Below are 110911 nucleotides of genomic sequence, written 5' to 3' on the forward strand. Positions count from 1 at the left end.
CTCCGCCACGGGTACCTCGCCGCCGATCAGCTCCAGCGTTAGGCCGACGGTGCCCGGCTCGTCGAGCAGCTCCACGAGAGCGGCCGCCACGTCGTCGCGGGGCACCGCCCCGCGCCCGGTGGCGTCGGCCAGCGCCACCAGCGACGTTCCCGGCTCGTCCGTCAGCAGGCCCGGCCGCAGGATCGTCCAGTCCAGTCCGGCGCGCGCCCGTACGTCCGCGTCCGCGGCGCCCTTGGCCTTCAGATAGGCCGCGAAGACCGGGTCGGTGCCCTCGGGGGGCTCACGGTCCGCGCCCATGGCGGAGATCACCAGAAAGCGGCGTACGCCCGCCGCCTCGGCCGCGTCCGCGAAGAGCGCCGCCGCGCCGCGGTCCACCGTGTCCTTGCGGGCGATGCCGCTGCCCGGTCCGGCGCCCGCCGCGAAGACGGCCGCGTCGGCGCCCTCCAGGTGCCGGGCGAGGTCCTCCACGGACGCCGACTCCAGGTCGCAGACCACCGGCTCGGCCCCGGCGGCCAGGACGTCGCCGGCCTGCTCCGGCCGGCGGATGATGCCCGCGACCTCGTCCCCGCGCTTGGCGAGCAACCGCTCCAGCCGCAGCGCGATCTGACCATGTCCACCTGCGATGACAATGCGCATGATCCCGACCGTACGCCGAAGGGTCGCCGGCGGGCGCGGGACCGGCCGGACGAGGGGCGCCTTCTCGCCGCCCCCGGGTACGCGGTGCTCAGCGCTGCGACTGCCGGGGCAGCTCCAGCGCCACCTCTCCCGTCGCGTCGCAGTACTCGCGCACCGCGCTGGTACGGGCGACCACCCGCCCCCGGTGGATCACGATCCGGCTGTACGCCAGGGAGAGCACCCCGGCGATCCGCTCGCCGCGCACCGCCAGCAGCTCCGCGGGGAAGCCCGCCTCGACGCGCACCTCCGGCAGGCCCAGCGTCGCCCGCGCCGCCGCGCTCACCGACTCGTACGCCGCCTCCGGCGTGGCCTCGCCCAGGGACGCCAGGAGGTACGCGGCCTCCAACGGGTCGCCACGCCCCACCGGGTTCGCCACGTCCCGCAGCGCCCCGCTGCCGGCCGCCACCCGCACCCCGGCCGCCCGCAGCAGCCGCACGGGAGCCGGCCGCGACACCCGCGAGCCGTACCGCTCCAGGCCCGCGCAGTCGCCCTGCGGCAGACAGACCACGGCGACGTCCGCGGCCGCCAGCTGCTCGGCGACCCGGGCCGCCACGCTGCGCGGCATCCGCGTCATCCCGGCGCACGGCCCGAGGGCGACACCCGGCCGAAGGCCCCCGGACATCGCCGCGAAGCGGGCCAGCCGCGCCGGATCGTCGCCGTCGGTGTGCAGGTCCACCGGGCAGCCGTGCTCGTCGGCCAGTTCCAGGACCGCCTCGACGTAGCCGGCCGGATCGGGGTCCAGGTCCGGGCAGCCGCCGATGACCGAGGCGCCCATCTTCACCGCGTCCCGCAGCATCGACAGACCGTCCGCGCCGGCCACCCCGGTCAGCACCCGCGGCACCGCGACCGCCGCCAGATCGGCCATCCCGCGCAGCGACCTGCGGGCCTGCAGCACCGCCTGGAGGGAGCGCAGGCCCTGTACGTCGCCGATCCTGACGTGGCTGCGGGAGGCGGTGGCGCCGTGCCCCAGCTGCAGCAGCGCGGCCTCGGTCGTCCGCCGCTGGACGTCCTCGGGGGAGCCGGAGGCGGGGCCGTCGGAGTCCGCGGTCAGGGCGGTGTCGCAGTGCGCGTGCGGCTCGGCGGGGGCGGGCAGCAGCAGGTAGCCGGAGAGGTCGACGCGGGCGCCCTGGGGGGCGAGGCTGCCGGCCGTCCCCACGGCCTCGATGCGTCCGTCGCCGAGCCGTACGTCCACGGTGCGGCCGTCGGCGAGCCGGGCGCCGCACAGGACCAGCGAACCGCCGTCCGACCTGGTGTACCGACCGGGGCCGCCCGGTCTTCCCGGCTGGGGCTGCGGCGGACTGCTGTCGGACATCGCGCTCCTCGAAGGCCCGGGCGTGCAAGATCACGCAGCGTGCCTTCGAGACTAGGGCGCCTCCCGGGGAGCTTCGCGCAGGCGCGAAATAGTCGTACCGGTGTGGTGCGCGAGGCCGTTGGGGCGCGGCCCGGATACGGATTTCACGTTTGGCGGCGGGCCGTGTAATGTCTTCATCGCTCGCCCCAATAGCTCAGTCGGCAGAGCGTCTCCATGGTAAGGAGAAGGTCTACGGTTCGATTCCGTATTGGGGCTCTGATGTGAGAGGCACCTCGCCTTCGGGCGAGGGACTCCCGCATCGCAGCGGTGTAGCTCAGTCGGTAGAGCAAGCGGCTCATAATCGCTGTGTCACCGGTTCAAGTCCGGTCACCGCTACTGACAGTAGCCGATTGTGGGGTCGGTCCTTCGATCGGCTACTCTTTTCTGCGTTCATCCGTCCATCCGTCCGTCAAGGAGCACTCACGTGGCTGCCACCGACGTCCGCCCGAAGATCACGCTGGCCTGCGTGGAGTGCAAGGAGCGGAACTACATCACCAAGAAGAACCGGCGTAACGACCCGGACCGTCTTGAGATGAAGAAGCACTGCCCGCGCTGCAACTCGCACACCGCGCACCGCGAGACGCGATAACACCAGGCTCGTCCGTGAGGCCGTCCCCATTCTGGGGGCGGCCTCACGGCGTTATCACCATCAGTACACGGAGGTTGCGAGCCCATGGCGCTCGACCAGTCTTTTGTCGGACGCACGTACCCGCCCACCGACCCCTATGAGGTCGGCCGGGAAAAGATCCGCGAATTCGCCGAGGCGATCGGTGACCCCAACCCGGCCTACACCGACACCGAAGCGGCCAAGGCCCTCGGTCACCCCGATGTGATCGCGCCGCCGACTTTTGTGTTCGCGATCACTTTCAAGGCGGCGGGACAGGTCATCGAGGATCCGCAACTGGGTCTGGACTACAGCCGGGTGGTGCACGGCGACCAGAAGTTCGCCTACACCCGGCCGGTGCGCAGCGGTGACCGACTGGCCGTCACCTCCACCATCGAGGCCGTCAAGACCATGGCGGGCAACGACATCATCGACATCCGCGGCGAGGTGCACGACCAGGCGGGCGAACACGTCGTGACCGCCCTCACCAAGCTGGTGTCCCGTCGCGCCGAGGAGGCCTGAGATGACCGCGAAGATCTCTTACGACGACGTCGAGGTCGGCACCGAACTCCCGGCGCAGGCCTTTCCCGTGAGTCGTGCCACACTCGTGCGCTACGCGGGCGCCTCCGGCGACTTCAACCCGATCCACTGGAACGAGAAGTTCGCCAAGGAGGTCGGGCTGCCGGACGTCATCGCCCACGGCATGTTCACCATGGCCGAGGCGATCCGGGTGGTCACCGACTGGACCGGCGACCCCGGGGCGGTCGCCGAGTACAGCGTGCGCTTCACCAAGCCCGTCGTCGTCCCCAACGACGACGACGGCGCGCTGATCGAGGTCAGCGCCAAGGTGGCGGCCAAGCTCGACGACGACGCCCGTACGGTCCGGGTCGACCTCACCGCGATAAGCGCCGGCAAGAAGGTACTGGGCATGGCCCGTGCGGTGGTCCGCCTCGCCTGAGCGGGCGGCGGACGGAGGGGGCGGCCGGACGGCACTGTCGGACCGCCCCCGTACCCTTGGGCGCGTGCAGGAACGCCACGTAGAACACAACGCCCCCCTCGCCCGGCTGACCACCTTCCGGCTGGGCGGCCCGGCGACCCGCCTCGTCACGGCCACCACCGACGAGGAGGTGGTCGCCGCCGTCCGCGCCGCCGACGACGCCGGCACCCCGCTGCTGATCATCGGCGGCGGCAGCAACCTCGTCATCGGCGACAAGGGCTTCGAGGGCACCGCCCTGCGCATCGCCACCAGCGGCTTCTCGCTGGACGGCACGGCCCTGGAGCTCGCCGCGGGCGAGAACTGGTCCGACGCCGTCGCCCGTACGGTCGAGGCCGGGCTGGCCGGCGTCGAGTGCCTGGCCGGCATCCCCGGCTCGGCGGGCGCCACGCCGATCCAGAACGTGGGCGCGTACGGCCAGGAGGTCGCCACGACGATCACCGAGGTCGTCGCCTACGACCGCCGCGCCGGCGAGACCGTCACGATCCCGGGCGAGGAGTGCGGCTTCTCCTACCGCCACAGCCGTTTCAAGGCCGACCCCGAACGGTTCGTGGTGCTGCGGGTGCGCTTCGCCCTGGAGGACGCCGGAGGCCTCTCCGCGCCCCTGAAGTACCCCGAGACCGCCCGCGCCCTCGGCGTGGAGGCCGGCGACCGGGTCCCGGCCGCCATCGCCCGGGAGACCGTCCTGGCCCTGCGCGCGGGCAAGGGCATGGTGCTGGACGCGGCGGACCACGACACCTGGTCGGCCGGTTCCTTCTTCACCAACCCGATCCTCACCGAGGCCGAGCACGCCGCCTTCCTGCAGCGCGTCCAGGACCGCCTCGGCCCCGATGTCGCCCCGCCGGCCTTCCCCGCCGGCGACGGCCTGGTGAAGACCTCGGCGGCCTGGCTCATCGACCGCGCCGGCTTCACCAAGGGCTACGGCAGCGGCCCGGCCCGTATCTCCACCAAGCACACCCTGGCGCTCACGAACCGCGGCGCCGCCACCACCGAGGACCTGCTCGCGCTGGCCCGCGAGGTCCGCGACGGCGTCCACGCCGCCTTCGGCGTCACGCTCGTCAACGAACCGGTGACGGTCGGCGTCAGCCTCTAGCAGGGCTTCAAGGCCCCCGGCAGGGGCCAAGGGCCCGAGCGGCCCCGGAAGGCCCCGCACGGGGCCAGCCGGGCCCCTACTCGGCCAGCCAGGCGTCGATCTCCGTCAGCAGCCGCTGCTGGTCGTCCTGCGGGGCGCGTGAGCCGCGTACCGACTGCCGGGCCAGTTCGGCGAGTTCGAGGTCGGTGAAGCCGTGCGCGGTGCGGGCGATCTCGTACTGCGCGGCCAGCCGCGCGCCGAACAGCAGCGGGTCGTCCGCGCCGAGCGCCATCGGCACCCCGGCGTCGAAGAGCGTCCGCAGCGGCACGTCCTCCGGCTTCTCGTAGACCCCCAGCGCCACATTCGACGCCGGGCACACCTCGCAGGTCACCCCGCGCGAGGCCAGCCGGCGCAGCAGCGCGGGGTCCTCCGCGGCCCGGACGCCGTGCCCCACCCGGCCGGCGTGCAGATCGTCCAGACAGTCCCGGACGCTGGCCGGCCCGGACAGCTCGCCGCCGTGCGGCGCCGCCAGCAGACCGCCCTCCCGGGCGATGGCGAAGGCGCGGTCGAAGTCCCGGGCGAAACCCCGGCGTTCGTCGTTGGAGAGCCCGAAGCCGACCACTCCCCGATCGGCGTAGCGCACCGCCAGACGCGCCAGCGTACGGGCGTCCAGCGGGTGCTTCATGCGGTTCGCCGCGACCAGGACGCGCATGCCGAGCCCGGTGTCCCGGGAGGCGCTGTGCACCGCGTCCAGGATGATCTCCAGCGCCGGGATCAGCCCGCCCAGCCGCGGAGCGTACGAGGTCGGGTCGACCTGGATCTCCAGCCAGCGCGACCCGTCGCGGACGTCCTCCTCGGCGGCCTCGCGCACCAGCCGCTGGATGTCCTCGGGCGCGCGCAGACACGAGCGCGCGATGTCGTACAGCCGCTGGAAGCGGAACCAGCCGCGCTCGTCGGTGGCCCGCAGCCTGGGCGGCTCACCGCCCCGCAGGGCCTCCGGCAGATGGACGCCGTATTTGTCGGCGAGGTCCAGCAGGGTCGCCGGCCGCATCGAACCGGTGAAGTGCAGATGCAGATGGGCCTTCGGCAGCCGGCGCAGGTCTCGTACGGCGGCCCGGCCGCGGTCACGAGTGCTCGTGGGGTTCGGGGGACGTCCCCCTGACAAGGGCTCCATCAGCCGATCTTGCCGCATCCGGGCGGTACGCCGGTAGGGCCTTTCCCGAAGGGGTGTCCGGGAGAACGCGCGAGCGGGCGGCCGGAACGCCTTCCGACCGCCCGCTCAGGGCGCCTGCGCACAAGCCCGTGCGGCTACTTGGCCTCCGCCAGCAGCTTCTGGATCCGGGACACGCCCTCGACCAGGTCCTCGTCGCCCAGCGCGTACGAGAGCCGCAGGTAGCCGGGGGTGCCGAAGGCCTCGCCCGGAACGACGGCGACCTCCGCCTCCTCCAGGATCAGCTCGGCCAGCTCGACGCTGGTCTGCGGGCGCTTGCCGCGGATCTCCTTGCCCAGGAGCTCCTTGACCGACGGGTACGCGTAGAAGGCGCCCTCCGGCTCCGGGCACAGCACGCCGTCGATCTCGTTGAGCATCCGCACGATGGTCTTGCGGCGCCGGTCGAAGGCGACCTTCATCTCCTCGACGGCCGCGAGGTCGCCGGAGACCGCCGCGATGGCCGCGGCCTGCGCGACGTTGGAGACGTTGGAGGTGGCGTGCGACTGGAGGTTCGCGGCGGCCTTGATGACGTCCTTGGGGCCGATCGCCCAGCCCACCCGCCAGCCGGTCATCGCGTACGTCTTCGCCACGCCGTTGACGACGATGCACTTGTCGCGCAGCTCGGGCACGACCACCGGCAGCGACGAGAACTCGGCGTCGCCGTAGACCAGGTGCTCGTAGATCTCGTCGGTCAGCACCCACAGACCGTGCTCGGCGGCCCAGCGGCCGACCGCCTCGACCTGCTCGCGGGTGTACACCGCGCCGGTCGGGTTCGACGGCGAGACGAACAGCAGCACCTTGGTGCGCTCGGTGCGAGCCGCCTCCAACTGCTCCACGCTCACCCGGTAGCCGGTGGTCTCGTCGGCGACCACGTCGACCGGCACGCCGCCCGCGAGGCGGATCGACTCGGGGTAGGTCGTCCAGTACGGCGCCGGGACGATGACCTCGTCACCCGGGTCGAGGATGGCCGCGAACGCCTCGTAGATGGCCTGCTTGCCGCCGTTCGTCACCAGGACGTTCGCGGCCTCGATCTCGTAGCCGGAGTCGCGCAGCGTCTTCGCGGCGATCGCGGTCTTCAGCTCGGGGAGGCCGCCGGCCGGGGTGTAGCGGTGGTACTTCGGGTTGCGGCAGGCCTCGATCGCCGCCTCGACGATGTAGTCGGGCGTGGGGAAGTCGGGCTCACCGGCGCCGAAGCCGATCACCGGGCGTCCAGCGGCCTTGAGGGCCTTGGCCTTGGCGTCGACGGCCAGGGTCGCGGACTCGGAGATCGAACCGACGCGGGCCGATACCCGGCGGTCGGTGGGGGACGATGCGGAAGGGGTTGCAGCGCTCATACATGCATCGTTGCAGACCCCTGACGAGCCGGACACACGGGTTTGCGGGGCACCACCGGGACAATCGTGTTCGACGCCCGGCCCGGAAGCACGTACACTCGCTGATCGTTGGCTCCCAACGGGTCGCCGCGGCGCATGCACCTAGTGCAGTCGGCCGCATGCGGTAGGTTGGGGGAACCACAAAGGGTCGTAGCTCAATTGGTAGAGCACTGGTCTCCAAAACCAGCGGTTGGGGGTTCAAGTCCCTCCGGCCCTGCTACACGCACTCTCACCGCAGTGCGTGCACGCGTACGTATGCACCGCCGTGCGGCTCCACCGGGCGCGGCACGGCCACGACCCGGATTCAGGTGAGGACGAGTGACGGACGCCCTGGGCTCCATCGACATGCCTGAGCGTGGCCGTTCCGAGGACGATGCCTCGGAGTCCCAGAAGAAGCCCCGTCGTGGCGGCAAGCGCGGCAAGAAGGGCCCCTTCGCGCGTCTCGCGCTCTTTTACCGCCAGATCGTCGCGGAGCTCCGTAAGGTCGTCTGGCCCACGCGTAGCCAGCTGTCGACGTACACCAGTGTGGTGATCGTCTTCGTTGTCATCATCATCGGTCTCGTAACCGTGATTGACTTGGGAATCAACCGAGTCGTCGGGTACGTCTTCGGCTGATCCCGCGGAGGGCGCCTGCGCGGGCGCCCGTTTCGCATGTTCAACCCCTTGAAGCCAGGAAGAAGCAGCCACCGTGTCTGACCCGAACCTGAACGACGCCGCCGAATCCGCCGAGACGGCAGCGGCCGACGTTGACGCGGCTGCCTCGGCCGAGGTCGAGGGCGACGACACCGAGCGTGAGATCGTCGAGGGCGCCGACGTCGCCGACGAGCTCGACGCCGAGGATGCCGAAGCCGGCGAGCCCGCCGAAGAAGCCGCGGTGCACGTCGAGGACGAGGCCGCCGCCGAGACCGCCGAGGACGAGACCGCCGAGGAGCAGGAGCCGGTCGACCCGGTGGCCGCCCTCCGCGACGAACTGCGCGGCCTGCCCGGCGAGTGGTACGTCATCCACACCTACGCGGGCTACGAGAACCGTGTGAAGACCAACCTCGAGCAGCGCGCCGTCTCGCTGAACGTCGAGGACTACATCTTCCAGGCCGAGGTGCCGCAGGAAGAGGTCGTCCAGATCAAGAACGGCGACCGTCGCACCGTCCGCCAGAACAAGCTCCCCGGCTATGTGCTGGTGCGCATGGACCTGACGAACGAGTCCTGGGGCGTCGTCCGCAACACCCCCGGTGTCACCGGCTTCGTCGGCAACGCCTACGACCCCTACCCGCTGACGCTGGACGAGATCGTCAAGATGCTCGCCCCGGAGGCCGAGGAGAAGGCCGCCAAGGAGGCCGCCGCGGCCGAGGGCAAGCCGGCGCCGTCCCGCAAGGTCGAGGTCCAGGTCCTGGACTTCGAGGTGGGCGACTCCGTCACCGTCACCGACGGTCCGTTCGCGACGCTGCAGGCCACGATCAACGAGATCAACGCCGACTCGAAGAAGGTCAAGGGCCTGGTGGAGATCTTCGGCCGGGAGACCCCGGTCGAGCTCTCCTTCGACCAGATCCAGAAGAACTGACCCCACTCGGTCCTCAGTTCCCAGTCTTCCGAACAGGTCGGGCGGGCCCTTCGCGGCCTGTCTGACCTGCTCGGTTTTTGGCCGCACCGCTATACCCGTTATCGTTGTGCGGTATGCCTCCATCCGGATGACCGGGTGGAATGGCGAAACACCTCTCACTAGGACCCGGAGAGAGCATGCCTCCCAAGAAGAAGAAGGTCACGGGGCTTATCAAGCTCCAGATCCAGGCCGGTGCCGCAAACCCGGCTCCGCCGGTCGGCCCCGCGCTGGGTCAGCACGGCGTCAACATCATGGAGTTCTGCAAGGCCTACAACGCCGCGACCGAGTCGCAGCGTGGCATGGTCGTGCCGGTGGAGATCACGGTCTACGAGGACCGTTCCTTCACCTTCGTCACCAAGACTCCGCCGGCCGCGAAGCTCATCCTGAAGGCCGCGGGCGTGGAGAAGGGCTCCGGCGAGCCGCACAAGACCAAGGTCGCCAAGATCACCGAGGCGCAGGTCCGCGAGATCGCCACCACCAAGATGCCCGACCTGAACGCCAACGACCTGGACGCCGCGTCGAAGATCATCGCCGGCACCGCCCGCTCCATGGGCATCACGGTCGAGGGCTGATCCCAGCCCCTTTTTGGCACCCCCGTGGCAGGACCAGGCGCTGGTCCGCACCACGACTCCACCCACTGCATCAGGAGCAGAAGTGAAGCGCAGCAAGACTCTTCGCAACGCGGACGCGAAGATCGACCGGGAGCGTCTGTACGCCCCGCTCGAGGCCGTCCGTCTCGCCAAGGACACCTCCTCGACCAAGTTCGACGCGACCGTCGAGGTCGCCATGCGTCTGGGCGTCGACCCGCGCAAGGCCGACCAGATGGTCCGTGGCACCGTGAACCTCCCGCACGGCACCGGTAAGACCGCCCGGGTCCTGGTCTTCGCGACCGGTGACCGTGCTGCGGCCGCGGAAGCCGCCGGCGCCGACATCGTCGGCTCGGACGAGCTCATCGACGAGGTCTCCAAGGGTCGCCTGGACTTCGACGCCGTCGTCGCCACCCCGGACCTCATGGGCAAGGTCGGCCGCCTCGGCCGCGTGCTCGGTCCCCGTGGTCTGATGCCGAACCCGAAGACCGGCACCGTCACCCCGGATGTCGCCAAGGCTGTCACCGACATCAAGGGCGGCAAGATCGAGTTCCGCGTGGACAAGCACGCGAACCTCCACTTCATCATCGGCAAGGTCTCCTTCGACGAGACCAAGCTGGTGGAGAACTACGCCGCGGCGCTCGAGGAGATCACCCGCCTCAAGCCGTCCGCCGCCAAGGGCCGCTACATCAAGAAGGCCACCATCACCACCACGATGGGCCCCGGCATCCCGCTGGACGCCAACCGCACCCGCAACCTCCTCGTCGAGGACGAGGCCGTCTGATCTTCCTGATCGACGACGCCTCGTAGCGCGCGCACCTCGCATTCAGGCCCCGTTCTCCGGCGAGGAGAGCGGGGCCTGACGCATGCGCTGTCACCCCTCTGGTCTAAGGTCGTCCCGAGGTCCGTAAGGCAGATTTAAAGGGGGAGCCCGAGTGCGCAGCACGCGTATGGCCGCCGTTGTGGCGGGAGTTGTCATGGTGGCCGGTCTGACCGGTTGTAACGGCAACAAGAGTGACAACGCCGGCGGAAGCGGCGGCGCGGACGGCAAGTCGCCGCTGGAGGTGGCGCTCGCCTCGCTGAAGACCGCCTCGGAGCAGACCGACGGCAAGAAGTCCGCCAAGGTCGACGGCGAGATCAAGAACGGCCCGTCCACCCAGACGATGAAGGGTGCGATGGACTGGTCCGCAGGCATGCGGATGGACGTCGACATCACGCAGTCCGGCGGCCAGTCCCCGGTGGCCGGCAAGCCCGTGAAGACGCTGTACACGCCGCAGGCGATGTTCATGAACATGGGCGCCGCCGGGATGCCGGTGGGCGGCAAGAACTGGGTGAAGTACGACTACGACGCGCTCGCGAAGAAGATGGGTCCGGCCGGCGCGCTGCTCAAGGACCAGATGAACAACAACAACCCGAACCGCGCGATGCAGCTGCTGATCGCCTCGGGCAAGGTCAAGGAAGCCGGCAAGGAGGACGTCCGCGGCGTCCAGGCGACCCACTACACCGGCACGCTCTCGGTGTCCGAGCTGACGCGCATGCAGTCCAAGAGCATCAGCGAGCAGGACCTGAAGGCGCTGGAGGCGCAGCTGAAGGCCGCCGGCACGAAGAACGAGACCATCGATCTGTGGATCAGCTCGGACAACCTGCTGGTCAAGAAGCGCGAGCAGATGGTCGGTGGCGCCACCACGTTCGACTCGACGGTCTACTACTCGGACTACGGCACCAAGGTCACGGTGACCGAGCCGCCGGCCGGTGAGACCGTGGACTTCGACAAGGTCTCCCAGCCGTAACGCGCGCCGCTACGCACGTTCGGCCCGTCGGCCGGGAGGGGCGCCCACTGCCCCTTCCCGGCCGATTTGCCTGACGCGGGCCGCTCCCGTAACGTATCCGCGAAGCCAAAGACCGCTGGTTGTCTCTGCGCGTCCGATCACGGATGTGCGGTGGCCGAAGGATCCGCTAGCTGCGGACGGCCTGCGCAGGTGTGAATGTGGAAGAACTCCCGGGTGTATGCCTGGTCGAGTCTCGCCCCGTGCGCCTGCGCCGGGGCGTTTGTTTTGCCCAGCCCCTTCTGCGCGGTCCTCATCACCCGGAAGGAGGCCGAGGCTCATGGCGACGTCTGAAAAGAACGCAGCCGTTGCGGAGATCACTGAGAAGCTCCGTGAATCCAACGCAGCTGTTGTGACTTCTTACACCGGACTGACTGTGGCGCAGCTCAAGGAGCTGCGTCGTTCTCTCGGCGAGAACGCTCAGTACCGTGTGGTGAAGAACACGCTGACCAAGATCGCGGCCAAGGAGGCCGGGATTCAGCTGGACGAGCACCTCAAGGGCTCGACCGCTGTCGCCTTCGTGACCGGTGACCCGGTCACGGCGGCGAAGGGTCTTCGTGACTTCGCCAAGGAGAACCCCGCTCTCGTCATCAAGGGCGGTGTCCTTGACGGCAAGGCGCTGTCCGCCGACGAGATCAAGAAGCTTGCGGACCTCGAGTCCCGCGAGGTTCTGCTCAGCAAGCTGGCGGGTGCCTTCAAGGCCAAGCAGTCCCAGGCTGCTTCGGTCTTCCAGGCGCTCCCGTCGAAGCTGGTCCGCACCGTGGACGCGCTTCGCGCCAAGCAGGCCGAGCAGGGCGGTGCCGAGTAATTCGGCTCGCGCAGTGATCGTCGCCGCGTGAGGCGACGGTCGTAGCGGGCCCAGTACGCCCGCCTTTTATGTACATCCGGCACCAGCCGAATTAGTGGAAGGACCGCCACCATGGCGAAGCTCAGCCAGGAAGATCTGCTCGCGCAGTTCGAGGAGATGACCCTCATCGAGCTCTCCGAGTTCGTGAAGGCGTTCGAGGAGAAGTTCGACGTCACCGCCGCCGCTGCCGCGCCGGTCGTCGTCGCCGGTGCCGCTGGTGGCGCCGCCGCCGAGGCCGCCGAGGAGCAGGACGAGTTCGACGTCATCCTCACCGGCGCCGGTGACAAGAAGATCCAGGTCATCAAGGTCGTGCGTGAGCTGACCTCCCTGGGCCTGAAGGAGGCCAAGGACCTCGTCGACGGCACCCCGAAGCCGGTCCTCGAGAAGGTCGCCAAGGACGCCGCGGAGAAGGCCGCCGAGGCCCTCAAGGGCGCCGGCGCCTCCGTCGAGGTCAAGTGACCCCACTGAGTCTCTGACTCGGGTCCTGAGCGCCTGAGGCGTAACGGACGACAGCGAAGGGCGATCACCCATGCGGGTGGTCGCCCTTCGGCGTGCTCGCCACGGCTGCATTGCCCGGGGCCGGAGTGCGAGTATGGTGATCATCGTTGCCCGGACGTGCCCCCATGTGACGATCTCGCAGAGGTGGGGGGCCTTGACGAACCGCACGCGGCGCGCAATTCTCGGGACGCGACGCAGAAGCGATCCAGGGTTCGAGGCATGGATCGCCGACGAAGAGGGAAGCATCGGTGTGCGCCACTGGCGCAGGGCTTTCGGCAGGCGCAGGGCATTGAGAAGAACAAACAACGAGGGGATCCTCCGTCGGGGAGGACGCGACCTCCCGGAGGGAGAAGATCGGTATCACAGTGCTGAACCGGTCTTCGGAAACTCGCTCTGGACATCAGTGTGCCAAGTGGCTACACTGACCCTTTGCGCTGCCTGTTAGCTGCTCCCTGCCCGTCACCAGGGGCATATCCGAGCCCGAGCAAAGCTGGATGATCCGCCCTGACCTGGGCTTTCTCTCAGTCTGCTCGATTCGGAACCGGTACGCGCGTAGTGAGTCCGAGCCCTCGGAAGGACCCCCTCTTGGCCGCCTCGCGCAACGCCTCGACTGCCAATACGAACAACGGCGACAGCACCGCCCCGCTGCGCATCTCTTTTGCGAAGATCAAGGAGCCCCTCGGGGTTCCGAACCTCCTTGCGCTGCAGACCGAAAGCTTCGACTGGCTGCTCGGCAATGCCGCATGGAAGGGTCGCGTCGAGGCTGCGCTGGAGAGTGGGCAGGAAGTTCCCACCAAGTCCGGTCTCGAAGAGATCTTCGAAGAGATCTCCCCGATCGAAGACTTCTCCGGGTCGATGTCGCTGACGTTCCGCGACCACCGCTTCGAGCCCCCGAAGAACTCCATCGACGAGTGCAAGGAGCGCGACTTCACGTACGCGGCTCCGCTGTTCGTCACCGCCGAGTTCACCAACAACGAGACCGGCGAGATCAAGTCCCAGACGGTCTTCATGGGCGACTTCCCGCTCATGACCAACAAGGGCACCTTCTGCATCAACGGCACCGAGCGTGTCGTCGTCTCGCAGCTGGTCCGCTCGCCGGGCGTCTACTTCGACAGCTCCATCGACAAGACGTCCGACAAGGACATCTTCTCCGCCAAGATCATCCCGTCCCGGGGTGCCTGGCTGGAGATGGAGATCGACAAGCGCGACATGGTCGGTGTGCGCATCGACCGCAAGCGCAAGCAGTCCGTGACCGTCCTGCTCAAGGCGCTCGGGTGGACCACCGAGCAGATCCTCGAGGAGTTCGGCGAGTACGAGTCCATGCGCGCCACCCTGGAGAAGGACCACACCCAGGGTCAGGACGACGCGCTGCTGGACATCTACCGCAAGCTGCGTCCGGGCGAGCCGCCGACCCGTGAGGCCGCGCAGACGCTGCTGGAGAACCTGTACTTCAACCCCAAGCGCTACGACCTCGCCAAGGTCGGCCGCTACAAGGTCAACAAGAAGCTCGGCGGCGAGGAGCCGCTCGACGCGGGCGTGCTGACCACCGACGACGTCATCGCCACCATCAAGTACCTGGTCAAGCTGCACGCCGGCGAGACCGAGACGATGGGCGAGAGCGGCCGGGAGATCGTCGTCGAGACCGACGACATCGACCACTTCGGCAACCGTCGTCTGCGCAACGTCGGCGAGCTCATCCAGAACCAGGTCCGCACGGGTCTGGCTCGTATGGAGCGCGTCGTGCGCGAGCGCATGACCACCCAGGACGTCGAGGCGATCACGCCGCAGACCCTGATCAACATCCGGCCGGTCGTCGCCTCCATCAAGGAGTTCTTCGGCACCAGCCAGCTGTCCCAGTTCATGGACCAGACCAACCCGCTGTCGGGTCTGACCCACAAGCGCCGTCTGTCGGCGCTGGGCCCGGGTGGTCTCTCCCGTGAGCGGGCCGGCCTGGACGTCCGTGACGTGCACCCGTCGCACTACGGCCGCATGTGCCCGATCGAGACCCCTGAAGGTCCCAACATCGGTCTGATCGGCTCGCTGGCCTCCTACGGCCGGGTCAACGTCTTCGGCTTCATCGAGACGCCGTACCGCAAGGTCGTCGACGGCCAGGTCACCGAGGAGGTGGACTACCTCACCGCCGATGAGGAGGACCGCTTCCTGATCGCGCAGGCCAACGCCAAGCTCAGCGACGACATGCGCTTCTCCGAGCAGCGTGTGCTGGTCCGCCGTCGTGGCGGCGAGGTCGACCTCGTCCCCGCCGACGAGGTGGACTTCATGGACGTCTCGCCGCGCCAGATGGTGTCGGCCGCGACCGCCATGATCCCGTTCCTCGAGCACGACGACGCCAACCGCGCGCTCATGGGATCGAACATGATGCGCCAGGCCGTTCCGCTGATCAAGGCGGAGTCGCCGCTGGTCGGCACCGGCATGGAGTACCGCTGCGCGGTCGACGCCGGCGACGTCATCAAGGCCGAGAAGGACGGTGTGGTCCAGGAGGTCTCCGCGGACTACATCACCGTCGCCAACGACGACGGCACGTACACCACGTACCGCGTCGCCAAGTTCACCCGCTCCAACCAGGGCACCTCCTTCAACCAGAAGGTCGTCGTGGACGAGGGCGCGCGGGTCATCGAGGGCCAGGTCCTCGCCGACGGTCCGTCCACGGACCAGGGCGAGATGGCGCTCGGCAAGAACCTGCTCGTCGCGTTCATGCCGTGGGAGGGCCACAACTACGAGGACGCGATCATCCTGTCGCAGCGCCTCGTGCAGGACGACGTCCTCTCCTCGATCCACATCGAGGAGCACGAGGTCGACGCCCGTGACACCAAGCTCGGCCCCGAGGAGATCACCCGGGACATCCCGAACGTCTCCGAGGAGGTCCTCTCCGACCTCGACGAGCGCGGCATCATCCGGATCGGTGCCGAGGTCGTCGCCGGCGACATCCTCGTCGGCAAGGTCACGCCCAAGGGTGAGACCGAGCTGACCCCCGAGGAGCGCCTGCTCCGCGCGATCTTCGGTGAGAAGGCGCGCGAGGTGCGCGACACCTCGCTGAAGGTGCCGCACGGTGAGATCGGCAAGGTCATCGGCGTCCGCGTCTTCGACCGCGAGGAGGGCGACGAGCTGCCCCCGGGCGTGAACCAGCTGGTCCGCGTCTACGTCGCCCAGAAGCGCAAGATCACCGACGGTGACAAGCTCGCCGGCCGCCACGGCAACAAGGGCGTCATCTCGAAGATCCTGCCGGTCGAGGACATGCCGTTCCTGGAGGACGGCACCCCGGTCGACATCATCCTCAACCCGCTGGGTGTCCCGTCCCGAATGAACCCGGGACAGGTCCTGGAGATCCACCTCGGCTGGCTCGCCAGCCAGGGCTGGAAGGTCGAGGGCTCCGAGGAGTGGCAGCAGCGTCTGCAGGCGATCGGCGCCGACGACGTCGCGCCGCGCACCAACGTCGCGACCCCGGTCTTCGACGGTGCGCGCGAGGACGAGCTGGCGGGTCTGTTCGACTCCACGCTCCCCAACCGCGACGGCGAGCGGATGGTCAAGGGCTCCGGCAAGGCGCAGCTGTTCGACGGCCGCTCCGGTGAGCCGTTCCCGGACCCGATCTCGGTCGGGTACATGTACATCCTCAAGCTGCACCACCTGGTCGACGACAAGCTGCACGCGCGTTCGACCGGTCCGTACTCGATGATCACCCAGCAGCCGCTGGGTGGTAAGGCTCAGTTCGGTGGCCAGCGGTTCGGTGAGATGGAGGTGTGGGCGCTGGAGGCTTACGGCGCCGCGTACGCCCTCCAGGAGCTGCTGACGATCAAGTCCGACGACGTGACCGGCCGCGTGAAGGTCTACGAGGCCATCGTCAAGGGCGAGAACATCCCCGAGCCCGGCATCCCCGAGTCCTTCAAGGTGCTCATCAAGGAGATGCAGTCCCTGTGCCTCAACGTGGAGGTGCTGTCCTCGGACGGCATGTCCATCGAGATGCGCGACACCGACGAGGACGTCTTCCGCGCTGCGGAGGAGCTCGGCATCGACCTGTCCCGGCGCGAGCCGAGCAGCGTCGAAGAGGTCTGACGGGTCTGGCCGGGACCCCCTTGCTCCAAGGAGGTCCCGGCCCCGCCCCGGACCCCGTACAGACCATCTAGACACGACCCTGAGAGGGATTGACGCATAGTGCTCGACGTCAACTTCTTCGACGAGCTGCGGATCGGCCTCGCCACCGCTGACGACATCCGTCAGTGGTCCCACGGTGAGGTCAAGAAGCCGGAGACCATCAACTACCGCACCCTCAAGCCCGAAAAGGACGGACTCTTCTGCGAGAAGATCTTCGGTCCGACCCGGGACTGGGAGTGCTACTGCGGTAAGTACAAGCGCGTCCGCTTCAAGGGCATCATCTGCGAGCGCTGCGGCGTCGAGGTCACTCGCGCCAAGGTGCGCCGTGAGCGGATGGGCCACATCGAGCTGGCCGCTCCTGTTACCCACATCTGGTACTTCAAGGGCGTGCCGAGCCGGCTGGGCTACCTGCTGGACCTCGCGCCCAAGGACCTCGAGAAGGTCATCTACTTCGCCGCGTACATGATCACGTTCGTGGACGAGGAGCGCCGTACGCGCGATCTGCCCTCGCTGGAGGCCCACGTCTCCGTCGAGCGCCAGCAGATCGAGCAGCGCCGCGACTCCGACCTGGAGGCCCGCGCCAAGAAGCTCGAGACCGACCTGGCCGAGCTGGAGGCCGAGGGCGCCAAGGCCGACGTGCGCCGCAAGGTGCGCGAGGGCGCCGAGCGTGAGATGAAGCAGCTGCGCGACCGTGCGCAGCGCGAGATCGACCGTCTCGACGAGGTCTGGAACCGCTTCAAGAACCTCAAGGTCCAGGACCTTGAGGGCGACGAGCTGCTCTACCGCGAGCTGCGTGACCGCTTCGGCACGTACTTCGACGGTTCCATGGGTGCCGCTGCCCTGCAGAAGCGCCTGGAGACCTTCGACCTGGACGAGGAGGCCGAGCGCCTCCGCGAGATCATCCGGACCGGCAAGGGCCAGAAGAAGACCCGTGCGCTCAAGCGCCTCAAGGTCGTCTCCGCCTTCCTGCAGACCCGCAACAGCCCCAAGGGCATGGTGCTGGACTGCATCCCGGTGATCCCGCCGGACCTGCGTCCGATGGTGCAGCTGGACGGTGGCCGCTTCGCGACCTCCGACCTGAACGACCTGTACCGCCGTGTGATCAACCGCAACAACCGCCTCAAGCGTCTCCTTGACCTCGGCGCCCCCGAGATCATCGTGAACAACGAGAAGCGGATGCTGCAGGAGGCCGTCGACGCGCTGTTCGACAACGGCCGCCGCGGTCGCCCGGTGACCGGTCCCGGTAACCGCCCGCTGAAGTCGCTGTCCGACATGCTCAAGGGCAAGCAGGGCCGCTTCCGTCAGAACCTGCTCGGTAAGCGAGTCGACTACTCGGCGCGTTCCGTCATCGTCGTCGGCCCGCAGCTCAAGCTGCACCAGTGTGGTCTGCCCAAGGCCATGGCGCTGGAGCTGTTCAAGCCGTTCGTGATGAAGCGCCTGGTGGACCTCAACCACGCGCAGAACATCAAGAGCGCCAAGCGCATGGTGGAGCGCGGCCGCACGGTCGTGTACGACGTCCTCGAAGAGGTCATCGCCGAGCACCCGGTTCTGCTGAACCGTGCTCCCACCCTGCACCGCCTCGGCATCCAGGCCTTCGAGCCGCAGCTGGTCGAGGGCAAGGCCATTCAGATCCACCCGCTCGTCTGCACCGCGTTCAACGCGGACTTCGACGGTGACCAGATGGCCGTCCACCTCCCGCTGTCCGCGGAGGCGCAGGCCGAGGCCCGCATCCTGATGCTGTCCTCGAACAACATCCTCAAGCCGGCCGACGGCCGTCCGGTCACCATGCCGACCCAGGACATGGTGCTGGGCCTCTTCTTCCTCACCACGGACGAGGAGGAGCGCGAGGTCAAGGGCGAGGGCCGGTCCTTCGGCTCGGTCGCCGAGGCGATCATGGCCTTCGACGCCCGCGAGCTCTCGCTCCAGGCCAAGGTCGACATCCGCTTCCCGATCGGCACCGTCCCGCCGCGTGGCTGGACCCCGCCGGCCGTGGACGAGGCCGACGGCTTCGGTGCGACCGAGTGGCAGCAGGGTGACAGCTTCCGCCTGCGGACGACCCTGGGCCGTGCGCTCTTCAACGAGCTGCTGCCCGAGGACTACCCGTTCGTCGACTACTCGGTGGGCAAGAAGCAGCTCTCCGCGATCGTCAACGACCTGGCCGAGCGCTACCCGAAGGTCATCGTCGCGGCGACCCTGGACAACCTGAAGGCGGCCGGTTTCCACTGGGCCACCCGCTCGGGCGTCACCGTCGCCGTCTCCGACATCGTCGTGCCGGAGGCCAAGAAGGCCATCGTCGCGGGCTACGAGGCCCAGGACGAGAAGGTCCAGAAGCAGTACGAGCGCGGTCTGATCACCAAGGACGAGCGCACTCAGGAACTGATCAACATCTGGACCAAGGCGACCAACGAGGTCGCCGAGGCGATGAACGAGAACTTCCCCAAGACCAACCCCATCTTCATGATGGTTGACTCGGGTGCCCGAGGAAACATGATGCAGATGCGGCAGATCGCCGGTATGCGTGGTCTGGTGTCGAACGCGAAGAACGAGACCATCCCGCGTCCGATCAAGGCGTCGTTCCGCGAGGGTCTGTCCGTGCTGGAGTACTTCATCTCCACGCACGGTGCCCGTAAGGGTCTGGCGGACACCGCTCTGCGTACCGCCGACTCCGGTTACCTCACCCGTCGTCTGGTCGACGTCTCCCAGGACGTCATCATTCGCGAGGAGGACTGCGGTACGGAGCGCGGCCTCAAGCTGCGGATCGCCTCGAAGGGCGCCGACGGTGTCCTGCGCAAGGCGGACGACGTCGAGTCCAGCGTCTACGCCCGCATGCTCGCCGAGGACGTCGTGGTGGACGGCAAGGTCGTCGCACCGGCCAACGTCGACCTCGGTGACGTGCTCATCGACGCGCTGGTCAACGCGGGCGTGGAGGAGGTCAAGACCCGCTCGGTCCTGACCTGTGAGTCCGCGGTCGGCACCTGCGCCTACTGCTACGGCCGTTCGCTGGCCACCGGCAAGCTGGTCGACATCGGTGAGGCGGTCGGCATCATCGCCGCCCAGTCCATCGGTGAGCCCGGCACCCAGCTGACGATGCGTACCTTCCACACCGGTGGTGTGGCCGGTGACGACATCACCCTGGGTCTGCCGCGTGTCGTCGAGCTCTTCGAGGCCCGTACGCCCAAGGGTGTCGCCCCGATCTCGGAGGCGGCCGGCCGCGTCCGGATCGAGGAGACCGAGAAGACCAAGAAGGTCATCGTCACCCCGGACGACGGCAGCGACGAGACGGCGTACGGCGTCTCCAAGCGTGCCCGCCTCCTGGTGGCGGAGGGCGACCACGTCACGGTCGGCCAGCCGCTGACCGTGGGTGCCGTCAACCCGCACGACGTGCTGCGGATCCTCGGCCAGCGCGCCGTCCAGGTCCACCTGGTCGGCGAGGTCCAGAAGGTCTACAACAGCCAGGGCGTGGCGATCCACGACAAGCACATCGAGATCATCATCCGGCAGATGCTGCGCCGTGTGACGATCATCGAGTCCGGCGACGCGGAGCTGCTGCCGGGCGAGCTGGTGGAGCGCACGAAGTTCGAGGGCGAGAACCGTCGCGTCGTGGCGGAAGGCGGCCACCCGGCCTCCGGCCGTCCGCAGCTGATGGGTATCACCAAGGCTTCGCTGGCCACCGAGTCCTGGCTGTCGGCGGCGTCCTTCCAGGAGACGACCCGGGTTCTGACCGACGCGGCGATCAACGCCAAGTCGGACTCCCTGATCGGCCTCAAGGAGAACGTCATCATCGGTAAGCTCATCCCGGCCGGTACGGGCCTGTCCCGCTACCGCAACATCCGGGTCGAGCCCACCGAGGAGGCCAAGGCCGCGATGTACTCGGCCGTCGGTTACGACGACATCGACTACTCGCCCTTCGGCACCGGCTCCGGCCAGGCGGTCCCGCTGGAGGACTACGACTACGGTCCGTACAACCAGTAAGCCGATGTGTACCGGCACGACGGCCGGTACGACAGCAACAGGGCGGTCACCCCTCGTGGGGTGGCCGCCCTGCGGCATTGGGGGCCGTGCGGGGGAACTTGTCTCCCCATTGCTGCGTCTGTGATGAGAAGATGGGGAGAACTGTCGAGCGGGGGGAGGTTCGCGAAGTGGCATTCCAGCCTTGGCAGGGTGGACAGCCCGCTCAGCCGCCGAATCAGGTGCCGGCCATGCGGGCTTCGCACGCCGATCGTGAGCGGGCGGTCGATGTGCTCAAGGCGGGGTTCGCCGAGGGGCGGCTGCTGCAGCCGGAGTACGAGCAGCGGATCGCCCGGGCCTACGAGGCGCAGACGCATTCCGAGCTGCAGATGCTGGTCGCGGACCTGCCGATGGGGCCGGTGCCGCAGGCGCAGTTCATGCCGCAGCGGCCGATGGTGCCGGCGACGTTCATGCCGATGCCGATGCCGATGCCGGTGACGACGAACAGCTCGGCGACCGGCGCGCTGGTCTGCGGGATCATGACGCCGGTGACCTGGGGCCTGACGGCGATCCCGGCGGTCATCCTGGGGCACAAGGCGCGCGCCGAGATCCGCCGGACCGGACAGGGCGGGGACGGGCAGGCCATCACGGGACTGATCCTGGGCTGGCTGGCGATCGGCGGTTGGGCGCTCTTCCTGCTGATCTTCATCCTGTCGGCGGCGGTCGGCCTCTGACGGCTCCGGTGGATTCCGGCGTGGCCCGGGCGTGTTGCAGGGGTGTGGCGCCTTCTTCCGTACGGCCGTGGATCGCACTACGGTGGCCGCAACGCCGTGACGAGTCCGGCGTGTCCTTCGCGTGTGCATTTGTTTTGACCGCAGCCAATGCGGTAGGTACGCTCTGACCTTGTGCCTGGGGTGTCCCTGGGCTGCCGTGCGCGCATTCTCCCCCAGCCACTGGGCCGGGAGCGGCGTCCACACGGGAGCCAGGTTTATGACACCGCAATCTGCCGCCTCACTCGTTCCAGCGAGGACCGGACTGCAGTATTCGACACACCCGACCGCGTGGGTCGGGGGCGTTCCAGGTTAGCTTTACCGAGACTGGCACACAGAAACCGGAGAAACGGTGCCTACGATCCAGCAGCTGGTCCGCAAGGGCCGGCAGGACAAGGTCGAGAAGAACAAGACGCCCGCGCTCGAGGGTTCTCCCCAGCGCCGTGGCGTCTGCACGCGTGTTTTCACCACCACCCCGAAGAAGCCGAACTCGGCCCTGCGTAAGGTCGCGCGTGTGCGTCTGACCAGCGGGATCGAGGTCACCGCTTACATTCCGGGTGAGGGCCACAACCTCCAGGAGCACTCGATCGTGCTCGTGCGTGGCGGCCGTGTGAAGGACCTGCCGGGTGTTCGGTACAAGATCATCCGCGGCTCCCTCGACACGCAGGGCGTCAAGAACCGCAAGCAGGCTCGCAGCCGCTACGGCGCCAAGAAGGAGAAGTAAGAATGCCTCGTAAGGGCCCCGCCCCGAAGCGCCCGGTCATCATCGACCCGGTCTACGGCTCTCCTCTGGTGACCTCCCTCATCAACAAGGTTCTGCTGAACGGCAAGCGCTCCACCGCCGAGCGCATCGTTTACGGCGCCATGGAGGGTCTGCGCGAGAAGACCGGCAACGACCCGGTCATCACGCTCAAGCGCGCGCTCGAGAACATCAAGCCGACCCTTGAGGTCAAGTCCCGCCGCGTCGGTGGCGCGACCTACCAGGTCCCGGTCGAGGTCAAGCCCGGCCGTGCGGCCACTCTCTCGCTCCGCTGGCTCGTGGGCTACTCCCGCGCCCGCCGCGAGAAGACCATGACCGAGCGCCTCATGAACGAACTGCTCGACGCCTCCAACGGCCTCGGCGCTTCGGTCAAGAAGCGCGAGGACACGCACAAGATGGCCGAGTCCAACAAGGCCTTCGCGCACTACCGCTGGTAGTCGCAACCCACATCGAGACCGAGAGAAGATTGAGCCACTATGGCCACCACTTCGCTTGACCTGGCCAAGGTCCGCAACATCGGGATCATGGCCCACATCGACGCGGGCAAGACGACCACCACCGAGCGGATCCTGTTCTACACCGGCGTTTCGTACAAGATCGGTGAGGTCCACGACGGCGCTGCCACGATGGACTGGATGGAGCAGGAGCAGGAGCGCGGCATCACGATTACGTCCGCCGCGACGACCTGTCACTGGCCGCTCGAGGACGTCGATCACACCATCAACATCATCGACACGCCCGGCCACGTCGACTTCACCGTCGAGGTGGAGCGCTCGCTGCGCGTGCTCGACGGTGCCGTGACGGTGTTCGACGGCGTCGCCGGTGTCGAGCCGCAGTCCGAGACCGTTTGGCGTCAGGCGGACCGCTACGGCGTGCCGCGTATCTGCTTCGTCAACAAGCTGGACCGTACCGGTGCCGAGTTCCACCGCTGCGTCGACATGATCACGGACCGCCTCGGCGCGACCCCGATCGTGATGCAGCTGCCGATCGGCACCGAGGCCGACTTCAAGGGCGTGGTCGACCTCGTCCGCATGAAGGCGCTCGTCTGGTCCGCCGAGGCCGCCAAGGGCGAGATGTACGACGTCGTCGACATCCCGGCCACGCACGCCGAGGCCGCCGACGAGTGGCGCGGCAAGCTGCTCGAGGCCGTCGCCGAGAACGACGAAGAGATCATGGAGCTGTACCTGGAGGGCCAGGAGCCCACCGAGGAGCAGCTGTACGCGGCGATCCGCCGTATCACGATCGCTTCCGGCAAGGCCGACGTCACCACCGTCACCCCGGTGTTCTGCGGTACCGCCTTCAAGAACAAGGGTGTGCAGCCGCTGCTCGACGCGGTCGTGCGCTACCTGCCCTCCCCGCTGGACGTCGAGGCCATCGAGGGCCACGCGGTCAACGACGCGGAGCAGGTCGTCGCGCGCAAGCCGTCCGAGAGCGAGCCGCTGGCCGCCCTCGCGTTCAAGATTGCGAGCGACCCCCACCTGGGCAAGCTCACCTTCATCCGGGTGTACTCGGGCCGCCTCGAGGCCGGCTCGCAGGTGCAGAACTCGGTGAAGGGCAAGAAGGAGCGCATCGGCAAGATCTACCGGATGCACGCGAACAAGCGTGAGGAGATCGAGTCGGTGGGTGCCGGTGACATCGTCGCCGTCATGGGTCTGAAGCAGACCACCACCGGTGAGACCCTCTGCGACGCGAGCCACCCGGTGATCCTGGAGTCGATGGACTTCCCGGCGCCGGTCATCCAGGTCGCCATCGAGCCCAAGTCCAAGGGCGACCAGGAGAAGCTGGGTGTCGCCATCCAGCGCCTCGCCGAAGAGGACCCCTCGTTCCAGGTGCACACCGACGAGGAGACCGGCCAGACCATCATCGCGGGTATGGGCGAGCTGCACCTCGACGTGCTGGTCGACCGTATGAAGCGTGAGTTCAAGGTCGAGGCCAACGTCGGCAAGCCGCAGGTCGCCTACCGTGAGACCCTGCGCAAGGCCGTCGAGCGTCTCGACTACACGCACAAGAAGCAGACTGGTGGTTCCGGCCAGTTCGCGAAGGTGCAGATCGCGATCGCGCCGCTCGAGGGCGACGGGTACGAGTTCGAGAACAAGGTCACCGGTGGCCGTATCCCGCGGGAGTACATCCCGTCCGTGGACGCGGGCTGCCAGGAGGCCATGGAGTTCGGTGTTCTCGCCGGCTACCCGCTGACCGGCGTCAAGGTCACGCTCCTCGACGGTGCGTTCCACGAGGTCGACTCTTCCGAGATGGCCTTCAAGATCGCCGGTTCGATGGCCTTCAAGGAGGCCGCCCGCAAGGCCAGCCCGGCCCTGCTGGAGCCGATGATGAAGGTCGAGGTCACCACGCCCGAGGACTACATGGGCGATGTGATCGGCGACATCAACTCCCGCCGTGGTCAGATTCAGTCCATGGAGGAGCGCGCCGGCGCCAAGCTCGTCACGGGCCTGGTTCCGCTCTCGGAGATGTTCGGCTACGTCGGAGACCTCCGCAGCAAGACGTCGGGTCGCGCAAGCTACTCGATGCAGTTTGACTCCTACGCCGAGGTTCCGCGGAACGTCGCCGAGGAGATCATCGCGAAGGCCAAGGGCGAGTAGCTCCGTCTCCCGCGAGTCGGAACACGCTTTAGGCTTGACACCGTCTGCCGGGGTAATCCCCGCAATCCGTGAGGAATGCCCCGGCAGCCGGCACCCCAGCAAAGATCACCTGGCGCCGATGAGTAAGGCGTACAGAACCACTCCACAGGAGGACCCCAGTGGCGAAGGCGAAGTTCGAGCGGACTAAGCCGCACGTCAACATCGGCACCATCGGTCACATTGACCACGGTAAGACGACCCTCACGGCCGCCATTACCAAGGTGCTGCACGACGCGTACCCGGACCTGAACGAGGCCTCGGCCTTCGACCAGATCGACAAGGCTCCTGAGGAGCGCCAGCGCGGTATCACCATCTCCATCGCGCACGTCGAGTACCAGACCGAGTCGCGTCACTACGCCCACGTCGACTGCCCCGGTCACGCGGACTACATCAAGAACATGATCACCGGTGCCGCCCAGATGGACGGCGCGATCCTCGTGGTCGCCGCGACCGACGGTCCGATGCCGCAGACCAAGGAGCACGTGCTCCTGGCCCGCCAGGTCGGCGTTCCCTACATCGTCGTCGCCCTGAACAAGGCCGACATGGTGGACGACGAGGAGATCCTGGAGCTCGTCGAGCTCGAGGTCCGTGAGCTCCTCTCCGAGTACGAGTTCCCGGGCGACGACGTCCCGGTCGTCAAGGTCTCGGCGCTCAAGGCGCTCGAGGGCGACGCCGAGTGGGGCAAGTCCGTCCTCGACCTGATGAAGGCCGTCGACGAGTCCATCCCGCAGCCCGAGCGTGACGTCGACAAGCCGTTCCTGATGCCGATCGAGGACGTCTTCACGATCACCGGCCGTGGCACCGTTGTCACCGGTCGTATCGAGCGTGGTGTCCTCAAGGTCAACGAGACCGTCGACATCATCGGCATCAAGACCGAGAAGACCACCACCACGGTCACCGGCATCGAGATGTTCCGCAAGCTGCTCGACGAGGGCCAGGCCGGTGAGAACGTCGGTCTGCTCCTCCGTGGCATCAAGCGCGAGGACGTCGAGCGCGGCCAGGTCATCATCAAGCCGGGCTCGGTCACGCCGCACACCTCGTTCGAGGCCCAGGCGTACATCCTGTCGAAGGACGAGGGTGGCCGTCACACCCCGTTCTTCAACAACTACCGCCCGCAGTTCTACTTCCGTACCACGGACGTGACCGGCGTCGTGACCCTCCCCGAGGGCACCGAGATGGTCATGCCGGGCGACAACACCGAGATGTCGGTCGAGCTGATCCAGCCGGTCGCCATGGAGGAGGGCCTGAAGTTCGCCATCCGTGAGGGTGGCCGGACCGTCGGCGCCGGCCAGGTCACCAAGATCAACAAGTAATTGTTGATCCGGTTGATCCGGTAGCAGTTCTTCGAGGAGCCCCGTCCGCCATCAGGTGGGCGGGGCTCCTTGACAGTTGGGGTCCGATTGGCCTTACCCATCCCGCGTATGGCACACTGTCCAGGTTGCTCGGTTGAGTGCCGATGCTGCGCGCCTCCCGCCGGGAGGACTGGAAGCGAGTCCCAGGTATTCGTCGTCCCTTCTCAGGGCCGGAAATACGGGAATCTTCCGGGAAGCGTCAGCGGGGTGCCTCGGCCAGGCGCCCGGTGGGTGTTCTTCCCCTGCCTCCTCCTTCTTGAAGGATCTCTCGTGCGGAGATTTACGAGAAGGGGTGCGACACGCCCGACCGCGTGGGTCGGAGAAGAACACTGCTTCTCGATGAAGCGGAGCCTGCCGGGTCCCAGAGCGTTACGAGAGACAGGACTACGAAGTAGCCATGGCGGGACAGAAGATCCGCATCCGGCTCAAGGCCTACGACCACGAGGTCATCGACTCCTCGGCGAAGAAGATCGTCGAGACGGTGACTCGCACTGGTGCGTCGGTCGCGGGCCCGGTGCCGCTGCCCACTGAAAAGAACGTGTACTGCGTCATCAAGTCGCCGCACAAGTACAAGGACTCGCGCGAGCACTTCGAGATGCGCACGCACAAGCGCCTGATCGACATCCTCGACCCGACGCCCAAGACCGTTGACTCGCTGATGCGCCTGGACCTTCCGGCCGGCGTTGACATCGAGATCAAGCTCTGAGAGGCGCGGAAGAGATGGCTAAGCAGATCAAGGGCATCCTGGGCGAGAAGCTCGGCATGACCCAGGTCTGGGACGAGAACAACCGTGTCGTCCCGGTGACCGTGGTGAAGGCCGGCCCCTGCGTCGTTACCCAGGTGCGCACCAATGACCAGGACGGTTACGACTCCGTCCAGATCGCCTTCGGCGAGATCGACCCGCGCAAGGTGAACAAGCCCCTCAAGGGCCACTTCGCGAAGGCCGACGTCACCCCCCGTCGTCACCTCGTCGAGGTCCGTACTCCCGATGCCGGCGAGTACACCCTCGGCCAGGAGCTGACCGCTGAGACCTTCGAGTCCGGCGTCAAGGTGGACGTGACCGGCAAGAGCAAGGGCAAGGGCTTCGCCGGTGTCATGAAGCGTCACGGCTTCCACGGCGGCAAGGCCTCGCACGGTGCCCACCGCGTGCACCGCAAGCCGGGCTCCATCGGTGGCTGCGCCACCCCGGGCCGCGTGTTCAAGGGCATGCGGATGGCCGGCCGTATGGGCAATGAGCGGGTCACCACCCAGAACCTGACCGTCCACGCCGTTGACGCGGAGAAGGGTCTGCTGCTCATCAAGGGCGCAGTTCCTGGTCCGAACGGCGGCCTCGTCCTGGTCCGTACCGCGGCCAAGGGGGCCTGAGGTAACCGATGAGCACCATTGACATCCTTTCGCCGGCAGGCGACAAGGCCGGGTCCGTCGAGCTCCCCGCGGAGATCTTCGACGCCAAGGTCAGCGTTCCGCTGATCCACCAGGTCGTTGTCGCGCAGCTGGCCGCGGCCCGTCAGGGCACGCACAAGACCAAGACTCGCGGCGAGGTCCGCGGCGGTGGCAAGAAGCCGTACCGCCAGAAGGGCACCGGCCGGGCGCGTCAGGGTTCGACCCGTGCGCCGCAGTTCGCCGGCGGTGGCATCGTCCACGGCCCCGTGCCGCGTGACTACAGCCAGCGGACCCCGAAGAAGATGAAGGCCGCCGCCCTGCGCGGTGCCCTCACCGACCGGGCCCGCAACAGCCGCATCCACGTCGTTTCCGGCGTGGTCGAGGGCGCGGTTTCCACCAAGGCCGCCAAGTCTCTCCTCGGCAAGGTCAGCGAGCGCAAGAACGTGCTCCTGGTCGCCGAGCGCAGCGACGAGGCCGCGTGGCTGTCCGCCCGCAACCTGCCCCAGGTTCACATCCTGGAGCCGGGCCAGCTGAACACGTACGACGTGCTCGTCTCCGACGACGTGGTCTTCACCAAGGCCGCTTTCGAGTCCTTCGTGTCTGGCCCCAAGGCCGCTGAGACCGAAGGGAGCGACGCCTGATGACTGAGGCCGTCGTCACCAGCAAGACCTTCACGGACCCGCGCGACGTTCTCGTCAAGCCGGTGGTTTCCGAGAAGAGCTACGCGCTGCTGGACGAGAACAAGTACACGTTCATCGTCGCGCCCGGCGCGAACAAGACCCAGATCAAGCAGGCCGTCGAGGCGGTCTTCTCGGTCAAGGTCACCGGGGTCAACACGATCAACCGGCAGGGCAAGCGCAAGCGCACCCGCACCGGTTACGGCAAGCGCGCCAACACCAAGCGCGCCATCGTGACCCTCGCCGAGGGCGACCGTATCGACATCTTCGGCGGCCCGGTCTCCTAACGGAGTCCGAGTCGTCCGGAATCGGACGAGGACTGAGAAATGGGTATCCGCAAGTACAAGCCGACGACCCCGGGCCGTCGTGGCTCCAGCGTCGCCGACTTTGTCGAGATCACGCGGTCCACGCCGGAGAAGTCGCTGGTCCGCCCGCTGCACAGCAAGGGCGGCCGTAACAACGCCGGTCGTGTGACCGTTCGCCACCAGGGTGGTGGCCACAAGCGCGCCTACCGCGTGATCGACTTCCGTCGTCACGACAAGGACGGCGTGCCGGCCAAGGTCGCGCACATCGAGTACGACCCGAACCGCACCGCGCGCATCGCGCTGCTGCACTACGCAGACGGCGAGAAGCGCTACATCATCGCGCCCCGTGGCCTGGTCCAGGGTGCTCGGATTGAGAACGGCCCTGGCGCCGACATCAAGCCGGGCAACAACCTGCCGCTGCGCCACATCCCCGTGGGTACGACGATCCACGCGATCGAGCTGCGTCCGGGCGGCGGTGCGAAGTTCGCCCGCTCGGCCGGTGCCTCCGTGCAGCTGCTGGCGAAGGAGGGCGCGATGGCCCACCTTCGTATGCCGTCCGGTGAGATCCGCCTGGTCGACGTGCGCTGCCGCGCCACCGTCGGCGAGGTCGGCAACGCCGAGCAGTCGAACATCAACTGGGGCAAGGCCGGCCGTATGCGCTGGAAGGGCGTCCGCCCGACCGTGCGTGGTGTCGTGATGAACCCGGTCGACCACCCGCACGGTGGTGGTGAGGGCAAGACCTCCGGTGGTCGCCACCCGGTCTCGCCCTGGGGCCAGAAGGAGGGTCGTACTCGCTCGCCGAAGAAGGCAAGCAACAAGTACATCGTCCGCCGCCGCAAGACGAACAAGAAGCGCTAGGAGCGGGTTTAGATGCCGCGCAGTCTCAAGAAGGGGCCCTTCGTCGACGACCACCTCGCCAAGAAGGTGGACGTACAGAACGATGCAGGCACCAAGAACGTCATCAAGACCTGGTCCCGCCGCTCCATGATCGTCCCGGCCATGCTCGGCCACACGATCGCGGTGCACGACGGCCGCAAGCACGTCCCGGTGTTCGTCACCGAGTCGATGGTCGGCCACAAGCTCGGCGAGTTTGCGCCGACCCGCACCTTCCGCGGCCACGAGAAGGACGACCGCAAGTCGCGTCGTCGCTGATCGACCGGAGTGCGAAGACTATGACTGACACCGAAGGGACAACCATGGAAGCCAGGGCCCAGGCGCGGTACATCCGCGTCACGCCCATGAAGGCCCGCCGCGTGGTGGACCTTATCCGTGGCATGGATGCCACGGAGGCTCAGGCGGTCCTGCGTTTCGCCCCGCAGGCCGCGAGCGTGCCGGTGGGCAAGGTGCTGGACAGCGCCATTGCCAACGCCGCGCACAACTACGACCACACCGACGCCTCTTCGCTGGTCATCAGCGAGGCGTACGTCGACGAGGGCCCGACCCTGAAGCGGTTCCGTCCGCGTGCCCAGGGTCGTGCCTACCGGATCCGCAAGCGGACCAGCCACATCACCGTGGTCGTCAGCAGCAAGGAAGGAACCCGGTAATGGGCCAGAAGGTAAACCCGCACGGGTTCCGGCTCGGTGTGACGACGGACTTCAAGTCCCGTTGGTACGCCGACAAGCTGTACAAGGACTACGTCAAGGAAGACGTCGCCATTCGTCGCATGATGACGAAGGGCATGGAGCGCGCCGGTATCTCCAAGGTGGAGATCGAGCGCACCCGTGAGCGCGTCCGCGTTGACATCCACACCGCTCGTCCGGGCATCGTCATCGGCCGCCGCGGCGCCGAGGCGGACCGCATCCGCGGCGAGCTGGAGAAGCTGACCGGCAAGCAGGTCCAGCTGAACATCCTCGAGGTCAAGAACCCCGAGACCGATGCGCAGCTGGTGGCCCAGGCCGTCGCCGAGCAGCTCTCGTCCCGCGTCTCCTTCCGTCGCGCCATGCGTAAGAGCATGCAGTCGACGATGAAGGCCGGCGCCAAGGGCATCAAGATCCAGTGCGGTGGCCGTCTCGGCGGCGCCGAGATGTCCCGCTCGGAGTTCTACCGCGAGGGCCGTGTGCCCCTGCACACGCTCCGTGCGAACGTCGACTACGGCTTCTTCGAGGCCAAGACCACCTTCGGCCGCATCGGTGTGAAGGTCTGGATCTACAAGGGCGACGTCAAGAACATCGCCGAGGTTCGCGCCGAGAACGCTGCCGCCCGTGCGGGTAACCGCCCGGCTCGCGGTGGCGGCAACGACCGCCCGCGTCGCGGTGGCGAGCGCGGTGGCCGCGGCGGCCGCAAGCCGCAGCAGCAGAGCGCCGCTGCCGAGGCCCCCAAGGCCGAGGCCGCTGCCGCTGCTCCGGCGGAGACCCCCGGAACGGAGGCCTGACCGACATGCTGATCCCTCGCAGGGTCAAGCACCGCAAGCAGCACCACCCGAAGCGCAACGGTATGGCCAAGGGTGGCACCGAGCTGGCCTTCGGTGAGTACGGAATCCAGGCCGTCACCCCGGCCTACGTGACGAACCGTCAGATCGAGTCCGCTCGTATCGCGATGACCCGTCACATCAAGCGTGGTGGCAAGGTCTGGATCAACATCTACCCGGACCGCCCGCTGACGAAGAAGCCTGCCGAGACCCGCATGGGTTCCGGTAAGGGTTCCCCGGAGTGGTGGGTCGCGAACGTCAAGCCCGGTCGGGTGATGTTCGAGCTGTCCTTCCCGAACGAGAAGGTTGCTAAGGAGGCGCTGACCCGCGCCGCCCACAAGCTTCCGATGAAGTGCCGCATCGTTCGGCGCGAGGCAGGTGAATCGTGATGTCGGCCGTTACCAAGGCGTCCGAGCTGCGCGAGCTGAACAACGAGGACCTCGTTGCCAAGCTCCGTGAGGCCAAGGAAGAGCTGTTCAACCTCCGCTTCCAGGCGGCGACCGGACAGCTCGAGAACCACGGCCGGCTGAAGGCCGTCCGCAAGGACATCGCCCGGATCTACACCCTGATGCGTGAGCGCGAGCTGGGCATCGAGACGGTGGAGAGCGCCTGATGAGCGAGAAGAATGTGACTGAGACGAACGAGCGCGGCTTCCGCAAGACCCGTGAGGGTCTCGTCGTCAGCGACAAGATGGACAAGACCGTCGTCGTCGCTGTCGAGGACCGCGTCAAGCACGCGCTGTACGGCAAGGTCATCCGCCGTACCAACAAGCTCAAGGCGCACGACGAGCAGAACGCTGCCGGCGTCGGCGACCGCGTCCTCCTGATGGAGACCCGGCCGCTGTCCGCCACCAAGCGCTGGCGCATCGTCGAGATCCTCGAGAAGGCCAAGTAATCCCTCCTAGGGGGACCCCCTAGGAACAGTTCCGCCAGGCTCGGTGAGAAGCGCGAAGCACTCGCGCTTCTCACCGGGAACCGGCAGACAAACAGGAGATAGACGTGATCCAGCAGGAGTCGCGACTGCGTGTCGCCGACAACACTGGTGCGAAGGAAATCCTTTGCATCCGTGTTCTCGGTGGTTCCGGTCGCCGCTACGCGGGCATCGGTGACGTCATCGTCGCCACCGTCAAGGATGCGATCCCCGGTGGCAACGTGAAGAAGGGTGACGTCGTCAAGGCGGTCATCGTTCGCACCGTCAAGGAGCGCCGCCGTCCCGACGGCTCGTACATCCGCTTCGACGAGAACGCGGCCGTCATCCTCAAGAACGATGGCGACCCCCGCGGCACCCGTATCTTCGGCCCCGTGGGCCGTGAGCTGCGCGAGAAGAAGTTCATGAAGATCATCTCGCTCGCGCCGGAGGTGCTGTAACCGATGAAGATCAAGAAGGGCGACCTGGTCCAGGTCATCACCGGTAAGGACAAGGGCAAGCAGGGCAAGGTCATCCAGGCCTTCCCCCGCGAGGACCGCGTCCTGGTCGAGGGTGTCAACCGGGTCAAGAAGCACACCAAGGCCGGCCAGACCGCTCGTGGTTCGAAGACCGGCGGCATCGTGACGACCGAGGCCCCCATCCACGTCAGCAACGTTCAGCTGGTTGTGGAGAAGGACGGCCAGAAGGTTGTCACCCGCGTCGGATACCGCTTCGACGACGAGGGCAACAAGATCCGCGTTGCCAAGCGGACCGGTGAGGACATCTGATGACTGCCACCACCAACGCGCCGCGTCTGAAGACGCGCTACCGCGAAGAGATCGCCGGGAAGCTGAAGGACGAGTTCTCCTACGAGAACGTCATGCAGATCCCCGGTCTGACCAAGATCGTGGTCAACATGGGTGTGGGCGACGCCGCCCGCGACTCCAAGCTGATCGAGGGCGCCATCCGCGACCTCACCACGATCACCGGCCAGAAGCCGGCCGTCACCAAGGCCCGTAAGTCCATCGCGCAGTTCAAGCTGCGCGAGGGCCAGCCGATCGGTGCCCACGTCACCCTCCGCGGTGACCGCATGTGGGAGTTCCTGGACCGCCTGCTGTCGCTCGCGCTGCCGCGCATCCGCGACTTCCGTGGTCTGTCCCCGAAGCAGTTCGACGGTCGGGGCAACTACACCTTCGGTCTCACGGAGCAGGTCATGTTCCACGAGATCGACCAGGACAAGATCGACCGGACGCGGGGCATGGACATCACCGTGGTCACCACGGCGTCCAACGACGATGAGGGCCGCGCCCTGCTTCGTCACCTCGGCTTCCCGTTCAAGGAGAACTGACCGTGGCGAAGAAGGCTCTGATCGCTAAGGCGGCTCGTAAGCCGAAGTTTGCTGTCCGCGCGTACACGCGCTGCCAGCGCTGCGGCCGTCCGCACTCCGTCTACCGCAAGTTCGGCCTGTGCCGCGTGTGCCTTCGTGAGATGGCTCACCGTGGCGAGCTGCCGGGCGTGACCAAGAGCTCCTGGTAATCCCCCACTTGGGATGACCGGGGCTCTCGGTAAGCAATCGGTCGGCGGGAGTCCTGCCCCTTTTTTCCCGTAGGGTAGAGGGGTTTGGGCGTCCCGCCGCCCGAGACCGACCGCGGGCGAAGCCCGCATAACGTCGCTTACTACGCCGTAGGTCCCCGCGCCGCACCCGTCCCGACTCTGATCGGGGAGAGGGATGGCGCACATAGGAAACCCCGGCGAGAGAGGCCGAAGGCCAATTCATGACCATGACTGACCCCATCGCAGACATGCTGACCCGTCTGCGGAACGCGAACTCGGCGTACCACGACACCGTCGTGATGCCGCACAGCAAGATCAAGTCGCACATCGCGGAGATCCTCCAGCAGGAGGGTTACATCACCGGCTGGCGCGTCGAGGACGCCGAGGTCGGCAAGAACCTCGTCCTCGAGCTGAAGTTCGGCCCGAACCGCGAGCGCTCGATCGCCGGCATCAAGCGGATCTCGAAGCCGGGCCTGCGGGTCTACGCAAAGTCCACCAACCTGCCGAAGGTGCTCGGCGGCCTGGGCGTGGCGATCATCTCCACGTCCCACGGTCTGCTCACCGGCCAGCAGGCGCAGAAGAAGGGCGTGGGTGGGGAAGTCCTCGCCTACGTCTGGTAACCCGGGAACGGAGGAATAGCTAATGTCGCGCATTGGCAAGCTGCCCATCCAGGTTCCCGCTGGTGTGGACGTCACCATCGAGGGCCGCACGGTCAACGTGAAGGGTCCCAAGGGCTCCCTTTCGCACACCGTGGCCGCTCCCATCGAGGTCGCCAAGGGTGAGGACGGCGTTATCAACGTCACCCGCCCGAACGACGAGCGTCAGAACAAGGCCCTGCACGGCCTGTCCCGCACGCTGGTGGCGAACATGATCACCGGCGTGACCCAGGGCTACAGCAAGGCGCTCGAGATCAGCGGTGTCGGTTACCGCGTCCAGGCGAAGGGCTCCAACCTGGAGTTCGCCCTGGGCTACAGCCACCCGATCGTGATCGAGGCCCCCGAGGGGATCTCCTTCAAGGTCGAGTCCCCGACCAAGCTCAGCGTCGAGGGCATCGACAAGCAGAAGGTCGGCGAGGTGGCGGCGAACATCCGCAAGCTGCGCAAGCCTGACCCGTACAAGGCCAAGGGCGTCAAGTACGCCGGCGAGGTCATCCGCCGCAAGGTCGGAAAGGCTGGTAAGTAAGCCATGGCATACGGTGTGAAGATCGCGAAGGGTGACGCCTACAAGCGCGCCGCCGCCAAGCGTCGCCACATCCGCATCCGTAAGCGGATTTCGGGTACCGCGGAGCGTCCGCGTCTGGTCGTGACGCGGTCCAACCGCGGCATCACCGCGCAGGTCATCGACGACATCAAGGGCCACACGCTGGCCTCGGCGTCGAGCCTGGACGCGTCGATCCGTGGTGGCGAGGGCGACAAGAGCGCCCAGGCCCAGAAGGTCGGCTCCCTGGTCGCCGAGCGTGCCAAGGCCGCCGGTGTCGAGGCCGTCGTGTTCGACCGTGGTGGCAAGCAGTACGCCGGGCGGATTGCCGCTCTGGCCGACGCCGCCCGCGAAGCCGGGCTGAAGTTCTAAGCCCCGGTTCCGGAGCTAGCGGACGTAACAGAGAGAGGTAAATCCAATGGCTGGACCCCAGCGCCGCGGGAGCGGTGCCGGTGGCGGCGAGCGGCGGGACCGGAAGGGTCGCGACGGTGGCGCTGCCGCCGAGAAGACCGCGTACGTTGAGCGCGTTGTCGCGATCAACCGCGTCGCCAAGGTTGTCAAGGGTGGTCGTCGCTTCAGCTTCACCGCGCTGGTCGTGGTGGGCGACGGTGACGGCACCGTAGGTGTCGGTTACGGCAAGGCCAAGGAAGTTCCGGCTGCCATCGCCAAGGGCGTGGAAGAGGCCAAGAAGAACTTCTTCAAGGTCCCCCGTATCCAGGGCACCATCCCTCACCCCATCCAGGGCGAGAAGGCTGCGGGCGTCGTCCTGCTCAAGCCGGCTTCCCCCGGTACCGGTGTGATCGCCGGTGGCCCCGTGCGTGCCGTTCTGGAGTGCGCGGGCATCCACGACGTGCTGAGCAAGTCGCTCGGTTCGTCGAACCCGATCAACATCGTGCACGCCACGGTGGAGGCTCTCCAGGGACTGCAGCGTCCCGAGGAGATCGCCGCCCGTCGTGGCCTGCCGCTGGAGGACGTTGCTCCCGCCGCTCTGCTGCGGGCGCGTGCAGGGGTGACCGCGTAATGGCGCACCTCAAGATCACGCAGACGAAGTCCTACATCGGTAGCAAGCAGAACCACCGCGACACCCTTCGTTCGCTGGGCCTGAAGAAGCTCAACGACGTGGTTGTCAAGGAGGACCGCCCCGAGTTCCGCGGCATGGTGCACACCGTCCGCCACCTCGTGACGGTTGAGGAGGTCGACTGACATGGCGGAGCAGAACCCGCTGAAGGTCCACAACCTCCGTCCTGCCCCGGGCGCCAAGACCGCCAAGACCCGCGTGGGTCGTGGCGAGGCGTCCAAGGGTAAGACCGCTGGTCGTGGTACCAAGGGTACGAAGGCCCGTTACCAGGTTCCGGAGCGCTTCGAGGGTGGGCAGATGCCCCTCCACATGCGCCTCCCGAAGCTGAAGGGTTTCAAGAACCCCGCTCACAAGCAGTTCCAGGTCGTGAACCTGGACAAGCTGGCCGCGCTCTACCCGCAGGGTGGCGAGGTCACGGTGGCCGACCTGGTCGCCAAGGGCGCGGTGCGCAAGAACGAGCTCGTCAAGGTCCTGGGCCAGGGCGAGATCTCCGTGGCGCTGCAGGTTTCGGTTGACGCCGTTTCCGGCTCCGCCAAGGAGAAGATCGCCGCCGCCGGCGGCAGCGTCACCGAACTCATCTGAGTTCGTTGGTTCAACTGACCGGGGATGCCCATCGTTTGGGGCATCCCCGGTTGGTCGTTCCAAGGGGGTACGGTCGCCGGTAAGGTGGCAGGCACTGCTGTTTTCCGGGGCTCCGGCCCCGGGCCCCCGCCGCGTGGGCCGTGTCCGCGCGGTTTTTGGCCTATGTATTCGTCGATCCTCAAGACCGTCACCTCTCGCCTATGGGGCGAAGAGGCGCAGGAGGCACCGTGCTCACCGCGTTCGCCCGAGCGTTCAAGACGCCCGACCTGCGCAAGAAGCTGCTGTTCACATTGGGCATCATCGTGCTCTACCGGATCGGAGCGCACGTCCCGGTCCCCGGGGTGAACTACGCGAACGTCGAGACCTGCATGCGGCAGGCCGGCGGCAACAGCGGGTTGTTCGCCCTGGTGAACATGTTCAGCGGTGGTGCGCTGCTGCAGATCACGATCTTCGCGCTGGGGATCATGCCGTACATCACGGCGAGCATCATCCTCCAGCTGCTGACCGTGGTGATCCCCAGGCTGGAGGCCCTCAAGAAGGAGGGGCAGTCGGGCCAGGCGAAGATCACCCAGTACACCCGCTATCTGACCGTGGCGCTCGCCATCCTGCAGGGCACCGGCCTGGTGGCCACCGCCCGCAGCGGCGCGCTGTTCCAGAACTGCCCGGTCGCCAGCGAGATCGTGCCCAGCGACTCGATCTTCACCACCATCACGATGGTCATCACGATGACCGCCGGCACCGCCCTGATCATGTGGCTCGGTGAGCTCGTCACCGACCGCGGCATCGGCAACGGCATGTCGATCCTGATGTTCATCTCGATCGCCGCCGGCTTCCCGGGCGCCCTGTGGCAGATCAAGCTCACCGGCAAGCTCGCGGACGGCTGGATCGAGTTCTTCGCGGTGATCGCGGTGGGCCTGGCGATGGTCGCCCTGGTGGTCTTCGTCGAGCAGGCCCAGCGGCGCATTCCGGTGCAGTACGCGAAGCGGATGATCGGCCGCCGGTCCTATGGCGGTACGTCCACCTACATCCCGCTCAAGGTGAATCAGGCGGGTGTGATTCCCGTCATCTTCGCGTCATCGCTGCTCTACATTCCAGCCCTCGTTGCACAGTTCAGCGGGTCGAAGGCGGCATGGGCGACGTGGATCGCCACCAACTTCACCAAGGGAAATCACCCGGTTTACATCGTTACGTACTTCCTGCTGATCGTCTTCTTCGCGTTCTTCTACGTCGCCATCAGCTTCAACCCCGAAGAAGTTGCCGACAACATGAAGAAGTATGGTGGCTTCATCCCGGGTATCCGGGCTGGTCGCCCGACGGCCGAGTACCTCAGCTACGTGCTCAACCGGATCACGTGGCCGGGCTCGCTGTACCTGGGGCTGATCGCGCTCGTACCAACAGTGGCGTTGGTGCTTTTCAACGCGAACCAGAACTTCCCGTTCGGCGGGACGAGCATCCTCATCATCGTGGGTGTGGGCCTGGAGACCGTGAAGCAGATCGAGAGCCAGCTTCAGCAGCGCAACTACGAAGGGTTCCTCCGCTGATGCGAATCGTCCTCGTCGGACCCCCGGGGGCCGGCAAGGGTACGCAGGCTGCGTACCTTGCCAAGAACCTCGCGATCCCGCACATCTCCACGGGGGACCTGTTCCGCGCCAACATCAGTCAGGGCACGCCCCTGGGTGTCGAGGCGAAGTCGTACATGGACGCCGGAAACCTGGTGCCCGACTCGGTCACCATCGGGATGGCCGAGGACCGCATGGAGCAGGCCGACGCCACCGAGGGCTTCCTCCTCGACGGCTTCCCGCGCAACCTCGGCCAGGCCGAGGCGCTGGACGAGTTCCTCAAGGGCAAGAACCTCAAGCTGGACGCCGTCCTGGACCTGGAGGTCCCGGAGGACGAGGTCGTCAAGCGGATCGCCGGCCGGCGGATCTGCCGCAAGGACTCAAGCCACGTCTTCCACGCCGAGTACAACAAGCCGAAGACCGCGGGCGTCTGCGACGTCTGCGGCGGCGACCTGTACCAGCGTGACGACGACCGCGAGGAGACCGTCCGCAAGCGGCTGGAGGTCTACCACACGGAGACCGAGCCGATCATCGACTACTACAAGGCCCAGGACCTGGTCGTGACGATCCCGGCCCTCGGCAAGGTCGAAGAGGTCACGCAGCGCGCGATGGCCGCGCTGCCCTCGCACGACGCATAGAGCCACCACCGGCTTCGATACGGCCGCGGTGCCCTGACGGGGCGCCGCGGCCGTATCGCGTACGGGTACCGTGGTAGCCGCAATCATCAATTGAGCAACCACGAGGGCGACCAGCCACCTCCGCGAGCGCGGCGGCGGCTTAGCCGCAAGGGAGAGCCAGCCGCAATGGTGGAGATCAAGACCCCCGAGCAGATCGCGAAGATGCGCGAGGCGGGGCTGGTGGTCGCCGCCATCCACGCGGCCACCCGGAAGGTCGCGGTGCCGGGCGCCACGACCAAGGACCTGGACGACGCGGCGCGCAAGGTGCTCGCCGAGCACGGCGCGAAGTCGAACTTCCTCGGTTACGGCGGCTTCCCCGCGACCATCTGCACCTCGGTGAACGACGTCGTCGTGCACGGCATCCCCGACACCGAGACGGTCCTGCAGGACGGGGACATCATCTCCATCGACTGCGGCGCGATCATCGACGGCTGGCACGGCGACGCCGCGTACACCGCCTTCGTCGGATCGGGTCACTCCGCGGAGCTGATCGAGCTCAGCCGGGTCACCGAGGAGTCGATGTGGGCCGGCATCGCGGCGGTCGCCAAGGGCAACCGCCTGGTGGACATTTCCCGGGCGATCGAGGGCTACATCCGGCGCCAGCCCCGTCCGACCAGCGGCAAGTACGGCATCGTCGAGGACTACGGCGGCCACGGCATCGGCTCGCAGATGCACATGGACCCGCACCTGCTGAACTACGTCGACCGCAAGCGCGGCCGCGGCCCGAAGCTGGTGCCCGGCTTCTGCATCGCGATCGAGCCGATGGTCAATCTCGGTACGGCCAAGACCCACGTCCTCGACGACGACTGGACGGTCAAGTCGAACGACGGCAGCTGGTCCTCGCACTGGGAGCACTCGGTCGCGCTGACCGAGGACGGTCCGCTGGTGCTGACCTCGCCGGACGGCGGCAAGGCGAAGCTGGCCGAGCTGGGGATCACCGCCGCGCCCGACCCTGCCGCAAGGGCTTAAGGGCCAGGGGAGACCCCAAGGGCTCAAGGGCCAGGGGAGACCTCGTCGCCAGTGCGGCTGCTCCCGGGGGCGCCCCCGGGAGCGTAAGGATCACCCCTGGTGGGCAATAATCCTGGATTCGTCTTTTCCCAGGCACTGACGTAGACTGACGCGTCGGCTCTCGTGCATCCGTATGCCTGGAGATAGGTGACATCTTTGATGTCGCGGAGACGCAAGAGTCGATCAAGGTAGCCGATTCGAAGGGCGAAGCGTGGCCAAGAAGCAAGGTGCCATCGAAATCGAGGGCACCGTGATCGAGTCCCTGCCGAACGCCATGTTCAAGGTGGAGCTCCAGAACGGTCACAAGGTCCTCGCGCACATCAGCGGCAAGATGCGGATGCACTACATCCGCATCCTCCCGGATGACCGGGTCGTGGTGGAGCTTTCTCCGTACGACCTGACGCGTGGCCGGATCGTCTACCGCTACAAGTAGATCTTGTCGGCGCCCCGCTCCCGTGGGGTGACGGCACTGACCCGGAGAACCTCACATCCCATGAAGGTCAAGCCGAGCGTCAAGAAGATCTGCGACAAGTGCAAGGTGATCCGCCGCCACGGCCGGGTCATGGTCATCTGCGACAACCTGCGCCACAAGCAGCGCCAGGGCTGACGCACGCCGACCACCTGCAATTTCGCAGTTCGCGCGACGCAAGCACATACGTACATACGCAGACACCCGACCCCCCGCACCACTCGCGTGGGGACGACACCCCCGGCTCGGAGGCCGGGGACCCGGCTCGTAATTCTGCAGAGTCTTACGGGAACGGTGCTGCGGAAGACCTCCGAATAGCCATCAGGAGCCACATCAATGGCACGCCTCGCAGGCGTTGATCTCCCGCGCGAAAAGCGTGTGGAGGTCGCCCTCACCTACGTCTTCGGTATCGGGCGGACGCTCTCGCAGCAGACTCTCGCCGCCACCGGCGTGAACCCGAACACCCGGGTCCGCGACCTGGCCGAGGAAGACCTCGTCAAGATCCGCGAGTACGTCGACAACAACCTCAAGACCGAGGGTGACCTCCGTCGCGAGATCCAGGCCGACATCCGCCGCAAGGTCGAGATCGGCTGCTACCAGGGTCTGCGGCACCGTCGCGGTCTGCCGGTGCACGGTCAGCGCACCAGCACGAACGCCCGTACCCGCAAGGGTCCGCGTCGCGCGATCGCCGGCAAGAAGAAGCCGGGCAAGAAGTAGTCCTCAGCAGGACGCTCACCAGCGGTCTTCGCTGTAGGACCGACCACCTCCACGGGAGAAATTCATGCCTCCGAAGGGCCGTACGGCCGGCGCCAAGAAGGTGCGCCGCAAGGAGAAGAAGAACGTCGCCCACGGGCACGCTCACATCAAGAGCACGTTCAACAACACGATCGTCTCGATCACCGACCCGACCGGGAACGTGATCTCTTGGGCCTCGGCCGGCCACGTCGGCTTCAAGGGCTCGCGCAAGTCCACCCCCTTCGCCGCGCAGATGGCCGCCGAGTCGGCCGCCCGCCGCGCGCAGGAGCACGGCATGCGCAAGGTCGACGTCTTCGTCAAGGGCCCGGGTTCGGGTCGCGAGACGGCCATCCGTTCGCTCCAGGCGACCGGTCTCGAGGTTGGCTCCATCCAGGACGTCACCCCCACGCCGCACAACGGATGCCGCCCGCCGAAGCGTCGCCGCGTCTGACCACCTGAAGTAGGAGACAACTAGACAATGGCGCGTTACACCGGGGCCGACTGCAAGCGTTGCCGTCGGGAGAAGCAGAAGCTCTTCCTCAAGGGGAGCAAGTGCGAGAGCGCGAAGTGCCCGATCGAGATCCGTCCTTACCCCCCGGGTGAGCACGGTCGCGGGCGCACCAAGGACAGCGAGTACCTGCTCCAGCTTCGTGAGAAGCAGAAGTGCAGCCGTATCTACGGTGTCCTTGAGAAGCAGTTCGTGAACTACTACAAGGAAGCGAACCAGAAGACCGGCAAGACCGGTGAGAACCTTCTGCGCATCCTTGAGACCCGTCTCGACAACGTGGTCTACCGGGCCGGCTTTGCCAAGTCCCGGGACCACGCCCGTCAGCTGGTGCGTCACGGACACATCACCGTGAACGGCCGCAAGACCGACATCCCGTCGGCTCGTGTGGCAGTGAACGACATCATCGAGGTCCGCGAGGGCTCTCGGAACCTGACCCCCTTCGAGGTGGCCAAGGCCGAAGCCGGCGAGAAGACCGTTCCGGCCTGGCTGGAAGCGATCCCGTCGAACCTCCGGATCCTGGTGCACAGCCTGCCCGAGCGCCAGGTGATCGACACCCAGGTGCAGGAGCAGCTGATCGTCGAGCTTTACTCGAAGTAAGGCTCGTCGGCTCTCCTCAGGTAAGAGCCGGCCGGTGTGGGCGGTGCGGGGCCGATGGCGCCGTACCGCCCGTACCCTTGTCAGTACAGCGGGCGTCAAATAGCGGGCGCCCACGACTGAAGGACCACAAACATGCTGATCGCTCAGCGTCCCTCTCTGACCGAAGAGGTCGTCGACGAATACCGCTCCCGGTTCGTGATCGAGCCGCTGGAGCCGGGCTTCGGCTACACCCTCGGCAACTCCCTGCGTCGTACGCTCCTCTCCTCGATCCCGGGTGCGGCGGTCACGTCCATCCGCATCGACGGTGTCCTGCACGAGTTCACCACCGTGCCGGGCGTCAAGGAGGACGTCACCGACCTCATCCTCAACATCAAGCAGCTGGTCGTCTCCTCGGAGCACGACGAGCCGGTCGTGATGTACCTGCGCAAGCAGGGCCCCGGCCTGGTCACCGCTGCCGACATCGCGCCCCCGGCCGGTGTCGAGGTCCACAACCCGGACCTGGTCCTCGCCACCCTGAACGGCAAGGGCAAGCTGGAGATGGAGCTGACCGTCGAGCGCGGTCGCGGCTACGTCTCCGCCGTGCAGAACAAGCAGGTGGGCCAGGAGATCGGCCGTATCCCGGTCGACTCGATCTACTCGCCGGTGCTCAAGGTCACCTACAAGGTCGAGGCGACCCGTGTCGAGCAGCGCACCGACTTCGACAAGCTGATCGTCGACGTCGAGACCAAGCAGGCCATGCGGCCGCGCGACGCCATGGCGTCCGCCGGTAAGACGCTGGTCGAGCTGTTCGGTCTGGCGCGCGAGCTCAACATCGACGCCGAGGGCATCGACATGGGCCCGTCCCCGACGGACGCCGCCCTCGCCGCCGACCTGGCGCTGCCGATCGAGGAGCTCGAGCTCACCGTTCGTTCGTACAACTGCCTCAAGCGTGAGGGCATCCACTCCGTGGGTGAGCTCGTGGCGCGCTCCGAGGCGGACCTGCTCGACATCCGCAACTTCGGTGCGAAGTCGATCGACGAGGTCAAGGCGAAGCTGGCCGGCATGGGCCTGGCGCTCAAGGACAGCCCGCCCGGATTCGACCCGACCGCCGCGGCCGACGCCTTCGGCGCGGACGACGACGCGGACGCCGGGTTCGTGGAGACCGAGCAGTACTGAGTTCGACCGGCTGGGGTCCGGGGCGGTGCCTCGGACCCCAGCCGTGTGAGTCTTCCGCGGGGCGGCCGCCTCGTGGGAACTGACACCGGTACCTGATACGGCCGGTGCAGCAATGAAGGAGATACACATGCCGAAGCCCGCCAAGGGTGCCCGTCTGGGCGGCAGCGCCGCACACGAGCGTCTGATGCTGCGCAACCTGGCCACCGCTCTCTTCGAGCACGGTCGCATCACCACGACCGAGGCCAAGGCCCGTCGTCTGCGTCCGTACGCGGAGCGTCTGGTGACCAAGGCGAAGAAGGGTGACCTTCACAACCGCCGTCAGGTCATGGAGCTGATCTCGGACAAGAGCGTCGTGCACACGCTCTTCACGGAGATCGCCCCGCGGTTCGAGAACCGCCCGGGTGGCTACACCCGTATCACCAAGATCGGTAACCGCCGCGGCGACAACGCGCCGATGGCCGTCATCGAGCTGGTGGAGGCGCTGACCGTGGCGCAGCAGGCCACTGGTGAGGCCGAGGCCGCCACCAAGCGTGCGGCCAAGGACGCCGAGGCCGCCGCGGCCGAGACCACCGAGGCCCCGGCCGAGGAGTCGAAGGACGCCTGAGGCTTCGCCTCGCGTTGAGCGGGTCCGTCCCTTCGGGGGCGGGCCCGCTTCCGTGTGTCGGGAGCTTGAGAGGATGGTGGGTGTGAGCGACGAGGTGAAGCCCGGGCACGTCCGGGTGCGGCTGGACCTTTCCTACGACGGAAAGGACTTCTCCGGATGGGCCAAGCAGGCCGGGGGGCAGCGGACGGTCCAGGGGGAGATCGAGGACGCGCTGCGGACGGTGACGCGGTCGGGGCAGACCACGTATGAGCTGACCGTGGCGGGCCGGACCGACGCCGGAGTGCATGCGCGCGGGCAGGTGGCGCATGTCGACCTGCCCGCGGAGCTCTGGGCCGAGCATCAGGAGAAGCTGCTCAAGCGGCTGGCCGGGCGGCTGCCCAAGGACGTCCGGGTGTGGTCGCTGAGCGAGGCGCCGGCCGGGTTCAACGCGCGGTTCTCGGCGATCTGGCGGCGGTACGCCTACCGGGTCACCGACCACCACGGGGGTGTCGATCCGCTGCTGCGCGGCCATGTGCTGTGGCACGACTGGGCGCTGGACGTGGACGCCATGAACGAGGCGGCCCGCCCGCTGCTGGGGGAGCACGACTTCGCGGCGTACTGCAAGCGGCGGGAGGGCGCCACGACCATCCGCACGCTCCAGGAGCTGAGCCTGGAGCGCGGCGCGGACGGGATCATCACCGCGACCGTGCGGGCGGACGCCTTCTGCCACAACATGGTGCGGTCGCTGATCGGCGCGCTGCTGTTCGTCGGGGACGGCCACCGGCCGCCGGAGTGGCCGGGGAAGGTGCTGGCCGCGGGCGTACGGGACTCCGCCGTGCATGTCGTACGGCCGCACGGGCTGACGCTGGAAGAGGTCGGGTACCCGGCCGACGAGCTGCTGGCGGCGCGGAACCTCGAAGCGCGCAACAAGCGGAGCCTGCCCGGGGCGGCCGGAGGCGGCTGCTGCTGAGCCGGCCCGGTGGTGGCGCTGCCGGGGGGCGGCGCCACCGGGGGCGTCAGGACTGGCCGGCCTTCTTCTGGGCGTCCTTGAGCTGCTGCTCGGCCGCCTTCGCGGCCTGGTCCTTGCCGCGCTGGGTGATCCGGGTGAAGGCGTAGGAGCCGCCGTCCCGGGCGATCTGCTGGGCCTTGGTCTCGGACGCGACGACGTCCTTGCCGTTGAGGTAGCCGGCGATGATGAAGTAGGCGTAGCGGCCGGTGGCGTTGGTCGCCATCCGGCACTTGTGGCCCTGGCAGAAGTCCGAGGGGACGCCGCCGCCGGGCAGCGGCATCAGGTTGGTCCTGGCCTCGTTCATGACCTTGGTGGCCTTGGCGGGCGAGTCGAAGACCGCGACGCCGACGGTGACCGCGACGCCGCCCTTGGAGTACGTGGCGCGCACCAGCTGCCGGCAGCCGTTGTGGTGGAGCGAGGAGACCAGCGCGCCCTGGGCGGCGGCGGTGCAGTCCTTGGTGGTGGCGGTGTTGGTGCGCGGGTAGCTGTGCTCGCCGATGACCATGGTCTTCTGCCCGAAGAGGGAGGCCGGCGTGAGCGGCGCGGTGTCCTTCTTGGGGTCGGAGATGTAGTCCTGCGGGTTGGGCGGGGGCGGCACCGACACGTCGGGGAAGGACGGCTTGTCGTCCGGTTCCGCCTGGTCGGACGCGGCGGGTGTCGCCGACGCGCCGCCGCCCGGCGCGTCGCCGCCGCCGGCCAGGACGGCGCCGGTGACGATGCCGGCCACCGCGAGGACCGCCAGCACGCCGCCGCCGATCCACAGCCAGCGCTTGCGGCGGGCGCGGGCCTCACTCTCCTCGGCGAGTGCGCCCCAGTCAGGAGTGGACGATGATCCCCCGGGGCCGTCGAAGGGCCCGCCTTGCCCGAAACTCATGCCGCGCATCCTAATGGGGTTGGTGGAACGGGTGGAGGCCGGTCACAATCCCGCTCATGGGACATCTTGAGGCCGGCCATCTGGAGTACTACCTGCCGGACGGGAGGGTCCTGCTGGGGGACGTGTCCTTCCGCGTGGGGGAGGGCGCGTCGGTGGCGCTGGTGGGGGCCAACGGCGCCGGCAAGACGACGCTGCTGCGGCTGATCGCGGGCGAGCTGGCGCCGCACGGCGGATCGGTGACGGTCAGCGGCGGGCTCGGGGTGATGCCGCAGTTCGTGGGGTCCGTGCGCGACGACCGTACGGTGCGTGACCTGCTGGTCTCCGTGGCGCAGCCGCGGATACGGCAGGCCGCCGCGGCGGTGGACGCCGCCGAGACGGCGATCATGACCGCCGATGACGAGGACGCGCAGATGGCGTACGCGCAGGCGCTCAGCGACTGGGCCGAGGCGCGGGGCTACGAGGCCGAGACGGTCTGGGACATGTGCACGACGGCGGCGCTGGGCATGCCGTACGAGAAGGCCCAGTGGCGGCAGGTGCGCACGCTGTCCGGAGGCGAGCAGAAGCGGCTGGTGCTGGAGTCGCTGCTGCGCGGCACGGACGAGGTGCTGCTGCTGGACGAGCCGGACAACTATCTGGACGTGCCGGGCAAGCGGTGGCTGGAGGAGCAGCTGCGCACGACCCGTAAGACGGTGCTGTTCGTCTCCCACGACCGGGAGCTGCTGGCGCGCGCCGCGGAGAAGATCATCAGCGTCGAGCCGGGCCCCGCGGGCTCCGACGTGTGGGTGCACGGCGGCGGCTTCGGTACCTATCACCAGGCCCGCAAGGAGCGTTTCGCCCGTTTCGAGGAGCTGCGCCGGCGCTGGGACGAGAAGCACGCCCAGCTCAAGAAGCTGGTGGTCTCGCTGCGGCAGGCGGCCTCGGTCAGCCATGAGATGGCCTCGCGCTACGCGGCGGCGCAGACCCGGCTGCGGAAGTTCGAGGAGGCCGGTCCGCCGCCGGAGCCGCCGCGCGAGCAGGACATCACCATGCGGCTGCGCGGCGGGCGCACCGGCGTACGGGCGGTGACCTGCGAGGACCTGGAGCTGACGGGGCTGATGAAGCCGTTCTCGCTGGAGATCTTCTACGGCGAGCGGGTCGCGGTCCTGGGTTCCAACGGCTCCGGCAAGTCGCACTTCCTGCGGCTGCTGGCCCAGGACGCCGAGCGGCCCGTCGCGCACACCGGCACCTGGAAGCTGGGCGCCCGCGTGGTCCCCGGTCACTTCGCGCAGACGCACGCCCACCCCGAGCTGATGGGCCGCCCGCTGCTGGACATCCTGTGGACCGAGCACGCCAAGGACAAGGGCCAGGCGATGTCCGCGCTGCGCCGCTACGAGCTGGAGAAGCAGGCCGAGCAGCGCTTCGAGCGGCTCTCCGGCGGCCAGCAGGCCCGCTTCCAGATCCTGCTGCTGGAGCTCTCCGGCACGACGGCGCTGCTCCTGGACGAGCCGACCGACAACCTGGACCTGGAGTCGGCGGAGGCGCTGCAGGAGGGGCTGGAGGCGTACGAGGGGACGGTGGTGGCGGTGACGCACGACCGGTGGTTCGCGCGGTCCTTCGACCGGTTCCTGGTGTTCGGGGCGGACGGGGTGGTGCGGGAGTCGGCGGAGCCGGTGTGGGACGAGCGACGTGTGGAGCGGAAGCGGTAGGGCGGCGGCGGTAGGACGGCCGGGCGCGGCGGGGCGAAGGGGGGCCGCCCCGCGCACCCGGTGCCCGTGCGGGGGGCGTTTTGACCCCGCCGGGGACGGCCCGGTATTCTGCTGGTTCGTTATGCGTATTGGCTTGCTCTATCTCACGTGAGGGGCCCTTACGCCGGTCCATCGGGCCGATGACCAGCGGCGGACGATCGGGTTGCGTCACCCGTAGTGCCGCCCTGCTGTGTGATCGACCACGGGGCCAGTACAGGACCCATTCACCAAAGAAGCGAAGGCTAAGACGTGCGTACGTTCAGCCCCAAGCCCGGCGATGTCCAGCGCCAGTGGCACATCATTGACGCGCAGGACGTTGTCCTGGGCCGTCTGGCCAGCCAGGCCGCGTCCCTCCTGCGGGGCAAGCACAAGCCGGTGTACGCCCCTCACGTTGACATGGGTGACTTCGTCATCATCATCAACGCCGACAAGGTGCACCTGTCCGGCAACAAGCGGTCGCAGAAGATGGCCTACCGCCACTCCGGCTTCCCGGGTGGTCTGCGCTCCGTCCGCTACGACGAGCTTCTCGACAAGAACCCCGAGAAGGCCGTCGAGAAGGCCATCAAGGGCATGCTCCCCAAGAACACCCTCGGCCGTCAGATGCTCTCGAAGCTGAAGGTCTACGCGGGCGCCGAGCACCCGCACGCTGCGCAGCAGCCGGTCCCGTTCGAGATCACCCAGGTCGCGCAGTAAGTCCGGCCACCCCCTAAGACGACAGAGAATCTGAGGAGCATCGTGGCCGAGACCACTCCCGAGACCGTCATCGAGAACGAAGACGCCGTCGAGGAATACACCACCGAGACCGAGGTCGTGGAGTCGGAGTACACCTCCGAGTCCCTCGCGTCCCGCTTCGGCGACCCGCAGCCGGCCGCCGGCCTGGGCCGTCGCAAGAACGCCATCGCCCGCGTCCGGATCGTCCCGGGCACCGGCCAGTGGAAGATCAACGGCCGCACCCTCGAGGGCTACTTCCCGAACAAGGTGCACCAGCAGGAAGTCAACGAGCCCTTCAAGGTGCTCGAGCTCGACAACCGCTACGACGTGATCGCCCGCATCTCCGGCGGCGGCATCTCCGGCCAGGCCGGTGCGCTGCGCCTGGGCGTGGCCCGTGCGCTGAACGAGGCGGACGTCGACAACAACCGCCCCGCGCTGAAGAAGGCCGGATTCCTCAAGCGTGACGACCGTGCGGTCGAGCGCAAGAAGGCCGGTCTGAAGAAGGCCCGTAAGGCGCCGCAGTACAGCAAGCGCTAATCCGCTCGCTGCACTACGCAGCTCTTGTGAACGCCCCGGTGGCACCTCCGTGCTGCCGGGGCGTTCGGCTATCCGGGACCCGGAGCGTATATCTGAAGCCAGGGGCGTATACCTGGACGTAAAGCTCTGGTCCAAGCTCGACAACTCGGAGGACACCAGTGGGACGACTCTTCGGCACGGACGGTGTGCGCGGCGTCGCGAACGCGGACCTGACGGCGGAGCTGGCGCTCGGCCTGTCGGTCGCCGCGGCGCATGTACTCGCCGAAGCGGGCACGTTTGAAGGGCACCGGCCGGTGGCGGTGGTCGGACGCGATCCGCGAGCGTCGGGGGAGTTCCTGGAGGCGGCGGTGGTCGCCGGGCTGGCCAGCGCCGGTGTGGACGTGCTGCGGGTGGGGGTCCTGCCGACCCCGGCGGTCGCGTATCTGACCGGGGCGCTGGGCGCGGACCTCGGCGTGATGCTCTCCGCGAGCCACAACCCGATGCCCGACAACGGCATCAAGTTCTTCGCCCGCGGCGGCCACAAGCTCGCCGACGAGCTGGAGGACCGGATCGAGCAGACCTACCGCGCGCACAGCTCCGGCGAGCCGTGGGAGCGGCCGACCGGCGCGGGCGTCGGCCGGGTCACCGTCTACGACGAGGGCTTCGACAACTACGTCGCGCACCTGGTCGGCGTGCTGCCCAACCGCCTGGACGGGCTGAAGATCGTCATCGACGGCGCGCACGGTGCGGCGGCCCGGGTCTCGCCCGAGGCGTTCGCCCGCGCCGGTGCCGAGGTCGTCACCCTCGGCACCGAGCCCGACGGACTGAACATCAACGACGGCTGCGGCTCCACCCACCTCGGGCTGCTGCGTGCGGCCGTCGTCGAGCACGGCGCCGACCTGGGCGTCGCCCACGACGGCGACGCGGACCGCTGCCTGGCCGTGGACCGCGAGGGCAACGAGATCGACGGCGACCAGATCCTGTCCGTCCTCGCGCTGGGCATGCGCGAGGCCGGGACGCTGCGCAAGAACACCGTCGTCGCCACCGTCATGTCCAACCTGGGCTTCAAGCTGGCCATGGAGCGCGAGGGCATCGACTTCGTCCAGACCGCGGTCGGCGACCGGTACGTCCTGGAGGAGATGAAGGCGCACGGCTTCGCGCTGGGCGGCGAGCAGTCCGGGCACGTCATCGTGCTCGACCACGCCACCACCGGGGACGGCACGCTGACCGGTCTGATGCTGGCGGCCCGGGTCGCCGCCACCGGCCGTTCGCTGGGGGAGCTGGCGGGCGTCATGGAGCGGCTGCCGCAGATCCTCATCAACGTGCCCGACGTCGACAAGTCGCGGGTGGCCAGCTCGCCCGAGCTGGCGGCGGCGGTCGCCGAGGCGGAGCGGGAGCTGGGGGCCACCGGCCGGGTGCTGCTGCGGCCGTCCGGTACGGAGCCGCTGGTCCGCGTCATGGTGGAGGCGGCCGACATCGAGCAGGCACGGGCCGTGGCGGAGCGGCTGGCCGACGCGGTGAAGTCCGCGCTGGGCTAGGGCCTGTCCGATGGGTCATGGCCGGGTCCGCGGCGTCTGGCACGGCACCTCGCGGCGTTGCCGGAGCGTCCCGAGAGCTCCGCTATCGGGACCCTCCGGCGCCTTGCGATGCACCGCACCAGACGCCGCGGCCTTTCCGACCCTGACCCATCGGACAGGCCCTAGGGCCCGACCCATCGGACACGCCCTGGGACACGCCCGGGCGCGGCCCGTCGCCGACCTCGCTAGCGAGGCCGACGACGGGCCGCGCCCGTCTCGTGCCGGGCCCACAGGAGCTTTTGGGCGGTCAGGGTCAGTGAGCCGGCGACGATGATGCCCGCCAGGTTCAGCAGCAGCTGCTCCATGGAGTGCCAGGCCTGGCCGTACTCCTGGTAGCCGAGGGCGACCGCGGCGTTGGCGGCGGCCGGGACGGTGGTCACGGAGATCGCCACGCCGACCAGGGCGCCTGACTTGGCGGACGTCAGCGAGAGCACTCCGGCGATGCCGGCGAGGACGGCGACGACGAAGGAGAACCAGTCGGGCCGGTAGATGAAGTTGGTGTTCGGCCGCTCGGCCTCCAGCGCCCCGACGTCGAAGAGTCCGACCGCGTCCATGAAGAGGCTGAAGCCGACGGTCACCACCATGGCCACGGCGAACCCGACGAGCAGTGCCTGCGCCGAGCGCCACGCCAGCCGAGGCGCCCGCTGGACGAGCGCGGTGCAGAGGCCGGCCAGCGGACCGAACTCCGGGCCCACGGCCATCGCGCCGACGATCAGGATGGCGTTGTCGAGGACCACACCGCAGGCCGCGATCATCGTGGCGACCGTCAGGAACGCCAGGTAGGTGGCCGAGAGGGTGGACTCCTCGTGGGTGGCGTCGGTCAGCGACTCCCACAGCACGGCGTCGGCGCCCTCGCCGGGCGCCTCGTCCTCCGCCCGGTCCGCGCGCAGCGACAGCGAGAGGTCGATGTTCTCGATCGCGATCGAACCGGTCCGGTCCAGCTCCATCGCCCGCAGCTCGGCCAGCAGGCCGTCCCCGGCCTCCCGGGCGACGTCGCACAGCACCACATCGCCCTGGGGATCGCGGGCGGCGCCGTTCAGCACCACCAGATGGGTGGTGCCGACGGTCGTGTCCAGCAGGTGCAGCACCTCGTCCGTACGGTCGGCCGGGACGATCAGGCGCAGATGCAGCACGGCGTTCGCACTCCCTAGAGCTTGCGCAGCGACAGCCGCTGCACCTTGTGGTCGGGCCCCTTGCGCAGCACCAGGTTCGCCCGGCCGCGCGTCGGGGCGACGTTCTGCAGCAGGTTGGGCTTGTTGATGGTGCGCCACATCATGCGGGCGTAGTCGAGGGCCTCCTCCTCGGAGACCTGGGTGTACTTGCGGAAGTACGAGAACGGGTTCTGGAAGGCGGTCGCGCGCAGCTTGCGGAAGCGGCCGAGGTACCACTGCTCGATGTCCTCGGTGCGGGCGTCGACGTAGACGGAGAAGTCGAAGAAGTCGGCGAGGCCGAGGCGGGTGCGGCCGTCCTTGCCGGGCAGCGCCGGCTGCAGGACGTTCAGGCCCTCGACGATGAGGATGTCGGGGCGGTGCACGGTCAGCCGCTCGCCGGGCACGATGTCGTAGATCAGATGGGAGTAGACCGGGGCGCTGACCTCGGCCTTGCCGGACTTCACATCCGCCACGAAGCGGGTCAGGGCGCGGCGGTCGTAGGACTCGGGGAATCCCTTACGGGACATCAGACCGCGCCGGTGCAGCTCGGCGTTGGGGAAGAGGAACCCGTCGGTGGTGACCAGCTCGACACGCGGATGCTCGGGCCAGCGGGCCAGCAGCGCCTGCAGGAGCCGGGCGGTGGTGGACTTGCCGACGGCGACGCTGCCGGCCACTCCTATGACGAACGGGGTGCCGGGCTGCGCGCCCTGGCCGCCCCCCGCGTCGCCCAGGAAGGTGTTCAGCGCGCCGCGCAGATTGCTCGTCGCGCCGACGTAGAGGTTGAGCAGGCGGGAGAGCGGGAGGTAGACGTCGCGCACCTCGTCGAGGTCGATGACGTCGCCCAGCCCCCGCAGCCGTTCGACCTCGTCGGCCGTCAGGGGCAGGGGGGTCTTCTCCCTCAGGGCGCTCCACTGCGCGCGCGTCAGATCGACGTACGGCGAGCTGTCGGCGCGGCGTCGTTGCTGCGGATCGGTCGTCAGGGGCACGCGCCCATTGTGCGCAGCCGACACACGCCGTTCATCTCGGGGTGGCCGGCCGGGGCGTCGGGGCGGGCTTGTGGCAGTCGGGGCGGGCTTGGGTGCTTCGCTACCTGCGTGTCTGTACCCGAGGGATTTTGCCCGGTACGGTCGGCACCGGGGCGCGGCCCGGCTCGCGGGCCGCGGACGAGACAGGGGGTGCAGGTGCGAGCGCGTAAGGCCGGTCTGCTGGGACAGCGGACCTGGGGGAGGAACACACAGACGGCCGGCGACGCGGGGGCGGACCCCGCCTCGGACGGCTTCGCCGCGCGGGTGTTCGCCGAGTTGGCCGAGGACCTCCCGGACGAGGACCTGGGCGAGGACCTCTGCGACTTCCTGGAACGCTACGAGCCGCCCAGCGGCCCGGGCGCGGACACGGAGGCCGACGAGGAGTTCCTGGAGACGGTGCGCGAGGCGCAGCACCGGATAGAGCGCGGCTATTGATCGGTGGGCGTCGTAGGCTGCCTCCATGTGCGGAATCGTGGGTTATGTGGGAGGGCAGAGCGCCCTTGACGTCGTACTGGCCGGGTTGAAGCGGCTGGAGTATCGCGGTTACGACTCGGCCGGGGTCGCCGTGCTGGCCGATGGCGGGCTGGCCGCGGCGAAGAAGGCGGGCAAACTCGCCAACCTGGAGAAGGAACTGGCGGACCGTCCGCTGCCGACCGGGTCGACCGGGATCGGGCACACCCGGTGGGCGACCCACGGCGGGCCCACCGATGCGAACGCGCATCCGCATCTGGACAACGCCGGGCGGGTCTCGGTCGTGCACAACGGCATCATCGAGAACTTCGCCGGGCTGCGCACCGAACTGACCGACCGCGGGCACGAGTTGGCGTCCGAGACGGACACCGAGGTCGTCGCCCATCTGCTGGCCGAGGCCTACTCGTCGTGCGGTGAGCTGGCGGAGGCGATGCGGCAGGTGTGCCGGCGGCTGGAGGGCGCGTTCACGCTGGTCGCGGTGCACGCGGACGAGCCCGACGTGGTGGTCGGGGCGCGGCGGAACTCGCCGCTGGTGGTGGGCGTCGGGGACGGTGAGGCGTTCCTCGCCTCGGACGTCGCGGCGTTCATCGCGCATACCCGCGAGGCCGTCGAGCTGGGGCAGGACCAGGTCGTGGAGCTGCGCCGGGACGCGGTGACGGTCACCGACTTCGACGGCGCGCCCGCGGAGGTCCGCGAGTACCACGTCGACTGGGACGCGTCGGCCGCCGAGAAGGGCGGCTACGACTACTTCATGCTCAAGGAGATCGCCGAGCAGCCGAAGGCCGTCGCGGACACCCTCCTGGGGCGGATCGACGCCTCGGGCGTGCTGTCGCTGGACGAGGTGCGGATCCCGCCGGAGGTGCTGCGCGAGGTCGACAAGGTCGTCATCGTGGCGTGCGGCACGGCGTACCACGCGGGGATGATCGCCAAGTACGCGATCGAGCACTGGACGCGGATCCCGTGCGAGACGGAGCTGGCCAGTGAGTTCCGCTATCGCGACCCGATCCTGGACCGGCACACGCTGGTGATCGCGATCAGCCAGTCCGGCGAGACGATGGACACCCTGATGGCGCTGCGGCACGCCCGCGAGCAGGGCGCGAAGGTGCTGGCCATCTGCAACACCAACGGGTCGACCATTCCGCGGGAGTCGGACGCGGTGCTCTACACGCACGCCGGGCCCGAGGTCGCGGTGGCGTCGACGAAGGCGTTCCTGACGCAGCTGGTGGCCTGCTATCTGGTGGCGCTGTTCGTGGCGCAGGTGCGGGGCACGAAGTGGGGCGACGAGATCCGCGACGTGGTGCGCGAACTGGCCGCCATCGGCACCCAGGTCGAGCAGGTGCTCGCCACGATGGAGCCGGTACGGGAGCTGGCGCGCGGCCTCGCCGACAAGAACACGGTGCTCTTCCTGGGCCGGCACGTGGGCTATCCGGTGGCTCTGGAGGGCGCGCTGAAGCTCAAGGAGCTGGCGTACATGCACGCGGAGGGCTTCGCGGCCGGGGAGCTCAAGCACGGGCCGATCGCGCTGATCGAGGACGATCTGCCGGTCGTCGTCGTGGTGCCGTCGCCGCGTGGGCGGTCGGTGCTGCACGACAAGATCGTGTCGAACATCCAGGAGATCCGGGCCCGCGGGGCGCGCACGATCGTGATCGCGGAGGAGGGGGACGAGGCGGTCGTGCCGTACGCCGACCACCTCGTGCGGATCCCGCGTACGCCGGTGCTGCTGCAGCCGCTGGTGTCCACGATCCCGCTGCAGGTCTTCGCCTGCGAGCTGGCCACCGCCCGCGGCAACGAGGTCGACCAGCCGCGCAACCTCGCCAAGTCGGTGACGGTGGAGTGATCATCGGGGTGGGTATCGACGTCGCAGAGATCGACCGCTTCGGGGCGGCGCTGGACCGTACGCCGGAGCTGGCGCACCGGCTGTTCATCGACTCGGAGCTGCTGCTGCCGAGCGGTGGGCGGCGCGGGATCGCCTCCTTGGCGGCGCGGTTCGCCGCCAAGGAGGCGGTCGCCAAGGCCCTCGGCGCGCCGGCCGGGCTGCACTGGACCGACGCCGAGGTGTACGTCGAGGACAGCGGACGGCCCCGGCTGCGGGTGCGGGGCACGGTCGAGGCGCGCGCGCAGGCGCTGGGGGTGCGCTCGTGGCACGTCTCTCTCAGCCATGACGCGGGGGTTGCTTCCGCCGTGGTGATCGCCGAGGGGTGAGACTGGCGCCATGAGGACTGCCTACAGCGTTCAGACCGTGCGGGCCGCCGAGCAGGAGCTGATGGCCCGATTGCCCGAAGGCGCCCTGATGCAGCGGGCGGCGGCCGGACTGGCCGTCGCCTGCGGGGACTTGCTGGGGCGGGTGTACGGCAGCCGGGTGGTGCTGCTGGTGGGCAGCGGCGACAACGGCGGGGACGCGCTGTACGCCGGTGCCCGGCTGGCGCGGCGCGGGGCCGGGGTGGTCGCGGTGCTGCTGACGCCCGAACGGGCGCACCAGGGAGGGCTCGCCGCGCTGCGCCGGGCCGGGGGACGGGTCTCGGACGATGCGCTGCGGGACATCGCCTGGGCCGATCTGGTCGTCGACGGCGTCGTGGGGATCGGCGGCCGCGGGGGGCTGCGCCCCGAGGCGGCGCAACTCGCCCGGGCGGCACGGGAGTCGGCCCTGGTCCTGGCGGTCGATCTGCCCAGCGGGGTGGACGCGGACAGCGGTGAGGTGAGCGGCGAGGCCGTACGGGCCGATGCGACGGTGACGTTCGGCGCGTACAAGCCGGGGCTGCTGATCGATCCGGCGCGGGAGCGGGCGGGGGCGCTGCGGTTGGTCGACATCGGGCTCACGCTGCCCGAGGACGCCGAGGTCGAGGCGTTGCAGCACGCGGACGTGGCGGAGCTGCTGCCGCGCCCGGTGGCGGAGAGCGACAAGTACCGGCGGGGCGTGGTGGGGGTGGTCGCCGGATCGGCGCGCTATCCGGGGGCCGCGGTGCTGGCGGTGGCCGGCGCGCTGCGCGGTGGCGCCGGGGCGGTGCGGTACGTCGGCCCGGCCAGGGACGCGGTGCTGGCGCGGTTCCCGGAGACGCTGGTGCACGCCGGGCCGCCGGACAAGGCCGGCCGGGTGCAGTCGTGGGTGATCGGGCCGGGCATCGGGGACGAGTCGCAGGCGCTGGAGGACGTGCTGGCGTCGGACGTGCCGGTGCTGGTGGACGCCGACGGGCTGCGGCTGCTGACGCCGCAGCGGATCCGGCGGCGCACGGCCGAGACACTGCTGACGCCGCACGCCGGGGAGGCGGCGGCGCTGCTCGGCCGCGGCCGCGAGGAGATCGAGGCGGCACGGCTGGGGTCGGTGCGCGAACTGGCGGAGCGCTATGCCGCCACGGTGCTGCTCAAGGGCTCCACGACGCTGGTCGCGGCGGCCGGCGGGCCGGTACGGGTCAACCCCACGGGCACCGGCTGGCTGGCCACGGCCGGGAGCGGGGACGTGCTGTCCGGGCTGACCGGGTCGTTGCTGGCCGCGGGGCTCACCGCACAGGACGCGGGGTCGGTCGGCGCGTATCTGCACGGCCTCGCGGCGCGCCGGGCCGCCGGGCCGGACGGCGCGCCGATCTCGTCCTCGGAGGTCGCGGACCATCTGGGCGCGGCCTGGCGGGATGTGACGGACTGACAGCCGCCCGGCGCCGGCGTTAGGCCCTGTGGGGGGAATGGCGCGGGCACCAGGGCGAACCTCGCGCCGCGCGGGCCGTCCGGCGGTCCGGGCGCGGCATCGTGAAGGCATGAAACGCACCTTGGTGGCGCTGCTGGCCTGCGCCTCGCTGCCCGCTCTGGCCGGATCACCCGCGGTGGCCGTGGCGCCGTCGTCCGCCGCGCACGCGGCGTCCGGCCTGCTTCCCGGTGCCGCGCACGCCCCGCGGCACCACACGCCCGACCCGGTGCGGGCGGCACAGGCACCGGACGCGCCGGTCGAGGAGCCGCTGCACATGGAGGACGTACCGCGGTCCGAGACGGAGCGGGGTGCCCGAGCGGCGAGCTGCAGCGGATCCACCGGGCCCTTCCAGCGGCAGGCCGAACGCTATCTGCGGCGGGCGGTGGACGGGCTGCAGAGCGACGCGGACTGCCGGGCGATCCGGCGCTTCCAGCGGGCGCACCGCATCACGCCGGCGAGCGGCTTCGCGGGACCGGTGACCGGTGCCATGCTGCAGCTGATGCGGGCCAAGAAGGACCCCAACCGGGACGGGCACTGCCCCGAGCGCCGCGAGCGGACCGTGTGCGTCGACCTGGACCGCCAGCTGCTGTGGGTGCAGCAGGGCCGGCGGGTGGTCTTCGAGCCGGTGGCGATCCGATCCGGCCAGCCGACGAACGAGACCCGTACCGGTACGTACCGCATCTATCTACGGAAAAGGGCCCACACCTCGAACCTGTACCACACGCCGATGCCGTTCGCGCAGTTCTTCGACCGCGGGGAGGCGCTGCACGGTGTCTACGACGACATCTACCAGGGGCTCGGCTCGCACGGCTGCATCAACCTCGGCTGGCGCGACGCGAGCCGGCTGTGGGAAGTCCTCCGGCACGGCGACGTGGTGCACGTCTGGGGGCGCAAGCCCAGCGGATGAGAGCGGTTTCGCGCCGGTCCCCCCGGGTGCCGCGGCGTCGCCTGCGACACTGAGGGGGATGAACGAGACAGCGAAGCGCGCCCGTGCCGTCGTCGACCTCGCCGCCGTGCGGTCGAACGTCCAGGCACTGCGGGCATGCGCACCCCGGGCAGAGCTGATGGCCGTGGTCAAGTCCGACGGCTACGGACACGGAGCGGTGCGCTGTGGGCGCGCCGCCCGTGAGGCCGGCGCGGACTGGCTGGGCACGGCGCTGCCCGAGGAGGCGTTCGCGCTGCGCGCGGCCGGCGACACCGGACGGCTGATGTGCTGGCTGTGGACGCCGGGCGGCCCCTGGCGAAAGGCCGTGGAGCTGGACATCGACGTCTCGGTGAGCGGGCTGTGGGCGCTGCACGAGGTGACCGCCGCGGCCCGCGCCTGCGGCCGCACCGCCCGGGTCCAGCTCAAGGTCGACACGGGCCTGGGCCGCAACGGCTGCCAGCCCGCCGACTGGCCGGAGCTGACCGCCGCGGCCCGCGCCGCCGAGGCCGAGGGCGCGGTGTCCGTCACCGGCGTCTGGTCGCACTTCGCGTGCGCCGACGAGCCCGGCCACCCCTCGATCGCCGTCCAGCTCGCTGCCTTCCACGACGCGTTGAAGACCGCCGAGGCGGCCGGGCTGCGCCCCGAGGTGCGGCATCTGGCCAACACCCCGGCCACGCTGACGCTGCCGGAGGCGCACTTCGACCTGGTCCGCGCCGGTATCGGTGTCTACGGCCTCTCGCCCAGCCCGGAGGTGGGCACCTCACGGGACTTCGGGCTGCGGCCCGCGATGACCCTGGAGGCCGCGCTGGCGTCGGTCAAGCAGGTCCCGGGCGGCCACGGCGTGTCGTACGGGTACGCGTACACCACGCCCGGGGAGACCACCCTCGCGCTGGTCCCGCTCGGCTACGCCGACGGCGTCCCGCGGCACGCCTCCGGCACCGGCCCGGTGCTGGTCGCCGGCAAGTGGCGGACGGTCGCCGGGCGGATCGCGATGGACCAGTTCGTGGTCGACCTGGGCGGCGACAGCGCCGCGGCGGGCGATCGGGCCGTGCTCTTCGGCCCCGGCGACCGCGGCGAGCCGACCGCCGAGGACTGGGCCCGCGCGGCCGGAACCATCGGCTATGAGATCGTCACACGGATCGGAACCCGGGTGCCGCGCGTCTATGTGGACAGCGGCATAGGGAACGGAGCAGCAGAAGCCGAAGAAGCCGAGGGAGACAGCGCGCTCACGGGGGGTACCGCATGACCGAGGGCAAGGAGGCCGCCGCGCAGGCGGTCGAGACGGCCGCCGAAGTGGCGGTCGAGGCAGCCAACAACTGGGCCAGGGCGGGCCGGCACGCGGGCATCGCCGGCGCCGCGATCGGCGTGGTCGCGGCCGGTGCCGCGGCCGGTGTGGCGATAGAGCGGATGACGGTCGGCCGCGGTATGCGCCGCCGCGCCCGGCTCGCGCTGGACGCCGCCGGCCCGTACGGCACGCTGCGCGGCACACCGGGCGCGGCGATCGCCGAGGACGGCACCGAGCTGTACTACGAGGTCGACGAGCCGGGCGCGGAGGCCGGCCGCCCGGACAAGGACGAGCGGCCGGGCAGGGGCGCCGCCAGGAACGGCAGGGGCGCACCGCACGACCGGTCCGTCAAGCCCGCCCGCGGCAAGGAGGCCCGCGCCGCGCAGGAGGCCCAGAGCGGTCTGCGCAAGCGGCTGACGGCGGCGCTGGGGCGGCGCTCGGCGGCGGCCCCCACGGTCGTCTTCAGCCATGGCTACTGCCTCAGCCAGGACTCCTGGCACTTCCAGCGCGCCGCGCTGCGCGGCACGGTGCGCACCGTGCACTGGGACCAGCGCAGCCACGGACGCTCGGCGCGCGGACACGGCCAGATCGACGGCACGGAAGAGGTCACCATCGACCTGCTGGGCCGGGACCTGAAGGCGGTGCTGGACGCCGCGGTGCCCGAGGGGCCGATCGTGCTGGTCGGGCACTCCATGGGCGGGATGACGGTGATGGCGCTGGCCGACCAGTTCCCCGAGTTCGTCGCGGAGCGGGTGGTCGGGGTGGCCCTGATCGGCACGTCCGCGGGGCGGCTCAGCGAGGTCAGCTACGGTCTGCCGTCGATGGGCATGAAGGCCTTCCACTGGCTCGCGCCGGGCGTGCTCAGGGCGCTGGGCTGGCAGCACGAGATCGTCGAGCGTGGGCGGCGGGCCACCGCCGATCTGTTCGCCGGGCTGATCAAGCGGTACTCGTTCGGGTCGCCCGAGCAGGTGGACCCGGGCATCGCGCGGTTCGGTGAGCGGCTGATCGAGGCGACCCCGATCGATGTGGTCGCCGAGTTCTTCCCGGCGTTCGCGGTGCATGACAAGACCGAGGCGCTGGTGGCGTACGACGCGGTGCCCGCGCTGGTGCTCGCCGGGGAGAACGACCTGATCACCCCCGCCGACCACAGCCGGACGATCGCCGAGATGCTGCCCGACGCGGAGCTGGTGTGCGTCCCGGGCGCCGGGCATCTGGTGATGCTGGAGCGGCCCGAGCTGGTCAACGAGCATCTGGTGTCGCTGGTGGAGCGGGCGAGCGCGACGGCCCGCAGCTCACGGCACGCGCGGGCCTGAGGACGAGGGGCGCGGAGCGCCGCCGTACGGCGGCGCCCGTGCGGGGTGCCGCGCGGGACGTACCATTTGCGGCATGAGCTCCACCGGCGCGATCGCCCATGTAACCGTCAAGTCCCCCGACCAGATGCAGGAGTTGGGACGCAGGCTGGCCCCGCTGCTGCGCCCCGGCGACCTGGTGCTGCTCACCGGTGAGCTGGGCGCCGGCAAGACCACGCTGACCCGCGGCCTGGGCGAGGGCCTGGGCGTGCGCGGCGCCGTGACCTCGCCCACCTTCGTCATCGCCCGTGTGCACCCCTCGCTGACCGGCGGCCCCGCGCTGGTGCACGTCGACGCCTACCGCCTCGGCGGCGGGCTGGACGAGATGGAGGACCTGGACCTCGACGTCTCGCTGCCGGAGTCGGTGGTGGTCGTGGAGTGGGGCGAGGGCAAGGTCGAGGAGCTGTCCGACGACCGGCTGCACGTCGTCATCGGCCGCGCGGTGGGCGCGGACGCGCCCCACCCGGAGGACGAGGTGGACGACGTGCGCCAGGTGACGGTCACCGGACTCGGCTCCCGGTGGTCGGGCACGGAGCTGGACGGCCTGCTCGTCCCGTAGTTTCCGACAAGCCGTCGGTAAGATGTTGCGCAGCTGGTGGCGCGCGTGGTGACATGGGTGGAGACCCCAGTTAGGTCAGCCTAAGTAGCGAGCCTAGCTTCTGTCGCTTGTCCCAGGAGCCCCGGGAGGCGTCCATGTCCGCCCACCAGCACGATGCGCGCGAGACGCCGACGATGACTGAGCTGCTGGCGGCGTGTGCCGCGGCCAGCGCCGTCTCCACGCCCCCAGACGCCCCCGAGGAGGCCCGCGCACCCCGTAAGGGCAAGCCCGCGGGGCCCGCGGACGGGCCGGCGGAGGGTGAGGAGAAGCCCGCGTCCACCCGGCGGCGCGACGCGGCGTAGCCCGTTAGGGCCAAGAAGGAGCCGGGACCGAGCGCGCGCGGTCAGGCGACCACGACGACCTTGGTGCCCTGCAGCGCGAAGTCCCACATCGCCTTGCCGTCCTCCCGCGACTCACGGATGCCACCGGTCCGCTTCGACGAGCCCGGATCGGGCCGGGAGCCGTCGACGGCCGCGCTGAAACCGACGGTGATGCCTTCGACGGTGGTGAACCGCACCACGTGCTCGATCGCGATCCCGTCCGAGCCCGTGACGCTCACCGACCGCGAGCCGACCGTGTACGTCCCCGGCTGCGGGTGCACCGTGCTCGGCGCGACCGTGAACGTCCGCACCGCCCGGTCCTTGGCGTCGACCAGCCAGACCCGCTTGCCGCCCAGCGAGTAGACGACCCGCTGGCCCTTGCCGGAGGCGGCGGGAACCGGCACCGGGGCCGGCGTCCGGTCCTTCTTGCCGGGCCGGTCCGAGTGCCCCTTGGACGCGCTGTGGCCGTCCTTACGGGCCGGGGTGAGGGTGTCCGGAGCGGACGCCGCGGCCTGGTAGCCGAGGAAACCGACCACGACGACGGCAGCCGCGGTCAGCGCGGTGACGATCGTGCTGCTCTTAGCGGGCACCGCTGTGCCACCTTTCCGTACGTTCCCCTGCTTCGGGGGCGACGGTAGCAGGGGACGGGGCACCGCCGGCCGAGCCGTAGGCTTGAGGGCGTGCTGCTGCTAGCTCTTGACACCGCCACCCCCGCCGTCACCGTCGCGCTCCATGACGGCACGGACGTCCTCGCCGAGTCCCGCGATGTGGACGCGCGCCGGCACGGCGAGCTGCTGCTGCCCGCCGTCGACCGGGTGCTGGGCGCCGCCGGCCGCAAGCTCGACGAGGTCAGCGACATCGTGGTCGGCGTGGGCCCCGGGCCCTACACCGGTCTGCGGGTCGGCCTGGTGACCGCCGCCACGTTCGGGGCGGCGCTCGGCGTGCCCGTCCACGGCCTGTGCACGCTGGACGGCCTGGCCTACGCCGCCGGACTCACCGAGCCCTTCGTCGTGGCCACCGACGCCCGCCGCAAGGAGGTCTACTGGGCGCGCTACGCCGATGCCCGCACCCGGCTGACCGAACCGGCCGTCGACCGCCCCGCCGACATCGCCGACCAGGTGGCCGGCGTCCCGGCCGTGGGCGCGGGCGCGGTGCTCTACGACGGCGTCTTCACCGGACTGCGGCGCGAGGCGCCCGAGCACCAGTCCGCCGCGGCGCTGGCCGCGCTGGCCGCGGAGCGACTGGCCGCGGGCCAGGAGCTGCTGGAGCCGCGGCCGCTGTACCTGCGCCGCCCGGACGCCCAGGTGCCCGCCAACTACAAGGTGGTCACCCCGAAGTGACGGCCGGCCCCTCGCCCGACCACCGCCCCTCAAGGACGTCGCTGCACGACGGCGCCGCTCGATCACCGTCGCCCGACCACCGCCCCTCAACGGCGCCACTGCGCGGCGGCACCCCTCAACCTGCTGCGCTGCGCGAGATGCGCTGGTGGGACATAGCGCCGGTGCTGGAGCTGGAGCGCGAGCTCTTCCCCGAGGACGCCTGGTCGGCCGGCATGTTCTGGTCGGAGCTGGCCCACGCCCGCGGGGATTTCGCCACCCGCCGCTACCTCGTCGCCGAACGGGAGGCCCGGATCGTGGGCTACGCCGGGCTGGCCGCCATCGACGGCACCGGCGATGTCCAGACCATCGCCACCGCCCGCGACCAGTGGGGCACCGGCCTCGGCGCCCGGCTGCTGACCGAACTCCTCGGCGCCGCGACCGACTTCGAGTGCCATGAGGTGCTGCTGGAGGTGCGGGTCGACAACCTCCGCGCCCAGCGCCTCTACGAGCGCTTCGGCTTCGAGCCGATCGGCTTCCGGCGCGGCTACTACCAGCCCGGCAACGTCGACGCCCTCGTGATGCGCCGTACCACCCAGACCTCCTCCGAAGCACCCTCCGTACAAGGAACTTGAGAATCATGGCTGACTCACGCGGCGGACCGCTCGTCCTCGGCATCGAGACCTCCTGCGACGAGACCGGTGTCGGCATCGTCCGCGGCCACACCCTGCTGGCCGACGCGGTCGCCTCCAGCGTCGACGAGCACGCGCGCTTCGGCGGAGTGGTGCCGGAGGTGGCCTCCCGGGCCCACCTGGAGGCGATGGTGCCCACCATCCAGCGGGCGCTGAAGGAGGCCGGGGTCGCGGCCAGCGACCTGGACGGCATCGCGGTCACCGCCGGACCGGGCCTGGCCGGTGCGCTGCTGGTCGGCGTCTCGGCCGCCAAGGCGTACGCCTACGCGCTGGGCAAGCCGCTCTACGGCGTCAACCACCTCGCCTCGCACATCTGCGTCGACCAGCTCGAACACGGTCCGCTGCCGGAGCCGACGATGGCCCTGCTGGTCTCCGGCGGCCACTCCTCGCTCCTGCTCGCCCCCGACATCACCTCCGACGTCCGGCCGCTGGGCTCGACGATCGACGACGCGGCGGGCGAGGCCTTCGACAAGGTCGCGCGGGTGCTGAACCTCGGCTTCCCGGGCGGTCCGGTCATCGACCGCTACGCCCGCGAGGGCGACCCCGAGGCGATCCGCTTCCCGCGCGGTCTGACCGGCCCCCGCGACCCGCTCTACGACTTCTCCTTCTCCGGCCTGAAGACGGCCGTGGCCCGCTGGATCGAGGCCAAGCGGGCGGCCGGTGAGGAGGTGCCGGTGGCGGACGTCTCGGCGTCCTTCCAGGAGGCGGTGGTCGACGTCCTGACCCGTAAGGCCGTACGGGCCTGCAAGGACAACGGCGTGGACCACCTGATGATCGGCGGCGGGGTCGCGGCCAACTCCCGGCTGCGGGCGATGGCCGAGCGCCGCTGCGAGGACGCCGGCATCACCCTGCGGGTGCCGCGGCCCAAGCTGTGCACCGACAACGGCGCGATGGTCGCGGCCCTGGGCGCGGAGATGGTGGCGCGCGGGCGCGCGGCCTCGCACTGGGACCTGTCCGCGGACTCCTCGCTCCCGGTCACCGAACCGCATGTGCCGGGGCAGCCGGCCGAGGACGAGCACGGTCACAGCCACAGCCACAGCCATGATCACGTCCACGAGACGAGCCGGCAGAACCTCTACCCGTGAGCAACTTCTGAGGATCGGTGACAACCGCGCCTCCCCCCGGACCCGCGACCGCCCCGAGGTCTTACCCTGGAGCGGCACCGGGCGCGCGCGTGGGGAGGCGGCAGGCTGTGGACTGGTTCTGGTGGGTCTTCATCTTCTTCATGGCGGGCGGCTTCGCGAAGGTCGTCGACACCGCCCGTACGGCCATGCGCACCCGCCACGAGCGCAAGATGGAGCGCCTGGAGACCGCGCGTCAGGAACGTCAGGAGCTGGCGGCCGCCCAGAAGCCGCCGGAGCCGGTGTGCGGCTGCACCCACCACCTCGCCAAGCACGACAAGAAGGGCAAGTGCCATGAGCGGGTGGAGGTCGCGGTGGCCTGGGACGCCGACCACAAGCCGGTCCAGTACGAAGCCGGCCAGTGCACCTGCCAGCAGTACGTAGGCCCGCAGCCGCTCTCCCAGATCTACGCCGAGGACCTCACCGACCTGGCGTGAGTGCCCGCGCGGGCGCGTCCGCGGGGTGGCCCAGCAGCATGGTGGGGGCGCCGGCGACCCGGGTGAGGAAGATCGTGCAGGAGTTGCCGCCGCCGCCCAGCTTCAGCTTCCGGCGCAGCTCCTCGGGCTCGACCGCCGAGCCGCGCTTCTTGATCACCGCGGTGCCGACCCCCCGCTCGCGCAGCAGCGCCCTGAGCTTCTTGACGTGGAACGGCAGTACGTCGGTGATCGCATAGGCGGTCGCGTACGGGGTGGCCGCGAGCCGGTCCGCGGTGATGTACGCGATCGTCGGGTCGATCAGCCGCCCGCCGACCTGTGCGGCGACATCGGCCACGAGGTGGGCGCGGATGACCGCGCCGTCCGGCTCGTAGAGCCAGTCCCCGACCGGCCCCGCCTCGGGGTCCGGCAGGCCGGTGCCCAGCAGCGAGTCGCCGGCCGGCAGCAGGGTGGCGCGGCGGCCGCCGGGGGTCGGAGCGGGGGCGCCGCCGGGGGCTGCGGCGAACCACAGCACCGCCTCCTTCACCTCGCCCCCGTCGGAGATCCACTCCGTCTCGGCGTCCTCGGGAAGCGCGTCGTGCGGCACCCCCGGCGCGATCTTCAGCGCCGCGAACGGGGCCGTACGGGCCGCCTCGACGGCCCAGGACAGCGGCGGCGAGTACGCCTCCGGATCGAAGATCCTGGCGCCGCGCACCTTGCCGCGCCGCGCCGGGTCCACGAACACCGCGTCGTATCCGGCGGTGTCCACCTCCGCCACCTCCGCGCAGCGTACCTCGATCAGCGCCGCGAGCCCCAGCGCCTCGGCGTTCGCCTGCGCCGCCGCACAGGCCAGCGGGTCGCGGTCGACGGCCAGTACGCGGATCCCGGCCCGTGCCAGCGCGATCGCGTCGCCGCCGATGCCGCAGCACAGGTCGGCCAGCGAACGAACGCCCAGTGCGGCGAGCCGGGCGGCGCGGTGGGTGGCGACCGCGGTACGGGTGGACTGCTCGACGCCGTTGGGCGTGAAGTACATCAGCCACGCGTCCGCCCCGAACTTGGCCGCCGCGCGCTGCCGCAGCCGGGCCTGGCCGAGCGCGGCGGAGACCAGCGGGGCGGGGTGGTCGCGGCGCAGCCGGGTCGCGGCCGCCAGCTCGTCCGCCGGGTCGAAGTCGCGCAGTTCGGCCAGCAGCGCCTGCCCCTCGGGGGCCAGCAGCGCGGAGAAGGTGTCGAGGTCGGTCACCTGCACCATTGTGGTCCAGGCGGGGCGTGGGCCCTACGTCGCCCGGCGGCCGCGCCCGCGCCGGCGCGGCCGGTCGCGGCCGGCGCCCTCCGGCTCGCGGCGGCGCTGCGCATGGTCGCTGATCCGCAGCAGCAGCGCCACCATCACCCAGTTCGCGACCAGTGACGAGCCGCCCTTGGCCAGGAACGGCAGGGCCTTGCCGGTCAGCGGGATCAGGCCGGTGACGCCGCCGGAGACGACGAAGACCTGGAGCAGCAGCGCCCCGGCGAGCCCGACCGCGAGCAGCTTGCCGAACGGGTCGCGGGCGGTCAGCGCCACCCGCAGCCCGCGCTGCGCGAGCAGCACGTACAGCATCAGCACCGCCATCACCCCGGCCAGGCCCAGCTCCTCGCCGACGGTGGTGAGGATGAAGTCGCTGTTGCCCGCGAAGCCGACCAGTTCGGGGTGGCCCTGGCCCAGGCCGGTGCCGCCGATGCCGCCGCTGCCGAAGCTGAACAGCGCCTGGCCGAGCTGGTCGGACATGTGCTCCGCGCGGCCTTCCTTGGTGAAGGCCCGCATGGGGTCCAGCCAGGCCGTGACGCGGCCGTGGACGTGCGGCTCCAGGGAGCCGACGACGGCCGCGCCGACCGTGGCCATCAGCAGGCCGCACAGCACCCAGCCGGCGCGGCCGGTGGCCATGTAGAGCATGATCACGAAGACGCCGAAGAAGATCAGCGAGGTGCCCAGGTCCCGTTCGAAGACCAGCACCAGCAGGCTGATCACCCAGATCGTGAAGATCGGCCCGAGCTGCCTTCCCGGGGGCAGCTGGACGCCCATGACGCGGCGTCCGGCCAGCGCCAGCGCATCGCGGTTGACGGTGAGGTAGCCGGCGAAGAACACCGAGATCATGATCTTCACGAACTCGCCGGGCTGCAGCGACAGCGGCCCGAGCAGGATCCAGCGCTTGGCGCCGTACATGTCGGCGCCGAAGAAGGCCGGCGCCATCAGCAGCACCAGGGCGACGGCCATCGTCAGATAGATGTAGCGCTGCAGGATGCGGTGGTCGCGCAGCACCAGCAGGATGGCGATGCAGACCGCCACCCCGATCACCGTCCACACCAGCTGGCCGCTCGCCGCCTCGGCGATCTTCAGACGCGGGGTCTGCGCGTAGGTGATGTCCAGCCGGTGCAGCAGGACCAGCCCGATCCCGGTCAGCAGGGTCGCCAGCGGCAGGATCAGCGGATCGGCGCGCGGGGCGAAGCGGCGCAGGACCAGATGCGGCACCAGCGCCACGAAGAGCATGCTGACGGCGAAGCCGGCCAGGCCGCCGGGCAGCCGGCCGGTCATCGACAGACCGGTGTAGGCGTAGCCGAAGACGGCGGTCAGGACGACGAGGGCGAGCAGCCGGGCCTCGGTCCTGCGGCGGTCCGGCGCCCGTTGAAGCGCGGCGAACGTCATGGTGCGCTCGGCGTCGCTCTCCGGCTCCCCGGCCGGCCGGGGAGCGCTGGTCAGTCCACGCACGGGTTCCTCCGCCTTCGGTGGTCAGGGCCTGCGGACCCGGTCCGGGCCGATCCACACGGCACGCCCGGGCCCGGTTCGCAGGCCCGGCAGTCGGGGAAGTAGACGAGGTGGTCCGGGGGGTGGTTGCCGGAGAACGGGAAGGTGTGTCCGATTTGGCAGGGAACCCTCCCCGGTGGCGGACCCGTTGGCCGCGGCGCGGTCAACCGGCGTAGCGGAACCCGCCCCCGGCGCGCTGGCACTCCGCTTGACCGAGTGCTAACCGCGTCATAGTCTCGGCGTTGGCACTCTCCAGTGGGGAGTGCCAAACACACAGCGACGGGCAGGTCCGGCACCCGCGACGACGGATCCACCTGGTCGCCACCTCAGACAGTTAACCCCGTGAGATCTCCGAAGGGGGAGGTCGGATCGTGACGACCGCCAGCTCCAAGGTTGCCATCAAGCCGCTTGAGGACCGCATCGTGGTCCAGCCGCTCGACGCCGAGCAGACCACGGCCTCGGGCCTGGTCATTCCGGACACCGCCAAGGAGAAGCCCCAGGAGGGCGTCGTCCTGGCCGTGGGCCCGGGCCGCATCGAGGACGGCAAGCGCGTCGAGCTCGACGTCACCGTTGGTGACGTCGTTCTCTACAGCAAGTACGGCGGCACCGAGGTGAAGTACAACAACGAGGAGTACCTCGTTCTCTCGGCCCGCGACGTGCTCGCGATCGTCGAGAAGTAAGTCACCCAGATTTGCCGTGATCTGCGCCCCTGGTTCCCGCGTCTAAACAACCCGGGGCAGGGGCGCAGTTCGTTTGACCCAGCGGTCCCCACTGCGTGCCGAGGATCGCAATGAGAGGACTTGAAGCACCCCATGGCGAAGATCCTGAAGTTCGACGAGGACGCCCGTCGCGCCCTTGAGCGCGGCGTGAACAAGCTTGCCGACACGGTGAAGGTGACGATCGGTCCGAAGGGCCGCAACGTCGTCATCGACAAGAAGTTCGGTGCCCCGACCATCACCAACGACGGTGTCACCATCGCCCGTGAGGTCGAGGTCGACGACCCGTACGAGAACCTGGGCGCCCAGCTCGTCAAGGAGGTGGCGACCAAGACCAACGACATCGCGGGTGACGGCACCACCACCGCCACCGTGCTGGCCCAGGCGCTGGTCCGCGAGGGCCTGCGCAACGTCGCCGCGGGCGCTTCCCCGGCCGCCCTGAAGAAGGGCATCGACGCCGCCGTGCAGGCCGTGTCCGAGGAGCTCCTCGCGACCGCCCGCCCGATCGACGACAAGGCCGACATCGCCGCCGTCGCCGGTCTGTCCGCGCAGGACAAGCAGGTCGGCGAGCTGATCGCCGAGGCGATGGACAAGGTCGGCAAGGACGGTGTGATCACCGTCGAGGAGTCCAACACCTTCGGTCTGGAGCTGGACTTCACCGAGGGCATGGCCTTCGACAAGGGCTACCTCTCGCCGTACATGGTCACCGACCAGGAGCGTATGGAGGCCGTCCTCGAGGACCCGTACATCCTGATCCACCAGGGCAAGATCGCCTCGATCCAGGACCTGCTGCCGCTGCTGGAGAAGGTCATCCAGGCGGGTGGCTCCAAGCCGCTGCTGATCATCGCCGAGGACGTCGAGGGCGAGGCCCTGTCGACCCTGGTCGTCAACAAGATCCGCGGCACCTTCAACGCGGTGGCCGTCAAGGCCCCCGGCTTCGGTGACCGCCGCAAGGCGATGCTCGGCGACATGGCCACCCTCACCGGTGCCACCGTCATCGCCGAGGAGGTCGGCCTCAAGCTCGACCAGGCCGGTCTGGACGTGCTGGGCTCCGCCCGCCGCGTGACCGTCACCAAGGACGACACCACCATCGTCGACGGCGGCGGCAACGCCGAGGACGTCGCCGGTCGCGTCGCCCAGATCAAGGGCGAGATCGAGACCACCGACTCCGACTGGGACCGCGAGAAGCTCCAGGAGCGCCTCGCCAAGCTCGCCGGTGGCGTCTGCGTCATCCGCGTGGGTGCGGCCACCGAGGTCGAGCTCAAGGAGAAGAAGCACCGTCTGGAGGACGCCATCTCCGCGACCCGCGCCGCGGTCGAGGAGGGCATCGTCTCCGGTGGTGGCTCCGCCCTGGTGCACGCCGCCAAGGTGCTGGAGGGCAACCTCGGCAAGGAGGGCGACGAGGCCACCGGTGTCGCCGTCGTCCGCCGCGCGGTCGTCGAGCCGCTGCGCTGGATCGCGGAGAACGCCGGCCTCGAGGGCTACGTCATCACCGCGAAGGTCGCCGAGCAGGACAAGGGCCAGGGCTTCAACGCCGCCACCGGCGAGTACGGCGACCTGGTCAAGGCCGGCGTCATCGACCCGGTCAAGGTCACCCGCTCCGCCCTGGAGAACGCCGCGTCGATCGCCTCCCTGCTGCTCACGACCGAGACCCTGGTCGTCGAGAAGCCGGCCGAGGACGAGCCGGCCGAGGCCGGTCACGGTCACGGGCACGCGCACTGACGCATAGCCGCACAGCCGGCTGATCGCCGGCGGTAGCCGGTGGAAGGCTCCTGTTCCCGCTCATGAGCGGTGGGAACGGGAGCCTTCTCGCGTGCTGCCGGAGCCGTGCGGCCGGCACGCCCCGGTCAGAGCGCGCCGAGCTGCCGCATCAGGCCCAGGACGTCGTAGTGCCACCAGCCTTCCTGGATCATCCCGTCGTGGAACCGGAAGGTCGTGGTGCCGGTCATGGTGCACTTCCGGCCGGTCGGCTGGACGTCCATGAACGCGCCCTTGTGCGTCCCGTACCAGGTCCACCGGGTCACGACGTCGTCGCCCTGGGCGATCTGGGATTCCAGGTTGAACGTGAAGTCGAAGGCGGCGCGCCATCCGGCGACGTCGCGCTGGAGCGCGTCGGACCCGATCAGGGTCTCGTCCTCCTTGAGGACGTCGTGCTCCCGGTAGTCGGACGCGAACACCTCGTCGATGGCGTCGAGGTTGCCCCCGGCGGCGATCTCGTGGAAGAAGCGGCGGGCGGTTGCGGTGTTCAACTGCTCGTCCCGGACGACGTCGAGATCGGTGAAGGACGGCATCCCGTCGCAGAGCGCCACCATCTCCTGGAAGATCCGGTCGGTCTCCGGGAGGTGGGAGTTCCTCACCGCCTCTTCGTGCGAGGGGAATTCGACGATCTCGACGTAGTGGGAGGCGTCGGAGCGGTCCTTGCCGACGACGCTGTGGGTGGCGGTCCGCTTGCCCTTGGTCTGCTCGACCCACTTGTCCATGAGTTCGTTCATGCCGTCGGGTCGCTCGGTCCGGTAATCGATTATCTGTACGAATTTCATGGCGCCTCCCAGGGGTGGGTGGGACGCGTCCATTTTAGTGAGGAATGCCCGTATCGTGCGGTCAGGCCGAGCGGTCCTGGGCTGTTGGGTGCACCGGGTCCGCGAACGGCCGGCCGGCCGCGAACCGCGCCACCTCGTCCAGCGCCCGGTCGGCCAGGCGGTGCAGTTCGCCGCCCAGGGAGCCGGCGATGTGCGGGGTGAGCAGGACGTTCGGGAGGTCGTACAACGGGGAGTCGGGGGGCGGGAGTTCGGGGTCGGTGACGTCCAGGACCGCGTGCAGGCGGCCGGTCGCCAGCTCGGCGAGCAGGGCCGCTTCGTCGACGAGGGAGCCGCGGGCGGTGTTGATCAGCGTGGCGCCGTCCGGCATCAGCGCCAGCTCGCGGGCGCCGAGCAGATGGCGGGTGGCGGGCAGCTCCGGGGCGTGCACGGTGACGATGCCGCTGTCGGCACAGAGCGTGTCGAGCGGGACCGGCGCCACCCCCAGCCGGGCGGCCTCGGCGGCGTCGACGTACGGGTCGTACAGCAGGACGCGCAGGTCGAAGGGGCGCAGCAGCTCGATGAGGCGGCGGCCGATCCGGGAGGCGCCGACGACGCCGACGGTGCGGTGGTAGTTGCCGGCGCCGGACAGCTCGTGCTGCCAGTCGTGCGGGGCGCGCAGGGCGCGGTAGCGGTGGGCGGCGTGCAGCACCCGCTTGTTGGCGAAGAGGATCGCGGCGAGGGTGAACTCGGCGACCGGCAGCGCGTTGACGGCGGCCGCCGAGGCGACGGTGATACCGCGCCGCCAGCAGGCGTCGGTGATGTGGTGCTTGACCGATCCGGCGGCGTGCACGACGGCCCGCAACCGCGGTGCGGCGGCCAGCACGCGCTCGGTCAGGGGTGGCGCGCCCCAGCAGGTGAGCAGCAGCTCGGCGTCGGCGAGCGCGGCGGCGACGGCGGGCGAGGGGTCGGCCAACTCGTGGGCGACGAGACGGGAGTCGGTACGGGCGAGGGCCCCCAGGCGGGCGTGATGGCGGGCGTCGAGGAGCCGCTCGGCGATGCCGGGGCCCATCGACAGCAGCACGTTCGGGCGCCGCACCGCGCGCTCGGCCGTCCCGACGGGGGGTGGCGTGGTCATGCGTTCTCCTTCGTACTGCCTTGACGCCCGGTCGGCCGCAACCGGAAGGATGCCCGGCGATCGGGTCGCAAGCCTCCGGCTCAGGTGACACATGCCCGTGGCGCTCTCGTTTCGCACCCGTCCCTACCGCCCCATGAGCCGTGAGTGCTCGGGGTGAGCGGCGTTTTCGACGTTGCAGTCGGAAGCCCTGGAGTGGTCCTCGTTGATCCGGGCCGCACTGCGTTGCCGGGCCAAGGCCGCACAGACATCGCAGCCTTCGACGGCCGCGGGCTGGGGCAGCGGCAGCATCAGGTGCACGGTTGTCGGTTGTTGGTTCATGCGCCTCATGCTGGCCTGCGCTTTCGGGCGTATCCGCGCTGCAGCGGGGACAGTTGGGCCGTTCCAGGCGTAGGGTCGAAACGGCCCAAACGTCCAAGGGAGAAGTCTTGAACGTCGCCTTACGATCGGCTGTTGCGGATGCCGGTCTCACCCCCAGGAAGCTCGCGGCCCGGGTCGGGGTCACGAGCAAGACCGTGGAACGGTGGCTGGCGGACGCCGAACTGATACCGCATGCGAGAAACCGTGAGGACGCCTGCCGGGCGTTGGGAGTCGATGAAGAGATGCTGTGGCCCCAGGCAGTGAAGGGCCGGATCAAGACCGGCAACGACCGCGAGCTCGTCCACTCGTATCCGTACCGGTCCGCTTGCCCGTCCACGGTCTGGGCCGATCTCGTCGAGGGCGCAACCGAGGAGCTGTTCCTCGCCGGGTACACGAACTATTTCTTCTGGACCCAGGTTCCCCGCTTCGCCGAGACCATCCGGCGCAAGGCGGAGTCCGGGTGCCGGGTCAGGTTCCTGCTCGGTGACCCGGCCGGTGAGGTCACCCGGCAGCGCGAGGTGATCGAGGACGTGGCCTTGAGCGTCTCCACCCGCATCCGGATCAGCGTGGAGCATCTGGACCGGATAGGCGCCGCACCCGGGCTGGAGATGCGCTACAGCAGCGCTGACGACGCCGTGAACCACGTATCGCTGTCAGTGTTCCGATTCGACGACGATGCGCTGGTGACGCCCCACCTCGCCCGGCTGGTGGGACACGACTCGCCGCTGCTGCATCTGCGCCGGCACGGTGACGGAGGAATGTTCGAGCGGTTCGCGGAACATGCTGAGGAGCTGTGGGGCCGTGCCGTACGAGTGGGCTGATCTCCGGAGCGGCAACCGTCATCCGGCACCCCGTCCACGGGTAACCCGTGCCTGAACGCCTCCCCTTCCCCCTCCCGCCCGAGGACCGCCGGCTCAGCCCCTACACCGGCTGGACCCGCGCCCACTGGGAGGCGGTGGCCGACGGCCTGCTGTGCGCCACCCGCCGCCACGCCTCCCCGGGCCGCGGTCTGATCGCCCTCCCCGGTGCCCGCCCCAGCTCCTCCGGCCCCCGCTCGGACGGCCTCGAAGGCTTCGCCCGTACCTTCCTGCTCGCCGCGTTCACCGTCGCCGGCAGCGGCGGCCGCGATCCGCACGCCCACCTCGCCCGCTACGCCGAAGGCCTGGCCGCCGGCACCCGGAACCCCACCGGCGACCGGGAGTCGACATCCGCCGACCCCGACTCCTGGCCCCGGATCGACGCCGTCCGCCAGGCCCGGGTCGAGGCGGCCTCCCTCGCGCTCGGCCTGCGCCTGACCCGCCCCTGGCTGTGGGACACCCTCGACGACGCGGTCCGCGCCCGCGTCGTCGACTGGCTGCTGCCCGCCCTCGGCCCGTCCCCGGTCGACAACAACTGGTGGCTCTTCGGCCTCACCGTCGGCGGCTTCCTGTACGACGTGGGCATCGAGACCGTACGCGCCCGGGCCGCCGTCGACCGCGCGCTGGCCCGCATCGAGGACTGGTACCGCGGCGACGGCTGGTACTCCGACGGCGACAACCGCGCCTTCGACCACTACAACGCCTGGGCGCTGCACTTCTACCCCGTCCTGCACGCCCACCTCGGCGCCGACCGCACGCTCCTGGCCGCCTACGGCGACCGCCTGCGCGCCCAACTCGACGACTACACCCGCCTCTTCGACGCCAACGGCGCTCCGCTGCCCTTCGGCCGCTCGCTCACCTACCGCTTCGCCGCCACCGCCGCCCCCTGGCTGGGCGCCCTCACCGGCCACACCCCGCTCGCCCCGGGCGCCGTCCGCCGCCTCGCCTCCGGCGCCCTGCGCCACTTCCTGGACCGCGGTGCCGTCGGCGCCGACGGCCTGCTGCCGCTCGGGTGGTACGGGCCCTATGCGCCGATGCTCCAGAGGTACTCGGGCCCGGGCTCGCCCTACTGGGCGGCCAAGGGGTTCCTCGGTCTGCTGCTCCCCGCGGACCATCCCGCCTGGACCGCTCGGGAGGCCCCGCTCCCCGCCGAAGCCGCGGACGCCGTCAGGCCGTTGGGCGGTACGGGCCTGCTGCTGCACTCGACCTCGTCCGACGGCCTGGTCCGCGTCCACAACCACGGCAGCAACGCAACGCTCGGCGCCCCCGACCCGTACTACGCCCGGTTCGCCTACTCCACCCGCACCGGCCCCACCGGCGACGAAGCCGCCCTGCCGGACAATCACTTCGCCCTGCTCGTCGACGGCCGCCCCACCACACGGGGCCCGGCCGCACCGTACGGCCACGGCCCCGACTGGACCGCGTCCACCCACACCCCGCGCCACGCCGACGGCACCGGGCCGACCGGCATCCGGGTGCTGTCCCTCACCGCCGTCCACGGCCGCGTCGAAGTCCGCGCCCACCTGGTCACCGGCGCCGCCCCCGGCACCTCCGTACGCCAGACGGGCTGGGCCACCACCCCCGGCGGCCCGACCGCCCAACTCCACCCCGTCCACGGCTACGACACCCCGCGCGCCCGCCCCGCCCCTACCGGCAGCACGCTCTTCGGCCCCCGTACCGAAACCGCCGTCCTGGAGGGCACCGTCGGCCCGGACGCCGAGGGGACGCTCTTCGTCGCCCTGGCCTCTCTCACCGGGGACCCGGCGCCCGCCCCCGTCCACACCCTGGCCACCACACGCCTCAGCCGCCACGGCGGCCGCCACGCCCGCCACGTCCTCCACCTCACGTGGCACGACGACGGCACCACCAGCCACCTGGTCCTGCCCCCGCCCGCCGAAGGGCGCGCACAGGACCGGGCGGCGCGGCGGCGTCCCGGCCAGGGCCTGTCCGGTGGGTCAGGGTCGGACAGGCCCTAGCGGGGCCCGTACTTGCGCCCGGTACGGGACGCGACTCCACCCAGCACCGCGCGGGGCACCAACTTCAGCGCCCCGGTCAGCGCCTTGTACCGCGGGTCGGGGATGGACAGCGACTTGCCCCGCATCAGGTCCTTCATCGCCGCGTCCACCAGCTTGTCGGCGTCCAGCCACATCCACCCGGGGATGTTGTCCGTGCCCATCCCCGCCCGCTGGTGGAACTCGGTACGGACGAAGCCCGGGCACAGCGCCATCAGCCGCACCCCGCTGCCCGACAGGTCCCGCGCCGCGCCCTGCGTGAACTGCACGACCCACGCCTTGCTCGCGCCGTAGGTGCCGCGCGGCACGAACGCCGCCACCGACGCCACATTGACCACCGCGCCACGGCGCCGCTCCCGCATGCCGCGCACCGCGGTCGTGGTCAGCCGCAGCACCGCCTCGCAGTGCACCTTCAGCATCGTCAGCTCGTCGGCCAGCGGCACTTCGAGGTACTCGCCCTTGTTGCCGAAGCCGGCGTTGTTCACCAGCAGATCGACCGGGTGCTTGGTGTCCGACAGCCGCGCCTCGACCGCGGCGATGCCCTCCTCGGTGGACAGATCGGCGCTCAGCGCCTCCGCCTCGATGCCGTGCCGGTCGTGCAACTCGGTGGCCTGCTCGCGCAGTCGCTTCTCGTCGCGCGCCACCAGCACCACGCTGTGGCCGTCGCCGGCGAGTCGCCGGGCGAACGCCGCCCCGATGCCCGCCGTCGCTCCCGTGATCAATGCAGTCGTCATACCGGCACGCTATCCGCCCGGACGGTGGCACCCGAGCCCCAGGGCGTGTCCGCGCCGGCCCCCGCCGACGCCCCGCCGGCCCGGCCGCAGCGCGCTCCACCGGCGCCGGGCCGCCGACACCGCGGCCGGACGGACCGGCCTCGCCGATCCACCCGGTCAACCGCCCTGCCGCGCCAGATACTTCGTCACCACCTCCCGTGCCACCTCCGGAAGCGCCTCCCCGGCCTCCAGCAGCCGCGGCAGCAGCTCCCGCCGGGTCGTCAGCGCCCGGAACATCAGCTCGATCGTCACCTCGTGATCGGGGCGGTACACCCGCTCGACGCGGTCCCCGGCGCGGATCTCGCCCGGCTCGATCACCCGGAGGTAGGCACCGGGCACCGCGGCCCGGGTGAACCGCTTCATCCAGCCGCGCTCGCCGAGCCACCCCTGGAACATGCGGCAGGGGATCCGCGGGCAGCTCACCTCCAGCAGCACCCGCGGGCCGATGCGCCAGCGCTCGCCGATACGGGCGCCGGTGAGATCGACGCCCGAGGTGGTGAGGTTCTCGCCGAAGGAGCCGTTGGCCAGCTCGCGGCCCAGCTCCCGCTGCCAGACGTCCAGGTCCTCGCGGGCATAGGCGTACACGGCCTGGTCGTCGCCGCCGTGATGGCGCAGGTTGACCACCGCGTCGCCGGCCAGCCCGCTGCCCCCGACGCCCGCGGGGCCGGGAGCGCTGACCGCCACCGGGCCGTCCACGGGCCGCTTGTCGATGCCCGTGCCGCCCTCGGCGTCGGTGTACTCGGACGGCACGGGCCGCCCCACATTGACGCTCAGCAGCTTCATACGGTCCTCCGCCGTTGCCGTGCCATGGTCCGCGGACCGCCCCTGCCGGCGTCCGCGCCTGATCGAAAACCGCCTCGGCCGGCCAGGGCCGACGCTACTCAGCCTGCCCAAAAGCGGCATCCTGATTTTCCCCGATCCACCCAAGACTCGCTTATGCTCGAAGCGTGATCGAGGCCCGTCATCTCCGTGTGCTGCGCGCCGTCGCCAGGACCGGCTCGTTCTCCGCCGCCGCGCGCGAGCTGGGCTGCACCCAGCCGGCCGTCAGTCAGCAGATGAAGGCGCTGGAGCAGTCCGCCGGCACCCCGCTGCTGGTCCGCGCGGGCCGCGAGATGCGGCTGACGCAGGCGGGCGAGGCGCTCGTACGGCACGCCGTCGGCATCCTGGCCGGGCTCACCGCCGCCGAGGAGGAGGTCGCGGCCATCGCGGGCCTGCGGGCGGGGCGGGTGCGGCTGGTGTCGTTCCCGTCGGGCAGCTCGACGCTGGTGCCCACCGCCCTGGCGAAGATGTGCGCCGCCCACCCGGGCACCCGGGTCTCGCTGGACGAGGCCGAGCCGCCGCGCTCGATCGAGATGCTGCGCAACGGTGACTGCGAGATCGCGCTGGCCTTCCGCTATCCGGAAGTGCGCGGCGCGGACCCGGAGGCCGCGGCGGAGTGGGACGACCTGGTGGTCCGGCCGATCCTGGTGGACCGGCTGATCGGGCTGGTGCCGGACGGCCACCGACTGGCGAAGGCCGGCGGCGCGGGGTTCGCGGAGCTGGCGGACGAGCCGTGGATCGCGGGCTGCCCGCGCTGCCGCAGGCATCTGGTCGAGGTCTGTGAGAGTGCGGGCTTCACCCCGCGTATCGACTTCGCCACGGATGACTATCCGGCCGTGATCGGCCTGGTGGGCGCGGGGCTGGGGGTCGCCGCGCTGCCGGAGCTCACGCTGGAGTCGGTGCGCCCCAAGGGGGCCACGGCGATACGGATGGAGCCGGCCGTGCACCGCGAGATCGTCGCGCTCACGCTGCCGGATCTGGCCCATGTCCCCGCCGTCGCGGCGACGCTCGATCAGCTGGCGGACGCGGCGGGCCGGAGCGGTCACGCGCGCTGAGGGGTCACGGGGCGCGCCGAGTGGCGGCGAGAGCAGCCCGAACCTCTGCTCCCCGCAGTCGAAGCTGCGAAGGAACGTTTCTTCAGGGAGGGGTCGCGCTCCCTGGGTCAGGCGCCTGAGGTGCCCGAGTTGCCGGTCATGGAGGTCGCGGGGATCAGCCGGTGGCGGGCCCGGCCCATGAGCTCCTCGCGTTCGTCCTCCGTCAGACCGCCCCAGACCCCGTAGGGCTCGCGGACGGCCAGTGCGTGCGCCGCGCACTCGGCTCGCACCGGGCAGCGCATGCAGACCTCCTTCGCCGATGTCTCACGCGCGCTACGGGCCGCTCCGCGCTCGCCCTCGGGGTGGAAGAACAGGGAGCTGTCCACGCCACGGCAGGCGGCCAGCAGCTGCCAGTCCCAGAGGTCTGCGTTCGGGCCCGGGAGGCGGGAGAAATCTGCCATTGCTTGTCCCCTCGAAGCGATGCTGATTCGGGCTCGGTGCTCAAGACCGTACATCTACTATCGAAGTAGATGTAAATATGACTCATTGCGAATCTAGTCGCAGTCAACGCGAAAATGGAAGAAAGAGAGCCAAATAGGGCATAGGGTGCACGCGCGGATGCGGGCCGCCCGACGAGTCGTCTGCGTATCCGGCTCCTCACGGAGCGTGCTGAACTCGGTCACCGAAGCCGTAACTCTTTCGAGTGACCGTCGTTGAGTGTGCGGAGGCGATTGGCAGAGGTAGCCCTAGGGCACATGTCCGAGGCGGCCGTCAATCGCACAGGTGACGATATGTACCAGCCTGGAGGCTCAAGGTGACGCGCATCAGCTGCGGAGGGCGGTCATGACTTCCGTCCTCGTCTGCGACGACTCCCCGCTTGCCCGAGAGGCGCTCCGTCGGGCGGTTGCGACCGTGCCCGGCGTCGAGCGTGTGACGACCGCGGCCAACGGCGAGGAAGTCCTCCGCCGCTGGGGTGCCGATCGTTCGGACTTGATCCTGATGGACGTGCGGATGCCCGGTCTCGGCGGTGTCGAGACCGTGCGCCGGCTGCTGTCCGCCGACCCCGGCGCCCGGATCATCATGCTCACGGTGGCCGAGGACCTCGACGGTGTCGCGCTCGCGGTCGCCGCCGGTGCCCGCGGCTATCTGCACAAGGACGCCTCGCGCGCCGAGCTGCGGGCGACGGTGACCCAGGCGCTGGCCGACCCGACGTGGCGGCTCGCCCCGCGCCGGCTGCGGTCCGCCGAGATGGGTGCCGCCCCGACGCTCACCGCCCGCGAGATCCAGGTGCTGGAGGGCATGAGCCACGGCCGCTCGAACGCCGAGATCGGCCGGGAGCTGTTCCTGTCGGAGGACACGGTCAAGACCCACGCCCGGCGCCTGTTCAAGAAACTCGGCGCCTCCGACCGTGCGCACGCGGTCGCGCTCGGCTTCCGCTGGGGACTGGTCCGCTGACCTGCTGTGCAAACGGGGTTACGGCGCCCGCCCGCTGAAGCGGGCAGCGAACGTCGTAACCCCGCCGCGTCGACGCCCGGCGCCGAAACCTCACGGGATGCCGCATCCTTGGAGGTGTGACTCCTCCCCGGCGGAGGCCGGGGCTTCTCACTCGGCCAGAAGAGACCTCATGACGGACAAGGCCTGCCCGGCGCCGTACGGCACGCAGACAAGCTACCGGCGAGGGCTCGCGGTCGGCATGGGTACAACCCGAACGGGGGAGGCGTGGAACGTGGGTGCTAGCGCGACGGCTCGTAACGGTTCGGGGCACAACGACGGGGGCAGTGCCGCAGATCGTTCGGCACCAAGGCACCATGGACCGATGCGCGATGACGGGAAGCAGGAGATCGGCGATCTCGTCGCACGCGCAGTCGAGGGCGACCAGCGGGCCACCCACGACCTCCTGGCCCATGTGCACCCGCTCGCCCTGCGCTACTGCCGTACCCGGCTGTCGAGGCTGCCGGGCGACGCCCGGCACTTCGTCGAGGACCTGGCGCAGGAGGTGTGCGTCGCGGTGCTCTGCGCGCTGCCGCGCTACCGCGACACCGGCAAGCCCTTCGAGGCGTTCGTCTTCGCCATCGCCGGGCACAAGGTCGCGGATCTGCAGCGCGCCGCGATGCGGCACCCCGGCAGCACGGCCGTGCCGTCCGACGAGATGCCCGAGCAGCCCGACGACTCCCTCGGCCCCGAGGAGCGGGCGCTGCTGAGCAGCGACGCCGAGTGGGCCAAGAAGCTGCTGGCGAACCTCCCGGAGAACCAGCGCGAGCTGGTCCTGCTGCGGGTCGCCGTCGGGCTGACGGCCGAGGAGACCGGCCAGATGCTGGGGATGTCGCCCGGTGCGGTACGGGTCGCCCAGCACCGTGCGCTGAGCAGGCTGCGGGCGCTCGCCGAGCAGTAGGCGCGGGCCCGGAACGGGCGGCGTGATGTCGCCGTAGAAATGCACAAGTGACGAGGCCCTCATCGCTCGTGGATTGGGACACTTCTCTAGGCCGTTAGCATGGGAGTCCGCGCTGAGGCAAGAGCATTGGGGAAGGTGTCATGAGTGACAACGTCGACGGTATGCCCGCCAAATTCGCCATGCTCGGGCTGACCTACGACGACGTGCTGCTGCTGCCCGGCGCGTCGGAGGTGCTGCCGAACGCGGTGAGCACCGCGTCCCGGGTCTCGCGCAACGTCACGGTGAACATCCCGCTGCTGTCCGCGGCGATGGACAAGGTCACCGAGGCGCGTATGGCCATCGCCATGGCGCGGCAGGGCGGCGCGGGCGTGCTCCACCGCAATCTGTCCATCGAGGACCAGGCCAACCAGGTCGACCTGGTCAAGCGCTCCGAGTCCGGCATGGTCACCGACCCGATCACGGTCCGCCCGGACGCCGACCTCGCCGAGGCCGACGCGCTGTGCGCCAAGTTCCGGATCAGCGGTGTGCCGGTCACCGACGCGGCGGGCAAGCTGCTGGGCATCGTCACCAACCGCGACATGGCCTTCGAGATGGACCGCCGCCGGCAGGTCCGCGAGGTCATGACGCCGATGCCGCTGGTCACCGGCAAGGTCGGCATCTCCGGCGAGGACGCCATCGAGCTGCTGCGCCGCCACAAGATCGAGAAGCTGCCGCTGGTCGACGACAACGGTGTGCTCAAGGGCCTGATCACGGTCAAGGACTTCGTCAAGGCGGAGAAGTACCCGAACGCCGCCAAGGACGCCGAGGGCCGGCTGGTCGTCGGTGCCGCGGTGGGCGTCGGCGACGCGGCGTACGACCGGGCGCAGGCGCTGGTCGAGGCCGGCGCGGACTTCCTCGTCGTGGACAGCGCGCACGGCCACAGCCGCGGCATCCTCGACATGATCGCCAAGGTCAAGTCCAACATCAGCGTCGACGTCGTCGGCGGCAACGTCGCCACCCGGGACGGCGCCCAGGCGCTGATCGACGCGGGCGCGGACGGTGTGAAGGTCGGCGTCGGACCGGGCTCGATCTGCACCACCCGGGTCGTCGCCGGCATCGGCGTCCCGCAGGTCACCGCGATCTACGAGGCCGCGCAGGCGTGCCACGCGGCCGGGGTCCCGCTCATCGGCGACGGCGGTCTGCAGTACAGCGGCGACATCGCCAAGGCCATCGCGGCCGGCGCGGACACCGTCATGCTGGGCTCGCTGCTGGCCGGCTGCGAGGAGTCGCCCGGCGAGATGGTCTTCATCAACGGCAAGCAGTTCAAGTCGTACCGCGGCATGGGCTCGCTGGGCGCGATGCAGTCCCGTGGCCAGGGCAAGTCCTTCTCCAAGGACCGCTACTTCCAGGACAACGTGCTCTCCGAGGACAAGCTGGTCCCCGAGGGCATCGAGGGCCAGGTGCCCTACCGCGGCCCGCTCGCCTCGGTGGCCCACCAGCTCATCGGCGGTCTGCGCGCCTCCATGGGCTACGTCGGCTCCGCCGACATCCCCGAGCTCAAGGAGAAGGGCCGCTTCGTGCGGATCACCACCGCGGGCCTCAAGGAGAGCCACCCGCACGACGTCCAGATGATCACCGAGGCGCCGAACTACGCACGGCGCTAGCAGCCGACGTCGGGCCCCGCTCCGCTGGAGAGGGCCCGGCACGGCCTACCGTGGAGCCCGCGGCCGGACCCCGGCCGCGGGCTTCGACGCGTCGGGGATACTGGAACGGCAGACAAAGAGGGAAAGGCCACACACGTGACTGAGATCGAGATCGGGCGCGGCAAGCGCGGCCGCCGGGCATACGCATTCGACGACATCGCCGTCGTACCCAGTCGCCGCACCCGCGACCCGAAGGAGGTCTCGATCGCCTGGCAGATCGACGCCTACCGCTTCGAGCTGCCGTTCCTGGCCGCTCCCATGGACTCGGTGGTCTCCCCGCAGACCGCGATCCGCATCGGTGAGCTGGGCGGCCTGGGCGTCCTCAACCTGGAAGGGCTGTGGACCCGCTACGAGGACCCGGAGCCGCTGCTCGCCGAGATCGCCGAGCTGGACGGCACCGCGGCCACCAAGCGGCTGCAGGAGATCTACGCCGCGCCGATCAAGGAAGAGCTGATCGGCCAGCGGATCAAGGAGGTGCGCGACGCGGGCGTCGTCACCGCCGCGGCGCTCTCCCCGCAGCGCACGGCGCAGTTCTCCAAGGCCGTCGTGGACGCCGGTGTCGACATCTTCGTGATCCGCGGGACGACGGTCTCCGCCGAGCACGTGTCGTCGGCCGCCGAGCCGCTGAACCTCAAGCAGTTCATCTACGAGCTGGACGTCCCGGTGATCGTGGGCGGGTGCGCCACGTACACCGCCGCGCTGCACCTGATGCGGACCGGTGCCGCCGGTGTGCTGGTGGGCTTCGGCGGCGGCGCCGCGCACACCACGCGCAACGTCCTGGGCATCCAGGTCCCGATGGCGACCGCCGTCGCCGACGTCGCCGCGGCCCGTCGCGACTACATGGACGAGTCCGGCGGCCGGTACGTCCACGTCATCGCCGACGGCGGTGTGGGCTGGTCCGGTGACCTCCCCAAGGCGATCGCCTGCGGTGCCGACGCGGTGATGATGGGCTCCCCGCTGGCCCGTGCGACGGACGCGCCCGGCCGCGGCCACCACTGGGGCATGGAGGCGGTCCACGAGGACGTGCCGCGCGGCAAGCGGATGGACCTCGGTGTGGTCGGCACGACGGAGGAGGTGCTGCTCGGGCCGTCCACGACGCCCGACGGCTCGATGAACTTCTTCGGTGCGCTGCGCCGGGCGATGGCCACGACCGGGTACTCGGAGCTCAAGGAGTTCCAGCGGGTCGAGGTCACCGTCGCGCCGCGGCGGTAGTCCCCGCGTTCCCCCCTTCGCGGAGCCCGGTCGCACCACGGTGCGGCCGGGCTCTCGCCTGTGCGGCACGGCGCCGTCACAGCCGGTGGGCCGCGCCCGTGGGGGTGGCGCCCCGGGTGTCCAGCAGGAGCTGGGCCTTCACCGACAGGCCCTGGAGGTCGTAGGTGCGGTGGGGCTGCAGCAGCACCGTCAGATCCGCGGCGGCGGCGGACTCGTAGAGCGAGTCGGCGCGGGGGACCGGGCGGTCCAGGACGGTCCAGCGCGGGACGTAGGGGTCGTGGTAGGTGATGTGTGCGCCGAGTTCCATCAGGCGCGAGGCGATCTCCCAGGCCGGGGAGCCCGCCTGGTCGCCGACGTCGGGTTTGTAGGTGACGCCGAGGAGCAGGACGCGGGCCCCGCGCGCGGACTTGCCGTGCTCGTTCAGCAGGGTGGCGCAGCGCTGGATGACGTAGCGGGGCATGCGGCCGTTGACCTCCTGGGCGAGCTCGACCATGCGGAGCGGATAGCCCAGTGAACGGCCTTTGTAGGAGAGGTAGTTGGGGTCGACCGGCGCGGCGTGGCCGCCGACGCCGGGGCCGGGGCGGAAGGACTGGAAGCCGAACGGCTTGGTCTCGGCGCAGCGGATGACGTCCCAGAGGTCGACGCCGATGTCATGGCAGAAGACCGCCATCTCGTTCATCAGGGCGATGTTGACGTGCCGGTAGTTGGTCTCCAGCAGCTTGGCGGTCTCGGCCTCGCGGGGGCCCCGGGCGCGTACGACCTTGTCGGTGAGGCGGCCGTAGAACGCCGCGGCGGCCTCCGTGCAGGCGGGGGTGAGGCCACCGATGACCTTGGGGGTGTTGGCGTAGCGGTGGGTGCGGTTGCCGGGGTCGTGGCGGCCCGGGGAGCAGGCGAGGTGGAAGTCGCGTCCGGCGACGAGGCCCGAGCCCGCTTCGAGCAGGGGGCGCAGGAATTCCTCCGTGGCGCCCGGGTAGGCGCTGGATTCGAGGATCACCGTGGTGTGCGGGCGCAGCTGTGCGGCCAGGGTGCGGGCGGCGTCGGCGATGGCGGTGAGGTCCAGGGCGCGGTCCTCGCCCAGTGGCGTGGGCGCGCAGATGACGGCGGTACGGACCCGGCCGAGGGCGGTGGGGTCGGTGGTGGTGCGAAAGCCGGCCGAGAGCAGCCGGCGCAGTTCGGCGGCGGACAGCGGCCCGTCGGCGCCGCCGGTGAGGGCGGCGGCGTGCGGGTCGGGGTCGTAGCCGAGGGTGCCGATGCCGGCGGCGGTGGCCGCCTGGGCGAGGGGGAGGCCGAGGTGACCGAGTCCGATGACGGCGAGATCTGCGGGCATGCTGCGGCCTTCCTTTCCGAGCGACTGCGGGTGGCGGATTCGGATGAGGATGCGGAAAGCGCATGACGGAGATGGATAGTGCATAAGTAGACTAAGCGGATATTTGGCCCAGAATGGGGATTGGTGGATCAAGGTGGCCGGGTGTTGCCACCGTGAGCGGAGGGTGGCTCGCGGCACGTAGCGCGGACAGAATCGACGGACGGGGGCGTGTCCCCGACCACAGTGGCCCGACGGCAACGGGAGGCAGCGGTGAAGACAGCGACACTGGGACCGGCACAGCGGGCCGAGGCGCTCGCCCGAATGGCGGAGCGGGAGCTGGACATCCTCGTGGTCGGCGGCGGAGTCGTCGGGGCCGGGACCGCTCTGGACGCGGCGACGCGCGGTCTGTCCACCGGACTGGTGGAGGCGCGCGACTGGGCCTCGGGTACGTCCAGCCGGTCGAGCAAGCTCATCCACGGCGGTCTGCGGTACCTGGAGATGCTGGACTTCGCGCTGGTGCGAGAGGCGCTGAAGGAGCGGGGGCTGCTGCTGGAGCGGCTGGCGCCGCATCTGGTCAAACCGGTGCCGTTCCTCTACCCGTTGCAGCACAAGGGCTGGGAGCGGTGGTACGCGGGATCGGGCGTGGCGCTGTACGACGGGATGTCGGTGTCGTCGGGACACGGCCGGGGGCTGCCCGTCCACCGCCATCTGTCGCACAAGCGGGCGCTACGGGTGGCGCCCTGCCTGAAGAAGGACGCGCTGGTCGGCGCGCTCCAGTACTACGACGCGCAGATGGACGACGCGCGGTATGTGGCCACGATCGTGCGGACCGCGGCCGCCTACGGGGCGCAGGTCGCCAACCGGGCGCGGGTGGTGGGCTTTCTGCGCGAGGGCGAGCGGGTGGTCGGCGCGCGGGTGCAGGACGTCGAGGGGGGCGGCGACTACGCGATCCGGGCGCGGCAGATCGTCAACGCCACCGGGGTGTGGACGGACGACACCCAGGCGCTGATCGGTGAGCGCGGGCAGTTCCACGTACGGGCGTCGAAGGGGATCCACCTGGTGGTCCCCAAGGACCGGATCCACTCCACGACCGGGCTGATCCTGCGGACCGAGAAGAGCGTGCTGTTCGTCATCCCGTGGGGGCGGCACTGGATCGTGGGGACGACGGACACGGACTGGGATCTGGACAAGGCGCACCCGGCGGCGTCCAGCGCGGACATCGACTATCTGCTGGAGCACGTCAACGAGGTGCTGGCGACGCCGCTGACCCGGGACGACGTGGAGGGGGTGTACGCCGGGCTGCGGCCGCTGCTGGCGGGGGAGTCGGACGCCACCAGCAAGCTGTCGCGCGAACACACCGTCGCGCATCCGGTGCCGGGCCTGGTGGTGGTCGCGGGCGGCAAGTACACGACGTACCGGGTGATGGCCAAGGACGCCGTCGACGAGGCGGTGCACGGGCTCGACCAGCGGGTCGCGGAGTGTGTGACGGAGGACGTGCCGCTGGTCGGGGCCGAGGGCTACAAGGCGCTGTGGAACGCGCGGGCCCGGACCGCGGCGCGTACCGGACTGCATGTGGCGCGCATAGAGCATCTGCTGAACCGCTACGGGGCGCTGACCGAGGAGCTGCTGGAGCTGGTGGTGGCCGACCCTTCGCTGGGCGAGCCGCTGGCGGCCGCGGACGACTATCTGCGCGCCGAGGTGGTCTACGCGTGCACGCACGAGGGCGCGCGGCACCTCGACGACGTGCTGACGCGGCGGACCCGGATCTCGATCGAGACCTTCGACCGGGGCACCCGCAGCGCCCGCGAGGTGGCCGAGCTGATGGCCCCCGCGCTGGGCTGGGACGGCGACCAGGTCGAAAAGGAGATCGCGCACTACCAGAAGCGGGTGGAGGCGGAGCGCGAATCGCAGCGGCAGCCGGACGATCTGACGGCGGATGCGGCGCGGCTCGGGGCGCCGGACATCGTTCCGCTGTAGGGCCTGTCGGACGGGCCAGGGTCAGGGCCGGGTCCGCGGACCTCAGGTGCGCGGCCGGGCGCAGAACTCGGCCGTCAGCACGTCGGTGCCGTGCACCGGGTGGGCCAGTGCGTCGGTGTTGACCCGGTAGCTGACGAGGTGGCGGCCGTCGGCGCTGCCCGCCGTCTGGGCGAAGGAGCCGTTGATGTCGCCGGTGTGCCCCCAGACGGTGACGCCGCAGGGCAGTTCGGTCGCGAAGAGGCCGAGGCCGTAGACGCCGCCGGTGTGCTTGTCGCTGCGCAGCTGGGCCATCTGGCGCGGCGCCAGGAGCTTGCCGCCGAGCAGCGCGGAGTAGAAGCGGTTGAGGTCGCCCAGCGTGGTGACCATCTCGCCGGCCGCGCCGGCCCGGCTGGGGTCCAGGGACGTGGCGTCCACCCGCCGGGCGCCGACGGCGGAGTACGCGCGGCCGTGCGGCGTGGGCAGCACCGGATCGGTGCCGGGGAAGGAGGTGTGGTCGAGCCGGGCGGGGACGATGATGCGGCGGCGGATCTCGGTGGCGTACGAGTGGCCGGTGACCGCCCTGATGATCAGGCCGAGCACCAGGTAGTTGGTGTTGGAGTAGGAGTAGCGGGTGCCGGGGGCCGCCACCGGCGGGTGGCTCAGGGCGATCCGCAGCAGCTCGGCCGGGGTGTGGCTGTCGTAGCGGTGGGCACCGAAGCCCTTGCCTTCGAGCTGCCGGGAGAGCCGGGAGTCGTCGGTGTAGTTGAACAGGCCGCTCGTATGGTCCAGCAGCTGGCGGACCGTCACTCTCCGCAGGTCGCCGCGGTCGCCCGGCCCCGTGACCGGTATGTCCTCGGGCAGGTGCGCGGCCGCGGTGTCGTGCAGGGTCAGCCCGCCCTCGGCGACGAGCTGCAGGACCACGGTCGCGACCAGGGTCTTGGTGAGGCTGCCGGCCCGGAAGTGGTCCGGCTCGCCCATCCTGCGGCCGCTGCGCAGATCGGCGACACCGGCCGTGGTGAAGCGCGAGGCGGCGAAGCGGCCGTCGCGGGTGACGAGGGAGGCCGCGCCCGGCGCGCCGTCGGCGACCAAACGGCGCAGCGCGGGCAGTGTCGTCGCCGGCTGTTTCCGGGCGGTTGCCACCGGATCGACGGGGGTGACCTGACCGCGGGCGGTGCAGGCCGCCAGGGCCAGCGCGGCCAGGGCGGCGAGCACGCCGGTGCGCGCCGGCGCGCGGCGGCGGCCGGCCGGCCGTGGCGCCGAGCCGAGGACGCCGGCCGGAACCGGGCGGGGCGGGCCCATCGTCATCCAGACTCCCGTTCGTCGCGGCCATCATGACGGGTGCGCGACGGTGACCGGCACCGACCCGGGCCTTCCGCACGGCCGCGGATGAGGGAGAATGAAGGCTCTGCCAGGGTGGGTTGTCCGAGTTGGGCCAGTTTGGTGATCGATGTGTCACAAAAGCTGCCAACTCGGCTGGATTGCAGAGGGGATTCAGTGGGCGACAAGGTCGAGATGGACGGCAAGGAGGGCAGGCTGCTCGCCGGCCGGTACCGGCTCGCCGATGTTCTCGGCCGGGGCGGTATGGGCACCGTATGGCGGGCGCGCGACGAGGTCCTGGGCCGTACGGTCGCAGTCAAGGAACTGCGCTTCCCGGGCGGGGTCGAGGAGGACGAGAAGCGTCGTCTGATCACCCGCACGCTGCGCGAGGCCAAGGCGATCGCCCGGATCCGGAACAACGGCGCGGTGACGGTCTACGACGTGGTCGACGAGGACGACCGGCCGTGGATCGTGATGGAGCTGGTCGAGGGCCGCTCGCTCGCCGAGGTCGTCCGCGACGACGGGCCGCTCACCCCGCGCCGCGCCGCGGAGGTCGGTCTCGCCGTGCTCGACGTGCTGCGCTCCGCGCACGGTGAGGGCATCCTGCACCGCGATGTGAAGCCGTCCAACGTCCTGATGTCCGACGACGGCCGGGTCGTGCTCACCGACTTCGGTATCGCCCAGGTCGAGGGCGACCCCTCCGTGACCTCGACCGGCATGCTCGTCGGCGCCCCCTCCTACATCTCCCCCGAGCGCGCCCGCGGCCAGAAGCCGGGCCCGCCGGCCGACCTGTGGTCGCTGGGCGGTCTGCTGTACGCCTGCGTCGAGGGCGTGCCGCCGTACGACAAGGGCTCGGCGATCGCCACGCTGACGGCCGTGATGACCGAGCCGGTCGAGCCGCCGAAGAGCGCGGGCGTGCTGGAGGAGGTCATCTACGGCCTGCTGGTGAAGGACCCGGCGGCCCGGCTCGACGACGAGGGCGCGCGGGCGCTGCTGCTGGACGTCGTGCACGCCCCGGAGCAGACCGCGCCGGAGCCCCCGATGGACGCCACCCGGGCCATGGTGCTGCCGACCGCGCCCGAGAAGCGCGGTGCGGCCAAGCCCAAGAGCACGGCCAAGCCGAAGGCCGCCCCGAAGACGCGGGTGACGCGGCCGAAGGCGAAGCCGGCGGCCGGCCCGGCGGCCGAGCCGGGGGCGAAGAGCACGGCGGGTGCGAACGGCCACGGCGCGGCGGGTGCGGCCACGGCCGGCGCCGCCAAGACGGCGAGCGCCGCGGCGCGCGCACCCGAGCGCCCGCGGAAGGCGGCCGAGGGCTCGGCCGCTTCGCGTACCTCGCCCTCCAAGGGCTCGACGGCGCAGGGCGCCCCGGCCGCCCGTGGCGGCTTCGACACCGACGCCGCCAAGGAGCGGCTGCGCGGCGCCCTGCAGTCCGTACGCAACGCCGCGGCCGCCGCCGCGGCCCGCTCGGACTCCAGACCCGGAGACGGGAGCCGCCCGTCCACCGCACGCGCGTCGCTGACCGACGTCGTCCCGCGCCGCACGCTGGTCGTCGTGGCCGTGGTCGTCGCCCTCGCGGTGCTGGGCACGGTCCTCGCCGTCGCGCTGAGCGGCGACGACACGGGGGAGAAGGGCGGCAAGGCGTCCGGCGGCGGTGACAAGACGTCCTCCGCCGGCCGGTCCAAGCCCTCGACCGAGTCGGACAAGGACGACGAAAACGCCGGCGGCGACGGCGCGGAGCAGCCCGGTGGGCAGCAGCCCGCCACCCCGGCCGCCGACGAGGGCGGCGAGAACGGCGACGGCGGCAAGGGCGGCGGCAACGGCGGCAAGGCCGTGCCGGCCGGCTTCGCCGAGGTCTCCAACGGCAGCTTCCACTTCCGTATGGCGATGCCCAAGGGCTTCCACCAGACCGATACCGCGGGGGCGAACTCCGGCGCCATATACAGCGCCTCGGGCGGCTTCCCGCGCGTCCAGGTCGACTACAACGCCGAGCCCGGCGACGACGCCGCGGCGGCCTGGCGCAGCCTGGAGCCGAGCGTGCGCGGCTCCAGTGACGACTACCACCTGATCGGCATCAAGTCGGTGAAGTGGCGGGGCTATCCGACCGTCGCCGACTGGTCGTTCACCCGCAAGCAGAGCGGCCAGAAGGTGCGGGTCCTCAACCGCGGGTTCCGGGCCGACGACCAGCACGGTTACGCCATCATGATCACCTGCAAGGCGGACGCCTGGTCGGACAAGGCGTGCCAGGAGCTGATCGCGACCGCGTTCAGGACCTTCGCGGTGACGGACTGAGCGAAGAGCGTGGTGCGTGTGGTGCCAGGCGGAGATGGCGCGCGTCGTTCGGCCGAGCGGGCCGCAACCTCCGGTGCGGGCACGTATCGTGAGACATCTGAGACATCGAGACCGTACGCATCCGCAATCGGCGGGAACACGACCGGAAGTGACCATCGGCTTCGGTGCCGGCGGGCGGCTCCGGCGCGACGGTAGACACAGCGCGCGCTGCGGGGAGGCGTCGTGGACGAGTACGCAGGAAGGGTGCTCGCCGAGCGCTACCGCCTGCCCGCGCGGCCCCTGGGCGACGACGACTTCACCGAGACCCGGGCCTTCGACACCTACAGCGGGCAGGAGGTCCTGATCCGTCAGGTCCCGCTGCCGGAGGTCGTCGAGGCGGAGGTCGTCGGGGCACCGGCGGCCGGACACGCCGAGCAGCGCTCCGGCGGCGGCACCCGCTTCGGCGGCGGGCGGGCGGCGGGGGCGGCCGACCGCAGCCCCCGGGACCCCGCCGTGCGACGGGCGCTTAAGGCCGCCACGGCCGTGGCGCAGCTGCCCGACCACCCCCGGCTGGAGCAGGTCTTCGACGTCTTCGCGCAGGACGGCAGCCTGTGGATCGTCGGTGAGCTGCTCGCCGCCCGTCCGCTGGCCGCGCTGCTCGCCGAACGGCCGCTGTCCCCGCACCGCGCCGCGGAGATCGCCGCGGATCTGCTCACCGCGCTGCGCGTGCTGCACGCGGACGGCCGGCTGCACCGCAACATCACCACCCGTACGGTCCTGGTCTGCGACGACGGCCGGGCGATCCTGACCGGTCTGGCGGCGGGCGCGGCCCAGGAGGCGCTGTGCGGATACGATTCGCCGGCCGAGGCCGGGGTGACGCTCACCAAGTCCCGGGCGGCCGGCTCCGCCCCGGGCGGCGCCACCGCCGACGACGGCGAGCCGGCCGCATACGGCCGTCCCACCACCGCACTGGCCGCCGAGCGCGCGCGGCAGGCGCGGCTGACCGTCATCGGCCCGGTCACCGAGCGCTGGGCGCCCGAGCAGGCCGGACCGGTGCACGAGAAGTGGCAGTTGGCGCCGCCGGTCGGACCGGCCACCGATCTGTGGGCGGTCGGCGCGCTGCTGTTCCGCAGTGTGCAGGGGCATCCGCCGTTCCCCGAGGACAGCGCCGTCGAACTGGCGCAGCTGGTCTGTTCCGAGCCGCCCGCGGTCGCCGAGGAGTGCGGGGCGCTGCGGCCGGTCGTGGAGTCCCTGCTGCGTCAGGACCCCGCCGACCGGCCCGACTTCGAGGAGCTGCGCGGCTGGCTGCGCTCGCTGATCCGTACGGCGCCGGAGCCGGCGGGCGGCACTCGACTGGTGACGATGCCGGCGCTGGAGCAGGGCGGCGATCCACGGCGGCTGCCGATCCTGCGGCGCCGCGGCGAACTGGTCCGCAGGGGGCGGCACAAGAAGGGCCGCACCCCCCGGCGGGCGCAGTCCCACCCGGCGTCCGCCGCCCCGGCCCAGACCCCCGCCACCGCCCCGGTGCCGCCCCGCCGTACGGCGCCGGCCTCCGAGCAGGCCTTCCCTCCCCCGAGCTCGAAGGAGCAGGCCAGCCCCCCGTCGCCGCCGGCCCGCCTGTCCCGCCCCCCGAAGCAGCCCAAGCCGCTGCGGGAGCCCAGACCGGCCCGCACCGCCCGGCTCGGCAGACCGCCGAAGCCGCCGGGGCGGTCCAGGACCTCCGACCGGGACCTGTACGAGCAGCAGATGCTGGGCCAGGTGGGCGTGGCGGCCGAGGCGCGGCCGGCCCGGCCGCCGCGCGGCGCCCCGCGCAACCTCGGCCGGCTGCTGCTCACCGCGATCCTGCTGCTCCTCGTCTGCGCGGTGATCTACGCGATGGCGTTCATGCCGAAGGCCGGCGAGAACGCCAGGGCCAAACGGGGCGGCGCGGACCGCACGGCCACGTCCGGCGCGGCGCCCGACGCCGGCCGCACACCGTCCGGCGACCCCGACGGCGGCGCGCCCGGCACCCCGGCACCGGGGACCACCGCGCCGGCGGAGGTCGCCGAGGGCTTCGAGGTGCGCACCGACCCCAAGGGCTTCCAGATCGCGGTCCGCAAGGGCTGGCAGCGGCGCGGGGCGACCGCCCAGGGCCAGGTGCGCTACGTCGGCGGCGACTATGAGCTGCTGGTCGTGCCCGGCCGCGACACGACGGCGAAGTACGGCGCGGACCCGATGGCGTATCTGCAGAACAAGGAGCCCGAGCTCGCCCCGTACCGCGCCTCCAGCTGGGCCTCGGCCTCCGGCCTGCGGCGGATCGACGTCGGCCGGACGGCGATGGCGGAGGGCACGTTCTCGTGGCGCGACGGCAGCGGCCGCGAGGTCTACGTACGCAACCTCGCGATGATCCACCAGGGCCGCTACCACCTCGTGCTGGTCATCGGCCCGGACGGCGGGCGCCGTGAGGTGGACCGGCTCTACGAGCAGGCGACGAGCGCCTACCGGCCGGGCTGAGCCGCGCGCGCCACCGGCGCCGCGCCGGCGCGAGGGTGATGGCACGATGGCGGGGTGACGACGCAAGACGGGACCACTGCCGAGCGCCGGGCGGCGGACGCCGCGAGCACCTGGCCGAGCGCGGGGCCGCTGCACGACGAGCTGCTGGCGGCGCGGGCCTCGGTCTACGACCCGTGCGGATTCCGCTGCTCACGGCCGGTGCCCGAGGCGGAGAGCGCCGAGTACGGTGCGCACGCCTTCACGGTGGACGGCCGGGCCGTCAGGTTCCGGGTGGGCAAGACCACCCCGACGAAGGTCGGCCAGTTCGTCACGGTGTGGAAGCGGTGCGACGGCGGCCCGATCCAGCCCTTCGACGCCGCCGACGCCGTCGACCTCTTCGTCATCAGCACACGGGAGGGAGCGCACTTCGGGCAGTTCGTCTTCCCGCGCGAGGTGCTGGCCGAACGGGACGTCGTGTCGCGCGACGGCACCGGCGGGAAGCGGGGGTTTCGCATCTACCCGCCGTGGGTGACCACGACCAGCCGCCAGGCCCGTCACACCCAGAAGTGGCAGACGGCCCACTTCCTGACCGTCCCGGAAACCGGATCGGTGGACCTCGCCCGCGCCCGGGCGCTGTACCGCGCCTAACGGGCACCCCCGAGCCGGTCCCGCAGCTCCCCCTTCAGCACCTTTCCCAGGGTCGCCCCGCGGGGCAGGGCGTTCAGTACCTCCAGCTGTTCGGGGAGTTTGTGCGGGGCCAGGCCCTGGGAGCGCAGGTGGGACACGACCGCGGTGAGCGTCAGCCGGGCGGTTCCCGGTGGCTGTTCGACGACGGCGCAGACCCGTTCGCCGCGTGCCGGATCGGGCAGGCCGATGACGGCCGCGCCGGCCACGTCCGGGTGCCGGTGGAGCAGCTCCTCGATCTCCTGGGCGGAGATGTTCTCGCCCTTGCGGATGATGACGTCCTTGAGCCGGCCGGTGACCACGAGGTGGCCGGTGGGGGTGAGCCGTCCGAGGTCGCCGGTGGGCAGGAAGCCGTCGGCGTCGAAGGGGGAGGGCTCGCCGAGGTAGCCGCGGCAGACCGCCGGGCCGCGCAGCAGTATCTCCCCGGTGCCGGGGGCGATCCGGATCCGCATGCCGGCGGGTGGGCGACCGGCGGTCGTGGCGAGTCGGCCGGGGCTGTCGAGGGGGTCGCCCATGGTCACCATCGGGGCCTCGGTCATGGCGTAGCCGTGGGTGAGCCGGCAGCCCAGGGCCGCGACGACCTCGTGGTACAGCGCGGGCGGCAGCGGCGCGCCGCCGCCGGCCAGCAGCCGCAGCGACGGCAGCAGCCTGCGCCCCGGCGGCAGCTTGCGCGCCTCGGCCAGGAAGAGGGAGTAGAAGGCGGTGGAGCCGCCGGCGACGGTGACCTGGTGGCGGCGGTAGGCGGCGAGTGAGCCGGGCAGCTCGAAGTGCTCCAGCAGCAGTGCGGGGATGCCGCGCAGCAGGAGCATGACGGTGTAGTCGGGGCCCGCGACATGGGCGTAGGGGAAGGCCATCGAGCCGATGTCGGACGGGCCCGGCCGCAGCGCGTCGGCCAGCTGGCGGCCGGCCGTGCGCAGGCTGTGGTCGGTGTGCAGCACGCCCTTGGGGCCGGCGGTGGTGCCGGAGGTCCAGTAGATCCAGCGGACCTCGTCGGCGTCGGTGGGCGGCGGGGGCAGCACGGCGGGGTCGGCGTCGGGGAGGCTGCCGGGGCTCTGGTCGTACGCCGTGACGACGGTGGGCGGGCCGGGCAGGGCGGCGGCCAGGCGGTGTGCCATCGCGCCGTGGTCGAAGCCGCGCCGGACGCCGGGGACCAGGTAGAAGGCCGCCGCGGTGCGGCGCAGCACCTGGCCCACCTCCAGGTCGCGGTAGAGCGGGACGACCGGGCTCTGTACGGCGCCGATCCGGGCCAGTGCGAGGCTGAGCAGCACGGTCTCGATGCGGGTCGGCAGCTGCCAGACGACCCGGCTCCCGGGCCGTACCCCTCGCTCGTACAGGCCGGCCGCCACCCGTTCGGCGCGCCGGTGCAGCGCGCCGAAGGTGATCCGCCGCTCGTGCCGGGCCGCCGCCGCTCCCTGGATCAGGGCCGCGGCGCCGGGGGTGCGGGCGGCCCGCCACGCCACCAGGTCCCACAGGGTGCTGCCGGTCATCCGCCCTCCCCTCCCCTTGCTGACGGTACGTCAGATTCGGTGCAGAGGTTAGGGGTCGGCTCCTTGTCGGTCCAGAGGGTGCGGGGCTAGCCTCTTTTCTGACGGTGCATCAGATATGGCTGAACCCGGCCGCCCGGACACGGGGTGAGGGGACAACGATGGGGAACCCGATGGAGCTACCGCGCATCATCAGCGTCGACGACCATGTGATCGAGCCCGCGCACCTCTTCGAGACCTGGCTGCCGAAGAAGTACCGGGACCGGGGGCCGAAGCCGCTGACCGCCGGCATCGGCGACCTCGCGTACGTCGGGGGCAAGTACCAGATCACCATGGACCCCGACGGGCCGCCGACCGACTGGTGGATCTACGAGGACCTGAGGTTCCCGTACAAGCGCAACATCGCCGCCGTCGGCTTCGACCGGGACGACATGACGCTGGAGGGGATCACCCGCGCGGAGATGCGGCCCGGCTGCTGGGACCCGGCCGAACGCCTCAAGGACATGGACCTCAACCACGTCGAGGCGTCCCTGTGCTTCCCGACCTTCCCGCGCTTCTGCGGCCAGACCTTCGCCGAGGCGCACGACAAGGAGGTCGCCCTGGCCTGCGTGCGCGCGTACAACGACTGGATGGTCGAGGAGTGGTGCGGCTCCAGCGGCGGCCGCCTCATCCCGCTGTGCCTCATCCCGCTGTGGGACATCGACCTGGCCGTCGCGGAGATCGAGCGGAACGCGGCGCGCGGGGTCCGGGCGGTCACCTTCTCCGAGATCCCCACCCACCTGGGGCTGCCCTCGATCCACTCCGGCTACTGGGACCCCTTCTTCGCGGCCTGCCAGGAGACGGGCACGGTCGTGAACATGCACATCGGCAGCAGCTCCCAGATGCCGGCCGCGTCCCCCGACGCCCCGCCCGCCGTACAGGCCTCGCTCTCCTTCAACAACGCGATGGCCTCGATGATGGACTTCCTCTTCAGCGGGGTCCTGGTGAAGTACCCGCGCATGAAACTCGCCTACTCCGAAGGGCAGATGGGCTGGATCCCCTACGCCCTGGAGCGCGCCGACGACGTCTGGGAGGAGCACCGTGCCTGGGGCGGGGTGCGCGACCTGATCCCCGAGCCGCCGTCCATGTACTACTACCGGCAGATCTTCTGCTGCTTCTTCCGCGACAAGCACGGGGTGGCGTCGCTGGACGTGGTCGGCCGGGACAACGCGACCTTCGAGACCGACTACCCGCACGTCGACTCGACCTTCCCGCACACCAAGGAGGTCGCCCTCGACCATGTGAAGGGCCTGGACGACGAGACGGTCCACAAGCTCATGCGGGGCAACGCGATCCGCATGCTCGGCCTGGACCTCGACGACACGGTCCGCTGATGGACCTGTCCTACGCGCCGGAGGAGGAGGACTTCCGGGCGCGGCTGCGGGCATGGCTCGCGAAGGCGCTGCCGACGCTCCCCGCCAGGCCCGCCGCGACCGACTGGCCCGGCCGGCGGGCGTACGACACGGCCTGGCAGCGGATGCTGTACGACGCCGGATACGCCGGGCTGCACTGGCCGCGGGACGCCGGCGGGCAGGGCGCCACCCCCACCCAGCACCTGATCTTCCTGGAGGAGACCGAGCGCGCCGGCGCCCCCTATGTGGGCGCCGGCTTCGTCGGGCTGCTGCACGCCGGGCCGACCATCGCCGCCGAGGGCACCGCCGAGCAGCGCGCCCGCTGGCTGCCGCCGATCCTGCGCGGCGAGGAGGTCTGGTGCCAGGGCTTCAGCGAACCGGACGCCGGGTCCGACCTCGCGGCGCTGCGCACCAAGGCGGTACGCGACGGTGACGGCTACGTCGTCAGCGGCGCCAAGATCTGGACCTCGCACGCCGAGGTCGCCGACTGGTGCGAGCTGCTGGTCCGCACCGACCCCCAGGCGCCCCGGCACCACGGCATCAGCTGGCTGGCGATGCCCATGGACGCGCCGGGGGTGACCGTCCGGCCGCTGCGCACCCTCGCCGGGTCGACGGAGTTCGCCGAGGTGTTCCTCGACGAGGTCCGGGTGCCGGTCTCCCACCGGATCGGCGCCGAGAACGACGGCTGGCGGGTGACCATGGTGACGCTGTCCTTCGAGCGCGGCACCGCCTTCGTGGGAGAGGTGGTGGCCTGCCGGCGGGTGCTCGGCGCGCTCGCCCGTACGGCCCGTGCCAACGGCCGCTGGGACGATGCCGTGCTGCGCCGCAGACTCGGCCGGCTGAGCGCGGACTTCGCGGCGCTGTGGCGGCTGACCCAGTGGAACGTGAGCGCGGCCCAGCGGGGCGGCGGCGTCCCCGGGGCCGGCGGCTCGGTCTTCAAGCTGCGCTACTCGCACGCCCGCCAGGAGCTGTACGACGCGGCGGCCGAGGTGCTGGGCGCCGGGGCGCTCGACGCCGACCAGGAGTGGATCGCGGATCGGCTGTCGTCCCTGTCGTACACCATCGCGGCCGGTACCTCGCAGATCCAGCAGAACATCGTCGCCGAGCGGATCCTCGGCCTGCCGAAGGGGCGGTGAGGCGCCGGTGGACTTCCAACTCACCGACGACCAGCGGGCGTTGCGCGACGGTACGCGGGAGCTGCTGGCCGGCCGGTTCGACCGGGAACGGCTGCGGGCGGCCGTCGAGGACCCCGCGCCGGACCGTGCGCTGTGGCGGGAGCTGGGCGCGGCCGGCTTCTTCGCGCTGCGGCTGCCGGAGGCGGCCGGCGGGGTGGGGCTCGGACTGCCGGAGGCGGCGTTGGTCTTCGAGGAGGCCGGGCGGGCGCTGCTGCCCGGGCCGCTGGTGGCCTGCCAGCTGCTGGCCGGGACGGTGGACGGCGTCGCGACCGGTGAGCGGATCGTCGGGCTGTGCGACGGCGCGCGGGAGCCGGTGCTGTGGGAACACCCGGGCGGTTGCGACGAGTTGGTCGTCGTGACGGAGGCCGCGACCGGGGCGGGGGTGGACGCGGGGGGCACACAGGGGCGCACGATCGGCGCGTTCCGTAGCGCGCCGGACCAGGTGTCCTGCGCTCCGTTCGCCTCCGTCGACCCGCTCACCCCGCTCGCCCGTATCGCGCACGCCCCGCGCATGGCCCCCCTCGCCGGCCTGGACCTGCCCCGCCTGCGGCGCGAGGCCGCGCTGCTCACGGCGGCCCAGCAGCTCGGCAGCGCGGCCCGCACGGTGGAGATGGCCGTCGCCCACGCCCGCGAGCGGGTGCAGTTCGGTGCGCCCATCGGCTCCTTCCAGGCGGTCAAGCATCTGTGCGCGCAGATGCTCGTACGTGCAGAAATCGCCCGAAGTGCGGTATATGCCGCATCGGTCACGGGTGGTGGTCCGGACGTGACGGGCGCCAAGCTGCTCGCCGACGAGGCCGCGGTGCGCAACGCGCGGGACTGCCTGCAGGTCCACGGCGGGATGGGCTTCACCTGGGAGGCCGATGTCCATCTGCACCTCAAGCGGGCCTGGCTGCGGGCCGAGTGCTGGGGCACGGCGGCCGAGGCGGAAGAGACGCTGGCGGCGGGCCTGATCGACTGACCGCGGGCGGGTGCGGCGGCGAGGGGCGGTGAGCGGTGGACGGCGATGTCAGACTCTGGCAACCCGTGTGCGAAATGTCGGACCCACCACACAGAAGCGGTCACGGAGGGTCGATATCGGGTTGTGTCCTAGGCGTGACTCGTCACAGGGGGGAGTCGGCGTTCCGCTCGGGTACTCTCCGTTGGGTGCGAGTGGTTCTGTGGCGCAACGAACCCGGTGCCGTCGGAGCGACGGTTCCGGGGTGCGGACTGCGCGCCGCTCGCCTTGGGCAGGGGCCCGGTAATCCCCCTTGTTCGACTCCCCGCAAAGTGCGTCGCACAGTATGCAGCACGCATACTCCCTTGCGCTGGAATATGCCCGAAGCGCTTGTTGGGGTGACTGAACGTCAACCATGCTGTGCTTCACCGGGGTCACGCACCGTGACTCCGTGGAGGCGCGAGGCGATGTTTCCGCCGGTTCGGATGGTGTGAGCGGTGCAGGTGCTTCAGGTGCAGTTGGACGTACGACCCGACCCCGCGGAGGTCGGCAGAGCCCGGCGGTGGGCCCGCTCGCGGCTCGTGGGGTCCGGCATAGGGCCCGACGAACCACTTGCCGAGACGTTGATCCTGCTGATCTCCGAACTCGTCACCAACGCCGTGGTGCACACCGGCGCGGCGGCCGAGCTGCGGATGTGCTTCTCCGGCTCGGGCGCGGTGGTGGGGACGGTCCGTGTGGAGGTGGTGGACGCCAGTGCCCGCCCGCCGCGCCAGCGGCACGCCGACGGTGACGACACCAACGGGCGCGGCCTGGAGCTGGTCGACGGCCTGGCGGACCGCTGGGGCTGGCAGCCCGAGGGTGCCGGCAAGCGCATCTGGTGCGAAGTGGACCGCGGCCGGCCGCTGCTGATGGCGACCGGCACGGATCTGGGGCATTTGAGCCCCATTGCTCCTTGATGAATCTGGACCAAGGCGGATAAATCGGGCGCGACGCGCCGAGCTTCGGGAATTTAGTCCAGACCAGGTGTTGACGTGGCGTGCCCAGTTGATCACTCTTGGGTGGAGCGGTTCGCGGGAGGGGACGCCGAGGGTGTGGGGGGAATCGGGTGTATGCCCGGTCCTTGCCTCGGCGAGTGCGGATCGCGGCCTGGTGGGTGGCGGTCCGCGGTGCCGTGCTCGGGGCGCGCATGAGCGCACCGCCACCTGGCCGGCCGAGTGCCGGCCGAGCGCCGGGCGGAGTCAGAGGATCGCGACGGGCGCGACCGGTGCGCCGGATCCGCCGACGAACGGCTCGGCCGGCGCCGAGAGGAAGAACGCATAGCGCCCCGCTTCCGCGCAGGCCGTCGACAGCTCCTCCAGGTTCCAGTTCTGGCCCTGCAGCATGCCCATCTCGACGAGGTGGAGCGCATGCACCGCCAGCCACAGGTTCTCGATCTCCGGCGGGAAGATCTCGAAGGTCAGGGTGTCGTTGGCGACCGCGGCGACATCGCGCGCACGGAACCACTCCGGGGTGCGCAGCGACAGTCCGGGCGAGGGGAACGCGTAGGCCTGCCGGTCGCCGTCCAGATAGTGCCGCACCTGCCCGGTCCGCACGAGGACGATGTCGCCGGCCCGGACCGTCGTGCCGGCCAGCTCCTCGGCGGCGTCCAGGTCCTGCGGGGTGACGGCGTGCCCGCCGGGCAGCCGGTCGGTGCCGTGTGCGCGGGCCACGTCCAGAAGGACGCCGCGGGAGGCGATCGGGGTGGCCTTCTCGATGCCGAGGGCACTGGCCCCGTGGTGGGCGGTGATCGAGTCGGCGGGGCGGTTGTTGTAGAGGCGGCCGGAGTGTGAGACGTGGGTCAGGCCGTCCCAGTGGGTGGCGGCCTGGAGGCCCATGGTGACCGCGTCGTCCGAGGTGGCGACCGTGTCCGGACCGAAGATCTCCTGGTTGATGGCGGTCATGGTGTGCAGCGGGTTGACCCGGCCCGGGATCATGCCGGTCTGTACGCCGTCCTGCTGGAGCGGGAGGGCGAGGGGGATCCGGCGGCCGCTGCGGACGCAGCCGGCGGCCTCCCGTACGACCTGCTCGGTGATCAGGTTGAGGGTGCCGATCTCGTCGTCCGCCCCCCAGCGCCCCCAGTTGTTCACGCGCTGGGCGATGTCGTGGAAGTCCTGCGGCAGGGGCATGGCGGCCTCCGGGGTCTTGTGTTTGACGCACGGCTGCCCAAAAATCTAACGGTCCGTCAGAAACTGCGGGAAGGGGCGCGGCATGGGGAACTTCTTGGCCGGCAAGGTGGTCGCCGTCACCGGCGCGGGGCGCGGCATCGGTCGCGCCGTCGCGCTGGCCTGCGCCGCGCACGGCGCCCGCGTCGTGGTCAACGACTACGGCGTCTCGGTCGACGGCGGCGCTCCGAACAGCGAGGTCGCCGACGCGGTGGTCAAGGAGATCGAGGCGGCGGGCGGGGAGGCGGCCGCGGTCGCCGACGACGTCTCCACCATGGCCGGCGGCCAACGGATCGTGGACACCGCGCTGGCGCGGTACGGGCGGATCGACGGCGTGGTGTGCGTGGCCGGGATCCTGCGCGAGCGGATGCTGTTCAACATGTCCGAGGAGGAGTGGGACCCGGTGGTCGCCACGCACCTCAAGGGCACCTTCACCGTCTTCCGGGCGGCGGCCGCGGTGATGCGGCGCCAGGGGTCGGGGACCCTGGTGGGCTTCGCCAGCGGCAACCACCAGGGGTCGGTCTCCCAGGCCAACTACGCGTCCGCGAAGGGCGGGATCATCTCGCTGGTCCGCAGTGCCGCGCTGGGCCTGCACAAATACGGGGTGACCGCCAACGCGGTGGCGCCCGTCGCCCGGACGCGGATGTCGGCGAACGTGCCGATGGAGCTGAAGGAGATCGGCGAGCCGGAGGACGTGGCGGCGTTCGTCGTCTATCTGCTGAGCGAGCGGGCGCGCGAGGTCACCGGCCAGGTCTACACGGTGGCGGGCCCGAAGATCGCGGTGTGGGCCCAGCCGCGGGAGCTGCGCGCGGTGTACGCGGACGGCGGATGGACGCCGGAGAAGGTCGCCGAGGTGGTCCCCGGGGCGGTGGGCGCCGATCCGATGCCGATGCTGGAGCAGCTGGAGGCGATGGCGGCGGCCGCGGCGGCCAAGGCCCGGCCCAACCGGTAGCAGGCCGACCCGTGTTGCCGGGTGGCGGGACGGGGCTTTCGACGTCGGGAGGTCGGCGTGGACTTTGAGTTCGGGCGGGCGGACGAGGAATTCCGGGCCGAGGCCCGCGCCTGGCTGGCGGGGCATCTCGTGGGGCCCTACGAGACGCTGGCGGGGCGGGGCGGCCCCGGCAGCGAGCACGAGGCACCCGCGGCGCGCCGCGCGTGGGAGCGGGAGCTCGGGGCCGGCGGATGGATCGGCATCGGGTGGGACCGCACCCACGGTTCCTACGGCAACCGGGCGGCGAGCCTGACGCAGCAGGTGGTGTGGGCCGAGGAGTACGCGCGGGCCGCGGCGCCCGGGCGGGTGGGCCACATCGGGGAGAACCTCCTGGCGCCGACGCTGCTCGCCTGCGGCGACGAGGCGCAGCGGCGGCGGTTCCTGCCGGCCGTCGCCCGCGGCGAGGAGCTGTGGTGCCAGGGCTACAGCGAGCCGGAGGCGGGGTCGGATTTGGCGGGGGTGCGCACGGCGGCGGTCCGGGACGGGGCCGCGTACCGGGTCAGCGGGCAGAAGATCTGGACGTCGCTGGCCGGGGAGGCCGACTGGTGCTTCGTGCTGGCGCGGACGGACCCGGGTGAGCGGCGGCACCGGGGGCTGTCGTTCCTGCTGGTGCCGATGGACCAGCCGGGGCGCGTCGAGGTGCGGCCGATCCGGCAGATGTCGGGGACGGCGGAGTTCAACGAGGTGTTCTTCGACGGGGCGGTGGCACGGGCCGAGCACGTCGTCGGCGGGGAAGGGGCCGGCTGGCGGGTGGCGATGGGGCTGCTGGCGCTGGAGCGCGGGGTCGCCACGCTCGTCCAGCAGATCGGGTTCGCCGCGGAGCTGGCCGAGGTGATCGCGGCCGCGGTCCGCTGCGGGACGCTGGCGGACCCGGTGCTGCGCGCTCAACTCGTCGCGCAGTGGGCGGAGTTGAGGGTCATGCGGTGGAACGCGCTGCGGACCCTGGGCGCGGCCGGGGACGCGGGCGCGCCGAGCGTGGCGAAGCTGCTGTGGGGCGGCTGGCACCGGCGGCTCGGGGAGCTGGCGATGCGGGTGCAGGGTGCCGCGGCCGCGCGGGGACCGGTCGACTGGAGCGCGCGGGCGCCGTACGAACTGGACCCGTTGCAGCGGCTGTTCCTGTTCACCCGGGCCGACACGATCTACGGCGGCTCGGACGAGATCCAGCGCAACATCATCGCCGAGCGCGTGCTCGGCCTGCCCAGAGTGGAGCGGTCGATGACCAGAGTGGAGCGGGCAATGACCAGGGCGGAGCGGGCATGAGGGGCGTCATATTCGACGGCGAGCGGCCCCGGGTCGTGGACGATCTGCAGGTGCGTGATCCCGGGCCGGGCGAGGTGCTGGTCGGCATCCGGGCGGCCGGACTGTGCCACAGCGATCTGTCGGTGGTCGACGGGACGATCCCCTTCCCGGTGCCGGTGGTGCTGGGGCACGAGGGAGCGGGCGTGGTGGAGGCCGTGGGCGCGGGCGTCGGGCATGTGGTGCCCGGCGACCATGTCGCGCTGTCGACGCTGGCCAACTGCGGGGCGTGCGCGGAGTGCGATCGCGGGCGGCCGACGATGTGCCGCCAGGCGATCGGGATGCCCCGCAAGCCGTTTCGGCGGGGCGGCACCGAGCTGTTCAGCTTCGCGTCGAACTCGGCGTTCGCGGAGCGCACGGTCGTCAAGGCGGTCCAGGCGGTGAAGATCGCCGAGGACGTTCCGCCGACGTCGGCCGCGCTGATCGGATGCGGGGTGCTGACGGGCGTCGGGGCGGTGCTGAACCGGGCCAGGGTGGACCGCGGGGAGTCGGTCGTGGTGATCGGGGCGGGCGGGATCGGCCTCAATGTGCTGCAGGGGGCACGGATCGCGGGGGCGTCGGTGATCGTGGCGGTGGACGCCAACCCGGCGAAGGAGGCGGTGGCGCGGCAGTTCGGGGCGACGCACTTCGTCGATGCCTCGGCGGTGGCGGACGCCGTCACGGCGGTGAAGGAGATCCTGCCGGCCGGCGCCGACCACGCCTTCGAGTGCGTGGGCAGCACCCGGCTGATCCGGCAGGCGATCGATCTGCTCGACCGGCACGGCCAGGCGGTGCTGCTCGGTGTGCCCCCGGCCTCGGCGGAGGCCTCGTTCCTGGTGTCGTCGATGTATCTGGACAAGTCGATCCTGGGCTGCCGGTACGGGTCGTCGCGACCCCAGCGGGACATCGCGCTGTACGCCCGGCTCTACCGCGAAGGGCGGCTGCTGCTCGACGAGTTGGTGACCCGGACGTATCCGGTGGAGGACTTCGCGAAGGCGGCGGAGGACGCGCAGCGCGGCCGGGTGGCGCGGGCGGTGCTGACGTTCGACTAGGGGGTGTCGCCCGGCCTCCGGGCCACGTGCGGCAGCCCCTGGCCCGATCCTGGCGAACCCTGGCCTTCTGGCCACTCGTTCGTACGGATGATCCGGCCGAAGCTGCTCCGGTGACCCAGACACCTGAACTCCCCCTCCGGGCGGCCGGCTCCCGCGAGGGGGGTGCCCCCGCACCCGCCCCCGCGCGGCGCCGGCGGCCGCACCGCGCCTGGTCCGTCGCCGCCGTCACCTTCCTCACCATCATCGGCGCGGCCGGTTTCGCCTCCCTCCCCGGCCTGCTGATCGACCCGCTGCACGAGGAGTTCCACTGGTCGCGCGCCACCATCGGCTTCGCGGTGTCGGTGAACCTCGCGCTGTACGGGCTGACCGCGCCGTTCGCCGCCGCCCTGATGGACCGGTTCGGTATCCGGCGGGTGGTCGCGGCCGCCCTGGCGGTGATCGCGACCGGCGCCGGCCTGACTGTCTTCATGACGGCGAGCTGGCAACTGGTGCTCCTGTGGGGCGTGCTGGTCGGCCTGGGCAGCGGCTCGATGGCGCTGGCCTTCGCCGCCACGGTCACCGGCCGCTGGTTCACCGAGCGGCGCGGGCTGGTCACCGGCATCCTCACCGCGGGCGGCGCCTCCGGCCAGCTGGTCTTCCTTCCGCTGCTGGCCTGGATCGTCGACCGGTACGACTGGTGGCCGGCCGCGGTGACCGTCGCGGTCGCCGCGCTCGCCGTCGTCCCCCTGGTGTGGCTGCTGCTGCGCGACCACCCGGCGGACGTCGGTCTCGCGCCCTACGGGGCGACGGAGTTCGTGCCCAAGCCGCCGCCGCAGCGGGGCGCGGCCCGGCGGGCGCTGCGGGCACTGGTCACGGCGGCGGGCACCGGCCCGTTCTGGCTGCTCGCGGGCACCTTCGCGATCTGCGGCGCCACCACGAACGGCCTGGTCAAGACCCATTTCGTGCCGGCGGCCCACGATCACGGCATGCCGACGACGGCGGCCGCCTCGCTGCTCGCCGTGATCGGCGTCTTCGACATCGCCGGAACCATCGCCTCCGGCTGGTTCACCGACCGCTTCGACACCCGCCGGCTGCTGGCCGTCTACTACGCGCTGCGCGGGCTGTCCCTGATGTTCCTGCCGCTGCTGCTGTCCGACACGGTCCATCCGCCGATGGTCTTCTTCATCGTCTTCTACGGCCTGGACTGGGTGGCCACCGTCCCGCCGACCATCGCCCTGTGCCGCGAGCACTACGGCGAGGACGGCGCGATCGTGTTCGGCTGGGTCCTCGCAGCCCACCAGGTCGGCGCCGCCCTGATCGCCTTCCTGGGCGGCCTCGTCCGCGACGTCTTCGGCACCTACAACCCCCTCTGGTACGCCTCGGGCGCCCTGTGCGCCCTCGCGGCCCTGATGGCCCTGGTCATCCGGCGGCGGGGGGAGGTGGCGGGGCAGGCGCGGCCGGCCGTGGCGTAGGCCCCGGTGTCAGGGTGCATTTCCGGCCACTGGATGATCCCCGTGGGATGCGTCGGACGCGTAAGGGGCGTGCGGCGTGCGAGTGCGGACGGAGACGGGCGATGGCGATGACCTGGGACGGGGCGGGAGGGGCCCGGACGGCAGGGGGCGGCGGGTCGCTCCGCGACGTCTGGAGCGGCCGGGCCCTGGTGGTCTCGATGGCGGCGCTGTTCGCCGAGGCGGCCTGCGCGACGGCCGGGCTGGTGCTGTACGGCTTCACCCTGGAGGCGCCGGTCGGCAATCTGTTCCTGGCCGCGTTCCTGGCCCCGGTCGCCCTCGTCCTCGGCGCGCTCCCCGGCTTGGTCCTGACGGCCACTCTGGTGCTGCCCACGCTGACGCTGGCGCGGTGGGCGGCGCGCCGGACCGGGCGGCAGGGGCGGACGGGGTGGTGGTGGACGGTGGCTGCCGCGCCCGTTTCGGCGGCCGCGGCGACCCTCGCGCACGGGGTGCTCCTCGCGCTGCTCACCCGCTCCGTGGGGCCGCCGGCGTTCTATCTGGCGTGCTGGGCGGCGCTGGCCACGGCCGCCGTACCCGCCGCCCTGGTGGCCGACATCGCCACCAGGGGCACCGGGGCCCGGCGCACCGTACGGCTGACCGTCGTCGTCGCGGGCGGCGGTCTGCTGACCGCTTTCGCGCTGGGGTGCCTGGGCGTGGCCGGCATGGCGACCGGGCTGCTGCCGGCGTACGAGCCGCCGCGGCTGGGCCGGGCCGAGCTGGTGGGCGTCTGGAAGGACGACGGCGGCGGCACTCTCGTCCTGCGCTCCGACGGGGTGGCGTCGGCCCAGCGCATGAGCCGGCCGAAGGACCGCTGCGCGGGCGTCGGCACATGGGAGCTGGAGCGGTTCATGGGCAAGGAGGAACTGCGGGTGGACGTCGCCGGCGACTGCCGGGGGCAGTGGTACATCGGCGGTACCGAGGAGCGGCCCACCCTCTACTACTTCCTGGGCGACCCCGACGCATGGCACCGGCACGTGCTGACGCGGAAGTGACCGGGCCGGGCACTCAGGGGCTGAAGTGCCCGAACCCGCCCCGGTGGAAGAGGAGCGGACCGGCTTCGGCCGCGTCGGGGTCCGTGCCGAGGGCTTCGACGCGGCCGACGACGATCAGGTGGTCGCCGCCGGTGTGCACCGCGTGGATCGTGCAGTCGATCCAGGCGGGGACGCCCGCGAGCCGGGGCGAGCCGGTCGCGGGGGCCGGCCCGTAGGGGACACCGGCGAACTTGTCGGCGCCGCTGACCGCGAAGGCGCGGCACAGCCCGCCCTGGCCGGCGCCGAGGACGTTGACGCAGAACACCCCGGCGCGGGCGATCCGCGGCCAGGTCGTCGACGTACGCGCCACCATGAACGTCACCAGCGGCGGGTCCAGGGAGAGGGAGGCGAAGGACTGGCAGGCGAAGCCGGCCGGGCCGGGCTCCGAGGGGGCGGTGACGACCGTGACGCCGCTGGCGAAGTGCCCCAGCACGGAGCGGAATTCGGCCGCGTCCAGCGGGGCGCGCTCGTCCTCGCGTACGGCGCGCAGCGCGGGCCGCGGGTGGGGTGCGGCGGGCGCGGGCGAGGGGGCCGTGGTCGGTGCGCCGACGGAGCGCAGATACCGCACGGCCGTGGCCGCCATTCCAGCGTGTCCCATCATGCCTTCATTGAATCTGATGGAGCGTCAGTTGTGAAGGCGGAGGCGGCGACGGCCACCCGGACGTGTGGTTTGCCGAGCGGTCGGGGCGATCTTCGGTGGATTCGCGGGAGATTGGGTAGCGGAATGCTGAATGTGCGTCGCCCGCATGGGTAGCGTCCACCTCGGCCGCGTCCGTAGCCGAGCACGGGGGAGAGTTCCGGTACATGGCCGATGCGACACCGTCGTCAGCTTCGTCTGCCGCGTCACCCACCTTCGACGAGGTCTTCTGCGGGCTGCTGCCCCGCCTCTACCGAAGAGCGGTGATGCTGGCCGGTTCCCGACAGTCAGCGGAGGACGTGGTGCATGAGGCCTACCTCAGACTCGCCGCCCGCCCGCACCGCTTCCTCGCCCATCCGGAGCCGTACGCCTACGCCTTCACCGCCGTGTTGAACGTCGCCCGCGACGCCTACCGCAAGGACCGGCGGCAGGTGCTGGTCGACGGTCTGGAGGGGGTGGAGGAGGCGGGGGCGGACGGCGCCGCGGCCGGAACCGGTGCGTCCGGCGGCTGGGACGGCGGGGTGGAGCGGCGGCACGCCGAGATCGAAGCGGTGCGCCTGTTGGGGCGGTTGTCGCACCGTCAGGCCGGCATCGTCATCCTCGTCGACCTCGACGGCTACACCATCGACCAGGCCGCCAAGATCATGAAGGTGCATCGCGGTACCGCCGCCCGGCATCGCGCCCGCGCCCTGGACAGGCTGCGCGCCTACCTCGTTGAATCGGAGCACGGGCAGGCCGGGAGGTGAGCGGCACGGTGGGTGTGGGGCCACGGTTCGACGGCGGCGTCGGCGGTGCGGGCGGCGGCCCGGGCCCCGGCGGCGGCCGGGGCGACGGCGCAGGCGACGACGCGGAGGCGCTGCTGCGCGCCCGGCTGCGGCTGGCGGACGAGCAGATCGAGACACCGCCGGGCCTGTGGAACCGCATCCAGGAGACCGGCCGCGAACCGTCGCCCGCCGTGGTCGCGCTGCCCCGCCGACGCCCCTACGCGGTCGCGCTGGTGGTGGCCGCGGCGGTGGCCGCGGTGGCGCTGGGGGTGTGGTGGCTGGTGCGCCCCGGGCCGGTCGACCTGCGGCCGGCGGGGCCGCCCCGAACGGTGAAGATCACGGTCCACAACAGCGAGAAGGCCTGCCGGACGGGCCGCCTGATGGAGTGCGCGCTACGGCTGGCCAGGGACCCGTACGCCCCCTACGCGGCGCGCGACAACTCCGCCGGCCGGGTCTGGCACGGCGACGACCTGGCCGCCCGCTGCGTCGTCACCGACGGCCGCATGGTCCGCGACGAAGCCGGCATCACCTCCACCCGCTGGTATCGGGTCACCAGCGGGCAGGGGGCGCAGGGGTGGCTGCCGGGGGTGCGCACGCGCAACACGCGTGAGGTGCCGGTGTGCCCGGCGGAGGTGAGGTAGGCCCGGCGTGCTCCCGGCGGGCGTCACCGGCCCCGGTAGGACGGGCCGCGCCGCTCCACGAAGGCGGCGACGCCTTCCTGGGCGTCCGCCGTCGTCATGGTGATCTCCTGGGCGGCGGCCTCGGCGGCGAACGACGCGGCCCGGTCGGTCTCGAAGGAGGCGTTGACCAGCTGCTTGGTCAGGGACAGCGCCCGGGTCGGGCCGGCCGCCAGCCGCTCGGCCCACTCCCGGGCCGTCTTCGCCAGCTCGCCGTCCGCGACGACCCGGTTCACCAGCCCCAGCCGCTCCGCCTCGGCGGCCGGCACGGCGTCCCCGAAGAACATCAGCTCCTTGGCGCGTTGCGGGCCGATCAGCCGCGGCAGGAGGTAGGCGCCGCCGCCGTCCGGGACCAGTCCGCGCCGGACGAACACCTCGATGAAACGGGCCGATTCGGCCGCCAGCACCAGGTCGCAGGCGAACGCGAGGTGGGCGCCGATCCCGGCCGCGGTGCCGTTGACCGCAGCGATCACCGGCTTCTCGCAGTCCAGCACCGCACCGATGAACCGCTGGGCGCCGCGTCGGATCATCCGGGCGACGTCGCCGGCGACCCGTTCGCCCGCGGGCGCCGAGCCGCGCAGATCCGCGCCGGCGCAGAAGCCCTTGCCGGTCGCGGTGATCACGACGGCCCGTACGTCCGGGTCGGCCGAGGCGTCGGCGAGCCGGCCGATGATGCGTTCGCGCTGGTCCCAGGTGAGGGCGTTGAGGGCTTCGGGGCGGTTGAGGGTGATCCACGAGACGCCGTTGTCAGTGGCGTGCAGTACCCATGAGTCGACGGGGTCGGCGGTGCGGCCGACGGGTCCGTCGTCGCCGCCGGCGGCCGGCCCGGCGGGGGGAGGGGAAGCGGGGGAGGGGGAGGACGTCATGGGGGAGCGGCTCCAAAGGCTGCGGTCGGGATGCTTACGGCTGTCGGGCGTGCGGCTGCTCGGGCGGTCGGCGGTGCGGGCGGCGGTGCGCGGACCGGGGCGGGCGCGGTCAGTGGCAGACGGCGAGCGCGTCGAGGGCCACCGCGCCCTGCCCGCGTGGCAGGACCACCAGCGGGTTGATGTCCAACTCGGCCAGCTCGCCGGCCGTTTCGAGGGCCATCCGCTGCACCCGCAGCACGACCTCGACGAGCGCGTCGATGTCCGCGGGCGGTGCGCCGCGCACGCCGTCCAGCAGGGCGCGGCCGCGCAGTTCGCCGAGCATCGCGCGGGCCTGGTCCTCCCCGAAGGGCGGCACGCCCACCGCGACGTCCCGCAGCACCTCCACGAGCACGCCGCCCAGGCCGACGGTCACGGTCGGCCCGAAGAGGCTGTCGTGGGTGACGCCGACGACCATCTCGACGCCGCGCTCGATCATCTGGCAGACCAGCACACCGTCCAGCGGGAGGTCCTCGTAGCGGGCGATGTCGGTCAGCTCGCGGTAGGCGTCGCGGACCTGGCTGGCCGAGGTCAGCGCGACCTTGACCAGACCGAGTTCGCTCTTGTGCGCCAGCTGCGGCCCGGAGGCCTTCATCACGACGGGGTAGCCGACCAGGCTCGCCGCCCGTACGGCCGCCGCCGCGCTGGTCACCAGCTGCTCGCGCGGGACCCGGATGCCGTAGGCGCGCAGCAGCTGCTTCGCCGCGTGTTCGCTGAGCTGCTGGCCCGGGCGCATCAGTGCCTGCGCCTTGCGCGCGGAGGGGGACACCGCGCGCGGCGCGTCGTCGAAGGGGGAGCGGTAGGAGGCGGCGAAGCGGTGGTGGTCGAGGTAGGCGCGGACGGCCGTGATGCAGTTGGCGAAGGTGCGGAAGGTCGCCACCCGCGAGGAGCCGAGCAGGGTGCTGCGGTAGGCGTCCTCCGTGCCCACCGGCGAGCCCCACACCACACACACCAGCTTGTCCGTCCGCTCCGCCGCGTCCACGAGGTCCTGGGCGAGCCGGTCGCTCATCGGCGGGAAGGGGCCGGTGATCGGGCAGATCAGTACGCCGACGGACGGGTCGGCCAGGATCGCGTCGATGATCTTGCGGCCGCGCCAGTCGCCCACGGGGTGCCCGCCGTTGTCGATCGGATTGGCGACGTTGAGGTAGTCCGGTATCCACTGGTGCAGTTCGGCCTGCTTGGCGGCGTCCAGGGTGGGCAGCCGCAGCCCCGCCGCGGTCGCCAGGTCGGAGAAGTGGGCGCCGGTGCCGCCGGAGATCGAATAGACGGCGATGCCCTCGGCGGCCGGCTTCCTGGCGCGCGCCAGCAGCGCCGCGGTGTCCTGCAGCTCGTCCAGCCCGTCGACCCGGATCACGCCGAACTGCCGCATCGCGGCGTCCACGACCTCGTCCGCGCCGGTGAGTTTGCCGGTGTGCGAGGCGGCCGTCCGGGCGCCGGTCTCGGTGCGGCCGACCTTGACGGCGACGACCGGGACCTTGTTGCGGGCCGCGCGGTCGGCGGCGAGCAGGAAGCTGCGCCCGTCCTTGAGGCCTTCCACGTATGCGGCGATGGCGCCGACCTCGGGACGGGTGGCGAAGTAGGAGAGGAAGTCGGCGGTCTCCAGATCGGCCTCGTTGCCGGTGGGGGCCCAGTGGGAGAGGCGGATGCCCAGTTCCTGGAGCGTGAAGACGGGCCGCCCCTGGTGGCCCGACTGGGTGATCAGGGCGATGGCCGGGCCGTCGAGGTCCGCGCGGAACTCCTCGAAGGCGTTGAGGTTGGTGTTCGGGCCGAGCAGCCGCAGCCCGGAGCGTTCGACGGCCTCGGCGAGCCGGGCCTGGGCGGCCGCGCCCCGCTCTCCGGTCTCGGCGAAGCCGGAGGCGAAGGCCACCGCGAACTTCACCTTGGCCTCGGCGAGTTGCTCGATGAGCGGCAGCGGATCGCCGACCAGCAGTACGGCGAGGTCGACGGGTTCGGGCAGCGCGGCGACGGAGGCGCAGCAGGGCCGCCCGAAGACCTGCGTCCGCCCCGGATTGACGGGGTGGAGCCGGGCGCCGACCCGCTCCGCCCAGGCGATCAGCTGGCGGGTGATGCCGGTGTTGGGGCGGCCTTCGGTGTCCGAGGCGCCGATCACGGCCACCGACTCGGGTCGGAAGAACCGGTCCAGGTCGGGCACCGGAGCGTGCAGCGGACGGCCGCTGACATCCCGGTCGACCGCGGCCCCGGTGTCCGGCCCGTCGCCGCCGCGATGCGGTGCGCTCGTGCCGTGGACGGTGTGTGGTGGTTGCTCCCCACAGGCCACGACGC

General features: G+C 70.7%; 114 protein-coding genes and 3 tRNA genes (2 of these 117 cut by a window edge). 94 read left to right on the forward strand and 23 right to left on the reverse strand.

Annotated features, from left to right (window positions below; genetic code table 11):
* Positions 1-636: the 5' portion of an NAD(P)H-binding protein gene (locus ACFWZH_RS15090; protein WP_384429840.1), read on the reverse strand. It extends 27 nt beyond the left edge of the window; only the first 636 of its 663 coding nucleotides appear in the window; the start codon lies at positions 634-636; its stop codon lies beyond the left edge, outside the window.
* 88 nt (positions 637-724) lie between these two features.
* Positions 725-1987 (reverse strand): amidohydrolase family protein, encoded by a 1263-nt coding sequence (locus ACFWZH_RS15095; protein ID WP_384429841.1) that lies wholly within the window; start codon positions 1985-1987, stop codon positions 725-727.
* Between the two features lie 182 nt (positions 1988-2169).
* Between ACFWZH_RS15095 and ACFWZH_RS15100 the strand changes: the two genes are divergently transcribed.
* The 6 genes from ACFWZH_RS15100 (at position 2170) to ACFWZH_RS15125 (ending at position 4717) form a co-directional block, all read left to right on the forward strand.
* Positions 2170-2242: transfer RNA gene (locus ACFWZH_RS15100), tRNA-Thr, on the forward strand.
* 47 nt (positions 2243-2289) lie between these two features.
* Positions 2290-2362 (forward strand) — tRNA-Met (locus ACFWZH_RS15105).
* 88 nt (positions 2363-2450) lie between these two features.
* Positions 2451-2615 (forward strand): 50S ribosomal protein L33, encoded by a 165-nt coding sequence (gene rpmG / locus ACFWZH_RS15110; RefSeq protein ID WP_006604855.1) that lies wholly within the window; start codon positions 2451-2453, stop codon positions 2613-2615.
* Positions 2616-2699: 84 nt separating this feature from the next.
* Positions 2700-3152: a MaoC family dehydratase N-terminal domain-containing protein gene (locus tag ACFWZH_RS15115; RefSeq protein ID WP_384429844.1), complete on the forward strand. Its 453-nt coding sequence runs from the start codon at positions 2700-2702 to the stop codon at positions 3150-3152.
* Between the two features lies 1 nt (position 3153).
* Positions 3154-3588: a MaoC family dehydratase gene (locus tag ACFWZH_RS15120; RefSeq protein ID WP_384429848.1), complete on the forward strand. Its 435-nt coding sequence runs from the start codon at positions 3154-3156 to the stop codon at positions 3586-3588.
* 64 nt (positions 3589-3652) lie between these two features.
* A complete protein-coding gene (locus ACFWZH_RS15125; RefSeq protein WP_384429851.1) occupies positions 3653-4717 on the forward strand; it encodes a UDP-N-acetylmuramate dehydrogenase in 1065 nt (354 codons plus the stop codon).
* Between the two features lie 76 nt (positions 4718-4793).
* Here ACFWZH_RS15125 and ACFWZH_RS15130 read toward each other — a convergent pair whose 3' ends face one another.
* Both ACFWZH_RS15130 and ACFWZH_RS15135 read right to left on the reverse strand, forming a co-directional pair.
* The gene (locus tag ACFWZH_RS15130; RefSeq protein WP_384429854.1) at positions 4794-5870 is read right to left on the reverse strand and encodes an adenosine deaminase; all 1077 of its coding nucleotides are present in this window, start codon (positions 5868-5870) and stop codon (positions 4794-4796) included.
* A 134-nt stretch (positions 5871-6004) separates the two neighbouring features.
* Positions 6005-7240 (reverse strand): pyridoxal phosphate-dependent aminotransferase, encoded by a 1236-nt coding sequence (locus ACFWZH_RS15135; RefSeq protein WP_384429857.1) that lies wholly within the window; start codon positions 7238-7240, stop codon positions 6005-6007.
* 183 nt (positions 7241-7423) lie between these two features.
* Between ACFWZH_RS15135 and ACFWZH_RS15140 the strand changes: the two genes are divergently transcribed.
* The 47 genes from ACFWZH_RS15140 to truA all read left to right on the forward strand — a co-directional run bounded on the left by ACFWZH_RS15140 (position 7424) and on the right by truA (position 44557).
* Positions 7424-7496 (forward strand) — tRNA-Trp (locus tag ACFWZH_RS15140).
* Between the two features lie 101 nt (positions 7497-7597).
* Positions 7598-7894, forward strand: coding sequence for a preprotein translocase subunit SecE (gene secE, locus ACFWZH_RS15145; protein ID WP_384429860.1), 297 nt, complete (start codon positions 7598-7600; stop codon positions 7892-7894).
* Between the two features lie 73 nt (positions 7895-7967).
* The gene (nusG, locus tag ACFWZH_RS15150) at positions 7968-8837 is read left to right on the forward strand and encodes a transcription termination/antitermination protein NusG (protein WP_384429863.1); all 870 of its coding nucleotides are present in this window, start codon (positions 7968-7970) and stop codon (positions 8835-8837) included.
* 176 nt (positions 8838-9013) lie between these two features.
* Positions 9014-9448 carry a 50S ribosomal protein L11 gene (gene rplK, locus ACFWZH_RS15155; RefSeq protein ID WP_016571043.1) on the forward strand — a complete coding sequence of 145 codons (435 nt, stop codon included), beginning with the start codon at positions 9014-9016 and terminating at the stop codon, positions 9446-9448.
* Positions 9449-9530: 82 nt separating this feature from the next.
* Positions 9531-10247, forward strand: coding sequence for a 50S ribosomal protein L1 (gene rplA / locus ACFWZH_RS15160; RefSeq protein ID WP_384429867.1), 717 nt, complete (start codon positions 9531-9533; stop codon positions 10245-10247).
* Positions 10248-10398: 151 nt separating this feature from the next.
* A complete protein-coding gene (locus tag ACFWZH_RS15165; RefSeq protein WP_384429870.1) occupies positions 10399-11253 on the forward strand; it encodes a hypothetical protein in 855 nt (284 codons plus the stop codon).
* Between the two features lie 316 nt (positions 11254-11569).
* Positions 11570-12097 carry a 50S ribosomal protein L10 gene (rplJ, locus tag ACFWZH_RS15170; protein WP_384429872.1) on the forward strand — a complete coding sequence of 176 codons (528 nt, stop codon included), beginning with the start codon at positions 11570-11572 and terminating at the stop codon, positions 12095-12097.
* Positions 12098-12208: 111 nt separating this feature from the next.
* Positions 12209-12595: a 50S ribosomal protein L7/L12 gene (gene rplL / locus ACFWZH_RS15175; protein WP_384429875.1), complete on the forward strand. Its 387-nt coding sequence runs from the start codon at positions 12209-12211 to the stop codon at positions 12593-12595.
* A gap of 624 nt (positions 12596-13219) precedes the next feature.
* Positions 13220-16702, forward strand: coding sequence for a DNA-directed RNA polymerase subunit beta (gene rpoB, locus ACFWZH_RS15180; RefSeq protein ID WP_384429878.1), 3483 nt, complete (start codon positions 13220-13222; stop codon positions 16700-16702).
* Between the two features lie 99 nt (positions 16703-16801).
* Entirely contained in the window at positions 16802-20713 is a 3912-nt protein-coding gene (locus tag ACFWZH_RS15185) for a DNA-directed RNA polymerase subunit beta' (protein ID WP_384429881.1), read from the forward strand.
* Positions 20714-20940: 227 nt separating this feature from the next.
* On the forward strand, positions 20941-21423 hold the full coding sequence (locus ACFWZH_RS15190) for a DUF1707 and DUF4190 domain-containing protein (RefSeq protein WP_384429884.1): 483 nt from the start codon (positions 20941-20943) through the stop codon (positions 21421-21423).
* 388 nt (positions 21424-21811) lie between these two features.
* Positions 21812-22183, forward strand: coding sequence for a 30S ribosomal protein S12 (rpsL, locus tag ACFWZH_RS15195; RefSeq protein WP_003948652.1), 372 nt, complete (start codon positions 21812-21814; stop codon positions 22181-22183).
* A gap of 2 nt (positions 22184-22185) precedes the next feature.
* Positions 22186-22656, forward strand: coding sequence for a 30S ribosomal protein S7 (gene rpsG, locus ACFWZH_RS15200; RefSeq protein ID WP_004571813.1), 471 nt, complete (start codon positions 22186-22188; stop codon positions 22654-22656).
* A 39-nt stretch (positions 22657-22695) separates the two neighbouring features.
* Positions 22696-24816: an elongation factor G gene (gene fusA, locus ACFWZH_RS15205; RefSeq protein ID WP_384429887.1), complete on the forward strand. Its 2121-nt coding sequence runs from the start codon at positions 22696-22698 to the stop codon at positions 24814-24816.
* 158 nt (positions 24817-24974) lie between these two features.
* On the forward strand, positions 24975-26168 hold the full coding sequence (tuf, locus tag ACFWZH_RS15210; protein ID WP_384429890.1) for an elongation factor Tu: 1194 nt from the start codon (positions 24975-24977) through the stop codon (positions 26166-26168).
* Positions 26169-26604: 436 nt separating this feature from the next.
* Positions 26605-26913 carry a 30S ribosomal protein S10 gene (gene rpsJ / locus ACFWZH_RS15215; RefSeq protein ID WP_003948644.1) on the forward strand — a complete coding sequence of 103 codons (309 nt, stop codon included), beginning with the start codon at positions 26605-26607 and terminating at the stop codon, positions 26911-26913.
* A 14-nt stretch (positions 26914-26927) separates the two neighbouring features.
* Positions 26928-27572 carry a 50S ribosomal protein L3 gene (gene rplC, locus ACFWZH_RS15220; RefSeq protein WP_006604873.1) on the forward strand — a complete coding sequence of 215 codons (645 nt, stop codon included), beginning with the start codon at positions 26928-26930 and terminating at the stop codon, positions 27570-27572.
* A gap of 8 nt (positions 27573-27580) precedes the next feature.
* The gene (rplD, locus tag ACFWZH_RS15225) at positions 27581-28231 is read left to right on the forward strand and encodes a 50S ribosomal protein L4 (protein WP_384429893.1); all 651 of its coding nucleotides are present in this window, start codon (positions 27581-27583) and stop codon (positions 28229-28231) included.
* Positions 28231-28554: a 50S ribosomal protein L23 gene (gene rplW / locus ACFWZH_RS15230; RefSeq protein ID WP_042155860.1), complete on the forward strand. Its 324-nt coding sequence runs from the start codon at positions 28231-28233 to the stop codon at positions 28552-28554. Before rplD ends, rplW begins: the two co-directional genes overlap by 1 nt.
* A gap of 39 nt (positions 28555-28593) precedes the next feature.
* Positions 28594-29430 carry a 50S ribosomal protein L2 gene (gene rplB / locus ACFWZH_RS15235; protein ID WP_030413014.1) on the forward strand — a complete coding sequence of 279 codons (837 nt, stop codon included), beginning with the start codon at positions 28594-28596 and terminating at the stop codon, positions 29428-29430.
* Positions 29431-29442: 12 nt separating this feature from the next.
* Positions 29443-29724, forward strand: a complete 282-nt coding sequence (rpsS, locus tag ACFWZH_RS15240; protein ID WP_016571057.1) for a 30S ribosomal protein S19 — start codon at positions 29443-29445, stop codon at positions 29722-29724.
* Between the two features lie 44 nt (positions 29725-29768).
* Positions 29769-30116, forward strand: coding sequence for a 50S ribosomal protein L22 (gene rplV, locus ACFWZH_RS15245; protein WP_004571827.1), 348 nt, complete (start codon positions 29769-29771; stop codon positions 30114-30116).
* Positions 30116-30943 (forward strand): 30S ribosomal protein S3, encoded by an 828-nt coding sequence (gene rpsC, locus ACFWZH_RS15250; RefSeq protein ID WP_069567069.1) that lies wholly within the window; start codon positions 30116-30118, stop codon positions 30941-30943. Before rplV ends, rpsC begins: the two co-directional genes overlap by 1 nt.
* A gap of 5 nt (positions 30944-30948) precedes the next feature.
* Positions 30949-31368 (forward strand): 50S ribosomal protein L16, encoded by a 420-nt coding sequence (gene rplP / locus ACFWZH_RS15255; RefSeq protein WP_004571829.1) that lies wholly within the window; start codon positions 30949-30951, stop codon positions 31366-31368.
* Positions 31368-31592 carry a 50S ribosomal protein L29 gene (gene rpmC / locus ACFWZH_RS15260; RefSeq protein WP_046927445.1) on the forward strand — a complete coding sequence of 75 codons (225 nt, stop codon included), beginning with the start codon at positions 31368-31370 and terminating at the stop codon, positions 31590-31592. The genes rplP and rpmC overlap by 1 nt, the downstream gene beginning before the upstream one ends.
* Positions 31592-31873, forward strand: coding sequence for a 30S ribosomal protein S17 (gene rpsQ / locus ACFWZH_RS15265; protein ID WP_006604882.1), 282 nt, complete (start codon positions 31592-31594; stop codon positions 31871-31873). The genes rpmC and rpsQ overlap by 1 nt, the downstream gene beginning before the upstream one ends.
* Positions 31874-31977: 104 nt before the next feature.
* Positions 31978-32346: a 50S ribosomal protein L14 gene (gene rplN, locus ACFWZH_RS15270; RefSeq protein WP_003998823.1), complete on the forward strand. Its 369-nt coding sequence runs from the start codon at positions 31978-31980 to the stop codon at positions 32344-32346.
* A 3-nt stretch (positions 32347-32349) separates the two neighbouring features.
* The gene (rplX, locus tag ACFWZH_RS15275; RefSeq protein WP_030413017.1) at positions 32350-32673 is read left to right on the forward strand and encodes a 50S ribosomal protein L24; all 324 of its coding nucleotides are present in this window, start codon (positions 32350-32352) and stop codon (positions 32671-32673) included.
* Positions 32673-33233, forward strand: coding sequence for a 50S ribosomal protein L5 (gene rplE / locus ACFWZH_RS15280; RefSeq protein ID WP_030074789.1), 561 nt, complete (start codon positions 32673-32675; stop codon positions 33231-33233). The genes rplX and rplE overlap by 1 nt, the downstream gene beginning before the upstream one ends.
* A 2-nt stretch (positions 33234-33235) precedes the next feature.
* Positions 33236-33421, forward strand: coding sequence for a type Z 30S ribosomal protein S14 (locus tag ACFWZH_RS15285; protein ID WP_004571834.1), 186 nt, complete (start codon positions 33236-33238; stop codon positions 33419-33421).
* 239 nt (positions 33422-33660) lie between these two features.
* Positions 33661-34059, forward strand: coding sequence for a 30S ribosomal protein S8 (rpsH, locus tag ACFWZH_RS15290; RefSeq protein ID WP_030413019.1), 399 nt, complete (start codon positions 33661-33663; stop codon positions 34057-34059).
* A gap of 22 nt (positions 34060-34081) precedes the next feature.
* The gene (rplF, locus tag ACFWZH_RS15295; RefSeq protein ID WP_384429904.1) at positions 34082-34621 is read left to right on the forward strand and encodes a 50S ribosomal protein L6; all 540 of its coding nucleotides are present in this window, start codon (positions 34082-34084) and stop codon (positions 34619-34621) included.
* Between the two features lie 3 nt (positions 34622-34624).
* Positions 34625-35008: a 50S ribosomal protein L18 gene (gene rplR / locus ACFWZH_RS15300; protein WP_384429907.1), complete on the forward strand. Its 384-nt coding sequence runs from the start codon at positions 34625-34627 to the stop codon at positions 35006-35008.
* 46 nt (positions 35009-35054) lie between these two features.
* Positions 35055-35657, forward strand: coding sequence for a 30S ribosomal protein S5 (gene rpsE / locus ACFWZH_RS15305; protein WP_042155878.1), 603 nt, complete (start codon positions 35055-35057; stop codon positions 35655-35657).
* Positions 35657-35839: a 50S ribosomal protein L30 gene (gene rpmD / locus ACFWZH_RS15310; RefSeq protein WP_384429910.1), complete on the forward strand. Its 183-nt coding sequence runs from the start codon at positions 35657-35659 to the stop codon at positions 35837-35839. Before rpsE ends, rpmD begins: the two co-directional genes overlap by 1 nt.
* Position 35840: 1 nt before the next feature.
* A complete protein-coding gene (gene rplO / locus ACFWZH_RS15315) occupies positions 35841-36296 on the forward strand; it encodes a 50S ribosomal protein L15 (RefSeq protein ID WP_384429913.1) in 456 nt (151 codons plus the stop codon).
* Between the two features lie 227 nt (positions 36297-36523).
* Entirely contained in the window at positions 36524-37837 is a 1314-nt protein-coding gene (gene secY, locus ACFWZH_RS15320) for a preprotein translocase subunit SecY (RefSeq protein ID WP_384429916.1), read from the forward strand.
* Positions 37837-38493 carry an adenylate kinase gene (locus ACFWZH_RS15325; protein ID WP_384429919.1) on the forward strand — a complete coding sequence of 219 codons (657 nt, stop codon included), beginning with the start codon at positions 37837-37839 and terminating at the stop codon, positions 38491-38493. Before secY ends, ACFWZH_RS15325 begins: the two co-directional genes overlap by 1 nt.
* 165 nt (positions 38494-38658) lie before the next feature.
* On the forward strand, positions 38659-39501 hold the full coding sequence (gene map / locus ACFWZH_RS15330) for a type I methionyl aminopeptidase (protein ID WP_384429923.1): 843 nt from the start codon (positions 38659-38661) through the stop codon (positions 39499-39501).
* A 250-nt stretch (positions 39502-39751) separates the two neighbouring features.
* Positions 39752-39973, forward strand: a complete 222-nt coding sequence (gene infA / locus ACFWZH_RS15335) for a translation initiation factor IF-1 (RefSeq protein ID WP_003956442.1) — start codon at positions 39752-39754, stop codon at positions 39971-39973.
* A gap of 60 nt (positions 39974-40033) precedes the next feature.
* Positions 40034-40147, forward strand: a complete 114-nt coding sequence (gene rpmJ / locus ACFWZH_RS15340; RefSeq protein ID WP_003956441.1) for a 50S ribosomal protein L36 — start codon at positions 40034-40036, stop codon at positions 40145-40147.
* Positions 40148-40345: 198 nt separating this feature from the next.
* A complete protein-coding gene (gene rpsM, locus ACFWZH_RS15345) occupies positions 40346-40726 on the forward strand; it encodes a 30S ribosomal protein S13 (RefSeq protein WP_018090888.1) in 381 nt (126 codons plus the stop codon).
* 64 nt (positions 40727-40790) lie between these two features.
* The gene (gene rpsK / locus ACFWZH_RS15350; RefSeq protein WP_004571845.1) at positions 40791-41195 is read left to right on the forward strand and encodes a 30S ribosomal protein S11; all 405 of its coding nucleotides are present in this window, start codon (positions 40791-40793) and stop codon (positions 41193-41195) included.
* A gap of 27 nt (positions 41196-41222) precedes the next feature.
* Positions 41223-41849 carry a 30S ribosomal protein S4 gene (rpsD, locus tag ACFWZH_RS15355; protein ID WP_384429928.1) on the forward strand — a complete coding sequence of 209 codons (627 nt, stop codon included), beginning with the start codon at positions 41223-41225 and terminating at the stop codon, positions 41847-41849.
* Between the two features lie 132 nt (positions 41850-41981).
* Positions 41982-43004, forward strand: a complete 1023-nt coding sequence (locus ACFWZH_RS15360) for a DNA-directed RNA polymerase subunit alpha (protein ID WP_003956430.1) — start codon at positions 41982-41984, stop codon at positions 43002-43004.
* 127 nt (positions 43005-43131) lie between these two features.
* The gene (rplQ, locus tag ACFWZH_RS15365) at positions 43132-43608 is read left to right on the forward strand and encodes a 50S ribosomal protein L17 (RefSeq protein ID WP_384429932.1); all 477 of its coding nucleotides are present in this window, start codon (positions 43132-43134) and stop codon (positions 43606-43608) included.
* 82 nt (positions 43609-43690) lie between these two features.
* Positions 43691-44557 (forward strand): tRNA pseudouridine(38-40) synthase TruA, encoded by an 867-nt coding sequence (gene truA, locus ACFWZH_RS15370; RefSeq protein ID WP_384429935.1) that lies wholly within the window; start codon positions 43691-43693, stop codon positions 44555-44557.
* Between the two features lie 46 nt (positions 44558-44603).
* Here the strand turns inward: truA and ACFWZH_RS15375 are convergent, their stop codons facing one another.
* Positions 44604-45470, reverse strand: coding sequence for a hypothetical protein (locus ACFWZH_RS15375; protein WP_384429938.1), 867 nt, complete (start codon positions 45468-45470; stop codon positions 44604-44606).
* A 56-nt stretch (positions 45471-45526) separates the two neighbouring features.
* Between ACFWZH_RS15375 and ACFWZH_RS15380 the strand changes: the two genes are divergently transcribed.
* From ACFWZH_RS15380 to glmM, 4 genes are all read left to right on the forward strand, one after another.
* Positions 45527-47155, forward strand: a complete 1629-nt coding sequence (locus ACFWZH_RS15380; protein ID WP_384429941.1) for an ABC-F family ATP-binding cassette domain-containing protein — start codon at positions 45527-45529, stop codon at positions 47153-47155.
* 288 nt (positions 47156-47443) lie between these two features.
* Complete coding sequence (gene rplM, locus ACFWZH_RS15385; protein WP_384429944.1) at positions 47444-47887, forward strand: 50S ribosomal protein L13; 444 nt, start codon at positions 47444-47446, stop codon at positions 47885-47887.
* Between the two features lie 42 nt (positions 47888-47929).
* Positions 47930-48442, forward strand: a complete 513-nt coding sequence (gene rpsI, locus ACFWZH_RS15390) for a 30S ribosomal protein S9 (protein WP_384429947.1) — start codon at positions 47930-47932, stop codon at positions 48440-48442.
* A gap of 158 nt (positions 48443-48600) precedes the next feature.
* On the forward strand, positions 48601-49959 hold the full coding sequence (gene glmM / locus ACFWZH_RS15395) for a phosphoglucosamine mutase (RefSeq protein ID WP_384429950.1): 1359 nt from the start codon (positions 48601-48603) through the stop codon (positions 49957-49959).
* 224 nt (positions 49960-50183) lie between these two features.
* On the opposite strand, the gene ACFWZH_RS15400 is transcribed toward glmM, so the two are convergent.
* Positions 50184-51131, reverse strand: a complete 948-nt coding sequence (locus ACFWZH_RS15400; RefSeq protein ID WP_384429953.1) for a DUF389 domain-containing protein — start codon at positions 51129-51131, stop codon at positions 50184-50186.
* 14 nt (positions 51132-51145) lie between these two features.
* Positions 51146-52135 carry a type I pantothenate kinase gene (coaA, locus tag ACFWZH_RS15405; RefSeq protein WP_384429955.1) on the reverse strand — a complete coding sequence of 330 codons (990 nt, stop codon included), beginning with the start codon at positions 52133-52135 and terminating at the stop codon, positions 51146-51148.
* 195 nt (positions 52136-52330) lie between these two features.
* On the opposite strand from coaA, the gene ACFWZH_RS15410 reads away from it, so the two are divergent.
* From ACFWZH_RS15410 to ACFWZH_RS15450, 9 genes are all read left to right on the forward strand, one after another.
* Positions 52331-52609, forward strand: coding sequence for a hypothetical protein (locus ACFWZH_RS15410; protein WP_384429958.1), 279 nt, complete (start codon positions 52331-52333; stop codon positions 52607-52609).
* 25 nt (positions 52610-52634) lie between these two features.
* Entirely contained in the window at positions 52635-54482 is a 1848-nt protein-coding gene (glmS, locus tag ACFWZH_RS15415) for a glutamine--fructose-6-phosphate transaminase (isomerizing) (protein ID WP_384429960.1), read from the forward strand.
* Positions 54479-54847, forward strand: coding sequence for a holo-ACP synthase (locus ACFWZH_RS15420; RefSeq protein WP_384429963.1), 369 nt, complete (start codon positions 54479-54481; stop codon positions 54845-54847). The genes glmS and ACFWZH_RS15420 overlap by 4 nt, the downstream gene beginning before the upstream one ends.
* A 10-nt stretch (positions 54848-54857) precedes the next feature.
* Complete coding sequence (locus ACFWZH_RS15425) at positions 54858-56282, forward strand: NAD(P)H-hydrate dehydratase (protein ID WP_384429966.1); 1425 nt, start codon at positions 54858-54860, stop codon at positions 56280-56282.
* Between the two features lie 109 nt (positions 56283-56391).
* On the forward strand, positions 56392-57228 hold the full coding sequence (locus ACFWZH_RS15430) for a L,D-transpeptidase family protein (protein WP_384429969.1): 837 nt from the start codon (positions 56392-56394) through the stop codon (positions 57226-57228).
* 58 nt (positions 57229-57286) lie between these two features.
* The gene (gene alr, locus ACFWZH_RS15435; protein WP_384429972.1) at positions 57287-58492 is read left to right on the forward strand and encodes an alanine racemase; all 1206 of its coding nucleotides are present in this window, start codon (positions 57287-57289) and stop codon (positions 58490-58492) included.
* Positions 58489-59844 (forward strand): alpha/beta fold hydrolase, encoded by a 1356-nt coding sequence (locus ACFWZH_RS15440; RefSeq protein WP_384429975.1) that lies wholly within the window; start codon positions 58489-58491, stop codon positions 59842-59844. Before alr ends, ACFWZH_RS15440 begins: the two co-directional genes overlap by 4 nt.
* Positions 59845-59917: 73 nt before the next feature.
* Positions 59918-60439, forward strand: a complete 522-nt coding sequence (gene tsaE, locus ACFWZH_RS15445) for a tRNA (adenosine(37)-N6)-threonylcarbamoyltransferase complex ATPase subunit type 1 TsaE (protein ID WP_384429978.1) — start codon at positions 59918-59920, stop codon at positions 60437-60439.
* Positions 60440-60546: 107 nt separating this feature from the next.
* The gene (locus tag ACFWZH_RS15450; RefSeq protein ID WP_384429982.1) at positions 60547-60780 is read left to right on the forward strand and encodes a hypothetical protein; all 234 of its coding nucleotides are present in this window, start codon (positions 60547-60549) and stop codon (positions 60778-60780) included.
* A 41-nt stretch (positions 60781-60821) separates the two neighbouring features.
* Here ACFWZH_RS15450 and ACFWZH_RS15455 read toward each other — a convergent pair whose 3' ends face one another.
* Positions 60822-61388, reverse strand: coding sequence for a hypothetical protein (locus ACFWZH_RS15455; RefSeq protein ID WP_384429985.1), 567 nt, complete (start codon positions 61386-61388; stop codon positions 60822-60824).
* Between the two features lie 90 nt (positions 61389-61478).
* Between ACFWZH_RS15455 and tsaB the strand changes: the two genes are divergently transcribed.
* The 4 genes from tsaB (at position 61479) to ACFWZH_RS15475 (ending at position 64364) form a co-directional block, all read left to right on the forward strand.
* Positions 61479-62138: a tRNA (adenosine(37)-N6)-threonylcarbamoyltransferase complex dimerization subunit type 1 TsaB gene (gene tsaB, locus ACFWZH_RS15460; protein ID WP_384429988.1), complete on the forward strand. Its 660-nt coding sequence runs from the start codon at positions 61479-61481 to the stop codon at positions 62136-62138.
* Positions 62139-62275: 137 nt separating this feature from the next.
* Complete coding sequence (gene rimI / locus ACFWZH_RS15465) at positions 62276-62749, forward strand: ribosomal protein S18-alanine N-acetyltransferase (RefSeq protein ID WP_384430229.1); 474 nt, start codon at positions 62276-62278, stop codon at positions 62747-62749.
* 5 nt (positions 62750-62754) lie between these two features.
* Positions 62755-63891: a tRNA (adenosine(37)-N6)-threonylcarbamoyltransferase complex transferase subunit TsaD gene (tsaD, locus tag ACFWZH_RS15470; protein ID WP_384429990.1), complete on the forward strand. Its 1137-nt coding sequence runs from the start codon at positions 62755-62757 to the stop codon at positions 63889-63891.
* Between the two features lie 107 nt (positions 63892-63998).
* Positions 63999-64364, forward strand: a complete 366-nt coding sequence (locus tag ACFWZH_RS15475) for a hypothetical protein (protein WP_384429993.1) — start codon at positions 63999-64001, stop codon at positions 64362-64364.
* Here the strand turns inward: ACFWZH_RS15475 and ACFWZH_RS15480 are convergent.
* Both ACFWZH_RS15480 and ACFWZH_RS15485 read right to left on the reverse strand, forming a co-directional pair.
* A complete protein-coding gene (locus ACFWZH_RS15480) occupies positions 64348-65589 on the reverse strand; it encodes a methyltransferase domain-containing protein (protein WP_384429996.1) in 1242 nt (413 codons plus the stop codon). The two genes, ACFWZH_RS15475 and ACFWZH_RS15480, sit on opposite strands and share 17 nt — an antisense overlap.
* 24 nt (positions 65590-65613) lie before the next feature.
* Entirely contained in the window at positions 65614-67017 is a 1404-nt protein-coding gene (locus ACFWZH_RS15485; protein ID WP_384430232.1) for an FtsW/RodA/SpoVE family cell cycle protein, read from the reverse strand.
* A 470-nt stretch (positions 67018-67487) separates the two neighbouring features.
* Between ACFWZH_RS15485 and groES the strand changes: the two genes are divergently transcribed.
* Together groES and groL are read left to right on the forward strand one after the other, a co-directional pair.
* Positions 67488-67796, forward strand: a complete 309-nt coding sequence (gene groES, locus ACFWZH_RS15490) for a co-chaperone GroES (RefSeq protein WP_384429999.1) — start codon at positions 67488-67490, stop codon at positions 67794-67796.
* 132 nt (positions 67797-67928) lie between these two features.
* Positions 67929-69554, forward strand: coding sequence for a chaperonin GroEL (groL, locus tag ACFWZH_RS15495; protein WP_384430235.1), 1626 nt, complete (start codon positions 67929-67931; stop codon positions 69552-69554).
* A gap of 125 nt (positions 69555-69679) precedes the next feature.
* On the opposite strand, the gene ACFWZH_RS15500 is transcribed toward groL, so the two are convergent.
* The 3 genes from ACFWZH_RS15500 to ACFWZH_RS15510 all read right to left on the reverse strand — a co-directional run bounded on the left by ACFWZH_RS15500 (position 69680) and on the right by ACFWZH_RS15510 (position 71804).
* Positions 69680-70372 carry an ester cyclase gene (locus tag ACFWZH_RS15500; RefSeq protein WP_384430003.1) on the reverse strand — a complete coding sequence of 231 codons (693 nt, stop codon included), beginning with the start codon at positions 70370-70372 and terminating at the stop codon, positions 69680-69682.
* A 61-nt stretch (positions 70373-70433) separates the two neighbouring features.
* On the reverse strand, positions 70434-71486 hold the full coding sequence (locus tag ACFWZH_RS15505; RefSeq protein ID WP_384430006.1) for a hydroxyacid dehydrogenase: 1053 nt from the start codon (positions 71484-71486) through the stop codon (positions 70434-70436).
* 123 nt (positions 71487-71609) lie between these two features.
* Positions 71610-71804, reverse strand: a complete 195-nt coding sequence (locus ACFWZH_RS15510; RefSeq protein ID WP_384430009.1) for a hypothetical protein — start codon at positions 71802-71804, stop codon at positions 71610-71612.
* A 107-nt stretch (positions 71805-71911) separates the two neighbouring features.
* On the opposite strand from ACFWZH_RS15510, the gene ACFWZH_RS15515 reads away from it, so the two are divergent.
* Complete coding sequence (locus tag ACFWZH_RS15515; protein ID WP_384430011.1) at positions 71912-72664, forward strand: DUF5919 domain-containing protein; 753 nt, start codon at positions 71912-71914, stop codon at positions 72662-72664.
* Positions 72665-72711: 47 nt separating this feature from the next.
* Entirely contained in the window at positions 72712-74676 is a 1965-nt protein-coding gene (locus ACFWZH_RS15520) for a DUF2264 domain-containing protein (protein WP_384430014.1), read from the forward strand.
* Here ACFWZH_RS15520 and ACFWZH_RS15525 read toward each other — a convergent pair.
* Both ACFWZH_RS15525 and ACFWZH_RS15530 read right to left on the reverse strand, forming a co-directional pair.
* Entirely contained in the window at positions 74673-75446 is a 774-nt protein-coding gene (locus ACFWZH_RS15525) for an SDR family NAD(P)-dependent oxidoreductase (protein ID WP_384430017.1), read from the reverse strand. The genes ACFWZH_RS15520 and ACFWZH_RS15525 overlap by 4 nt on opposite strands.
* 156 nt (positions 75447-75602) lie before the next feature.
* Positions 75603-76268, reverse strand: a complete 666-nt coding sequence (locus ACFWZH_RS15530) for an MOSC domain-containing protein (protein ID WP_384430020.1) — start codon at positions 76266-76268, stop codon at positions 75603-75605.
* A 164-nt stretch (positions 76269-76432) separates the two neighbouring features.
* Here ACFWZH_RS15530 and ACFWZH_RS15535 point away from each other — a divergent pair, with 164 nt between their 5' ends.
* Positions 76433-77359 carry a LysR family transcriptional regulator gene (locus ACFWZH_RS15535; RefSeq protein ID WP_384430023.1) on the forward strand — a complete coding sequence of 309 codons (927 nt, stop codon included), beginning with the start codon at positions 76433-76435 and terminating at the stop codon, positions 77357-77359.
* Positions 77360-77466: 107 nt separating this feature from the next.
* Here ACFWZH_RS15535 and ACFWZH_RS15540 read toward each other — a convergent pair whose 3' ends face one another.
* Complete coding sequence (locus ACFWZH_RS15540; RefSeq protein WP_384430026.1) at positions 77467-77799, reverse strand: WhiB family transcriptional regulator; 333 nt, start codon at positions 77797-77799, stop codon at positions 77467-77469.
* 382 nt (positions 77800-78181) lie between these two features.
* Here ACFWZH_RS15540 and ACFWZH_RS15545 point away from each other — a divergent pair, with 382 nt between their 5' ends.
* The 4 genes from ACFWZH_RS15545 to ACFWZH_RS15560 all read left to right on the forward strand — a co-directional run bounded on the left by ACFWZH_RS15545 (position 78182) and on the right by ACFWZH_RS15560 (position 82624).
* On the forward strand, positions 78182-78793 hold the full coding sequence (locus ACFWZH_RS15545; protein ID WP_003948568.1) for a response regulator transcription factor: 612 nt from the start codon (positions 78182-78184) through the stop codon (positions 78791-78793).
* 361 nt (positions 78794-79154) lie between these two features.
* The gene (locus ACFWZH_RS15550; protein WP_018090849.1) at positions 79155-79730 is read left to right on the forward strand and encodes a sigma-70 family RNA polymerase sigma factor; all 576 of its coding nucleotides are present in this window, start codon (positions 79155-79157) and stop codon (positions 79728-79730) included.
* A 140-nt stretch (positions 79731-79870) separates the two neighbouring features.
* A complete protein-coding gene (guaB, locus tag ACFWZH_RS15555; RefSeq protein WP_384430030.1) occupies positions 79871-81373 on the forward strand; it encodes an IMP dehydrogenase in 1503 nt (500 codons plus the stop codon).
* A gap of 135 nt (positions 81374-81508) precedes the next feature.
* The gene (locus ACFWZH_RS15560; RefSeq protein ID WP_384430033.1) at positions 81509-82624 is read left to right on the forward strand and encodes a GuaB3 family IMP dehydrogenase-related protein; all 1116 of its coding nucleotides are present in this window, start codon (positions 81509-81511) and stop codon (positions 82622-82624) included.
* 76 nt (positions 82625-82700) lie between these two features.
* Here ACFWZH_RS15560 and ACFWZH_RS15565 read toward each other — a convergent pair whose 3' ends face one another.
* Complete coding sequence (locus ACFWZH_RS15565) at positions 82701-83951, reverse strand: nucleotide sugar dehydrogenase (RefSeq protein WP_384430036.1); 1251 nt, start codon at positions 83949-83951, stop codon at positions 82701-82703.
* A gap of 249 nt (positions 83952-84200) precedes the next feature.
* On the opposite strand from ACFWZH_RS15565, the gene ACFWZH_RS15570 reads away from it, so the two are divergent.
* Positions 84201-85907, forward strand: coding sequence for a glycerol-3-phosphate dehydrogenase/oxidase (locus ACFWZH_RS15570; protein WP_384430039.1), 1707 nt, complete (start codon positions 84201-84203; stop codon positions 85905-85907).
* A 42-nt stretch (positions 85908-85949) separates the two neighbouring features.
* Here the strand turns inward: ACFWZH_RS15570 and ACFWZH_RS15575 are convergent, their stop codons facing one another.
* Positions 85950-87191, reverse strand: a complete 1242-nt coding sequence (locus tag ACFWZH_RS15575; RefSeq protein WP_384430042.1) for a serine hydrolase domain-containing protein — start codon at positions 87189-87191, stop codon at positions 85950-85952.
* Between the two features lie 189 nt (positions 87192-87380).
* On the opposite strand from ACFWZH_RS15575, the gene ACFWZH_RS15580 reads away from it, so the two are divergent.
* The 3 genes from ACFWZH_RS15580 (at position 87381) to ACFWZH_RS15590 (ending at position 92591) form a co-directional block, all read left to right on the forward strand.
* Entirely contained in the window at positions 87381-89492 is a 2112-nt protein-coding gene (locus ACFWZH_RS15580; protein WP_384430045.1) for a serine/threonine-protein kinase, read from the forward strand.
* Between the two features lie 222 nt (positions 89493-89714).
* Positions 89715-91964, forward strand: coding sequence for a protein kinase (locus ACFWZH_RS15585; RefSeq protein WP_384430048.1), 2250 nt, complete (start codon positions 89715-89717; stop codon positions 91962-91964).
* Between the two features lie 129 nt (positions 91965-92093).
* On the forward strand, positions 92094-92591 hold the full coding sequence (locus ACFWZH_RS15590; RefSeq protein WP_384430238.1) for a MepB family protein: 498 nt from the start codon (positions 92094-92096) through the stop codon (positions 92589-92591).
* Here ACFWZH_RS15590 and ACFWZH_RS15595 read toward each other — a convergent pair.
* Entirely contained in the window at positions 92588-94114 is a 1527-nt protein-coding gene (locus ACFWZH_RS15595) for an AMP-binding protein (RefSeq protein ID WP_384430051.1), read from the reverse strand. The genes ACFWZH_RS15590 and ACFWZH_RS15595 overlap by 4 nt on opposite strands.
* A 158-nt stretch (positions 94115-94272) precedes the next feature.
* On the opposite strand from ACFWZH_RS15595, the gene ACFWZH_RS15600 reads away from it, so the two are divergent.
* From ACFWZH_RS15600 to ACFWZH_RS15615, 4 genes are all read left to right on the forward strand, one after another.
* Positions 94273-95484 carry an amidohydrolase family protein gene (locus ACFWZH_RS15600; protein WP_384430054.1) on the forward strand — a complete coding sequence of 404 codons (1212 nt, stop codon included), beginning with the start codon at positions 94273-94275 and terminating at the stop codon, positions 95482-95484.
* On the forward strand, positions 95484-96638 hold the full coding sequence (locus ACFWZH_RS15605) for an acyl-CoA dehydrogenase family protein (protein WP_384430057.1): 1155 nt from the start codon (positions 95484-95486) through the stop codon (positions 96636-96638). Before ACFWZH_RS15600 ends, ACFWZH_RS15605 begins: the two co-directional genes overlap by 1 nt.
* Before the next feature lie 7 nt (positions 96639-96645).
* Positions 96646-97635 (forward strand): acyl-CoA dehydrogenase family protein, encoded by a 990-nt coding sequence (locus ACFWZH_RS15610; protein WP_384430060.1) that lies wholly within the window; start codon positions 96646-96648, stop codon positions 97633-97635.
* Positions 97636-98108: 473 nt separating this feature from the next.
* Positions 98109-98567, forward strand: coding sequence for an ATP-binding protein (locus ACFWZH_RS15615; RefSeq protein WP_384430062.1), 459 nt, complete (start codon positions 98109-98111; stop codon positions 98565-98567).
* A gap of 282 nt (positions 98568-98849) precedes the next feature.
* Here ACFWZH_RS15615 and ACFWZH_RS15620 read toward each other — a convergent pair whose 3' ends face one another.
* Complete coding sequence (locus ACFWZH_RS15620; RefSeq protein WP_384430065.1) at positions 98850-99776, reverse strand: cyclase family protein; 927 nt, start codon at positions 99774-99776, stop codon at positions 98850-98852.
* Positions 99777-99858: 82 nt separating this feature from the next.
* On the opposite strand from ACFWZH_RS15620, the gene ACFWZH_RS15625 reads away from it, so the two are divergent.
* The 5 genes from ACFWZH_RS15625 (at position 99859) to ACFWZH_RS15645 (ending at position 105609) form a co-directional block, all read left to right on the forward strand.
* Entirely contained in the window at positions 99859-100764 is a 906-nt protein-coding gene (locus ACFWZH_RS15625; protein ID WP_384430068.1) for an SDR family oxidoreductase, read from the forward strand.
* 57 nt (positions 100765-100821) lie between these two features.
* Positions 100822-102063 carry an acyl-CoA dehydrogenase family protein gene (locus ACFWZH_RS15630; protein ID WP_384430070.1) on the forward strand — a complete coding sequence of 414 codons (1242 nt, stop codon included), beginning with the start codon at positions 100822-100824 and terminating at the stop codon, positions 102061-102063.
* Positions 102060-103130, forward strand: coding sequence for a Zn-dependent alcohol dehydrogenase (locus ACFWZH_RS15635; RefSeq protein ID WP_384430073.1), 1071 nt, complete (start codon positions 102060-102062; stop codon positions 103128-103130). The genes ACFWZH_RS15630 and ACFWZH_RS15635 overlap by 4 nt, the downstream gene beginning before the upstream one ends.
* A gap of 110 nt (positions 103131-103240) precedes the next feature.
* Entirely contained in the window at positions 103241-104581 is a 1341-nt protein-coding gene (locus ACFWZH_RS15640) for an MFS transporter (protein WP_384430076.1), read from the forward strand.
* Between the two features lie 101 nt (positions 104582-104682).
* Positions 104683-105609: a hypothetical protein gene (locus ACFWZH_RS15645; RefSeq protein WP_384430078.1), complete on the forward strand. Its 927-nt coding sequence runs from the start codon at positions 104683-104685 to the stop codon at positions 105607-105609.
* Between the two features lie 13 nt (positions 105610-105622).
* On the opposite strand, the gene ACFWZH_RS15650 is transcribed toward ACFWZH_RS15645, so the two are convergent.
* Complete coding sequence (locus ACFWZH_RS15650) at positions 105623-106231, reverse strand: flavin reductase family protein (protein WP_384430241.1); 609 nt, start codon at positions 106229-106231, stop codon at positions 105623-105625.
* Positions 106232-106452: 221 nt separating this feature from the next.
* Here ACFWZH_RS15650 and ACFWZH_RS15655 point away from each other — a divergent pair, with 221 nt between their 5' ends.
* Together ACFWZH_RS15655 and ACFWZH_RS15660 are read left to right on the forward strand one after the other, a co-directional pair.
* On the forward strand, positions 106453-107031 hold the full coding sequence (locus ACFWZH_RS15655; protein ID WP_384430081.1) for an RNA polymerase sigma factor: 579 nt from the start codon (positions 106453-106455) through the stop codon (positions 107029-107031).
* On the forward strand, positions 107028-107690 hold the full coding sequence (locus ACFWZH_RS15660) for a hypothetical protein (RefSeq protein ID WP_384430084.1): 663 nt from the start codon (positions 107028-107030) through the stop codon (positions 107688-107690). The genes ACFWZH_RS15655 and ACFWZH_RS15660 overlap by 4 nt, the downstream gene beginning before the upstream one ends.
* A 23-nt stretch (positions 107691-107713) precedes the next feature.
* On the opposite strand, the gene ACFWZH_RS15665 is transcribed toward ACFWZH_RS15660, so the two are convergent.
* Complete coding sequence (locus tag ACFWZH_RS15665; RefSeq protein ID WP_384430086.1) at positions 107714-108592, reverse strand: enoyl-CoA hydratase/isomerase family protein; 879 nt, start codon at positions 108590-108592, stop codon at positions 107714-107716.
* A gap of 109 nt (positions 108593-108701) precedes the next feature.
* A protein-coding gene (locus ACFWZH_RS15670) for an acetate--CoA ligase family protein (protein WP_384430089.1) crosses the window boundary here: on the reverse strand, positions 108702-110911 show its 3' portion. Its footprint extends 49 nt past the window's final position; 2210 of the gene's 2259 nt are visible here — the last part of the coding sequence; its start codon lies beyond the right edge, outside the window; its stop codon occupies positions 108702-108704.

The sequence above is a fragment of the Streptomyces sp. NPDC059008 genome (assembly GCF_042749045.1).
GTDB lineage: Bacteria > Actinomycetota > Actinomycetes > Streptomycetales > Streptomycetaceae > Streptomyces.

Excerpts from the sequence above, each read along its gene's own strand:
- rpsS (WP_016571057.1), top strand. The coding sequence starts at position 29,443 with ATGCCGCGCAGTCTCAAGAAGGGGCCCTTCGTCGACGACCACCTCGCC.
- rplR (WP_384429907.1), top strand. The coding sequence starts at position 34,625 with ATGGCATACGGTGTGAAGATCGCGAAGGGTGACGCCTACAAGCGCGCC.
- ACFWZH_RS15375 (WP_384429938.1), bottom strand. The coding sequence starts at position 45,470 with ATGAGTTTCGGGCAAGGCGGGCCCTTCGACGGCCCCGGGGGATCATCG.
- rpsJ (WP_003948644.1), top strand. The coding sequence starts at position 26,605 with ATGGCGGGACAGAAGATCCGCATCCGGCTCAAGGCCTACGACCACGAG.
- alr (WP_384429972.1), top strand. The coding sequence starts at position 57,287 with ATGAACGAGACAGCGAAGCGCGCCCGTGCCGTCGTCGACCTCGCCGCC.
- ACFWZH_RS15510 (WP_384430009.1), bottom strand. The coding sequence starts at position 71,804 with ATGAACCAACAACCGACAACCGTGCACCTGATGCTGCCGCTGCCCCAG.
- ACFWZH_RS15565 (WP_384430036.1), bottom strand. The coding sequence starts at position 83,951 with ATGCCCGCAGATCTCGCCGTCATCGGACTCGGTCACCTCGGCCTCCCC.
- ACFWZH_RS15120 (WP_384429848.1), top strand. The coding sequence starts at position 3,154 with ATGACCGCGAAGATCTCTTACGACGACGTCGAGGTCGGCACCGAACTC.
- rplP (WP_004571829.1), top strand. The coding sequence starts at position 30,949 with ATGCTGATCCCTCGCAGGGTCAAGCACCGCAAGCAGCACCACCCGAAG.
- ACFWZH_RS15575 (WP_384430042.1), bottom strand. The coding sequence starts at position 87,191 with ATGACGATGGGCCCGCCCCGCCCGGTTCCGGCCGGCGTCCTCGGCTCG.
- rpmC (WP_046927445.1), top strand. The coding sequence starts at position 31,368 with ATGTCGGCCGTTACCAAGGCGTCCGAGCTGCGCGAGCTGAACAACGAG.
- ACFWZH_RS15325 (WP_384429919.1), top strand. The coding sequence starts at position 37,837 with ATGCGAATCGTCCTCGTCGGACCCCCGGGGGCCGGCAAGGGTACGCAG.
- fusA (WP_384429887.1), top strand. The coding sequence starts at position 22,696 with ATGGCCACCACTTCGCTTGACCTGGCCAAGGTCCGCAACATCGGGATC.
- rplJ (WP_384429872.1), top strand. The coding sequence starts at position 11,570 with ATGGCGACGTCTGAAAAGAACGCAGCCGTTGCGGAGATCACTGAGAAG.
- groL (WP_384430235.1), top strand. The coding sequence starts at position 67,929 with ATGGCGAAGATCCTGAAGTTCGACGAGGACGCCCGTCGCGCCCTTGAG.
- ACFWZH_RS15095 (WP_384429841.1), bottom strand. The coding sequence starts at position 1,987 with ATGTCCGACAGCAGTCCGCCGCAGCCCCAGCCGGGAAGACCGGGCGGC.
- rplL (WP_384429875.1), top strand. The coding sequence starts at position 12,209 with ATGGCGAAGCTCAGCCAGGAAGATCTGCTCGCGCAGTTCGAGGAGATG.
- ACFWZH_RS15550 (WP_018090849.1), top strand. The coding sequence starts at position 79,155 with ATGCGCGATGACGGGAAGCAGGAGATCGGCGATCTCGTCGCACGCGCA.
- rpsH (WP_030413019.1), top strand. The coding sequence starts at position 33,661 with ATGACCATGACTGACCCCATCGCAGACATGCTGACCCGTCTGCGGAAC.
- ACFWZH_RS15530 (WP_384430020.1), bottom strand. The coding sequence starts at position 76,268 with ATGAAGCTGCTGAGCGTCAATGTGGGGCGGCCCGTGCCGTCCGAGTAC.
- ACFWZH_RS15665 (WP_384430086.1), bottom strand. The coding sequence starts at position 108,592 with ATGACGTCCTCCCCCTCCCCCGCTTCCCCTCCCCCCGCCGGGCCGGCC.
- tsaE (WP_384429978.1), top strand. The coding sequence starts at position 59,918 with ATGAGCTCCACCGGCGCGATCGCCCATGTAACCGTCAAGTCCCCCGAC.
- rplQ (WP_384429932.1), top strand. The coding sequence starts at position 43,132 with ATGCCGAAGCCCGCCAAGGGTGCCCGTCTGGGCGGCAGCGCCGCACAC.
- rpsC (WP_069567069.1), top strand. The coding sequence starts at position 30,116 with ATGGGCCAGAAGGTAAACCCGCACGGGTTCCGGCTCGGTGTGACGACG.
- rplK (WP_016571043.1), top strand. The coding sequence starts at position 9,014 with ATGCCTCCCAAGAAGAAGAAGGTCACGGGGCTTATCAAGCTCCAGATC.
- rpsE (WP_042155878.1), top strand. The coding sequence starts at position 35,055 with ATGGCTGGACCCCAGCGCCGCGGGAGCGGTGCCGGTGGCGGCGAGCGG.
- rplF (WP_384429904.1), top strand. The coding sequence starts at position 34,082 with ATGTCGCGCATTGGCAAGCTGCCCATCCAGGTTCCCGCTGGTGTGGAC.
- ACFWZH_RS15625 (WP_384430068.1), top strand. The coding sequence starts at position 99,859 with ATGGGGAACTTCTTGGCCGGCAAGGTGGTCGCCGTCACCGGCGCGGGG.
- rplD (WP_384429893.1), top strand. The coding sequence starts at position 27,581 with ATGAGCACCATTGACATCCTTTCGCCGGCAGGCGACAAGGCCGGGTCC.
- ACFWZH_RS15620 (WP_384430065.1), bottom strand. The coding sequence starts at position 99,776 with ATGCCCCTGCCGCAGGACTTCCACGACATCGCCCAGCGCGTGAACAAC.
- ACFWZH_RS15645 (WP_384430078.1), top strand. The coding sequence starts at position 104,683 with ATGGCGATGACCTGGGACGGGGCGGGAGGGGCCCGGACGGCAGGGGGC.
- ACFWZH_RS15545 (WP_003948568.1), top strand. The coding sequence starts at position 78,182 with ATGACTTCCGTCCTCGTCTGCGACGACTCCCCGCTTGCCCGAGAGGCG.
- rplV (WP_004571827.1), top strand. The coding sequence starts at position 29,769 with ATGGAAGCCAGGGCCCAGGCGCGGTACATCCGCGTCACGCCCATGAAG.
- ACFWZH_RS15485 (WP_384430232.1), bottom strand. The coding sequence starts at position 67,017 with ATGACGTTCGCCGCGCTTCAACGGGCGCCGGACCGCCGCAGGACCGAG.
- ACFWZH_RS15115 (WP_384429844.1), top strand. The coding sequence starts at position 2,700 with ATGGCGCTCGACCAGTCTTTTGTCGGACGCACGTACCCGCCCACCGAC.
- ACFWZH_RS15600 (WP_384430054.1), top strand. The coding sequence starts at position 94,273 with ATGGGGAACCCGATGGAGCTACCGCGCATCATCAGCGTCGACGACCAT.
- ACFWZH_RS15480 (WP_384429996.1), bottom strand. The coding sequence starts at position 65,589 with ATGGTGCAGGTGACCGACCTCGACACCTTCTCCGCGCTGCTGGCCCCC.
- tsaD (WP_384429990.1), top strand. The coding sequence starts at position 62,755 with ATGGCTGACTCACGCGGCGGACCGCTCGTCCTCGGCATCGAGACCTCC.
- ACFWZH_RS15505 (WP_384430006.1), bottom strand. The coding sequence starts at position 71,486 with ATGACCACGCCACCCCCCGTCGGGACGGCCGAGCGCGCGGTGCGGCGC.
- ACFWZH_RS15655 (WP_384430081.1), top strand. The coding sequence starts at position 106,453 with ATGGCCGATGCGACACCGTCGTCAGCTTCGTCTGCCGCGTCACCCACC.
- rplB (WP_030413014.1), top strand. The coding sequence starts at position 28,594 with ATGGGTATCCGCAAGTACAAGCCGACGACCCCGGGCCGTCGTGGCTCC.
- rplX (WP_030413017.1), top strand. The coding sequence starts at position 32,350 with ATGAAGATCAAGAAGGGCGACCTGGTCCAGGTCATCACCGGTAAGGAC.
- ACFWZH_RS15135 (WP_384429857.1), bottom strand. The coding sequence starts at position 7,240 with ATGAGCGCTGCAACCCCTTCCGCATCGTCCCCCACCGACCGCCGGGTA.
- ACFWZH_RS15635 (WP_384430073.1), top strand. The coding sequence starts at position 102,060 with ATGAGGGGCGTCATATTCGACGGCGAGCGGCCCCGGGTCGTGGACGAT.
- ACFWZH_RS15130 (WP_384429854.1), bottom strand. The coding sequence starts at position 5,870 with ATGGAGCCCTTGTCAGGGGGACGTCCCCCGAACCCCACGAGCACTCGT.
- glmS (WP_384429960.1), top strand. The coding sequence starts at position 52,635 with ATGTGCGGAATCGTGGGTTATGTGGGAGGGCAGAGCGCCCTTGACGTC.
- ACFWZH_RS15500 (WP_384430003.1), bottom strand. The coding sequence starts at position 70,372 with ATGAAATTCGTACAGATAATCGATTACCGGACCGAGCGACCCGACGGC.
- map (WP_384429923.1), top strand. The coding sequence starts at position 38,659 with ATGGTGGAGATCAAGACCCCCGAGCAGATCGCGAAGATGCGCGAGGCG.
- ACFWZH_RS15525 (WP_384430017.1), bottom strand. The coding sequence starts at position 75,446 with ATGACGACTGCATTGATCACGGGAGCGACGGCGGGCATCGGGGCGGCG.
- guaB (WP_384430030.1), top strand. The coding sequence starts at position 79,871 with ATGAGTGACAACGTCGACGGTATGCCCGCCAAATTCGCCATGCTCGGG.
- rpmD (WP_384429910.1), top strand. The coding sequence starts at position 35,657 with ATGGCGCACCTCAAGATCACGCAGACGAAGTCCTACATCGGTAGCAAG.
- rplC (WP_006604873.1), top strand. The coding sequence starts at position 26,928 with ATGGCTAAGCAGATCAAGGGCATCCTGGGCGAGAAGCTCGGCATGACC.
- ACFWZH_RS15650 (WP_384430241.1), bottom strand. The coding sequence starts at position 106,231 with ATGGCGGCCACGGCCGTGCGGTATCTGCGCTCCGTCGGCGCACCGACC.
- rpsM (WP_018090888.1), top strand. The coding sequence starts at position 40,346 with ATGGCACGCCTCGCAGGCGTTGATCTCCCGCGCGAAAAGCGTGTGGAG.
- rplW (WP_042155860.1), top strand. The coding sequence starts at position 28,231 with ATGACTGAGGCCGTCGTCACCAGCAAGACCTTCACGGACCCGCGCGAC.
- rpsQ (WP_006604882.1), top strand. The coding sequence starts at position 31,592 with ATGAGCGAGAAGAATGTGACTGAGACGAACGAGCGCGGCTTCCGCAAG.
- ACFWZH_RS15190 (WP_384429884.1), top strand. The coding sequence starts at position 20,941 with ATGCGGGCTTCGCACGCCGATCGTGAGCGGGCGGTCGATGTGCTCAAG.
- rpsG (WP_004571813.1), top strand. The coding sequence starts at position 22,186 with ATGCCTCGTAAGGGCCCCGCCCCGAAGCGCCCGGTCATCATCGACCCG.
- ACFWZH_RS15595 (WP_384430051.1), bottom strand. The coding sequence starts at position 94,114 with ATGACCGGCAGCACCCTGTGGGACCTGGTGGCGTGGCGGGCCGCCCGC.
- ACFWZH_RS15425 (WP_384429966.1), top strand. The coding sequence starts at position 54,858 with ATGAGGACTGCCTACAGCGTTCAGACCGTGCGGGCCGCCGAGCAGGAG.
- rpmJ (WP_003956441.1), top strand. The coding sequence starts at position 40,034 with ATGAAGGTCAAGCCGAGCGTCAAGAAGATCTGCGACAAGTGCAAGGTG.
- rpsK (WP_004571845.1), top strand. The coding sequence starts at position 40,791 with ATGCCTCCGAAGGGCCGTACGGCCGGCGCCAAGAAGGTGCGCCGCAAG.
- ACFWZH_RS15380 (WP_384429941.1), top strand. The coding sequence starts at position 45,527 with ATGGGACATCTTGAGGCCGGCCATCTGGAGTACTACCTGCCGGACGGG.
- ACFWZH_RS15540 (WP_384430026.1), bottom strand. The coding sequence starts at position 77,799 with ATGGCAGATTTCTCCCGCCTCCCGGGCCCGAACGCAGACCTCTGGGAC.
- ACFWZH_RS15440 (WP_384429975.1), top strand. The coding sequence starts at position 58,489 with ATGACCGAGGGCAAGGAGGCCGCCGCGCAGGCGGTCGAGACGGCCGCC.
- rplO (WP_384429913.1), top strand. The coding sequence starts at position 35,841 with ATGGCGGAGCAGAACCCGCTGAAGGTCCACAACCTCCGTCCTGCCCCG.
- rpsD (WP_384429928.1), top strand. The coding sequence starts at position 41,223 with ATGGCGCGTTACACCGGGGCCGACTGCAAGCGTTGCCGTCGGGAGAAG.
- rplE (WP_030074789.1), top strand. The coding sequence starts at position 32,673 with ATGACTGCCACCACCAACGCGCCGCGTCTGAAGACGCGCTACCGCGAA.
- rimI (WP_384430229.1), top strand. The coding sequence starts at position 62,276 with ATGCGCTGGTGGGACATAGCGCCGGTGCTGGAGCTGGAGCGCGAGCTC.
- ACFWZH_RS15605 (WP_384430057.1), top strand. The coding sequence starts at position 95,484 with ATGGACCTGTCCTACGCGCCGGAGGAGGAGGACTTCCGGGCGCGGCTG.
- ACFWZH_RS15430 (WP_384429969.1), top strand. The coding sequence starts at position 56,392 with ATGAAACGCACCTTGGTGGCGCTGCTGGCCTGCGCCTCGCTGCCCGCT.
- ACFWZH_RS15360 (WP_003956430.1), top strand. The coding sequence starts at position 41,982 with ATGCTGATCGCTCAGCGTCCCTCTCTGACCGAAGAGGTCGTCGACGAA.